At 63.9% G+C, this 114,635-nt stretch carries 101 protein-coding genes, 1 tRNA gene and 2 pseudogenes (2 of these 104 cut by a window edge); 43 read left to right on the top strand and 61 right to left on the bottom strand.

All coding sequences use genetic code 11. The features are described from left to right. Together rsmA and trpS are read left to right on the top strand one after the other, a co-directional pair. Positions 1-479: the 3' portion of a 16S rRNA (adenine(1518)-N(6)/adenine(1519)-N(6))-dimethyltransferase RsmA gene (rsmA, locus tag RN01_RS09420; protein ID WP_017511085.1), read on the top strand. 358 nt of this gene lie to the left of the window's left edge; only the last 479 of its 837 coding nucleotides appear in the window; the start codon falls outside the window, past its left edge; the stop codon is at positions 477-479. A 42-nt stretch (positions 480-521) separates the two neighbouring features. Further along, positions 522-1,550, top strand: a complete 1,029-nt coding sequence (gene trpS, locus RN01_RS09415; protein ID WP_017511086.1) for a tryptophan--tRNA ligase — start codon at positions 522-524, stop codon at positions 1,548-1,550. 65 nt (positions 1,551-1,615) lie between these two features. On the opposite strand, the gene RN01_RS09410 is transcribed toward trpS, so the two are convergent. The 15 genes from RN01_RS09410 to RN01_RS09340 form a co-directional block, all read right to left on the bottom strand. After that, positions 1,616-2,521 (bottom strand): DMT family transporter, encoded by a 906-nt coding sequence (locus RN01_RS09410; RefSeq protein ID WP_017511087.1) that lies wholly within the window; start codon positions 2,519-2,521, stop codon positions 1,616-1,618. 6 nt (positions 2,522-2,527) lie between these two features. After that, the gene (gene gloA / locus RN01_RS09405; protein ID WP_008644047.1) at positions 2,528-2,935 is read right to left on the bottom strand and encodes a lactoylglutathione lyase; all 408 of its coding nucleotides are present in this window, start codon (positions 2,933-2,935) and stop codon (positions 2,528-2,530) included. A 260-nt stretch (positions 2,936-3,195) separates the two neighbouring features. Next, positions 3,196-4,074: a M48 family metallopeptidase gene (locus RN01_RS09400; protein ID WP_017511089.1), complete on the bottom strand. Its 879-nt coding sequence runs from the start codon at positions 4,072-4,074 to the stop codon at positions 3,196-3,198. Further along, on the bottom strand, positions 4,071-4,832 hold the full coding sequence (locus tag RN01_RS09395; RefSeq protein WP_008644043.1) for a 1-acyl-sn-glycerol-3-phosphate acyltransferase: 762 nt from the start codon (positions 4,830-4,832) through the stop codon (positions 4,071-4,073). Before RN01_RS09395 ends, RN01_RS09400 begins: the two co-directional genes overlap by 4 nt. Before the next feature lie 29 nt (positions 4,833-4,861). Then, positions 4,862-5,443 (bottom strand): D-glycero-beta-D-manno-heptose 1,7-bisphosphate 7-phosphatase, encoded by a 582-nt coding sequence (gmhB, locus tag RN01_RS09390; protein ID WP_008644041.1) that lies wholly within the window; start codon positions 5,441-5,443, stop codon positions 4,862-4,864. A gap of 35 nt (positions 5,444-5,478) precedes the next feature. Continuing rightward, positions 5,479-7,602 (bottom strand): glycine--tRNA ligase subunit beta, encoded by a 2,124-nt coding sequence (gene glyS, locus RN01_RS09385; protein WP_017511090.1) that lies wholly within the window; start codon positions 7,600-7,602, stop codon positions 5,479-5,481. A gap of 30 nt (positions 7,603-7,632) precedes the next feature. Beyond that, on the bottom strand, positions 7,633-8,253 hold the full coding sequence (locus RN01_RS09380) for a hypothetical protein (protein ID WP_011515321.1): 621 nt from the start codon (positions 8,251-8,253) through the stop codon (positions 7,633-7,635). Beyond that, a complete protein-coding gene (gene glyQ, locus RN01_RS09375; protein ID WP_011515322.1) occupies positions 8,250-9,203 on the bottom strand; it encodes a glycine--tRNA ligase subunit alpha in 954 nt (317 codons plus the stop codon). The genes RN01_RS09380 and glyQ overlap by 4 nt, the downstream gene beginning before the upstream one ends. 484 nt (positions 9,204-9,687) lie before the next feature. Further along, the gene (lnt, locus tag RN01_RS09370; RefSeq protein WP_017511092.1) at positions 9,688-11,220 is read right to left on the bottom strand and encodes an apolipoprotein N-acyltransferase; all 1,533 of its coding nucleotides are present in this window, start codon (positions 11,218-11,220) and stop codon (positions 9,688-9,690) included. A gap of 92 nt (positions 11,221-11,312) precedes the next feature. After that, positions 11,313-12,200 carry an HlyC/CorC family transporter gene (locus tag RN01_RS09365; protein WP_011515324.1) on the bottom strand — a complete coding sequence of 296 codons (888 nt, stop codon included), beginning with the start codon at positions 12,198-12,200 and terminating at the stop codon, positions 11,313-11,315. 144 nt (positions 12,201-12,344) lie between these two features. Then, on the bottom strand, positions 12,345-13,082 hold the full coding sequence (gene ybeY / locus RN01_RS09360; protein WP_017511093.1) for an rRNA maturation RNase YbeY: 738 nt from the start codon (positions 13,080-13,082) through the stop codon (positions 12,345-12,347). A gap of 2 nt (positions 13,083-13,084) precedes the next feature. Then, positions 13,085-14,080: a PhoH family protein gene (locus RN01_RS09355; protein ID WP_017511094.1), complete on the bottom strand. Its 996-nt coding sequence runs from the start codon at positions 14,078-14,080 to the stop codon at positions 13,085-13,087. A 20-nt stretch (positions 14,081-14,100) separates the two neighbouring features. After that, on the bottom strand, positions 14,101-15,453 hold the full coding sequence (gene miaB / locus RN01_RS09350; RefSeq protein WP_017511095.1) for a tRNA (N6-isopentenyl adenosine(37)-C2)-methylthiotransferase MiaB: 1,353 nt from the start codon (positions 15,451-15,453) through the stop codon (positions 14,101-14,103). Positions 15,454-15,516: 63 nt separating this feature from the next. Next, the gene (locus RN01_RS09345) at positions 15,517-15,894 is read right to left on the bottom strand and encodes a hypothetical protein (protein WP_017511096.1); all 378 of its coding nucleotides are present in this window, start codon (positions 15,892-15,894) and stop codon (positions 15,517-15,519) included. A 165-nt stretch (positions 15,895-16,059) separates the two neighbouring features. Beyond that, positions 16,060-17,742 (bottom strand): ClcB-like voltage-gated chloride channel protein, encoded by a 1,683-nt coding sequence (locus RN01_RS09340; protein ID WP_011515329.1) that lies wholly within the window; start codon positions 17,740-17,742, stop codon positions 16,060-16,062. A gap of 239 nt (positions 17,743-17,981) precedes the next feature. Between RN01_RS09340 and RN01_RS09335 the strand changes: the two genes are divergently transcribed. Next, the gene (locus tag RN01_RS09335) at positions 17,982-19,595 is read left to right on the top strand and encodes a DEAD/DEAH box helicase (protein WP_024569472.1); all 1,614 of its coding nucleotides are present in this window, start codon (positions 17,982-17,984) and stop codon (positions 19,593-19,595) included. A gap of 11 nt (positions 19,596-19,606) precedes the next feature. After that, positions 19,607-20,653: a serine/threonine protein kinase gene (locus tag RN01_RS09330; RefSeq protein ID WP_024569471.1), complete on the top strand. Its 1,047-nt coding sequence runs from the start codon at positions 19,607-19,609 to the stop codon at positions 20,651-20,653. Between the two features lie 54 nt (positions 20,654-20,707). On the opposite strand, the gene RN01_RS09325 is transcribed toward RN01_RS09330, so the two are convergent. Continuing rightward, positions 20,708-21,142, bottom strand: a complete 435-nt coding sequence (locus RN01_RS09325; protein WP_017514920.1) for a universal stress protein — start codon at positions 21,140-21,142, stop codon at positions 20,708-20,710. A 329-nt stretch (positions 21,143-21,471) separates the two neighbouring features. Between RN01_RS09325 and RN01_RS09320 the strand changes: the two genes are divergently transcribed. The 3 genes and pseudogenes from RN01_RS09320 to RN01_RS34585 all read left to right on the top strand — a co-directional run. After that, positions 21,472-22,095, top strand: a complete 624-nt coding sequence (locus RN01_RS09320; protein ID WP_017514921.1) for a response regulator transcription factor — start codon at positions 21,472-21,474, stop codon at positions 22,093-22,095. A gap of 127 nt (positions 22,096-22,222) precedes the next feature. Continuing rightward, complete coding sequence (panP, locus tag RN01_RS09315; protein WP_017514922.1) at positions 22,223-23,884, top strand: pyridoxal-dependent aspartate 1-decarboxylase PanP; 1,662 nt, start codon at positions 22,223-22,225, stop codon at positions 23,882-23,884. Positions 23,885-23,926: 42 nt separating this feature from the next. Then, positions 23,927-24,125, top strand: a pseudogene (locus RN01_RS34585) (hypothetical protein); the annotation flags it as partial. A 108-nt stretch (positions 24,126-24,233) separates the two neighbouring features. Here RN01_RS34585 and RN01_RS09310 read toward each other — a convergent pair. The 5 genes from RN01_RS09310 to RN01_RS09290 all read right to left on the bottom strand — a co-directional run bounded on the left by RN01_RS09310 (position 24,234) and on the right by RN01_RS09290 (position 29,117). Next, a tRNA-Met gene (locus tag RN01_RS09310) sits at positions 24,234-24,310 on the bottom strand. Between the two features lie 168 nt (positions 24,311-24,478). Next, entirely contained in the window at positions 24,479-26,176 is a 1,698-nt protein-coding gene (locus RN01_RS09305; protein WP_017514350.1) for an MFS transporter, read from the bottom strand. Positions 26,177-26,514: 338 nt separating this feature from the next. Next, positions 26,515-26,835: a DUF4212 domain-containing protein gene (locus tag RN01_RS09300; protein WP_024569470.1), complete on the bottom strand. Its 321-nt coding sequence runs from the start codon at positions 26,833-26,835 to the stop codon at positions 26,515-26,517. Beyond that, positions 26,832-28,406 carry a sensor histidine kinase gene (locus RN01_RS09295; protein ID WP_017514348.1) on the bottom strand — a complete coding sequence of 525 codons (1,575 nt, stop codon included), beginning with the start codon at positions 28,404-28,406 and terminating at the stop codon, positions 26,832-26,834. Before RN01_RS09295 ends, RN01_RS09300 begins: the two co-directional genes overlap by 4 nt. Positions 28,407-28,427: 21 nt before the next feature. Then, a complete protein-coding gene (locus RN01_RS09290; protein ID WP_011515340.1) occupies positions 28,428-29,117 on the bottom strand; it encodes a response regulator transcription factor in 690 nt (229 codons plus the stop codon). Positions 29,118-29,356: 239 nt separating this feature from the next. On the opposite strand from RN01_RS09290, the gene recA reads away from it, so the two are divergent. The 9 genes from recA (at position 29,357) to RN01_RS09245 (ending at position 38,907) form a co-directional block, all read left to right on the top strand. After that, positions 29,357-30,418, top strand: a complete 1,062-nt coding sequence (gene recA / locus RN01_RS09285) for a recombinase RecA (RefSeq protein WP_008646499.1) — start codon at positions 29,357-29,359, stop codon at positions 30,416-30,418. Between the two features lie 128 nt (positions 30,419-30,546). After that, complete coding sequence (recX, locus tag RN01_RS09280; protein ID WP_008646500.1) at positions 30,547-31,017, top strand: recombination regulator RecX; 471 nt, start codon at positions 30,547-30,549, stop codon at positions 31,015-31,017. A 339-nt stretch (positions 31,018-31,356) separates the two neighbouring features. Beyond that, positions 31,357-32,028: a DUF2889 domain-containing protein gene (locus RN01_RS09275; RefSeq protein ID WP_008646501.1), complete on the top strand. Its 672-nt coding sequence runs from the start codon at positions 31,357-31,359 to the stop codon at positions 32,026-32,028. A gap of 89 nt (positions 32,029-32,117) precedes the next feature. Beyond that, positions 32,118-33,284 carry an ADP-forming succinate--CoA ligase subunit beta gene (gene sucC / locus RN01_RS09270; RefSeq protein WP_008646502.1) on the top strand — a complete coding sequence of 389 codons (1,167 nt, stop codon included), beginning with the start codon at positions 32,118-32,120 and terminating at the stop codon, positions 33,282-33,284. 58 nt (positions 33,285-33,342) lie between these two features. After that, positions 33,343-34,224: a succinate--CoA ligase subunit alpha gene (gene sucD / locus RN01_RS09265; protein WP_008646503.1), complete on the top strand. Its 882-nt coding sequence runs from the start codon at positions 33,343-33,345 to the stop codon at positions 34,222-34,224. Positions 34,225-34,537: 313 nt separating this feature from the next. Beyond that, positions 34,538-35,233, top strand: a complete 696-nt coding sequence (locus RN01_RS09260; RefSeq protein ID WP_008646504.1) for a TerC family protein — start codon at positions 34,538-34,540, stop codon at positions 35,231-35,233. Between the two features lie 368 nt (positions 35,234-35,601). Next, positions 35,602-36,147, top strand: coding sequence for a pilin (locus RN01_RS09255; protein WP_024569468.1), 546 nt, complete (start codon positions 35,602-35,604; stop codon positions 36,145-36,147). Positions 36,148-36,258: 111 nt separating this feature from the next. Continuing rightward, complete coding sequence (locus RN01_RS35010; RefSeq protein WP_017513504.1) at positions 36,259-36,906, top strand: pilin; 648 nt, start codon at positions 36,259-36,261, stop codon at positions 36,904-36,906. A 210-nt stretch (positions 36,907-37,116) separates the two neighbouring features. Next, positions 37,117-38,907, top strand: a complete 1,791-nt coding sequence (locus tag RN01_RS09245; RefSeq protein WP_017513505.1) for a PglL family O-oligosaccharyltransferase — start codon at positions 37,117-37,119, stop codon at positions 38,905-38,907. A gap of 22 nt (positions 38,908-38,929) precedes the next feature. On the opposite strand, the gene RN01_RS09240 is transcribed toward RN01_RS09245, so the two are convergent. The 5 genes and pseudogenes from RN01_RS09240 to RN01_RS33865 all read right to left on the bottom strand — a co-directional run bounded on the left by RN01_RS09240 (position 38,930) and on the right by RN01_RS33865 (position 42,543). Next, entirely contained in the window at positions 38,930-39,469 is a 540-nt protein-coding gene (locus RN01_RS09240; RefSeq protein WP_017513506.1) for a glycine zipper family protein, read from the bottom strand. Continuing rightward, positions 39,466-39,930 carry a hypothetical protein gene (locus RN01_RS32950; RefSeq protein ID WP_011515349.1) on the bottom strand — a complete coding sequence of 155 codons (465 nt, stop codon included), beginning with the start codon at positions 39,928-39,930 and terminating at the stop codon, positions 39,466-39,468. Before RN01_RS32950 ends, RN01_RS09240 begins: the two co-directional genes overlap by 4 nt. 359 nt (positions 39,931-40,289) lie before the next feature. Beyond that, positions 40,290-40,535, bottom strand: coding sequence for a hypothetical protein (locus RN01_RS09235; RefSeq protein ID WP_024569466.1), 246 nt, complete (start codon positions 40,533-40,535; stop codon positions 40,290-40,292). A gap of 178 nt (positions 40,536-40,713) precedes the next feature. After that, positions 40,714-40,896, bottom strand: a pseudogene (locus tag RN01_RS09230) (cyclic pyranopterin monophosphate synthase MoaC); the annotation flags it as partial. Between the two features lie 756 nt (positions 40,897-41,652). Beyond that, positions 41,653-42,543: a hypothetical protein gene (locus tag RN01_RS33865; protein ID WP_128646605.1), complete on the bottom strand. Its 891-nt coding sequence runs from the start codon at positions 42,541-42,543 to the stop codon at positions 41,653-41,655. Between the two features lie 17 nt (positions 42,544-42,560). Here RN01_RS33865 and RN01_RS09225 point away from each other — a divergent pair, with 17 nt between their 5' ends. Next, the gene (locus RN01_RS09225; RefSeq protein WP_128646607.1) at positions 42,561-42,944 is read left to right on the top strand and encodes a hypothetical protein; all 384 of its coding nucleotides are present in this window, start codon (positions 42,561-42,563) and stop codon (positions 42,942-42,944) included. 620 nt (positions 42,945-43,564) lie between these two features. On the opposite strand, the gene RN01_RS09220 is transcribed toward RN01_RS09225, so the two are convergent. Continuing rightward, on the bottom strand, positions 43,565-46,060 hold the full coding sequence (locus tag RN01_RS09220; protein WP_024569463.1) for an SIR2 family protein: 2,496 nt from the start codon (positions 46,058-46,060) through the stop codon (positions 43,565-43,567). 293 nt (positions 46,061-46,353) lie between these two features. On the opposite strand from RN01_RS09220, the gene RN01_RS09215 reads away from it, so the two are divergent. From RN01_RS09215 to RN01_RS09205, 3 genes are all read left to right on the top strand, one after another. Beyond that, on the top strand, positions 46,354-46,941 hold the full coding sequence (locus RN01_RS09215) for a recombinase family protein (RefSeq protein WP_017515140.1): 588 nt from the start codon (positions 46,354-46,356) through the stop codon (positions 46,939-46,941). 581 nt (positions 46,942-47,522) lie between these two features. Beyond that, positions 47,523-49,508, top strand: a complete 1,986-nt coding sequence (locus RN01_RS09210) for an AAA family ATPase (protein WP_024569462.1) — start codon at positions 47,523-47,525, stop codon at positions 49,506-49,508. A gap of 412 nt (positions 49,509-49,920) precedes the next feature. Beyond that, positions 49,921-50,556, top strand: coding sequence for a recombinase family protein (locus RN01_RS09205; protein ID WP_017512237.1), 636 nt, complete (start codon positions 49,921-49,923; stop codon positions 50,554-50,556). 1 nt (position 50,557) lies between these two features. Here the strand turns inward: RN01_RS09205 and RN01_RS09200 are convergent, their stop codons facing one another. Further along, positions 50,558-51,526 carry a hypothetical protein gene (locus RN01_RS09200; protein WP_128646553.1) on the bottom strand — a complete coding sequence of 323 codons (969 nt, stop codon included), beginning with the start codon at positions 51,524-51,526 and terminating at the stop codon, positions 50,558-50,560. A gap of 331 nt (positions 51,527-51,857) precedes the next feature. Here RN01_RS09200 and RN01_RS09195 point away from each other — a divergent pair, with 331 nt between their 5' ends. Then, on the top strand, positions 51,858-52,808 hold the full coding sequence (locus tag RN01_RS09195) for a restriction endonuclease (RefSeq protein WP_024569460.1): 951 nt from the start codon (positions 51,858-51,860) through the stop codon (positions 52,806-52,808). Here the strand turns inward: RN01_RS09195 and RN01_RS09190 are convergent. From RN01_RS09190 to moaC, 3 genes are all read right to left on the bottom strand, one after another. Continuing rightward, positions 52,786-53,439, bottom strand: coding sequence for a hypothetical protein (locus RN01_RS09190; protein WP_017512234.1), 654 nt, complete (start codon positions 53,437-53,439; stop codon positions 52,786-52,788). The two genes, RN01_RS09195 and RN01_RS09190, sit on opposite strands and share 23 nt — an antisense overlap. A 79-nt stretch (positions 53,440-53,518) precedes the next feature. Continuing rightward, positions 53,519-54,502, bottom strand: coding sequence for a site-specific integrase (locus tag RN01_RS09185; RefSeq protein WP_024569459.1), 984 nt, complete (start codon positions 54,500-54,502; stop codon positions 53,519-53,521). Between the two features lie 144 nt (positions 54,503-54,646). Then, positions 54,647-55,126, bottom strand: a complete 480-nt coding sequence (gene moaC / locus RN01_RS09180) for a cyclic pyranopterin monophosphate synthase MoaC (protein WP_017512232.1) — start codon at positions 55,124-55,126, stop codon at positions 54,647-54,649. Between the two features lie 163 nt (positions 55,127-55,289). On the opposite strand from moaC, the gene RN01_RS09175 reads away from it, so the two are divergent. Then, complete coding sequence (locus RN01_RS09175) at positions 55,290-56,981, top strand: M48 family metalloprotease (RefSeq protein WP_029699984.1); 1,692 nt, start codon at positions 55,290-55,292, stop codon at positions 56,979-56,981. Between the two features lie 54 nt (positions 56,982-57,035). Here the strand turns inward: RN01_RS09175 and RN01_RS09170 are convergent, their stop codons facing one another. The 6 genes from RN01_RS09170 to RN01_RS09145 all read right to left on the bottom strand — a co-directional run bounded on the left by RN01_RS09170 (position 57,036) and on the right by RN01_RS09145 (position 61,490). Then, positions 57,036-57,608, bottom strand: coding sequence for a DUF2946 family protein (locus RN01_RS09170; RefSeq protein ID WP_011515359.1), 573 nt, complete (start codon positions 57,606-57,608; stop codon positions 57,036-57,038). Between the two features lie 63 nt (positions 57,609-57,671). After that, on the bottom strand, positions 57,672-58,709 hold the full coding sequence (locus RN01_RS09165) for a YheT family hydrolase (RefSeq protein ID WP_024569457.1): 1,038 nt from the start codon (positions 58,707-58,709) through the stop codon (positions 57,672-57,674). Positions 58,710-58,726: 17 nt separating this feature from the next. Then, the gene (locus tag RN01_RS09160; protein ID WP_011515361.1) at positions 58,727-59,167 is read right to left on the bottom strand and encodes a nuclear transport factor 2 family protein; all 441 of its coding nucleotides are present in this window, start codon (positions 59,165-59,167) and stop codon (positions 58,727-58,729) included. A gap of 10 nt (positions 59,168-59,177) precedes the next feature. Continuing rightward, positions 59,178-60,200 (bottom strand): lipopolysaccharide heptosyltransferase II, encoded by a 1,023-nt coding sequence (waaF, locus tag RN01_RS09155; RefSeq protein WP_017514456.1) that lies wholly within the window; start codon positions 60,198-60,200, stop codon positions 59,178-59,180. 115 nt (positions 60,201-60,315) lie between these two features. Next, on the bottom strand, positions 60,316-60,510 hold the full coding sequence (locus tag RN01_RS09150; protein WP_008652632.1) for a zinc-finger domain-containing protein: 195 nt from the start codon (positions 60,508-60,510) through the stop codon (positions 60,316-60,318). A gap of 59 nt (positions 60,511-60,569) precedes the next feature. Beyond that, positions 60,570-61,490, bottom strand: a complete 921-nt coding sequence (locus tag RN01_RS09145; protein WP_008652626.1) for a branched-chain amino acid transaminase — start codon at positions 61,488-61,490, stop codon at positions 60,570-60,572. Between the two features lie 136 nt (positions 61,491-61,626). On the opposite strand from RN01_RS09145, the gene RN01_RS09140 reads away from it, so the two are divergent. The 5 genes from RN01_RS09140 (at position 61,627) to RN01_RS09120 (ending at position 68,978) form a co-directional block, all read left to right on the top strand. Then, on the top strand, positions 61,627-64,566 hold the full coding sequence (locus tag RN01_RS09140; RefSeq protein ID WP_024569456.1) for a DEAD/DEAH box helicase: 2,940 nt from the start codon (positions 61,627-61,629) through the stop codon (positions 64,564-64,566). 224 nt (positions 64,567-64,790) lie between these two features. Next, a complete protein-coding gene (locus RN01_RS09135) occupies positions 64,791-66,308 on the top strand; it encodes an amidase (RefSeq protein ID WP_024569455.1) in 1,518 nt (505 codons plus the stop codon). Positions 66,309-66,344: 36 nt separating this feature from the next. Continuing rightward, positions 66,345-67,670, top strand: a complete 1,326-nt coding sequence (locus tag RN01_RS09130) for an MFS transporter (RefSeq protein ID WP_017515450.1) — start codon at positions 66,345-66,347, stop codon at positions 67,668-67,670. A gap of 187 nt (positions 67,671-67,857) precedes the next feature. Then, on the top strand, positions 67,858-68,658 hold the full coding sequence (locus tag RN01_RS09125) for an AzlC family ABC transporter permease (protein WP_039016666.1): 801 nt from the start codon (positions 67,858-67,860) through the stop codon (positions 68,656-68,658). After that, positions 68,655-68,978 (top strand): AzlD domain-containing protein, encoded by a 324-nt coding sequence (locus RN01_RS09120; protein ID WP_008652154.1) that lies wholly within the window; start codon positions 68,655-68,657, stop codon positions 68,976-68,978. Before RN01_RS09125 ends, RN01_RS09120 begins: the two co-directional genes overlap by 4 nt. Before the next feature lie 51 nt (positions 68,979-69,029). Here RN01_RS09120 and RN01_RS09115 read toward each other — a convergent pair whose 3' ends face one another. Both RN01_RS09115 and RN01_RS09110 read right to left on the bottom strand, forming a co-directional pair. Beyond that, positions 69,030-70,148, bottom strand: a complete 1,119-nt coding sequence (locus RN01_RS09115; RefSeq protein WP_223277306.1) for a helix-turn-helix transcriptional regulator — start codon at positions 70,146-70,148, stop codon at positions 69,030-69,032. Between the two features lie 22 nt (positions 70,149-70,170). Further along, positions 70,171-71,208 (bottom strand): helix-turn-helix transcriptional regulator, encoded by a 1,038-nt coding sequence (locus RN01_RS09110; RefSeq protein ID WP_029699978.1) that lies wholly within the window; start codon positions 71,206-71,208, stop codon positions 70,171-70,173. 378 nt (positions 71,209-71,586) lie between these two features. Here RN01_RS09110 and RN01_RS09105 point away from each other — a divergent pair, with 378 nt between their 5' ends. From RN01_RS09105 to RN01_RS09075, 7 genes are all read left to right on the top strand, one after another. Then, positions 71,587-72,783, top strand: a complete 1,197-nt coding sequence (locus RN01_RS09105; protein ID WP_017512860.1) for a phosphoglycerate kinase — start codon at positions 71,587-71,589, stop codon at positions 72,781-72,783. Between the two features lie 83 nt (positions 72,784-72,866). Further along, on the top strand, positions 72,867-74,306 hold the full coding sequence (pyk, locus tag RN01_RS09100) for a pyruvate kinase (protein WP_008652150.1): 1,440 nt from the start codon (positions 72,867-72,869) through the stop codon (positions 74,304-74,306). A 120-nt stretch (positions 74,307-74,426) separates the two neighbouring features. After that, a complete protein-coding gene (gene fba / locus RN01_RS09095; protein WP_008652148.1) occupies positions 74,427-75,491 on the top strand; it encodes a class II fructose-bisphosphate aldolase in 1,065 nt (354 codons plus the stop codon). Positions 75,492-75,593: 102 nt separating this feature from the next. Continuing rightward, complete coding sequence (locus RN01_RS09090; protein WP_008652147.1) at positions 75,594-76,502, top strand: phosphoribosylaminoimidazolesuccinocarboxamide synthase; 909 nt, start codon at positions 75,594-75,596, stop codon at positions 76,500-76,502. 21 nt (positions 76,503-76,523) lie between these two features. Continuing rightward, positions 76,524-77,021: a 5-(carboxyamino)imidazole ribonucleotide mutase gene (gene purE / locus RN01_RS09085; RefSeq protein WP_008652146.1), complete on the top strand. Its 498-nt coding sequence runs from the start codon at positions 76,524-76,526 to the stop codon at positions 77,019-77,021. 29 nt (positions 77,022-77,050) lie between these two features. Continuing rightward, positions 77,051-78,295 (top strand): 5-(carboxyamino)imidazole ribonucleotide synthase, encoded by a 1,245-nt coding sequence (locus tag RN01_RS09080; protein WP_024569454.1) that lies wholly within the window; start codon positions 77,051-77,053, stop codon positions 78,293-78,295. Positions 78,296-78,310: 15 nt separating this feature from the next. Beyond that, positions 78,311-79,303: an L-threonylcarbamoyladenylate synthase gene (locus tag RN01_RS09075; RefSeq protein WP_024569453.1), complete on the top strand. Its 993-nt coding sequence runs from the start codon at positions 78,311-78,313 to the stop codon at positions 79,301-79,303. A gap of 70 nt (positions 79,304-79,373) precedes the next feature. Here the strand turns inward: RN01_RS09075 and dacB are convergent, their stop codons facing one another. Next, positions 79,374-80,930 carry a D-alanyl-D-alanine carboxypeptidase/D-alanyl-D-alanine-endopeptidase gene (dacB, locus tag RN01_RS09070; RefSeq protein ID WP_024569452.1) on the bottom strand — a complete coding sequence of 519 codons (1,557 nt, stop codon included), beginning with the start codon at positions 80,928-80,930 and terminating at the stop codon, positions 79,374-79,376. Between the two features lie 116 nt (positions 80,931-81,046). Then, positions 81,047-81,508: a PACE efflux transporter gene (locus tag RN01_RS09065; RefSeq protein ID WP_017513147.1), complete on the bottom strand. Its 462-nt coding sequence runs from the start codon at positions 81,506-81,508 to the stop codon at positions 81,047-81,049. A 181-nt stretch (positions 81,509-81,689) separates the two neighbouring features. On the opposite strand from RN01_RS09065, the gene RN01_RS09060 reads away from it, so the two are divergent. Beyond that, positions 81,690-82,589, top strand: coding sequence for a LysR family transcriptional regulator (locus RN01_RS09060; RefSeq protein ID WP_017513146.1), 900 nt, complete (start codon positions 81,690-81,692; stop codon positions 82,587-82,589). 39 nt (positions 82,590-82,628) lie between these two features. On the opposite strand, the gene RN01_RS09055 is transcribed toward RN01_RS09060, so the two are convergent. From RN01_RS09055 to RN01_RS09040, 4 genes are read right to left on the bottom strand one after another with little or no spacing between them, the layout of a single operon-like run. Further along, positions 82,629-84,122, bottom strand: a complete 1,494-nt coding sequence (locus tag RN01_RS09055) for an efflux transporter outer membrane subunit (protein ID WP_017513145.1) — start codon at positions 84,120-84,122, stop codon at positions 82,629-82,631. After that, positions 84,122-87,424, bottom strand: coding sequence for an efflux RND transporter permease subunit (locus RN01_RS09050; protein ID WP_017513144.1), 3,303 nt, complete (start codon positions 87,422-87,424; stop codon positions 84,122-84,124). Before RN01_RS09050 ends, RN01_RS09055 begins: the two co-directional genes overlap by 1 nt. Beyond that, positions 87,424-90,579, bottom strand: a complete 3,156-nt coding sequence (locus tag RN01_RS09045) for an MdtB/MuxB family multidrug efflux RND transporter permease subunit (protein ID WP_024569451.1) — start codon at positions 90,577-90,579, stop codon at positions 87,424-87,426. Before RN01_RS09045 ends, RN01_RS09050 begins: the two co-directional genes overlap by 1 nt. A gap of 21 nt (positions 90,580-90,600) precedes the next feature. Next, positions 90,601-92,031, bottom strand: a complete 1,431-nt coding sequence (locus RN01_RS09040; protein WP_038315844.1) for an MdtA/MuxA family multidrug efflux RND transporter periplasmic adaptor subunit — start codon at positions 92,029-92,031, stop codon at positions 90,601-90,603. Between the two features lie 283 nt (positions 92,032-92,314). Here RN01_RS09040 and RN01_RS09035 point away from each other — a divergent pair, with 283 nt between their 5' ends. Both RN01_RS09035 and RN01_RS09030 read left to right on the top strand, forming a co-directional pair. Then, positions 92,315-93,049, top strand: a complete 735-nt coding sequence (locus tag RN01_RS09035) for a response regulator (protein WP_008645039.1) — start codon at positions 92,315-92,317, stop codon at positions 93,047-93,049. Beyond that, complete coding sequence (locus RN01_RS09030; protein ID WP_017512875.1) at positions 93,046-94,329, top strand: ATP-binding protein; 1,284 nt, start codon at positions 93,046-93,048, stop codon at positions 94,327-94,329. Before RN01_RS09035 ends, RN01_RS09030 begins: the two co-directional genes overlap by 4 nt. 77 nt (positions 94,330-94,406) lie before the next feature. On the opposite strand, the gene plsY is transcribed toward RN01_RS09030, so the two are convergent. The 6 genes from plsY to RN01_RS09000 form a co-directional block, all read right to left on the bottom strand. Further along, on the bottom strand, positions 94,407-95,015 hold the full coding sequence (gene plsY, locus RN01_RS09025) for a glycerol-3-phosphate 1-O-acyltransferase PlsY (RefSeq protein WP_008645034.1): 609 nt from the start codon (positions 95,013-95,015) through the stop codon (positions 94,407-94,409). Between the two features lie 98 nt (positions 95,016-95,113). Next, entirely contained in the window at positions 95,114-95,605 is a 492-nt protein-coding gene (gene ybaK / locus RN01_RS09020; protein ID WP_017512874.1) for a Cys-tRNA(Pro) deacylase, read from the bottom strand. A 22-nt stretch (positions 95,606-95,627) separates the two neighbouring features. After that, the gene (xerD, locus tag RN01_RS09015; RefSeq protein ID WP_011515383.1) at positions 95,628-96,536 is read right to left on the bottom strand and encodes a site-specific tyrosine recombinase XerD; all 909 of its coding nucleotides are present in this window, start codon (positions 96,534-96,536) and stop codon (positions 95,628-95,630) included. Next, positions 96,533-97,012, bottom strand: a complete 480-nt coding sequence (locus RN01_RS09010) for a methylated-DNA--[protein]-cysteine S-methyltransferase (protein WP_017512873.1) — start codon at positions 97,010-97,012, stop codon at positions 96,533-96,535. The genes xerD and RN01_RS09010 overlap by 4 nt, the downstream gene beginning before the upstream one ends. Before the next feature lie 186 nt (positions 97,013-97,198). Next, positions 97,199-98,179, bottom strand: a complete 981-nt coding sequence (locus tag RN01_RS09005) for a tripartite tricarboxylate transporter substrate binding protein BugE (RefSeq protein WP_008645024.1) — start codon at positions 98,177-98,179, stop codon at positions 97,199-97,201. 103 nt (positions 98,180-98,282) lie between these two features. Then, positions 98,283-98,900 (bottom strand): chalcone isomerase family protein, encoded by a 618-nt coding sequence (locus RN01_RS09000; protein WP_024569037.1) that lies wholly within the window; start codon positions 98,898-98,900, stop codon positions 98,283-98,285. Positions 98,901-99,060: 160 nt separating this feature from the next. Here RN01_RS09000 and RN01_RS08995 point away from each other — a divergent pair, with 160 nt between their 5' ends. After that, the gene (locus RN01_RS08995; RefSeq protein ID WP_017513175.1) at positions 99,061-99,954 is read left to right on the top strand and encodes an AEC family transporter; all 894 of its coding nucleotides are present in this window, start codon (positions 99,061-99,063) and stop codon (positions 99,952-99,954) included. A 20-nt stretch (positions 99,955-99,974) separates the two neighbouring features. Here RN01_RS08995 and queG read toward each other — a convergent pair whose 3' ends face one another. Further along, positions 99,975-101,159, bottom strand: coding sequence for a tRNA epoxyqueuosine(34) reductase QueG (gene queG / locus RN01_RS08990; RefSeq protein ID WP_024569036.1), 1,185 nt, complete (start codon positions 101,157-101,159; stop codon positions 99,975-99,977). A 16-nt stretch (positions 101,160-101,175) separates the two neighbouring features. On the opposite strand from queG, the gene tsaE reads away from it, so the two are divergent. After that, positions 101,176-101,709, top strand: coding sequence for a tRNA (adenosine(37)-N6)-threonylcarbamoyltransferase complex ATPase subunit type 1 TsaE (gene tsaE / locus RN01_RS08985; RefSeq protein WP_017513177.1), 534 nt, complete (start codon positions 101,176-101,178; stop codon positions 101,707-101,709). Further along, positions 101,703-103,196, top strand: coding sequence for an N-acetylmuramoyl-L-alanine amidase (locus RN01_RS08980; protein WP_011515388.1), 1,494 nt, complete (start codon positions 101,703-101,705; stop codon positions 103,194-103,196). The genes tsaE and RN01_RS08980 overlap by 7 nt, the downstream gene beginning before the upstream one ends. A gap of 107 nt (positions 103,197-103,303) precedes the next feature. On the opposite strand, the gene RN01_RS08975 is transcribed toward RN01_RS08980, so the two are convergent. Then, positions 103,304-104,326 (bottom strand): bile acid:sodium symporter family protein, encoded by a 1,023-nt coding sequence (locus tag RN01_RS08975; RefSeq protein WP_008645010.1) that lies wholly within the window; start codon positions 104,324-104,326, stop codon positions 103,304-103,306. 97 nt (positions 104,327-104,423) lie between these two features. On the opposite strand from RN01_RS08975, the gene RN01_RS08970 reads away from it, so the two are divergent. Next, positions 104,424-105,329, top strand: coding sequence for a LysR family transcriptional regulator (locus RN01_RS08970; protein ID WP_017513178.1), 906 nt, complete (start codon positions 104,424-104,426; stop codon positions 105,327-105,329). 36 nt (positions 105,330-105,365) lie between these two features. On the opposite strand, the gene RN01_RS08965 is transcribed toward RN01_RS08970, so the two are convergent. Continuing rightward, positions 105,366-106,136, bottom strand: a complete 771-nt coding sequence (locus RN01_RS08965; RefSeq protein ID WP_017513179.1) for a class I SAM-dependent methyltransferase — start codon at positions 106,134-106,136, stop codon at positions 105,366-105,368. A gap of 124 nt (positions 106,137-106,260) precedes the next feature. On the opposite strand from RN01_RS08965, the gene RN01_RS08960 reads away from it, so the two are divergent. Further along, positions 106,261-107,055, top strand: coding sequence for a helix-turn-helix transcriptional regulator (locus tag RN01_RS08960; protein ID WP_024569035.1), 795 nt, complete (start codon positions 106,261-106,263; stop codon positions 107,053-107,055). 48 nt (positions 107,056-107,103) lie between these two features. On the opposite strand, the gene RN01_RS08955 is transcribed toward RN01_RS08960, so the two are convergent. From RN01_RS08955 to RN01_RS08925, 7 genes are all read right to left on the bottom strand, one after another. Further along, a complete protein-coding gene (locus tag RN01_RS08955) occupies positions 107,104-107,862 on the bottom strand; it encodes a 3-hydroxyacyl-CoA dehydrogenase (protein WP_011515393.1) in 759 nt (252 codons plus the stop codon). 143 nt (positions 107,863-108,005) lie between these two features. Next, positions 108,006-108,671, bottom strand: coding sequence for an adenylate kinase (gene adk, locus RN01_RS08950; protein WP_017512872.1), 666 nt, complete (start codon positions 108,669-108,671; stop codon positions 108,006-108,008). A gap of 334 nt (positions 108,672-109,005) precedes the next feature. Further along, positions 109,006-109,815, bottom strand: a complete 810-nt coding sequence (kdsB, locus tag RN01_RS08945; RefSeq protein ID WP_038315837.1) for a 3-deoxy-manno-octulosonate cytidylyltransferase — start codon at positions 109,813-109,815, stop codon at positions 109,006-109,008. A 17-nt stretch (positions 109,816-109,832) separates the two neighbouring features. Next, a complete protein-coding gene (locus tag RN01_RS08940) occupies positions 109,833-110,042 on the bottom strand; it encodes a Trm112 family protein (protein ID WP_008644998.1) in 210 nt (69 codons plus the stop codon). After that, the gene (gene lpxK / locus RN01_RS08935; RefSeq protein ID WP_017512870.1) at positions 110,023-111,141 is read right to left on the bottom strand and encodes a tetraacyldisaccharide 4'-kinase; all 1,119 of its coding nucleotides are present in this window, start codon (positions 111,139-111,141) and stop codon (positions 110,023-110,025) included. The genes RN01_RS08940 and lpxK overlap by 20 nt, the downstream gene beginning before the upstream one ends. 131 nt (positions 111,142-111,272) lie before the next feature. Further along, a complete protein-coding gene (locus RN01_RS08930) occupies positions 111,273-111,704 on the bottom strand; it encodes a biopolymer transporter ExbD (protein WP_017512869.1) in 432 nt (143 codons plus the stop codon). 17 nt (positions 111,705-111,721) lie between these two features. Then, the gene (locus tag RN01_RS08925; RefSeq protein ID WP_008644986.1) at positions 111,722-112,342 is read right to left on the bottom strand and encodes a MotA/TolQ/ExbB proton channel family protein; all 621 of its coding nucleotides are present in this window, start codon (positions 112,340-112,342) and stop codon (positions 111,722-111,724) included. 1,018 nt (positions 112,343-113,360) lie between these two features. Here RN01_RS08925 and xseA point away from each other — a divergent pair. Then, positions 113,361-114,635, top strand: the 5' portion of a protein-coding gene (xseA, locus tag RN01_RS08920) for an exodeoxyribonuclease VII large subunit (protein WP_017512868.1). It continues 111 nt past the right edge of the window; 1,275 of the gene's 1,386 nt are visible here — the first part of the coding sequence; it begins with the start codon at positions 113,361-113,363; the stop codon falls past the right edge of the window.

The following is a 114,635-nucleotide window of genomic DNA, read 5'->3' as shown; positions in this document are numbered from 1 at the left end:
TGTTCCATCTGGTGGATTTCGCCGATGACGTGCGTGACCAGCATTTCATGCTGCAGAAGGAAGTGGTCGAGCGCATGGTGGCCGACCCCGGCGGCAAATCGTATGGCCGCCTGTCGATCATGCTGCAGGTCCGCTACCACATGGAGCACGTGCTCGATGTGCCGCCCGCGTCGTTCAATCCGCCGCCGAAGGTCGATTCCGCCGTGGTGCGCATGATTCCGTGGCCACGCGCCGAGGATGGCACGCTGCGGTCGCCGTACGCCGCGTGCGATGCGGGCGTGCTGGGCGACGTGGTGACCGCCGCGTTCTCGCAGCGCCGCAAGGTGCTGCGCAATACGCTGTCGTTCCTCCGCGACCAGGTTGATTTCGACGCGCTGGGCTTCGATCTGACCCGCCGCGCCGAGGACGTGCCAGTTGCCGAGTATGTCGAGCTCGCGCGAATCGTCGGTGGGGCGGAGCCGCCCGCCCGCGTGGCCTGAGCCCCTTTTTATCCTGAATACCCTGAAGTCCTTGCGACGCCCATGACTGACCAGACCAACCCTGATAAGCGTCCCGTCATCCTGACTGGCGACCGTCCTACCGGCCCGCTTCACCTTGGCCATTTCGTCGGCTCCCTGAAGAGCCGCGTCACCCTGCAGGAGACGCACAAGCAGTACGTGCTGCTGGCCGATACCCAGGCGATGACCGATAACGCCCACGATCCCGACAAGGTGCGCCGCAACGTGCTCGAAGTCGCGCTCGACTACCTCGCCGTGGGCATCGATCCGGCCAAGACCACGATCTCGGTGCAGTCGCACCTGCCGGCGCTGGCGGAACTGACGCTGATGTATCTGAACTTCGTCACGGTATCGCGCCTGGAGCGCAACCCGACGATCAAGGAGGAAATCCAGGCGCGTGGCTTCGGCCGCGACATCCCGGCTGGTTTCCTGTGCTATCCGGCTTCGCAGGCCGCCGACATCACCGGCTTCAAGGCCGTGCTGGTGCCCGTGGGCGAAGACCAGGCACCGCTGATCGAGCAGACCAACGAGATCGTGCGTCGGGTCAACAACCAGGTGGGCCGCGAGGTGCTGCCCGAAGCCGCAGCGCTGATTCCGAAGCATGGCCGTCTGCCGGGCGTGGATGGCAAGGCGAAGATGAGCAAGTCGCAGGGCAACGCGATTCCGCTCGGCGCGTCGCCGGACCAGATCCGCGAAGCCGTGCACAAGATGTACACCGATCCGAACCACCTCAAGGTGTCCGATCCGGGTCAGGTGGAAGGCAATGTCGTGTTCACGTACCTCGACGCATTCGATCCGAATCCGGCCGAAGTGGAAGCGCTCAAGGAGCACTACCGCCGTGGCGGCCTGGGCGACATGGTGCTGAAGCGTCGCGTGGAAAGCGTGCTGCAGGAAATGCTGCGCCCGATCCGCGAACGCCGCGAGCAGCTTGCCCAGGACCCGGGCTATGTGTTCGATATCCTGAAGAAGGGCACCGCCGAGGCCCGCGAAATCACCCAGCAGACGCTGGACGAAGTGCGCGGCGCGCTGGGGATGTTCTCGTTCCCGCAGTGATTCGGCACTGATCGTTGTCGCCCTTGCCCGCTACGCGGGAGAGGGCGACAAATCGACGGCGTTCACTACGCCCGTCGATTCACCAGCACAATCCCCCCCAGCACCATTACCGCCGCCAGGGCGAACCGCACGCCGACGTGGTCGTGCATGAGCAGCACGCCGAATGCCACGCCGAACAGCGGCGTCAGGAACGAGAAGACCGATAGCCGTGACGCCAGGTACTGGCGCAGAAGCCAGAACCAGATCAGGTAGCTCGCGAACGCGATCAGCACCGACTGGTAGAACAGGCTGGCCACGACGAAGCCCGTGATTTCCACCGTATGCGCCTGGCCTGCCGCCAGCGCCATCAACAGCAGCATCACCGCCGAGACGCCCAACTGGTAGAGCAGCGTCTTGCTGGCAGGAGCACCAGACAGCTTGCTGCCGCGCACGACGACGGTTGTCGCCGCCCACAAGGCGCCGGCCACCATGCCCAGGACATCGCCAATCACCGTGCTGCCTTGCGTGGAAGGCGAGGCAATGCCGTCGGCGAAGGCCAGCGCGATACCGCAGAACGCGAGAACCACGCCGAGCCACTGGCCCCGGTGCAGATGCTCGCCCGGCACGAACAGGTGCAGGCCGAGTGCGGTGAAGATCGGGGCCGTATAGAGGAACACCGCCATGCGGGATGCGGTGGTGTGGCCGAGTCCGACGAAGATGCAGAAGAACTCGGCTCCGAATAGCAGTCCGGCTACCAGTCCCGCGCGCAATGTGCCATCGCGTTCCCAGAGCGGCGTGCCGCGCCAGGCTGCGAAGCCGAACACCAGCAGCGCAGCGATGGCGGATCGCACGCCCGCCTGCAGCACGGCGCCCATCAGCGGTGCGGTGACCTTGATGATCACCTGCTGGAGTCCCCAGGCGGCGCACAGCAGCACCATCAACCCGATGGCCGTGCTGTCCAGCGGGCGCCGCGTCATTGCTTGCGCGCTCATTGCGCGTTACGGGCGGGCAGCGTCGCGCGTCGAGTGACGCTCGATCAGTTCGATCTTGTAGCCGTCCGGGTCCTCTACGAACGCGATCACCGTGGTGCCGCCCTTGACCGGACCGGCTTCGCGGGTGACCTTGCCGCCGGCCGACCGGATGCGCTCACAGGCTTCGGCCGCGCTGGGTACTTCCAGGGCGATATGGCCATAGGCGGTGCCAAGATCGTACTTGTCGACGCCGTAGTTGTAGGTCAGTTCGATGACGGCGGTCTCGGTTTCGGGGCCGTATCCGACGAAGGCCAGGCGGTACTTGTATTCGGGATTGTCGCTCTCGCGCAGCAGCGTCATGCCCAGCACGCGCGTGTAGAAGTCGATCGAACGCTGGTAGTCGCCAACGCGCAGCATGGTGTGGAGGAGTCGCATGGGGGTCTCTTTTGCAAAACTGTAAAGACAGAGTTCGCCATTCTATTCCCATGCCGCGGAACGCGCCGGCGGCCGTCGATGTCGGTCCCTATGCCGATACCGGGTTTCAGTATGGGTGGTTCGACAACAGCGTGCGGGGCGACCAGTCGCCGAAGGTCGGCTTATTACAGCCAGGTGTGAAGCGTATCCGTCGATGGCGCCTGGGCGCACGGCATGCACGATGAGCGACGAGGGCGTCGGAAACTCGGAGCGTCGGAACGTCAGAACGTCGGCAACAGTTCCGGTGGGTGCGCGCGAAGCTGGGCGCGGGCGTCGCGGAACTCGGGGAAGATCGATTCCACTGTTTCCCAGAAACGCGGTCCGTGGTTCATCTCCTTGAGATGCGCCAGCTCGTGGGCGGCCACGTAGTCGATCATCGACAGCGGGAAATGCATGAGGCGCCAGTTCAGCCGGATCTTGCCGTCGGCCGTGCAGCTTCCCCAGCGGGTGGCTGCAGAGGTCAGGGCGAAGCCCGTATGACGCACGCCCAGTTTCGCGGCATAGATGTCCAGCCGCTCCGCCAGCAGGCGGCGCGCCTGGTTCTGCATCCAGCCCTGCACACGGTCCTTGATCTGCTGCTCGTCGGCGTGCGCGGGCAGGGCCAGATGCAGCATGCGCAATTCCGCGTTGAACATCAGCACGCCAGCCGGCGAATCAAGCTGCAGGGTGATCGGTTGGCCCAGGAACGGTAGCGATGCGCCGTCGCGCCATTGCACCGTCGGCAGAATGCGGCGTGCTTCGCGATGGCGCCATTCGCCCAGCTTGTTGAAGATCCAGCGCTGCTTCTCGAGGATGGCTGCTTCGACGTCGGCCAGGGTGACCCAGCGGGGTGCGGTGATCGACAGGCCGCGATCGTCCACGGTGAAGCCGATGGTGCGCCGCGACGAGCGCTTGAGGGCGTAGTGCACCGTGCGTTCGCCCACTTGCAGCCGCCGGCCGTTGGGCAGGGCCGGGGGCCAGGGCGACGCGGTCTCGGGTGTGTGCGGCGCGGATGTCGGCGACAGGTCCTGTTGCTCCGGCGTGACGGGCGGCAATGCCTCCGCCAGCGGCAGCTCGAGCTGCGCGCCGGGTGTCTCGGGAGCAGGGCGCAGCAGCTTCATGCGGTGGCCTGGTTTCCTGCGCGGCGATAGCTGTCCGGATCGATACGGCGCATCTCTGCCTCAATCCACGTTTCGACTTCCTGATTCAGCATGTCTGCGGTCTTGTTGGCCGACGCAATCGGGGCGCCGATCGAAATCGTAATCATGCCCGGATATTTCAGGAAGGAGTTGCGGGGCCAGAGTCGTCCCGAATTGACAGCCATCGGGATAACCCATGCACCGGTTTCCACCGCCAGACGGGCGCCGCCGCTCTTGTAGCGCGGCTTCTCCAGGCCCGAGGCCGTGCGCGTGCCCTCCGGGAACATGATGATCCAGGCGCCTTCTGCCAGGCGGTCGCGGCCCTGGCGGGCGGCCGACGCGAACGCGCGCGGGCCGTCCTTGCGATTGATATGGACCATCTTCAGCATCCCCAGGGCCCAGCCGAAGAACGGCACCAGCAGTAGCTCGCGCTTGAAGACGAAACACAGCGGCTTGGGCATCAGGGCCACATAGGCCACGGTTTCCCATGCGGACTGGTGCTTGGACAGCAGCACCACGTGCTTGTCGAGCATCGACTGCGCCTGCTCCATGCCCTCGATGCGATAGTGGATGCCGCAGATCAGGCGGCCCGCCCAGATCACGAGCCTTGTCCAGCCGCGCACGAAGCGGAAGCGGTTCTCCGCGTTCATGAACGGAAACACGATGAAGCAAAGGCACGCATAGGGGGGCGTGAGTGCCAGGAGGTACAGCGAGAACAGCAGGGAACGGAGGAAAGTCATCGATCGGGGGCGGTAATCGGGGACGGATATCAGGGCGCGGTTGGTTGCGGCTTGGGCGCCGCATCGTCGATCAGCCAGCGCGCAAACGCTGCCAGGTCGTCATGCACGCGCGTGCCATCGGGCAGGCCGCCTTTTTCCAGCGTTTTCATGCCCTTGCCCGTGCGAACCAGATGCGGGATGCAGCCAACCGCCACGCCCGCCTGAAGGTCGCGCAGCGAATCTCCCACCGTGGGCGCGGTGCGCAATTCGATGCCGAACCGCTCGCCAATCTGCTCGTACAGGCCGGATTTGGGTTTGCGGCAGTCGCAGTTGTCGGCTGCCGTGTGCGGGCAGAAGAAGATGGCTTCGACGCGGCCACCGAGGTTGGCCAGCGCCTTGTACATCTTCTCGTGCATCGCGTTGAGCGCGCTCATCTCGAACAGGCCGCGGCCGATGCCCGACTGGTTGCTGGCCACCACCACGCGGTAGCCGGCCTGGTTCAGCATGGCGATGGCTTCAAGGCTACCCTCGATCGGTATCCATTCGTCGGGTGTCTTGATGAACTGGTCGCTGTCGCGGTTGATGACTCCGTCGCGATCCAGGATGACGAACTTCAACTGGGACTGTGGCATGGCGCGCGTTCCGGTGATGCAGCGTATGAGACAGCTTAGGCCGCCAGCTTCGAAATGTCCGCGACGCGATTCGCCAGGCTGTGCAGCGTGGCCAACAGCGCCAGGCGGTTGGCGCGCAGCTTCGCGTCCTCGGCCATGACCATCACGTCGTTGAAGAAGCGGTCCACGGCATCGCGAAGCTGGGCCAGGTCGCGCAGCGCGGCGGTGAAATCACCACCCGCGAACGCGGCTTCCACGCCCGGGCGCACGCGCTCGATCGCCTCGTGCAACGCGCCTTCGGCGGCCTCCTGGAACAGCGATACATCGACGCTGCCGATTGCCTCGTCCGTCTTCTTCAGGATGTTCGTGATGCGTTTGTTCGCTGCGGCCAGGGCTTCGGCTTCAGGCAACGCCGCGAACGTGCGGACGGCTTCCATGCGCGCCAGGATGTCGTGCAGTTGCTGCGGGCGCAGGCTGACCACGGCTTCCACTTCGTTGGTCGTGTAGCCCTTGTCCTTCAGGTAGCCACGCACGCGGTCGAAGAGGAAATCGGTGATCGCTTCGCGCGAAGGCTTGACCGCCGCGATGCCGGCGAAGGCTTGTTCGGTCAGACCCAGCACGTCGTTCAGGGACAGCGCCAGCGGTTTCTCGATCAGCATCCGCAGGATGCCCAGCGCGTGGCGGCGCAGCGCGAACGGGTCCTTTTCGCCGGTCGGCTGCAGGCCGATGCCCCAGATGCCGATCAGCGTCTCAAGCTTGTCGGCCAGCGCCACGGCGGTGCTCACGTTGCCTGCTGGCAGCGCGTCGCCGGCAAAACGCGGGCGATAGTGTTCGGAGCAGGCCAGGGCGACGTCCTCGGCTTCGTCGTCGTGGCGGGCGTAGTACGTGCCCATCGTGCCTTGCAGTTCGGGGAACTCGCCGACCATGTCGGTCAGCAGGTCGGCCTTGGCCAGTTCGGCGCCGCGCATCGCGGCGGCCTTGTCGACCGGGGCGCCGGCGGCGTTCATCGCGTCGGCAAGATGGCCGGCGATCTGCTGCAGGCGCTGCACGCGGTCGAGCTGGTTGCCGATCTTGTTGTGGTAGACCACGTTGGCGAGTTGCGGCACGCGCGAGGCCAGCGTCTTCTTGCGGTCCTGGTCGAAGAAGAACTTCGCATCGGCCAGGCGTGGGCGCACCACACGCTCGTTGCCCGTGATGATCGATTGCGGCGTGTCGGTGGCCAGGTTCGAGGCGATCAGGAAGCGGTTGCGCAGGTGCCCTTCGGCATCGGTCAGCGCAAAGTACTTCTGGTTGGTCTGCATCGTCAGGATCAGGCACTCCTGCGGCACGGCCAGGAAGGCTTCCTCGAAGTGGCACGGGTAGATCACTGGCCATTCGACCAGCGAGTTCACCTCGTCGAGCAGCGAGTCCGGCATGATGACCTTGTCGGCGCCGGCTTCCTTGAGGAGCGCCGTGCGGATGCGCTCGCGCCGGTCGGCATAGCTGGCGACGACGCGGCCGCGCGATTCCAGCAGGCCGGCGTATTCGGCCGCGTGAGGAATCTCGATCGTGCCCTGCGACAGGAAGCGGTGACCTTGCGTGAGGTTGCTGGCTTGCAGGCCGAGCGCCGAAACCGGCACGATCTCCGCACCGTACAGCGCGATCAGGCTGTGTGCCGGACGCACGAAATGCACGGTGGTGCCGTCCGGACGCTGGTAGCTCATCACCTTCGGGATCGGCAGCTTGGTCAGCGTCTCGTCGAGCGCTGCCTGCAGGCCATCGGCCAGCGTCGCGCCGCGCGCGGTGTAGCGGTAGAAGAACGCATCGGCCTTGCCGTCGGAGGCGCGCTCGAGCGTCTGCCAGTCAATCTCGGCTACGCCGACCGATTTGGCCAGTGCCGCCAGCTTCTTGCCCAGCGGAGCCGTCGGGGCGCCGTTGGCATCGAGCGCCACGGTCAGCGGCAGTACCTTCTCGCGTTGCTCGCGGTCTGGCGCGGTGCGGCGCACGCCGGAGACCAGCGCGCCCAGGCGGCGCGGCGTGGCGAAAGGCGTAACGGTGGCGCCTGCTTCGAGCAGATCGCGCGCGCCGAGGCCGTCGAACAGGCCTTGGGCAAAGGCCTCGCCCAGGCGTGCCAGCGCCTTCGGCGGCAGTTCTTCAGTGAACAGTTCGATCAGCAGCGAATCGGTCATGGGTTGCGACATGAATCGTATCCAACAGGTATGGGCGCGCGCTTAGCAGCGCGGCGAGAGATTGGGTTCCACGCCAGACAGCAGCCACAGGCCATTCTGCTGGCGGAATTGCAGCGTGGTGTAGGCGCATTGCACCGCCACGCCGGAAGCGCCGCGGGTACCCGCGGCTGGAAAGCGTGCGTCGATCCGCTGCGTACGACGGTCATAACGGATCTCGTCGATGCGTCCGCCGATCCAGAACTCGATCTTGGCGGGAAGCTGCGCGGCCGAATAGTAAGTGCGCACGGTGCGGCGCGGCCGGCCGTTGTGGTCTTCCCACTCGGCCCACTGCAGCGGGTAGCGGATCGCGCTTTCATAGGCGCGCAGCGGCACCCGGTGCCAGCCGAGATCGCGCGAGCCCGACAGGTCGCACGAGAACGACCGCACGAGCTGCGTCCACTGGTCGATCGACTTGAGCGCAGGGCGCCAGTGCCGCGTGATGGCCAGTTGCAGGGCCTGCTGGTCGGCTTCGCAAATATTGCTCAGGTCCTCCGGCAGGTAGAGCGCCTGCGGACTTGGCGGGGATGCGGTGCGTGCCAGGGCGTCGGCGCTGCCGCCGAACACCGCCACGGCGGACACGGCCAACGCGACGATCGCACAGACGCCGCGCAGATGGGGTGTCATGCGCGGGCCTCGGTCTTGCACATCGGGAAGCCAAGTGCTTCCCGCGAGTCGTAGTAGGCCTGCGCCACCTGGCGCGACAGATTGCGGATTCGCCCGATATAGGCGGCACGCTCGGTCACGGAGATCGCGCCGCGCGCGTCCAGCAGGTTGAAGGTGTGGGCGGCCTTGAGCACTTGCTCATAGGCCGGCAGCGCCAGGCGTGTGCCAGCGGCCTTCTCCTGCGCGCCTTCGGCCTTTTCGCCGGTGTCACCCATCAGGCGTTTGGCTTCGCTCTCGTGCTCGGCAAAATGGCGGAACAGGATTTCCGTGTTGCTGTGCTCGAAGTTGTAGGTGGACTGTTCCACTTCGTTCTGGTGGTACACGTCACCGTAGGTCAGGCGGCGCGTCTCGCCGTTTTCCTGCCATTCGGTCCAGACCAGGTCGTAGATGTTCTCGACCTTCTGCAGGTACATCGCCAGACGCTCGATGCCGTAGGTGATTTCGCCGGTGATCGGCTTGCAGTCGATGCCGCCAACCTGCTGGAAGTAGGTGAACTGCGTCACTTCCATGCCGTTGAGCCAGACTTCCCAGCCCAGGCCCCAAGCGCCGAGCGTCGGATTTTCCCAGTCGTCCTCGACGAAGCGGATGTCGTTCTGCTTGAGGTCAAGGCCCAGCGCCTCGAGCGAGCCGAGGTACAGCTCGAGAATGTTCTCGGGCGCCGGCTTGAGCACCACCTGGTACTGGTAGTAGTGCTGCAGGCGGTTGGGGTTCTCGCCATAGCGGCCGTCCTTGGGGCGGCGCGACGGTTGCACGTATGCGGCACGCCACGGTTCCGGGCCGATGGCGCGCAGGAAGGTGTGCACGTGCGACGTCCCGGCGCCGACCTCCAGATCGATCGGTTGCAACAGCGCGCAACCCTGCCGGTCCCAGTAGGCCTGCAGGGTCAGAATCATTTGTTGGAAGGTCAGCATAGGAAGACGAAAAGGAAATCTGGCGGGCAAGTGCACGAGCCGTCTCGCGCGAGGTTTGCCAAACCTTGAATTCTATCGGGTTTTTGGGTCGCCCCCCGCGCAAGCGACGTGGAAACAAGGGGGGCCGGGGCATGAATCATGCTTGGCGACACTGTCGGGCTTTTGCAACGGGTCGGGTAAATCCCGACCGGGGTTTCAGAACCGACTTATAGGTGCCGATAACGTTTTTGTATACAGTTGAAGCACGCGGCTGAACACAAAACGAACAGGCTGCGGCTGGAACCGCCTCCCTTATCCGCGTGGGTCGATGCAGGGGCCGGAAGGCGCTCCGGGAATCATCATCTTTACTTCTTGGGATTGGTCATGTCGCTGCTGTCTCGCAAACCGTACCTCGTCGCCATCGCTGTGATGGCCGCTGCTGCGGCCGTCTCGATCGCCACTTCGGTGATCGGCTGAGCCCCGAGGCTTCGCACCGTCGTTTCGCCTACCCGCGCGCGCGTCGCGCGCGGGCGGCCACCAACAGCACCAGCAGGCTGCCGATCAGCACCGGCACGTTACCCCAGCGGATGTAAGGCGTCAGGCCCTGCATGCCCTGCACGGTCGCGGTCAGCGTCCCCACCTGGAAAGTCGGTAGCTTTGCCTGCACTGTGCCATCCGGTGCCACCACGGCGGTCATGCCCGTATTCGTGGCACGCAGCATGGGCCTGCGCATTTCCAGCGCGCGCATCCGCGAGATCTGAAGGTGCTGGTCCAGTGCGATCGTGTCGCCAAACCAGGCCAGGTTCGTGACATTGGCCAGCATGTTGGCCGGTGTTGCCTGCTGGCGCAGCGTGGCCGCGATCTCTTCCCCGAACAAATCCTCGTAGCAGATATTCGGTGCCACATGAATGCCGCGCACCGGAACTGCCGGCTGGTCCAGCGTGCCGCGCCGGAAATCGCCCAGCGGCATTTTCATCATGTCCACGAACCATCGAAAGCCGAACGGGATGAACTCGCCGAATGGCACCAGATGGTGCTTATTGTAGCGGTAGAGCTGATCCTGTTCCGGGCCGATCGCAAACACGCTGTTGGTGAAATCCACCGGCGAATCGGCGCCGGCGGCGCCGAAGATGATCGTGGTGCCGGTCTTTTCCATGAAGGTACGCACCGCGCGGGCGATCTCGACCGGCAGTTCCTGCAGGATTACCGGGAATGCGGTCTCCGGCGTGACCACCAGATCGGCCGGCGCCTCGGTGATCAGGTCGCGGTAAAGCTCCAGCGATCGCTCGATGCCCACGGGTTCGAACTTGATGTCCTGGGCCACATTGCCTTGCAGCAGCCGGACATGGATCGGCTGTCCGATGGGCGACGTGTACTGGATTGGCGCAAGCGCCGCGCCGCAGGCCAGCACGCCCACCGCGAGTCCGCCGGCGAGCACCGCCGATCGGGCTTTTCGCTGGCGGCCGATGGCGCCGACGACTGCCACCAGCAAGGCCGCGATGAACCCGGCCAGCGCGGAAATGCCATAGACGCCGATCAGCGGCGCGAAACCCGCCAGCGGGCCGTCCGTGTGGGGATAGCCACTGCCGAGCCACGGAAATCCTGTGAACACCACGCCGCGCAGCCACTCGGAGAGCGCCCACGTGGCGCCGAACGCCAGCGCGGGAAGCACGCCGTTGCGGCCGCGTTGTGTCAGCCAGTGCCAGGCCGCGCCGGCCAGGGCGGGCCAGATCGACAGATAGCCAGCAAACAGCACCACGGCCAGACCGGCCATCCACGACGGCATCTCGCCGTAGACGTGCATGCTGATGAACAGCCACCAGATGCCGGACAGGAACCAGCCCAGCCCGAAGGCATAGGCCGTGGCCGCTGCGGCGCGCGGGCGTGGGGCGCCGGCGATCAGCGCGACAAGTCCGGCCATCGACAGGATCTGCAGCCACCACCAGTTGTGTGGTGCGAAGGCTTGTGTATGGGCCACGCCCAGGACGGCCGCGATCAGCAGCCGGAACACGGTGCCGGAGCGGGACGTGACTTGCATAGTCTGAAAAGGGGAGGACGGCGTGCCGCCCATTGGTGAGTCGGCCGAACCGGCCCGAGGAGTGCCCACGGCGCCGGGCGTGCCGACGCGCGTCATGCTTCGGCGACGAGAGCCGGTTCGGCGGGCGCCTCGCGGCGCACCAGCAGCAGGTGCACCTGGCGGGCATCCGCGCGCAGGACTTCAAACTGCATCGGCGGCAGCGTGATGATCTCGCCACGATGCGGCACATGCCCCACGTGGTTTGTGAGCAGGCCGCCGACCGTATCGACGTCGTCATCGGGAAATGCCGTGCCGAAGGTCTCGTTGAACTGCTCGATCTCGGTCAGGCCATGCACGCGCCAGGCGCCGTCGGCGGTAGGCAGGATGTTGTCATGGTCCTCGTCGAGGTCGAACTCGTCCTCGATGTCACCCACGATCTGTTCGAGCACGTCCTCGATCGTGACCAGACCGGCCACGCCGCCGTATTCGTCGACGACGATCGCGATGTGATTGCGATTGATACGGAACTCGCGCAGCAGAATGTTCAGCCGCTTCGATTCGGGGATGAACACGGCCGGGCGCAGCGTTTCGCGCAGGTCGAAGTTCGGGTCCGTGTAATAGCGCAGCAGGTCCTTGGCCAGCAGGATACCGATGATGTTGTCACGGTTGCCTTCGTAGACCGGAAAGCGCGAGTGCGCGGTCTGCTGCATGTACGGGATGAAGGTCTCCGGCGCGTCCGCGATGTTGACCGTGTCCATCTGCGCCCGGGGCACCATGATGTCGCGCGCGGTGAGTTCAGACACCTGGAACACGCCTTCGATCATCGACAAAGAGTCGGCGTCGATCAGGTTACGCTCGTGCGCGTCCTGCAGCACTTCCAGTAATTCGGCGCGGGTATCGGGCTCGGGAGAGATGAAGTCCGAAAGGCGTTCGAGTAGGGATCGTGGGCGATCCGTCTGCTTGTGATTGGCAGGTTTCGAACTGGGATAGGGGTCGTTCATGTCGCGGCTAGCGCGTGGTGGAGATCGTTTGAAGCATACACTAAAAGCCTTGCGGGCCCGTGACAGGGCCGGGTGGGGTGGCTGTCCGGGTGGCTTTTCGTGCTCCCCGCTCACGCTTGCGGGAGTGGGGAGCCAGACTGTCTGTTACTCGCGGATCGGCTTGTACGGATCCTCGAAACCCAGGGCCTGCAGCGTTTCGGTCTCGATGGCTTCCATTTCCTCGGCCTCGGTGTCGTCATCGTGCTCGTACCCCTGGGCATGGAGCACCCCGTGCACGATCAGATGGGCGTAGTGGGCTTCGAGGGACTTCTTCTGCGCCTTGGCTTCGGACTCCACTACCGGGCAGCACAGCACGATGTCGCCGGCCACCGGATCGTCGGCGTTCTCGGCATAGGCGAAAGTGAGCACGTTGGTGGCGTAGTCCTTGCCGCGATAGCTGCGGTTCAGCGTGCGGCCTTCCGTATCGTCGACGAAGCGCACTGTCAGCGTGGCGTCGGCATAGAGCGCGGACTTCACCCATTTTTCGATTTGCTTGCGGCTCGGCAGGCCGTTGCGCTTTGACACGCCGTCGCCATGCTGCACGTCAAGCTCGAGCGCTGGCGGGGTCGCCGGCGTGCCCGTGGTGGTGACGATCGGCGTGGCGGTCACGGCCACGGACAGCGCGTCGCTGTTGTCCGGGCGCACCAGCAGGCCAGCCTGCTGGCGGGTATCGGTGTGCTCGGCGAGCAGCGCCACCACGCCGTCGCCGGCCTGGGACAGGTCCAGCGTCAGGCTGCGGCCGTCGGCCAGCTGGATACGCAGCGCGTGCGCGTTTGCCTTGCGGGCGCGGCCATCGGCATCGAACAGCACGAGGCTGGTGGCATTGGGAGACTTCTTGGTCAAGATCAGGCGTCCTTGTGCTGGGCGTGATATTCGTCATAAGCCTCGACGATGCGCGCCACGAGCGGGTGGCGAACAACGTCGACGCTGGTAAAGCGCGTGAGCGACACCCCGCGCACGTCGCGCAGCACGTGCTGCGCCTCCACGAGGCCGCTCTTCTGGCCGCGCGGCAGGTCGATCTGGGTGGGGTCGCCGGTGATCACGGCCTTGGAGCCGAAGCCGATCCGCGTCAGGAACATCTTCATCTGTTCCGGCGTGGTGTTCTGTGCTTCGTCCAGGATGATGAACGCGTGATTGAGCGTGCGGCCGCGCATGTACGCGAGCGGCGCGATCTCGATCATCTGGCGTTCGAACATCTTCTGAGTGCGGTCAAAGCCGAGCAGGTCGTAGAGGGCGTCGTAGAGCGGGCGCAGGTACGGGTCGACCTTCTGCGCCAGGTCACCGGGCAGGAAACCGAGCCGTTCGCCTGCTTCCACGGCCGGGCGCGTCAGCACGATGCGCTTGACCACGTCGCGCTCGAGCGCGTCGACGGCGCAGGCCACGGCGAGGTAGGTCTTGCCGGTACCCGCCGGGCCGACGCCGAGCGTCAGATCGTGCGACAGGATGTTGCGCAGATAGTCGCGCTGCATGGCCGTACGGCCCTGAAGCCCGGTGCGGCGCGTATGCAGCACCGGCGATTCATCGTCGATGCTGGAACCGTCGTTGCCTTCCGTGCTCGGCAGGTAGGCGCCATGCGCGGCCACCTGACGCGATTCCACGAGCCCAAGCTGCACGTCGTCAATCGATAGCGCCACGCGGGCATTGTTGTAGAAGCGCTCCAGCGCCAGCGTCGCGTCCTGGGCGCGTTCGCCGCGCACCGTCATGCGGTGGCCGCGGCGCTGGATCGTCACGTCGAGCGCCTGCTCGATCTGGCGCAGGTTCTCGTCGAGCGGCCCGCACAGGTTCTGCAGGCGCGTGTTGTCGTCCCTGGGAGCGACGAATTCGGCGGTTGGAATCTTCATGGAGCCTTGTTGAACGGCGCTTACTGGCGCACGACGAACTCGCCGCGCAGCGAATGCGGGAATGCCTGCGTGACGTTCACGTCGACCATCTGGCCGATCATGCGGTCGCGCTGGGCCTGCGGCACGCCCGGCAGCGCGAAGTTGACCACGCGGTTGTTTTCGGTGCGGCCGTGCAGTTCGGTCGGGTCCTTGCGCGCCGGGCCTTCCACCAGGATGCGTTGAACCGTGCCGACCATACTCTGGCTGATGCGCTGCACGTTCTCCTCGATCGTGGCCTGCAGCAGTTGCAGGCGTCGCAGCTTGACCTCGTGCGGCGTGTCATCGTGCAGGTTCGCCGCCGGCGTGCCGGGGCGTGGGCTGAAGATGAACGAGAACGAGGTGTCGTAGCCGATCTCGTGAACCATGGCCATCAGCTTGTCGAAGTCGGCATCGGTCTCGCCGGGGAAGCCGACGATGAAGTCCGACGACATCGACATGTCCGGACGCAACGCGCGCAGCCGGCGGATGATGCTCTTGTACTCCAGCACGCTGTAACCGCGCTTCATGCCTGCCAGCACGCGATCGGACGCGTGCTGCACGGGCAGGTGCAGATGGTTCACCAGCTTGTCGCAACGGCCGTAGAGCTCGATCAGGCGCGACGTGAATTCCTTCGGGTGGCTGGTGGTGTAGCGGATGCGCTCGATGCCGGGGATTTCAGCCACGTACTCGATCAGCAGCGCGAAGTCGGCGATCTCGCTCGTGCCGCCCATCGCGCCGCGATAGGCGTTGACGTTCTGGCCCAGCAGCGTCACTTCGCGCACGCCCTGTTCGGCCAGCCCGGCCACTTCGGCCAGCACATCCTCGAACGGGCGGGACACTTCCTCGCCGCGGGTGTACGGCACCACGCAATAGCTGCAGTACTTCGAGCAGCCTTCCATGATCGACACGAACGCGCTCGGGCCGTCCACACGCGCCGGCGGCAGGTGGTCGAACTTCTCGATCTCCGGGAACGAGATGTCGACCTGCGACAGGCCGGTCTGCTGGCGGCGGTTGATCAGGTCGGGCAGGCGGTGCAGTGTCTGCGGGCCGAACACGACGTCGACATACGGCGCGCGCGACACGATCGAGGCGCCTTCCTGGCTGGCCACGCAGCCACCCACGCCGATCACCAGATCGGGTTTGGCGGCTTTCAGCGCCTTCATGCGACCCAGTTCGGAGAAGACTTTCTCCTGGGCCTTTTCGCGGATCGAACAGGTGTTGAACAGGATCACGTCGGCGTCTTCGACGTTGTCCGTGGGCTCCATGCCCTGCGTGGCGTTCAGCACGTCTACCATCTTGTCCGAGTCGTACTCGTTCATCTGGCAGCCGTACGTTTTGACAAATACCTTCTTCATGGTGCCGGTCTCAGTGGTTTACCTGGGGGCATCAAGGGCACAACAGGTTGAATCGAAAATGCGTCAGTGCGCGGCTTTCCAGGCCTTCACTTCGGCGTCGGTCATGACCCAGGCGGTCAGCAGCTGACCGTACAGGTCGAGCTTGTAGCGCACCGGGAATTTCTTGCCAGCCGCGGTGACCGGATTCATCAGCAGCGTTTCCGTGCTGAAGATGCGCAGGCCTGGCGCCATGCCAAAGGCCTTGCCGTCGAGCTTGGCGCGCATCGGATCCGTATCGGTCGATCGCACGATTTCCATGCGGGCCATCATGGCATCCGCAGGGATCACGCGCACCGGCGCGCCGGAAATCGGCTGGGTTTCCTGCGCCATGGCGGGGGCCACGGACATCAGCAGCGTCGCGGCGCACGCGACCAGCGACAGACGCGAAAACAGCATGGGCATGAAGGCTCCGGCAAAAGTGGCGAGTGAGTGGAACTACAACGCCACCGGCGCCGGACGCGGTCACCGCGGTCCCGAAAACGGCCGGCATCGCGCTGGCAGGATAGGCCGCGATTCTACCCTTTTGTCCCCGGATCGGGGACGGCGGCCCAGCCCGGTGTGGCGTATTCAGAACAAGGAGGAGGCTTCCTGCAGCACCCGTTGCTTGGACACAGTGCCCATCAGTTCGCGGCTGGTGGTGTCGCGGACCAACGGAATCCGGTTGATGCCATGGACCGAGAAAATCTCCAGCGCGTCACGCAGGCGCGAATCCGGCGTCAGCGACGGAAAGCCGAGGTCGCCGAGGTCCAGCAGATTTGCCGAGGGTGCATCGCGTTGGGCGCGCTGGACGGCATGGATCGAGATTGCCCCGATCAGCGCGCCGTCGGCATTGACCAGATACAGGTAGCGCGTGCCGGTCTCGGCAAACTTGTCGGCGGCCTGAGCCACGCTGGCGCCGGGGTCGATGACGGTGTCGGTCGGGTCGCACAGGCCCGCCAGCTGGAGCCTGCGGGCGCGCTCGGCGGCCGCGGAAGCCTGCTCGCGCTCCACCACCACGCTGTAGAGCGACAGGGTTTGGCAGCGCGACGCGGTGTAGTAGGCCGCCACGGCGCCAATCATCGACGGCAGCAGCAATGCCGGGGCCAGCGTCATCTCGAACACCATCAGCACCGACATTAGCGGCGCCTGGCTGGTAGCCGCCAGGAACGCGGTCATGCCGACCAGCGGCAGCACCGGGGCCATGCCGCCACCGGGCACGAGCATGGCCAGCAACTGGCCAAGGGCCGCGCCGACGAACAGCGATGGCGTGAAGACGCCACCCACCGCGCCCGAACCGATGCTGGCCACGGTGGCCACGAGCTTCGCCACCAGCACACCCCAGACCGGCACCGACAGCGGATGGCCCTGGAGGATCGTCTGGATCGTGAAGTAGCCGTTGCCGACCACCTCCGGCACCACGATCGCCAGCAGCCCGACCAGTGCGCCGCCGAGCGCCAGACGGGCGACCGGGCCACCGGGCACGTGACGGAAGCCGTTGCGCGCAATTGTGGTGGCGCGCATGAACAGGGCACCGGCCGCGCCGGCCAGCACGCCGAGCAAGACCGCTGCCATCAGCATCTGCGGGCGCAGGTCGGGTTCGATATGGAGGCCGGGATAGAGCGGTTGCAGGCCGCCATGCCACTGGCTGACCATCGCGCCCGCCACAGAGGCCAGGAACAGCGGCATCAGTCGCTGCACGGCCAGTGCGCCGAACACGACTTCGGCGACGAAGACGGCGGCCGAAAGCGGCGTGTGATAGACCGAAGCCAGGCCGGCTGCCGCGCCGCAGGCGGTCAGCATCCGGCGCATATTGGTGTCGCCCGAGGTGTGGTCGGCACGCGCCGACGGGAACAGCGAGCCGCATAGCGCCGCAAGCTGGATCATTGCGCCCTCCTTGCCGACCGAACTGCCCGAGATGATCGAGCAGAACGACGACAGCGAGCGCAGCAGCGTAATCTTCAGCGGCAGCTGCCCCGTGCCGCGAGACACCGCGTCCATGTAATCGGCCGGGCCGGGCTCGGCGGCAGCCAGGCGGTTGGCCAGCACGAGCAACCCACCGGCCAGCGCGCCGCCAAGTGCGGGGATCACCACGCGCCAGGCGACGGCGAGCCCGGCGAACACCATGACGATGTCCGCCTCGGTGCCGAACATGACCAGCCCGCTCGATTCGAGCGCGGCCTTGAACAGCGTCGTGACGATGCCGGCCAGGATCCCCACGGGGATGGCCGCGAAAAGCGTGACTTCTTGATCTTCGAGAAAACGGAGCCGCATGGCGATGAGCGGTGACGTGGGGCGCCGGGCCGGGTGGCCGCAATGATAGCGCAGCGCCACCTCGTTATCGTATCGCTCCGGGCCTCGCGCCAGACTGGTACACTACGGCCCTTTCCTGATCGGAGACGGGGGCAATCGACCTGTCCCACCGAACCTGACCCTCAGGTTACGGTTTTCTACCCGAGCTGCCCCACGATTGGCGCACTTTCTTGCGCGACGGGCGGCCGAAGCGTCATTTCATGTCTTTTTCCGAACTCGGCTTGTCCGACAAGCTGGTGCGTGCCGTGGCCGAACAGGGCTACACCACGCCGACCCCGATTCAGGCGCAAGCCATTCCCGCAATTCTCAAAGGTGGCGATCTTCTTGCCGGTGCGCAAACCGGCACCGGCAAGACGGCAGGTTTCACGCTGCCGATGCTGCAATTGCTCTCCGAAACCGCCGCGCGCGCCAATGGCGGCAATGCGCCCCGCGGCGCGCGCCCGAACGTGCGTGCGCTGGTGCTGACGCCCACGCGTGAACTGGCCGCGCAGGTCGAAGAGAGCGTGCGCAACTATGGCAAGTATCTGAAGCTGCGTTCGATGGTGATGTTCGGCGGTGTCGGCATCAATCCGCAGATCGAGGCGCTCAGGCGCGGTGTCGATATCGTGGTGGCCACGCCTGGCCGTCTGCTGGACCACGTGTCGCAGCGCACGATCGACCTCTCGCACGTCGAACTGCTGGTGCTCGATGAAGCCGACCGCATGCTCGACATGGGCTTCATCCACGATATCCGCAAGGTCCTGAACGTTCTGCCGCCCAAGCGCCAGAACCTGCTGTTCTCGGCCACGTTCTCGGACGATATCCGCGCGCTGGCCGATCGCCTGCTGGACAACCCTGCGTCGATCGAGGTGGCACGCCGCAATACCACGGCGGAAACCGTGGCGCAGCGCGTGTTCCCGGTCGACCGGGAACGCAAGCGCGAACTGCTGGCCCATCTGGTGCGCCAGCACGACTGGCATCAGGTGCTGGTGTTCACGCGTACCAAGCATGGCGCCAACCGGCTGGCTGAACAACTGGCCAAAGATGGCCTCTCCGCGCTGGCGATCCACGGCAACAAGAGCCAGTCGGCCCGCACGCGCGCGCTGACCGAGTTCAAGGCCGGCACGCTGCGCCTGCTGGTGGCCACCGACATCGCCGCACGTGGCATCGACATCGACCAGCTCCCGCACGTGGTCAACTTCGATCTGCCCAACGTGCCCGAGGACTACGTGCACCGTATCGGCCGTACCGGTCGTGCCGGCGCCGAAGGCGAGGCGATCTCGCTGGTCTGCGTGGACGAGCATGGCCTGCTGCGCGATATCGAGCGCCTGATCAAGCGCCAGATCGAGCAGGTGCTGCTGCCCGGTTTCGAAGTCGATCCGAGCATCAAGGCCGAGCCGATCCAGAAGGGCCGGCAGCAGCAGCAGCGTGGCGGTCAGCCGCGCGGCAACGGCCAGGGGAATGCCGGCAACGGTGGCGAGCGCCGCCAGCCGCGCGCCGCGCAAGGTGAGCGTCAGGAAGCGCCGCGCCAACCGCGTCCGGCACAACCGGCGCGTGGCGAGGCCCGTAACGGCAACGCCGGAGGCAGTGGTAATGCGCCGCGTACCGGGCAGGGAGGCGGGCGCGGCAACGGCCACGCCAATAGCACCGCCAATAGCACCGCCAAGGGCACGGCCAAGGGCAATGCGCAGGGCAATGCGAACGCCAGGGGTGCGAACCCGCGTCCGCAGCAAGCGCGTCCGGCTCAGGACAACACTGCTGCGTCGCCCGCTCGCAATCGTCGGCCGGCCCCGCAGGCGGCCCTGCTCGGCGGTGGCCGCAAGCCCGCCCACTGATCGCATCCATCATGAGCGAGCCGGATCGTCCCTCGTCGACCGATGACGTCCCCTACGCGGGACTGACCCCCGAGTGCATCCTCGATGCGCTCGAGGCGGTGGGGTTCTATCCGGACGGGCGCCTGCTGGCGCTCAACAGCTACGAGAACCGCGTCTGGCAGGTGGGCATCGAGGATGCCGCGCCGGTCGTCGCCAAGTTTTATCGGCCGGGCCGCTGGACCGATGCGGCGATCCTTGAGGAACATGCATTCGTGCAGCAGCTGGCCGGTGCGGAAGTGCCTGCTGTGCCGGCCCTGACAGCCAACAGCGGCGACCAGTCCGGCACCACGCTGTTCACACACGAGGGCTTCCGCTTCGCAGTGTTTCCACGCTGCGGGGGCCGCGAACCCGCGCTCGACAAGGCCGAAACCCGTACCTGGCTCGGGCGCTTCATCGGCCGTATTCACGCCATCGGCGCCACCGCGCCATACCAGGCGCGGCCAGCGCTGGATATCGACACCTTCGGCATTGCATCGCGCGACTATCTGCTCGCGCACGACTGCATTCCCGCCGACCTGCTGGCGCCCTGGCGTGCGGCGGCGGACCTCGCGCTGGACGGTGTGCGCCGCTGCTACGAGCGTGCCGGAGAGGTTCGCCTGTTGCGTCTGCATGGGGATTGCCATCGGGGCAATGTGTTGTGGATCGACGAAGAGGATGCACGCGGCCGGGGCACACCCGGGCCGCATTTCGTTGATTTCGATGACAGCCGCATGGGACCGGCCGTGCAGGATCTGTGGATGCTGCTGGAGGGAGACCGCGCGGCGATGCAGGACCAGTTGGCCGACATCGTGGCGGGTTACGAGGACTTCGCGGAATTCGATGCGAGGGAGCTCTGGCTAGTCGAGGCACTTCGCACGCTGCGCCTGTTGCACTACAGCGCGTGGCTGGCCAGCCGATGGCGCGATCCCGCCTTTCCGGCCGCGTTTCCGTGGTTCGGTACGGCGCGTTACTGGCAGGATCGCATTCTGGAGTTGCGCGAACAGATCGCGCTCATGGACGAGGCGCCGCTCTGGGCCTGAAATCAGCCCGAAGTCGCGCCGTCATGGAACAGCTTGGCCCGAACGGGCCGGCCTTCAGCTTTTTTCCGGCTTGACCATGATTACCGGGCAGCCGGCGTGCGCCAGCACGCGGCCCGCGACCGAACCAATCACCGCATCAAGGAACGAGCCACGTCCGTGGGTACCCATGACAATGGCGCCCGCGTCGACCGACTTCGCGTAGGCCACGATCTTCTCCGGCGGGAATCCGTGCAGCGCGTGCTGCTCGAACCGTACCTTGGCCGCTGACAGGATTTCGCAGACCGATGCCATCGCCTTGCCGCTTTCTTCCTGGTGCCAGGCGTCGATGGTTTCCTTGCTGACGAATGCGCGTACCTGCCCGGTTACGTCGGGCGTGATATGGATGACGTGGACGGTGAAGCCGGTCTGCAGCAGTTTGCCGTCGGCAAGGAAGCGCGCTGCCGCGTCGCTGAAAGCGGAACCGTCGGTGGCAAGTACGATTTGGGGCATGTTTGGATCTCCTGATTTGAAGGGGGTCTGCAACTGCTAGCTTCCATCATGGCACGTGCCTGATGCTACACCTCTAACTTAGGTCAATTCCCGTTAAATTTTTTAAAGATTTCATGATTGTCATCTGCACTGGGAGCCTCTGCGGCCACAGATCTCCGGTGTCTGGTGTCGCGCGGAATTGGTGAAATCCGACGGAAACAAGTCCGCAACATCCGAAATGTCCGCATGATGGTCTGGAAATTTCGAAGTGCATCGCTGGCGCCTTCCACATCCGGCGCATGACCGGACGACCTATGCTCTCCGCACGTTCGTTTCATCGGAGAAATCGTATGTCCAATGCGCTCGTAATCGACAATCATCCTGGTGTACGCGCGGCGGCCTCCGCCGCGTTGATGGAAAGCATGGGCTTCGAGGAAGTCCGCCTGGCCACAACTGCCACTGAAGCCTTGGAGGAACTGCGCACAAGACAGCGCCCCGACCTGGTAATGGTGGACCTGGATCTCGGCGATCTGCCGGGCGATGCCGTGGTGGAGGAGGTGGTGTCCCATCACCCGTCAACGCGCGTGCTGGTGCTGTCAGCCGCATCCGGCGCTGCCGAACGCGCGTTGCTCAGCGGCGCGCACGGGTATGTCGACAAGGGCAACGGCATCGGCGGTATCGAGCATGCCGTGCGCGCGGTCATGAGTGGCTATGCCGCATTTCCGCTGGCCCTGCTTACGACGATTCGCCGCGCGGCCAATGCGCCGGTCGATCCGATCTATGTCTTGAGCCGACGCGAGCTGACCGTCATGCGTTTCCTCGCGGCCGGGCATTCCAATAAGGCGATCTCCGTGGTGCTTGGTATCAGCAACAAGACCGTGAGCTCGCACAAGGCCAGCATCATGACCAAGCTGGGGTTCCGTTCCCTGATCGATCTGGCCGAGTTTGCGCGGCGGCATCATCTGGCCTGCTGACGGGCGCCTGGGCGGTCGCGCGATCGGGCGGGCGAGCAGCGCCGGCCTCGGCTTATCCGGCATAATCCCAGCGATTCGCCGCCGCTGCAGCGGCGGCACCACACTGGACTGGGACTGGAATAGGCACATGAAGGCGCGCAAGGCGGGGAGGTCAGACAACGCTCGCGAGGCAACCGGCAACGACGCGGAAATGGGTGAGGGCTGTCCGCTGCACTGGTTCGATGCGGACCTTGGCGCGTTCGACGACCTGGAGCGGCGCGTTGCCGAGCACCCCGCGGACTTCTTTGCCGGCCAGGACTTCGATCCGGTTGGTGCCTGCGCGACGCGCGAGGCGTCCTTCGCCTCGGTCCAGATACCGGAAGATCCGACCGCGCCGCAGCAACACGCGGATCATCTGCTCAACGATGTGTTCCGGCATGTGATGCCCGTGGCGTCGCCAACGTTCGTCGGTCACATGACGTCGTCGCTGCCATCGTTCATGCCGTCGCTGGCCAAGATCGTGGCGGCGCTGAACCAGAACGTGGTCAAGCTTGAAACGTCGGGTGCATTGACGGGACTGGAGCGTCAGGTGATCGGGATGCTGCATCACCTGGTCTTTGCGCGGGACGACGCGTTCTACGCGCAATGGCTGCACAATGCCGAGCATTCTCTCGGAGCGTTCTGCTCGGGCGGCACCACGGCCAATCTCACCGCGCTCTGGGCCAGCCGCAACAACACGCTGCGCGCGCGCGACGGCTTCGCGGGCATCAACCAGGCAGGGCTGGTAGCGGCGCTGCGGCACTACGGTTACGCCGGGCTGGCGATCATCGTGTCGGAGCGCGGCCATTATTCGCTGCGCAAGGCGGCGGATATCCTCGGCATTGGCCGCGAGAATCTGGTGCCGGTAGGCGTCGATGAAGACGGGCGGATGCGCGTCGACCTGTTGCGCGAGACATTGCGCGATCTTCAACAACGCAACATCCGGACAGTGGCGATTGTCGGTATCGCCGGCACCACTGAGACCGGCGCGGTGGACCCGCTCGATGCCATTGCCGATGTGGCGCAGGAGGTCGGCTGCCACTTTCACGTGGACGCCGCGTGGGGAGGGGCCACGCTGCTCTCCGAGCGCGAGCGCGCGCGCTTTGCCGGGATCGAGCGCGCGGATTCGGTCGTCATCGACGCGCACAAGCAGTTCTATGTGCCGATGGGCGCAGGCATGGTGCTGTTCCGCGATCCGGCGTGGACGCAGGACATCATCCAGCACGCAAACTACATCGTGCGGAAGGGCTCGGTGGACCTGGGGCGCCATACGCTCGAAGGGTCCCGCGGCTCGGCGGCCGTCATGCTCTATGCGAACCTGCACCTGCTTGGCCGCAAGGGGCTGGCGAAGCTGATCGATACGGGCATCGACAACGCGAAGTACTTCGCGTCGCTGATCGAGCAGCAGCCCGACTTCGAACTGGACAGCCGGCCGCAGCTTTGCATCCTCACCTACCGCTATGTGCCGGCGCCGGTGCGGGCGGCGTTGTTTTCGGCCTCGCCGGAAAAGCGCGAACAACTGCTCGATGCGCTCGACGCGCTGACCATCAACATCCAGGAAATGCAGCGCGACGCAGGCCGCTCGTTCGTGTCGCGGACGCAGTTGACGTCGTCCCAGTGGGGTGGGCGTCCGATCGCGGTGTTCCGTGTGGTGCTGGCGAATCCCGATACGACGCACGAGATCCTGCAGGGCCTTCTGGAAGAGCAGCGTGAGCTGGCGATGCAGAGTCCGATGCTGCCTGGGCTAATGGCGGTGGTTGGTGGCCAATGAGGCTCCGCCGCAGTCTATGGCGGATGGATAGCCTCCTTGCTGGCCACGATCTGGAGCATAAAGCGGAACCCCGCCTTCGGCTTCGTCCAAAACGCCCTGGACGTTCCTTTGGCCGCGGGCGTCCTGTATGCATCGACCGGACTGCTGCCTGCCGTTCCCGATGATCGCCGCGCCAGCGATGAGCCTCAGTTCTGCGTCGGTAGTAACCAATGCGTTGCGGCTGGGTAGGGCGAGGATGTAGGAGAGGGTGGGTTCTCGGGCGCTGGTGGCAGCAGAGGCCGCCGGCGCGTTCCAACGACCCAAAACAAAAAGCCGCAATCCCGTGAAGGACTGCGGCTTCTCAAATAGATGGTGGCGAATCAGGGACTCGAACCCCGGACCTGCGGATTATGATTCCGTCGCTCTAACCAACTGAGCTAATTCGCCAACGAAGACCGCAATTATACCTGTGCCTTTTAGGCTGTCAACACCTTTGTGACAACTTTCTGCAAGCCTCGGTGGCTGCCAAAAAAAACGGCAGGCGCAAGGCCTGCCTGGGAAGCGGAGACCAGCCTGCCGGCTGGCCATCCTGAGCGAAGGTTCGCCGACTGACGATCAGTCGTTCGCGTAGATATCCACGTCCTTGGTCTCGCGGACGAACAGCGCGCCCAGCACGAAGGTCATGGCCGCGATGATGATCGGGTACCAGAGGCCGTAGTAGATGTTGCCGTTCTGCGCCACCAGGGCGAAGGAGATCGTCGGCAGCAGGCCACCGAACCAGCCGTTGCCGATGTGGTACGGCAGGGACATCGACGAATACCGGATGCGGGTCGGGAACATTTCCACCAGCATCGCGGCGATCGGGCCATAGACCATGGTCACGTAGATCACCAGGATCACCAGGACCACCAGCACCATGATCGTATTCATCTGCGCCGGGTCTGCCTTGGTCGGATAGCCGGCCGCGCTCATGGAGTCGCTCACTTCCTTCTTGAACGCCGCGATCTGCTTCTTGCTGGCGTCGTCGAAGCTGTGGCCGCCGGTCACGGTGGCGTCGAAGGCCTTGATTTCCTTTTCGCCGATCTTCACCGAAGCCATCGTGCCGGCCGGGGCCTGCACCACTTCATAGCTGGCCGATGCCTGGGCCAGCGTGCGCTTGACGATATCGCACGAGCTGCGGAAGTCGATTTCGCGAGCGATCGGGCTGCCCTGGAACGAGCAGGTCTTCGGGTCGGCCGTGACCACGATCTGCGCGGTCTGCTGCGCGCGTTCCAGCGCAGGGTTGGCGTAGTGGGTCATCGCCTTGAACAGCGGGAAGTAGGTCAGCACGGCCAGCGCGCAGCCCAGCATGATGATCCATTTGCGGCCGATCTTGTCCGACAGCGAGCCGAAGAAGATGAAGAACGGCGTGCCAATCACCAGTGCGCCGGCGATCAGCAGGTTGGCCGTCTTGGCGTCCACCTTCAGCACCTGCGTCAGGAAGAACAGCGAGTAGAACTGGCCGGTGTACCAGACCACGGCCTGGCCGGCGGTCAGGCCTACCAGCGCCAGGATCACGATCTTCAGGTTGCGCCATTGACCGAATGCCTCGGTCAGCGGTGCCTTCGAGGTCTTGCCCTCGGCCTTCATCTTCTGGAAGGCCGGCGACTCGCTCATCGACAGGCGGATATACACGGACATGGCCAGCAGCAGGATCGAGACCAGGAACGGGATGCGCCAGCCCCACGTGTCGAACTGCGGGCCCGTGAGTTCACGGCACAGCAGAATGACGATCAGGGACAGGAACAGGCCCAGTGTGGCGGTGGTCTGGATCCAGGCGGTGTAGGCGCCGCGCTTGCCGTGCGGAGCGTGTTCAGCCACGTAGGTGGCCGCGCCGCCGTACTCGCCGCCGAGCGCCAGGCCCTGCAACATACGCAGTGCAATCAGGATGATCGGTGCTGCCCAGCCGATCGTGGCGTAGCCGGGCAACAGGCCGACGATGAATGTCGACAAGCCCATGATCAGGATTGTCACCAGGAAGGTGTACTTGCGGCCGATCATGTCGCCGAGACGACCGAACACCAGCGCGCCGAACGGACGCACGATGAAGCCTGCCGCGAACGCCAGCAGCGCGAAGATAAATGCGGAAGTGGGGTCGAGGCCCGCGAAGAACTGCTTGGCGATCACCGCCGCCAGCGAACCGTACAGATAAAAGTCGTACCACTCGAACACCGTGCCGAGCGACGAGGCCAGAATGACCTTCTTTTCCTCGCGCGTCATCGGCGCATTGTGGGCTTTGCCGCCAGGCATTGCCACGTTTTGCGCGTTTGCCATTGTTGTCTCCTCCGTCTGTCGAAAGGGTCCCCGGTCTGGCCGTGTCTTGCGCTTGAGGTATCCGCGCGTGCCGGCCTCTGCACCGAAGCTGCAAAGGATTGTGGGAGGCGAAACTTACTGAGTTCTGACAGAGTTCCCGTAAAACGTGCCGGATTCGTCGGGGTATACGCTAGACGTTTCGAGGCTGCTTTCAGCGGGGTACTTGCTGCGTTGCGTCGGTCGGAAACCTGCAAACCGCCTGGCTTATGGGGGTACGGGATTCTTGCTTTGCAGCATTGGCGCACGTCACGCGGCATAGTCGTCGAATTGCCCCTTACGAGGGGTGCCGCGTGTTTGCGTCAGGATCGGCCGGCGGGATCGGTGGGTAGTGCGGGATGGGTTTCGGCGTCTGATGTCTCGCTGTCGATTTCGCGATCCACCCGATTCATGTGCCAGGCGTAGAGCGCGGCCATCGCTACATATACGATCAGCGCGCCCTGCGCGGCCGCCCAGAACGAGAAGGGCCAGCCGAAGAAGTCGAAACGCAGTTCGCGTGCGAACCAGCTGACGACGAACGTCACAACGAACCAGATCACCAGCAGCACGGCGATCCAGCGCAAATTGTGGCGCCAGGCAAGCCGCTCGCGCGGCGTCATGCGGTCGGGCGGGGCTTTCCTCATGTGTTGGTCTCTTCCGGCGGCGCGCGGCGCAGCGTCACGTGGAACCGGGCGCCGGCCAGGCGAGGCTCGGTCTGGTACACGTTGTCGTCGATGGATATTTCGCCGCCGTGCTGCTGCACGATCTCGCGCACGATGGCCAGCCCCAGTCCGCTGCCTTCGGTGTTGGTGCCGAGCACACGATAGAAACGCTCCATCACGCGTCCGCGCTCGCTCGGGGGGATGCCCGGCCCCGTGTCTTCCACATCGAGATACGCGAACGGTTCGAATGCATCGGCGATGACGCGCACCGTGGCATGCCCGCCGGGCGGCGTGTAGCGAATGGCGTTGTCGACGAGGTTGTTGAGCATCTCCGTCAGCATCACGCGATTGCCCGTGACCATCACGGGATGCTCGTCGCCTTCCAGGCCAAGGTCGATCTGCCGCGCCCATGCCTGGGGCAGCAGGTCCTTGACCACGTCGCGCGCCAGCGCGGTCAGGTTCACCGGTGTCATGCCGCCTACCCCTGCCAGATTCTCCATGCGTGCCAGCGACAGCAACTGGGTGACCAGATGCGCGGTGCGTTTGGAGCTGCCGGCGATCTGCGCCAGCGACCGGTGCAGTTCCTCCGGTGATTGCTCGCGCTGGGCCAGTTCCGCCTGCATGCGCAGACCCGCGAGCGGTGTCTTCATCTGGTGTGCGGCATCGGCAATGAAGCGTTTCTGTGTCTGCACCGACTGCTCGAGTTGCGACAGCAAGTCGTTGAAAGATGCCACCAGCGGCGTGATCTCCTGCGGCGCCGCGCGCTCGTCGATCGGGCTCGTGTCGCCGGGATTGCGCGCGCGGATGCGCTGCTGGATCGCGGTCAGCGGTGCCAGCCCGCGCGTGAGGCCAAACCACACCAGCACCACCGCGAGCGGCAGGATCACGAACTGCGGCAGGATGACGCCCTTGATGATTTCATTGGCCAGCCGCGCGCGCTTGTCCAGCGTCTCGGCCACCTGCACCAGCACGGGCTGGGCGCCGTTGACGTTCTTCAGGTCGACGTAGGTATAGGCGACGCGCACATCGTTGCCGGCCACGCGATCGTCGCGCAGCGATACCAGCCCGGCATGTCCCTCTTCGTCCTCGGACGGAAGCGGCAGGTCGTGATCACCCGCCACGTATTCGCCGTGCTTGCCTACCACCAGGTAGTAGATGTTGTCGGTCTCGTCGGCGCGCAGGATCTCCCGCGCGGACAGTGGAAGCTGTAGCGTGACGCGGCCGTTGACCTCGCGCACCTGCTGCGACAGCACGATGGCGCTTGCTTCGAGCGCGCGGTCGAACGGCCCGTTGGCAATTGATTTGGCAACGAGGTATGTGACGGCGATGCTCATCGGCCAGAGCAGCAAAAGCGGCGCGAGCATCCAGTCGAGAATCTCGCCAAACAGCGAGCGGGGCGCAGGGTGCGCCGAGGTTTCCTCGAGGTGTGGCAGGGCGTCGGCCAGCGCCTGGTCTTCGGCCGCGGCATCGGCCAGCGTGGGCCGGGTGGGGTCCGTCGCGCGTGCGGGGCCCGCGGCGGAACGGCGTCGCCACGGCAGTCGCAGCAGGCTCATGCGCGATCAGCCCCCGTGGTGTCAGCCATGCGCGGCCACGGCCGGCTGGTATTTCTCGAGGCAGTAGCCCAGCCCGCGCACCGTGGCGATGCGGATGCCGCCAACCTCGATCTTCTTGCGCAGGCGGTGCACATACACCTCGATCGCGTTATTGCTGACTTCCTCGCCCCATTCGCACAGGTGATCGACGAGCTGCTCCTTCGATACGAGCCGCCCGCTGCGCGTGAGCAGGATTTCGAGCAGACCGACCTCTCGCGCGGAGAGATCCAGCATCTGTTCATTGAGATAGGCGATGCGGCCGACCTGATCGAACGCGAGCGGCCCGTGGCGCATCAGCGTGGCGCCACCGCCCGCGCCACGGCGCACCAGCGCGCGTACCCGGGCCTCGAGTTCGGACAGCGCGAACGGCTTGGCCATGTAGTCGTCGGCGCCGAGGTCCAGCCCCTTCACGCGTTCGTCGACGCTGTCGGCCGCAGTCAGAATCAGCACGGGGACCATGGCGCTGCGCGCGCGCAGCCGCTTGAGCACCTCGAGCCCGGACATGCGGGGCAGGCCGAGATCGAGGATCAGCAGGTCGAACGACTGCGTGGAAAGGGCCGAATCGGCTTCCACGCCATTCGCAACGTGATCGACGGCATAGCCGGACTGGCGCAGCGAGCGCGTCAGCCCGTCTGCCAGCACATCGTCATCTTCGGCGATAAGAATCCGCATGATTGTCTCCACCTCGTGGCCGGCCACAGCCGGCCGCCGGCCGCGGTGCCGGTGGGGCTTGCCAAGCATACTGTTTTTTTATACAGTACCCGACATTCCGGGCGAGCTACCATGAAAGGTGATCGCACCATGCCGGGTTGGGCGTCGTGGCCTGGAAAATCCATCCCGGAAAAGGGCTTTGGGTTCCGGGCGCCGCGCCGTATGCGGCCTATTTATACACCATTGATTGAAGGACGACCATGGACGACAAGAAGGCCGGCGCCGGCGTGAGCGCTGAGAAGCAGAAGGCGCTTGCCGCCGCGCTCTCCCAGATTGAGAAGCAGTTTGGCAAGGGCTCGATCATGCGCCTGGGCGATGGCGAAATCGAACAGGACATCCAGGTAGTGTCCACCGGCTCGCTGGGGCTGGACATCGCGCTGGGCGTGGGTGGCCTGCCGCGCGGCCGCGTGGTCGAGATCTACGGTCCGGAATCGTCCGGCAAGACCACGCTGACGCTGCAGGTGGTGGCCGAGATGCAGAAGCTGGGCGGCACCTGCGCGTTCATCGACGCCGAGCACGCCCTGGATGTCCAATATGCCGGCAAGCTCGGCGTGGACGTCGGCAATCTGCTGATCTCCCAGCCCGATACCGGCGAGCAGGCCCTGGAAATCACCGACGCTCTGGTGCGCTCGGGTTCGATCGACCTGATCGTGATCGACTCGGTGGCCGCTCTGGTGCCGAAGGCGGAAATCGAGGGCGAGATGGGTGATTCGCTGCCCGGCCTGCAGGCCCGCCTGATGAGCCAGGCGCTGCGCAAGCTGACCGGCACGATCAAGCGTACGAATTGCCTGGTGATCTTCATCAACCAGATCCGCATGAAGATCGGTGTGATGTTTGGTTCGCCTGAAACCACCACCGGCGGTAACGCGCTGAAGTTCTACGCCTCGGTGCGCCTGGACATCCGCCGTATCGGCTCGATCAAGAAGGGCGACGAAGTCGTCGGCAACGAGACCAAGGTCAAGGTGGTCAAGAACAAGGTGTCACCTCCGTTCCGCGAGGCGTTCTTCGACATCCTCTATGGCCAGGGTATCTCGCGCCAGGGTGAAATCATTGACCTGGGCGTGGACGCCAAGATCGTTGAGAAGGCCGGTGCCTGGTACAGCTACAACGGCGAAAAGATCGGCCAGGGCAAGGACAACGCACGCGAGTACCTGCGCGAGAACCCGGACATCGCCGACGAGATCGAGAACAAGGTGCGTCTGGCGCTGGGCGTGGCGCCGCTGAATACCGTGGCGGGCGCGCCGGCAGAGGTCGAAGGCTGACCCTGACGTCGCTGTCTGACGAAAGCCGTCGCATACTTGTGCGGCGGCTTTTTTGTTTTCACCCCGATTTTCCCGTATCCCGCAGCGCCGACTGCCGGCTTCCTCGTTATCAGCCGAATATCAGCCGAATGCCCCGTCCCCCCCTCTCCCTGAAAGCCCGTGCCGTCGGCTACCTTTCCCGTCGGGAGCACAGCCGGGCCGAACTCGCGCGCAAGCTGGCGCCTCATGCCGAATCGGCAGAGGAGGTGGAGGCTCTGCTCGATGTGCTCGAACGCGACAACTGGCTGTCCAATGAGCGGTTCGTCGATAGCCTCGTTCACCGCCGGGCCAGTCGCTACGGCGCGGCGCGTGTATTGCAGGAAGCCAAGACGCACCAACTCGGCAATGAGCAGCTACGAGATCTGCAGGACCGCCTGCGCGATTCCGAGCTGGATCGCGCACGCGAGGTTTGGCGCAAGCGTTTCGGTGCTCCGCCGGACTCGCCGGAGGCCCACGCCAAGCAAGTCCGGTTCATGATGGCGCGCGGATTTTCCCGATCGGTGGTGGGCAAGATCATCCGCGGGGCCGAGGACGAAGGCCTGGACGACTTGGGGAAATGACGGGCTATGCGGGCAGCCGCATACCTGTGTACGCATGAGGGGTATTCGTGTGAAGTCGGCGTAGTCGTCGTACCACTGATGCATCGCAGCGAGGCGTCACGTGGACGCCGGCCAGCCGTTGCGCAGGCTGGGTTTGCCGGGATCGTCGCTGCAACAATTGCGTGCGGACAGTTCGTTGCGCAGGATGTATCCGGTCAAACCAGCGCGGCATGTTAAACTCCACGAGTTCAGCGGCCCAAATGGCCGTCCATGGTGGTCTTACCCATGGACCAAGCCATTTGCCGTGATGAATTGCCCCCGATCCGCCACTTTCAGCCTGCCGCGTCAGCCCCTGGTGTCATGCCGCTTTCCCCGCCAGCCAATCGAGTCCTGCGTCACCGTCGTGCCATCACGGCCGAGGCCTATTTGCGGGACGATGGCCTATGGGACATCGAAGCGCGCCTGACTGACACCAAGCCCCGCGACATCGAACTGGCGGGCGGCCGGATTCGCCCTGAAGGCCAGCCGCTGCACGATCTGTGGCTGCGCGTCACGATTGATCTGCGCATGAACGTCGTCGATGCGGAGGCATGCTCTGATTGGGTGCCTTATCCGACGCATTGCGACCTCATCGGCCCTGCCTACCGCAAGCTGATCGGTCTGAACCTGTCGAAGGGGTTCCGCAAGGCAGTTCGTGAGCGCCTGGGCAGCGTTGCCGGTTGCACCCATCTGACCGAACTGGCCGGCGTGCTGCCGACTGCGGCCATTCAAGCCTTCGCGGGCGATGTGTTCAATATCCGCGATGGCGCGCAAGACATCGATCCCGAACCCCCCATGCAGCTCCATGGATGCCACGCGCTCCATTTCGAGGGCGAGGTGGTTCGTCAGTTTTACCCGCGCTGGTATGGTCACCAGCCGAAACCGAAAGCCGGCGCTGCGGCGTCGTCCCCCCAGACCGCGTCACGCGCCGATGCCCCCGCATCAGGTGGCGAAGACACCCTGGCCCACCGGCCCAACGGTACGTCAGGCTGACTGTCACGGTCGGCCCCAGGAAAAGGCGAGAGCCCTTCGTCTCCTATCATTTTTCCCATCCCTTTACGCCTACCCGAAAGGAAACACGCATGAATATCCATGAGTATCAAGGCAAGGAAATCCTGCGCAAATACAATGTGCCGGTTCCGCGCGGCATCCCTGCTTTCTCGGTTGAAGAAGCCCTGAAGGCGGCTGAACAGCTCGGCGGCCCGGTGTGGGTCGTCAAGGCGCAGATCCACGCAGGCGGCCGCGGCAAGGGCGGCGGCGTGAAGGTGGCCAAGAGCATCGACGAGGTGAAGACCTACGCCACCAACATCCTCGGCATGACGCTGGTGACGCACCAGACCGGCCCGGAAGGCAAGAAGGTCAATCGCCTGCTGATCGAAGAAGGCGCCGACATCAAGAAGGAACTGTACGTTTCGCTGGTGGTGGACCGCGTGTCGCAGAAGGTGGCCCTGATGGCCTCGAGCGAAGGCGGCATGGACATCGAGGAAGTCGCTGCCCACACCCCGGAAAAGATCCACACGCTGATCATCGAACCGTCGGAAGGCCTGAAGGATTCGGACGCTGACGACATCGCCCGCAAGATCGGCGTGCCCGACGCCAGCGTTCCCCAGGCTCGCCAGGCCCTGCAAGGCCTGTACAAGGCATTCTGGGACACCGACGCCTCGCTGGCCGAAATCAACCCGCTGATCCTGACCGGCGACGGCAAGGTCGTTGCCCTGGACGCCAAGTTCAACTTCGACTCGAACGCGCTGTTCCGTCACCCGGAAATCGTCGCTTACCGTGACCTGGACGAAGAAGACGCCAACGAAATCGAGGCCTCGAAGTTCGATCTGGCCTACATCTCGCTGGACGGCAACATCGGCTGCCTGGTGAACGGCGCTGGCCTGGCCATGGCCACGATGGACACCATCAAGCTGTTCGGTGGCGAGCCGGCCAACTTCCTCGACGTGGGTGGCGGCGCCACCACCGAGAAGGTGACCGAAGCCTTCAAGCTGATGCTGAAGAACCCGAACGTGCAGGCCATCCTGGTCAACATCTTCGGCGGCATCATGCGTTGCGACGTGATCGCCGAAGGCGTGATCACCGCTTCGAAGGCCGTGCAGCTTGGCGTGCCGCTGGTCGTCCGCATGAAGGGCACGAACGAAGAGCTGGGCCGCAAGATGCTGGCTGATTCCGGTCTGCCGATCATCTCGGCCGACACGATGGAAGAAGCCGCCCAGAAGGTCGTGGCCGCCGTCGCTGGCAAGTAAGGACAACTTTCGTTGCCGCCTGGCCGCAGCCGGGCGGGGCGACTAAAAGGACTAGCAAATGAGCATTCTGATCAACAAGGACACCAAGGTCATCACCCAGGGCATCACCGGCAAGACGGGCCAGTTCCACACCCGCGGCTGCCGTGACTATGCCAATGGCAAGAACTGCTTCGTGGCAGGCGTGAACCCGAAGAAGGCCGGTGAAGATTTCGAAGGCATTCCCATCTACGCAAGCGTCAAGGATGCCAAGGAACAAACCGGCGCGACCGTGTCGGTGATCTACGTGCCGCCCGCAGGCGCCGCTGCCGCCATCTGGGAAGCCGTTGACGCCGATCTGGACCTGGTGGTCTGCATCACCGAAGGCATCCCCGTCCGCGACATGATGGAAGTCAAGGACAAGATGCGTCGCCAGAACAAGAAGACGCTGCTGCTCGGACCGAACTGCCCGGGCCTGATCACGCCGGACGAGATCAAGATCGGCATCATGCCGGGTCACATCCACCGCAAGGGCCGCATCGGCGTGGTGTCGCGCTCGGGCACGCTGACGTATGAAGCCGTGGGCCAGCTGACCGCGCTGGGCCTGGGCCAGTCGTCGGCCGTCGGTATCGGTGGCGACCCGATCAACGGTCTGAAGCACATCGACGTGATGAAGATGTTCAACGACGATCCGGAAACGGACGCCGTGGTCATGATCGGTGAGATCGGTGGTCCGGACGAAGCCAACGCGGCTTACTGGATCAAGGAAAACATGAAGAAGCCGGTGGTTGGCTTCATCGCTGGCGTGACCGCGCCTCCGGGCAAGCGCATGGGCCACGCCGGCGCGCTGATCTCGGGCGGTGCCGACACCGCCCAGGCCAAGCTGGAAATCATGGAAGCCTGCGGTATCAAGGTCACCAAGAACCCGTCGGAAATGGGCCGCCTGCTGAAGGCAATGCTGTAAGGCATTCCCACCGATGTCGCTTGTGTGTGCGCTTAATGGCACGTGCAACGCGATTGCCGTACCTGCGGCGCATGCCGGCTCCTGCCGGAGCGCATCGCCGCATTCGTTGCCCCCGCCTCAGAAGCGGGGGCAATGTCATTCTGGCGACGCAAAATCCTAGGGTATATCCCGAGGCTGTTGCAGCGCGGATTGAAACCGAATCGAAAGGTTCGTACGATAAATCTCCATGTCTGGTAACTCAGACATCCAAAAGTTCGCAGTGGGAGCCCCTGCGGACCTGGAATAACTTAGAAATCGAGGAAGGAGTCTTGCCGTGGAATTGTTGTCCAGCAGCGCATTCTGGATTGCGCTGGGATCGATCATCCTGACCAACATCGTCCTGTCGGGCGACAACGCAGTCGTGATCGCGCTCGCATCCCGCAATCTGCCCCCTGCCCAGCAGAAGAAGGCCATTTTCTGGGGTAGTGCCGCCGCCATCATCATGCGGGTGGTTCTGACCGTGGCCGCAGTCAAGCTGCTGAGCCTGCCGTATCTGAAGATCGTGGGTGCCTTGCTGCTGGTCTATATCGGCGTGCAACTGCTGACCGGCGACGACGATGAAGATGGCCATGACGCCAAAGACAATATCTGGGCTGCCATCCGCACCATCCTGATCGCCGACCTGGTGATGTCGCTGGACAACGTGGTGGCCGTGGCCGCAGCCGCGCAGAAGGGTCCTGAAGGCAGCCAGTTGATGCTGCTGGTGCTGGGTCTGGGCCTGTCGATTCCGCTGATCGTCTTCGGCAGCACGATCCTGCTCAAGGTGATGGAGCGCTTCCCGATCATCATCGTGTTGGGCGCTGCACTGCTGGGCTATCTGGCTGGCGAAATGCTCGTCAGCGACCCGGTAGATGCCGAGTGGTTCCAGGTACACGTGCCGCATGCGCACCTGGTGTTCGGCGTCGTGGGCGCCGTGCTGGTGGTCATGCTCGGCAAGCTGCTGCGTCGCCGTTCCGCACAGACGGCCTGATCGCAAGCCATATCGCGAGCCTGAAACGGGCGACCCTCACGGGGTCGCCCGTTTTGTTTTGTAGGGAGCGAACTGGCTCCAGCAGGCTTGTCTCGCGCTTTCGCCAGTGAAAGCGCGGTTGGACCGGTTGAAGCGTTTGGACAAGGGGCGACGCAAGTGTCCCCAGTTGCTACGACGCAACACCCGTCTTGCAGCATCCACACCACGCACTCCTGTGGTTTTCCAAACAATTCCCACAGCGCTGTCAGATTTGTCCGAGGTCATTGGGACCTTGCGATTTCGCTCGCGATCATGGCCCCGTGCGCATCGCGGATTGCGGGCGCACCCGCACTTTTCCAATCGCACAACACAAATGAAAAGGGGTCAACATGACGCGTCAAATCAAGGTTGTTTTCCTGCGCGAACCACGCCGCGCATTGGAGCGAAAGAATCGTCGAGGCTTCACGCTGATCGAGCTGATGATCGTTGTCGCGATCATCGGCATTCTTGCCGGCGTCGCCATTCCGCAGTACCAGGACTACATCGCGCGGTCCCAGTTTGCCGAAGGCATGAGCCTGGCCTCCGGGCAGAAAGCCGGCGTGATCGATTCGTTCGCGGCGGCTGGTACCTGCCCAAACAATGCGAGCGCGGCCGTCGGTGGCGTGCCCGTGGCCTCGGCGATCAAGGGGAGCTATGTGCAGAGCGTCACCACGGGTGGCACGGCCTCCGATGCTGGCGGTTGCACGATCATCGCCAAGTTCAAGGACGAAGGTATTACCAGGGGCCTGCTCGGCAAGCAGGTGACGTTGACCATGGGTAATGCAGACGGCGGGTCGGTGACCTGGCAGTGCGAATCTTCGGCGGACAAGCGGTACGTGCCGCAGGCCTGCGCGAAAGCGAGCGAGTCGGGCAAGACGACCACGACGACGGGCTGAGCTAGCTCGCATTGCGCCCCGCGCCGGGCCGCCGATGGCACGGATCGGAGGCGTCTGATCCGCGTATCGGCAACGGCCGGGGCATCGCGCAATTGTGCATTTTCGTCGCACATGCCTGCGATTGCGACGTTCCTCCGCGACTTGTGCAACGTCAATTTCTACGCGACCGACTCCTTGGAAGATGCCTCGGGCCGGGCGGCACTCAAGCCGTCCTGGCCAGATGCCAACAACAATTTCCTAGGGGGTCATATGCAATACCGGGTCTCATGCCAACGTTCGCAAGCACGTTCACGGCGCCAGGCAGGCTTCACACTGATCGAGCTGATGATCGTCGTCGCGATCGTCGGCATTCTCGCGGTGATCGCGGTTCCGCAGTATCAAGACTACGTGGCCAGGGCGCAGTTTGCCGAGGGCCTCACGCTAGCTTCGGCGCAGAAGACGGCGGTCGTCGAATCGTTTTCGCAGCGCGGTTCCTGCCCGAGCAATTCTTATGGGGAATACGACGGGATTCCCGTGTCTGGGAACATATCCGGTTCATATGTTCAGTCTGTAACTGTAGGCGGATCTGCGGCGAGCGGAGGTGGTTGCACGATTACGGCAACCTTCCGGACTAAGGACGTCTCGCAGGGGCTCAACGGAAAAACGCTGACACTGACGATGCTTGGCGCCAATACCGGCTCCATCGCGTGGACCTGTACGTCCGATGCCGAGGCTCGATACATTCCTCGATCCTGTACTAATAGTCCGGCGGCGGTCTAGGGCGACTGCCTGGGGCGAACGTAGTGTTGGCCCGTACTACGCGAGCGCGTGGCCCATCCTTTGGACCGAAGAGCATCTCTGCGCAGGCGCCTGGTCCCACCGCTCGGCGGGAGCTCACACCTCCATGTCATCGCCAATCTACGTCACCGATCTATCAACACCCTCACGGCGCCGCGCTATCATGTCGCCTTTGCCCCTGATTGCGCGCGAATGCCGGCACCTCGAGCCACGCTTCCCGCGACGGCGATCGTCGTCGCATTTACCTTGCCCCTGCTGGTTTCGAAGCACACGCTGCCGCTTGCCACGTTCTATGGCGAGTGGACGGCCGGTTTGCTTGGCGTATTCCTGGTCATCGCCCTGGCGCTGAAGCCAAACCACCATTCGGGCTCGCGAGCATCCAGGGCGTTCCCATGGATCGTGCTGCTGCCGATCTGGTTGATCGCCACGACCGTCGCGCAAGCCGTCATGGGTATGGTCGATGTCACCGGCAGCCGTCAGCTCACGCAAATCGTGCTGGCGCTGGGCGCGGCGCTGATGTTGGCCGCATGGCGTGCCAGCCAGTCGATGTCGACCGACGAGCGCGCGAGTATTGTCGATTCGCTCGCGATCGCCTTCATGATTGCGGGGCTCCTCGGCACGCTGGCGCAATGGGTGCAGGTCTTCCATCTGGAAGACCAGGCGTTCAATCTCGTATCTGAATACTTCTACGATAACAACCGCCGCCTCTGGGGCAATCTGAACCAGCCGAATCATCAGGCCACGATTCAGGGCCTGGCGCTGGTGGCTTCGGTGTGGCTCGCCACGCGTGGGTGGCTGCGGTTTCCGGGCTGGCTCGTCGCGGTGCTGCTGCTGGAAAGCGGCATCGTGTTGAGCGGATCGCGCACGGGCCTGCTGCATATCGGATTGGCCGCGCTGTACGCGCTGATCGCCGCGCATCTGGCACGGGGCACGCCTCGCGGCACGGATCCGATGCATCGCGCGCCGGGTCTGATTGTCGCGGCAGTGCTCATGGTCGTCGGCATCGTGGTGCTCCAGCCAGCCATCAAGCACGCTGGTCAGTTGTTCGACTGGCGGCTGTTCGACACCGTCGCGCAACTCCAGTCCGGCGATCAGGTTTCCGGCCGCGGCGCCTTGTGGGCACATGCCTGGGCGATGTTCCGCGCGCATCCACTGCTCGGGGTTGGCTATGGCGAGTTCGGCTGGGCCCAGTTCCAGCAGATGGCCGATGTTGGCAAAACGGCCGAAATGTCGCTCCATGCGCATAACGCAATACTCGATCTGCTGGCAAAGACAGGTCTGGTCGGCACGGTCGGCGTGGCGCTGGTACTGGTAGGGTGGCTCTGGCGCGTCGTGCGCGATCGGATCTGGACAGCGTCGTCGGGCGAGCGCGCCATGGCCGTGCCGATGCTGTTCTGGCTGGCGATGTATGGGGCGCACTCGATGCTCGAGTATCCGCTGCACTACCTGTACTTCTTCCTGCCGTTCTGTTTCCTGCTGGCGTGGCTGGAACCGTCCGGCTTTGGCAAGCGCTTGCCGCGTGCCGTTCCGGCGATGGCGTGCGTGATGTTCATCGTCGTGTCCGCCTTCCTGCTTGTGACGCTCTGGCAGGACTACAAGCGTGTCGAGGCACGCGAGTATGCGCATGAAGAGAAGCGGGATAGCCTGCCGATGCCCAAGCTCTGGTTCCGCCAGCATGCGGCATCGGACAGCGTCGAGCACGCCAGGATCACGCCGGACAATGCTGCCAGCCTGCTGCCGGCGCACATGGCCGCATTGCATCTGCTGCCAACGCCGAACCTCATCGGGCGCACCGCCTGGTTGCTCGCGTTGACCGGCGATCAGGCGAAAGCACGCCAGTGGGTGGAGCGCTTGCCGTACTACTTTCAGGGCGACGAGGCGACGGTTTTCGAGATGCTCTCACGCGACTGCGACGCGTTAGGCGCCGACCGCAGGCCACGCGAGTTCTGCGCCTGGGCGCGTCTACGCGCCCGGCGCGGTTGAGGCACGTTCGCGCCGGCAGTATTCAGCGAACGTAGCCAGGCGGCGGAGGCGGCGGATAGTAAGGCTGGTAGTTGGCCGGAGGCATCGACTCGTGCACGGGCCCGGGCGGCGGTGCGGACACCATCTGCCCGTACACCGGTACGCGATTGCCGGTTGCGTACATGCACTGGACGTATGCGGCGTCGTACTGGCGCTGTGTGCCGTAGGCGGAGTTATAGGCGGCACCAGTGCCAACGGCCGCGCCCGTCAACATGCCGGCGCCCGCACCCACGGCCGCGCCGCTGCCGCCACCGAATGCCGCGCCGGCCGCGGCGCCGAGCGCCGTCCCGACCACCGTGCTCCCCACCGCTGCTGCATTGGCGTTCTGCTGGGCCGTGGTTCCGCCGATCTGTTGGAAGGCGAATTGGCGGCAGTTGTAGTCGTCACCGCGGAACTGGTCGAACGTCTTGTTGGAGCCTGGCAACGCCATCACCGTAGGCCCGGATGGCATCACCGCGCAGGCTCCCAGGCCCAGCGAGGCTGTCGCGGCCAGGGTCAGCAAGCTCAGGGTACGCAAATTCATGAAGACACTCCGGGGTTAGAGGGATTCGAAGATGACGGCTGCTGGGGCGGCACGCGTTGCCATCCTCCGGGGCAATCCTTGACGTAGGGGTAATAGCCCTCCGGCCGGCTGCAGTGGTACCACCACGCATTGGCGTCGCCGGGCGCGCCGTGGTTGCTCACGTTGCCCTGTTCGACGTATTGCGGAGGCTCGGAAGGGGCGACCGCTGCGGCGGGCGGATAGTAAGGCGGGTAGTAGCCGGGATAGTAGTAAGGACCATAGGGCGCGTACCAGCCGGGGCCCCAGCCCCATCCGGGACCCCAGCCCCAGCCCCAACCCGGTCCGACGACGACGCCGACACCAACATGCGCGTGTCCGCCTCCCCCGCCGTGTCCACCGCCGTGCGCCTGCGCGGACGTGCTGACGAATGCCAATGCCGCTGCTGCCACCAGCGCTATCTGGCAAAGCTTGCGCCCGTTCATGATGTACCCCCTGCCTGGCCTGTCTTGCCGTTAACGCGCCTTGTCCTGATCTCGCGTACCGAGGCCAGCGGCGCGCGTCAATCCAATTACATTGAATAGCAATTTGCCTCAGGCAGGGGTAGCCCGGGTCATTCCGAAATGTGGCGTTACCTTTATTACGGGCGGGATATGCGGTGACAGGTACGTGGCGGTCCGGTGTCGTGAATCACGATACGTCCACGATACGTCATGGGTGACATTGACGGCCTTGGCCCATCCCAAGCTGTCATGGGTGCCGGCTTATGAGGACAAGAAAAAGCCAGGGACGTTGCCCTGGCCTGGTATTCCGGCGCCCATCTCGCCACCCGTGAAGACGCCTTTCAGGCGCCGTCGGTGAATGTGTCTCGCTTGTCAATGGTGCTCGCGCCATCGCTGAACACGTCACGTTTGCCAAGCACACTTGCCCCATCGGTATAGACGTCGAAGCGGGTGGCCTTGGCGCCATCGGTGTACGGATCTGGCGTCCTCGCGCCATCCAGGTACATATCTCTCGGACCATTACCGGCATGGGCCATGCCGGCACCTAGCGCGGCACAAGCGGCCGCTAGCATAAAGAATGTCTTCACTTTTCCACCTCCCCTCAGGTGGCTGTTTTCCCCGGCGTAAAAACGTTCGTTCCAATATAGGCGCGACGGTAGCGGTGGTCGAATGCAGTTACGACATTAATGTCATATGCGATATTTCGATGGGGCATAAGCGGTGTCGGTGATCGGGAATGCAAAGCCCGGCTACGCAGCCGAGTCGTTACGCGCCTCCCGCCACCCAGTCGCCCGACTTGCCGCCATGCTTTTCCAGCAGCTTCACATTCCCCATCACCATCCCCCGGTCCACCGCCTTGCACATGTCGTAGATGGTCAGCAGGGCCACCTGCACGCCGGTCAGTGCTTCCATTTCCACGCCGGTCTGGCCGTGCGTTTCGGTGCGGACGATAGCAAGAGTAATTACTAACTTTTTGCGACAAACGAATCATCGATCTTGACCAATCCGGTTGATCAAGTGGTCGGCATTGGAGTAGAAGTGGAGCAGAAATGGAGCAAGTTTCCACGGCACCAACGCCAGCCATAAGTTTACGCGGTGGCGATGTGGTTCGCGATAGCTGTCTGCTTGATGAATGCTGTCAGGATCATCGCCGGGGCGCTGTCACAGTCAATCACTGCTGGTACACCAGTTTCCCGGACCAATACCCCGGACCAGTCTCGGGACCACCACCTCGGGACCAATACCCCGTGACCAGTACCTACCTCGGACCAATACCCGCATCACTGCCCGAACCAGTGTCGGGACCAGTGTCGTTGTCAGGTGTCGTTGTCAGGTGTCAGGTGTCAGGTGTCAGGTGTCAGGTGTCAGGTGTCGGGGTCGGGGTCGGGTGTCTGGACCAATACCCCCGTACCAGTCACCAATGGCCGCCACCAATGCTGACCGGTCCAACTATTGCATAGCGACCGGTACACCGATTGCACGCGTCGTCCGTTTCCATATGCCCCCAATGGTTGCCGCAGTTGCACGACCGGTGTACCGGTGGGCAATGGTTCCATTGGCACCGTTGACATCATTGGGTGCACCGTTGTTACTCGATGCAGCCCCGTTGCGGTAGCCGGGACGTACCCTTGATAAGGAGGTCAACGGATTCACGGCACTGGCGTCGAGCCACACAACGAATGGCGAACTAATTCCGTAGACGAGTCATCGAGAAAGCAGTGTGGTGACAGCGGCGGTAAGGCCGGTCGCTATGAGGTTTCCGGCTGCTCCTTCACAAATCTGCCGGATCGACGTCAGTGTGGTTCTGAGTCTGCCTTCATCAGGGGCCGACTTGCTTGATTCACGGTCGAGATCGTCTAAGAGTGGAGACACTTGACTTGCGGTGTCCGCAGGCAGCGACTTGATGGAAGCATGTGCTTGCTTTACAAGGTCACGTACACTTTCGACGGATAGCGATCCCGTGACCTGCTGGTTGTTGGTTACCGTTGCGTTGTCGGAGACATTTCCTACAACGCCTGCGTTTTGGATGAAAAACTGTTGTGTCACGGGTTTCGCCTCTACTTTCTCAGTCAGGGTGAATGACATATTTTCACCTAGAACACCGGCTTGTTCGAGCTGTAGACTCCAATCAAGGGTAAGGTTTCGGACTGCATCGAAAATTCCAGTCAGGTGTCCCTTTGACAGGCGAATGCCGAACTTCATGTCTTCGCGAAACAATGTTTGGAGAACATGCTGCTGCTCAAAAGAATACTGTAGGAATGCATGGTCGCTTTCATCGGCGAGTAGCGGTTCCATTGACCCAAGGGATTGGCCCACCCGTGCTTCGGAGCATAGGGTGTGAAGTTCCACATTTGGAAACTGCACAGATATCCACCCGCGATACGGGTTGAATGCTTTGCATTCACCGGTAAGTTTTCTGTACGTCGGTAGGGTACTTAGGTCCCGGTATCCGTTTAGTTCGGAATCGATCCAGTCCAGTGCTTCAGTCAGTGCCAGCTTTGTTGCCACTAGCTTTGCGGTGCGGACCAATTGCACAACAGATGTACCTTGATCTACGGCTAAACGCTGTAGTTCTATTACCAGCGGAAGGCTCATTGGATTACTGGCGTCAAGTGAAAGCGACAGTGTACCTTCACGGCGAGGTTCACATAATCGGGTATATGTGGGACATTCTTGGTCGCCGTTGCAAAGGACTGGACCCGGAGCAACGGCTGTTCGATGGGCTTTCAGCAGACCACGTGACAGAGATGGCGCAGCGGGCCGGGACACCGGATTTCACGCTGCACGACCTGAGAAAGCTGATTGCCAGCGTGGGTGCAAGGATGGGTATCGGAGATGCGCAACTACGTAGGATTCTTGGTCACGCGCCGAAGAGGGGTGATGTCCTCCACAGGCACTACGTTGAACTGAGCGCAAAGGACGTGGCTGATCCGCTAACCAGCATCCAGCGGGAGATCACGGACCTTGTTGGCGCGGGCTTGGTACACGACCATTGATTGGGACCAATGGTGGCGATGGTCTTTGACTGCCACAGTCGATCACTACTGGTCCACCATTGCCCGAGCCAGTGTCGGGACCAATGTCGTGACCAGTACCCCGGACCAGTACCCCCGGACAGGCCACCAATGGTCGCCATCAATGCAGACCAGTCCAGCAATTGCAGTGCGGGCCGTAACCATTGGCAGTCTTGTCCGTTTCCCTATGTCCCCAATGGTCGGGACACAGTGTCGTTGTCAGGTGTCGGTATCGGTATCGCTGTCGCTGTCGGGACCAGTTTTAGGACCACTACCCCGGACCACTACCCCGGACCACTACCCCGGACCACTACCCCGGACCACTACCCCGGACCACTACCCCGGACCGGTCACCAATGGCCGCCATCAATGCTGACCGTTACAAGAATTGCGTAGCGACGCGGCAATCTCGATTGCCGCGTTACCCTGCTTGGCAGCACGGTAACGCTCTAAACACTCTGGTCAAGTGCAATCATCCGAGGCACCGCTGATTCCAGCGGTTGCGTTAGTCAGCACCAAGTGGCAGTCGGAGCGAAAGCCAGATGATCGATACTGGCACGACCTTTTCCCTCTCGATGAGAACGGCCGTGCCGGGGTGAGAGCTAACTAAGTTTCAGCTTTAGGTAAAGCCGAAGTTGCGACGAAAAATAGTCATCGTCGGGGAAATTCTTCAGCCCATAGTTAATGCATTCCTTTAGTTTTTGTATTGCTTCTGTATCCTTCGGGCGTGCGCGACAAATTCGGATGAGGCTTGCGCAAAGTGTCGAGGTGGGATACGGGTCGGATGATCCTCGTCGAAGCCGTTCATATTCGAGATAATCAATGCCCTCAGCGTAAAGGGTGCGATCAGCGAAATTCTCGTGGATATACTTTGCAATAAGCGTCGCCCCGAGGGAGTGACGGGTTTGGAATGAATCGTAAAAATCTAAGCCGGTGCGGAAACAATCAATCGCGTCATCATAGCGCCCAATTTTTCGATAGAATCTCCCAAATTGCAGCCAGAAAACTCCATCGTGCCCATACATTTTCTGCGCGTGGTGGTATGTACGCTCCGTGTCCGTTTGCCGCGATTTTGCAGGGAAATATTTCTCATATAGGAAATCGAAGGAGATTATGCGCTTGTATATCTGATATGGTAAGGGGTGATGCTTGATGTCCTCGATGGTAAACTTATTGGACAAATAGTCCAATATTCCCAATATTTCATCTTGCATGCCCTGCATCTCAATGCAATTTCCGAAGTAACAATCAGCAATTACTCTGTGTCGGCAGGCGAGTTGGCCGCGAGAGCCAAAATCAAGCACGATACCCGACAGATTGCCATTTAATTGTTCTTGAATTGAATCTACAGTCTTTTCAAGCATCCCCGCGACGTAATTAATCGGCGCGGCAAAACCAAGGTGATGAAGTGTCGTAACAATTCGCAGAATATTTTTGGCTTCATTATCTTTTACTGAATTATATTCATTGAAAATCTTGGTTTCAAAATTTTCGTGTGTTGTGAGTGAGTAAAGGGCAGATAGAAGGTCGCCATTGAAGCCGCGTTCACGGTCCAGCAAGCGTCCTGCTTGCTTTTCGATGGGCAGGTCAGAAAAATCGCCTAGTTTGATCGGATGCTTTGATATGCGAGCACATATTGCCAGTGCATCTTCATATGTTAATGAACCAAATTCGAAGATCGGCGCATCAGCGGAGCAATCGGTCAGGTGACGTACATTTGTCTTATAATCGTAGACACGATCTTCTAAAATAAAAAGGCAAAAAGATTTTATTCGATCTCGAAGTTCGAGCGCAATAGTGTTGACTGCGTAATAAAATTCGGATGCGCTATAAAACACAAATATTGCGCGAGAATTATCAGAAAACCCGGATATGATTGACATAAACTTGTCAATGTCAATCCCATTCGAAGAGTTGAACTCGTAAATGTAGGGATACTTGTCTGACAAATCCATCAAGGCGGCGCGAATGCCGGTGGTTTTCCCGGAGCCGCTTGGACCGACGACGTGCATTGTGCCGATGCCTTCTCGCGCTTTTGACATTTCGGATGCAATCATCTCGGCCAACCGCGAGATTCTAGGCGTCCTGGCGTGTGCGTGATTGGTAATATATAACCATTCTGGATGTGCGCCGGTGACAAAATGCCGAAGAATGCCCGATTCATTTCGTGATCGCTCGATGGCCTGAAGCACTGGGTTGAATGCTTCCTTAAACCATGTCATTGCACCGATTCGATTGTAGCGACTTTTTCCTGCGGGCAGTGCATCGAGGACGATATCAACAACTTTTCGTGGCCGCGCGTACTTGAAAACCGCTGAAAAAAACTCCTCGGCCGTGGCGTCAATTACGTAATAGCCAGCTTCAGTATAATTTTCCCGTTTGATCGGGTCCGGATTTGGCATGACAATCCAGTTTTGGACCTTCTTTTGAGAGTCACCGTAAGTCTCGGTGCGACGCGAGAGATACGAATCGATATCCGATTCATCCAATTGGTTGCCGATTACGATTAGCCCACCCATGAGCATGCGTTTGGCTAGTTCATTGTGCCAATCGAACGTCTTCGTCGAAGCAATCGCGTATTCAAGATTCGAAAAGATAAAGCCGGATTCAATGTCAGCAATGGTGCCATGAATAGAAACTACCGGGATGCTGCCAATGACATTCTCTGCTGATGCTTGATCACGGTAGTTAAAAAACTCAAAATCGCCGGACGACAAGCCTTTCGCATGACAAGTGGTGTACGCGACATTCAGAACGTTGTCGATATTGGTTGTGTATATACGGTTCCATGCATATTGGAACATTCGCTCCTGCCATGGCTCCACTCTCTGCACAGTGAAGAAGTTTTTGAGGTAGCCGTTAAAATTGGCAATTCGCTTCGCAGCATAAGTGTAAGCATCTTTCAGGGTGGTCTTTGGGCCTGCTTTGGTATCGCATCTTTCGAGAAGTGCGTCCCGTAATCCATCACCAGTCGGAATTGTCCCGTTGATGGACTTGTTCCCATAACTGAATCCCGCCCCCAGAAGGAGAGCAATGTCTCCCTTCTCTATGAGAGGACAGATTTCTTTCTGCACTACCAGCAAATCTTCTTCTGTCATGCTTCCACACTCATTTGTGATTTATACGACGCAATTTGTCGTTTGGCGACACCGAAGTGAATACAACCTTGGTGCGTCGGGCCTACGCAAAGGACTTTGGCAGCATACCGGCACATTTTCAACTCTGATCGCCGGGAAGTCGGCTACCCACAGGAATCCAAGAACACAAGTGCTTCGGTGTCCAAAACCGAGTGTTGGCGGACATCCTGAATCCGCATGTCCAAAACTTAGCTTGTAAACCTATCGGACAGGGTGTAATATTCGGACTCCTATTTCGGACATGTGAGGTGTGGATGTCACGACTGTTTGCTTACTGCCGGGTCTCGACTGCGGACCAGACCACCGAGAACCAAGTGAAGGAAATCGAAGCGGCGGGATTCACCGTCGCCAAGCAGCGCATCGTCGCGGAGACGGTGTCGGGTTCGGTGGCCGCTTCCGAACGGAAGGGCTTCTCAAAGTTGCTGGACAAGCTGGAAGGCGGCGATGTGCTCATCGTGACCAAGCTGGACCGCCTCGGGCGCAATGCTATCGACGTGCGGTCCACGGTCGAGCGTCTGGATGCCGCTGGTGTCCGTGTTCACTGCTTGGCCCTTGGCGGGGTGGACCTGACCAGTCCGGCAGGGAAGATGACGATGGGCGTTATTAACGCCGTGGCCGAATTCGAGCGTGACCTACTCATTGAACGCACGACGGCTGGCCTTCGCAGGGCCAAGGCGGAAGGGAAGACGTTTGGCAGGCCGTCAGCCTTGTCTGAAGAACAGCGTGCCGTGGTGGTGGACCGGCTGAATGCTGGTGCGTCTGTCGCCCAGATTGCCCGAGACATGAGGACTAGCAGGCAGACCATCATGCGGGTGCGGGAAGCGGCGGCGTCAACCTCATAGACTGTTGGCGCGGTGAGACACCAGCAAGAACCCACTCATAAAAAACGAGCGCCGTCAAGAAAATATTGACGAAACTGGCACCGACCTGTATAATGTGCGTCTTGTTCGGTGGGCTTCCGTATGCCGAACATGCAAAGTCCGAAGAGGACTTTTCTCTGAGCGAATTTCGGTCCTTTTGGCCGAATACTCGCACCGCGACAACCGTACTGAAGTTGTCGCGTCTATATGAATTAATGGCGGTTTCCGACCTTGGCTGATGTCGTGTTTTCACGACTGTCGGCGGCGTTTTGCCGTCGCTTGAAGCCTTGTGCGGAAGCTTAATCAGTTCCGCCAGTACCCCGAAAAATTCTCGGTGTTCGCACGCAATCCGCGCAGCCTATGCGCCTTGCGGGTGAGCGTTCGTCTATTCGGGCGTGCTGACGTATTTGCGCGGTAGTTCCGCGAACTTTTTAAATGTCTTATCAAACTCAAAAGCAATCGAATGTAATCCTCTCTCAGCCCCTTCAAGACACCTTCAGCCACGGTGGCATGCCGCTTCCGTTGCGTGCGCTTGTATCGGGCAAACTGGTCGGCGAGGTGCAATGATGTCGGCTGTCCTCGCACCCCAAAAGCCTGAAGTCCTGCCGGTCAATTTCGACGGCATTCCCGCTAGTCTCAGGAATCATCCGCATTGGGTTCTGTGGCGCTACGAGCTAACAGAGAAAGACAAGTGGACGAAGCCGCCGTACCAATGCAACGGTCACTACGCCAGCCCCAATAATTCGGCAACGTGGGCGACATTCGATCAGGTACGTGCCGCCTATGAAGCGGGCGATTTCGATGGCATCGGTATCCATCTTCGCGATGATCTGGTAGGTGTTGACCTTGACCACGTTATCGACGCATCCGGCAAACTCACACCGCTGGCAGCTGAAATCGTTGCGCGGTTCGATGGGGCATACATGGAAAAGTCGCCGAGTGGTGACGGCCTCCACATTCTTACCTGTGGCACGTTTGGCCGCTTCGGCAAGGGCACGCTGCACAAGAACATTGAATGCTACGGCGAGGGCAGCCCCCGCTATTTGACGGTCACGGGTCATGAGCTGGGCCACACGGCTGAGATTACCGATCAGGCAGAAGCCCTTGATTGGCTATACCAAACGCATTTCCGCAAATCGACGGCGGCGGATGCGAACTTGCCGACCGTTACCGATGATCGCGTTACCGGCATCTTGGACGAGGCGGCCATTCTGACAAATGCAATGCAAGTTGGCGGCGAACGGTTCCGCAAGCTGTTTGATGGTGATTTTTCCGACTACCCGAGTCAGTCTGAAGCCGACCTTGCGTTGGCAAACATGCTGGCCCGTGCGACGCAGGACGCGGCAACTTTGGACCGGCTGTTCCGGGTATCGGAGCTATACCGGCCCGAGAAGTGGGACAAGCCGCATTCTGCTGAGGGCCAGACCTACGGCCAAATGACCATCGCCAAGGCGCTGACCGGCGACAACGCGACGAAGCGGATTGAAGCACCTGCCTCCCGCTCACGTGAGTTCGTCCGCGCCGCCGATGCGATGGCCGTAACGCACACTGTTGATTGGCTGATCGACGGCGTCATGGAAAAAGGCACGTCCTGCATGCTGTTCGGAGCATCGGGCAGCGGCAAAAGTTTCGTTGCAATCGACTGGTCGTGTTGTATTGCGACCGGCACGGACTGGCACGGTCACGATGTCGAACCCGGTGCGGTCTTCTATATCGTCGGTGAAGGTCAGAAGGGCTTTGGACGGCGGCTGGCCGCATGGCAGCAAAAGAACGACGTGTCGTTGCAGGCGGCACCGCTGTACCTGTGGCAGTCTCCGGTCCCGCTGTCTAATCCTGACAACGTGAAGGAACTAGCAAAGCAAATCGCGAAGGTTGCATCCGACAACGAACCGCCGCGCATGATCGTCATCGACACGCTGGCGCGGAACATCGGTAACGCAGACGAGAACAGCAACCGGGACATGGGGCTTCTCATGAACCTGTTGGATGATCACCTGCGTCTTCCTTTCAATGCGTCGGTCGTCATTGTTCATCACTCGGGGAACGGCGATAGAGATCGTCTGCGTGGTGCATCCGGTCTGACCGGTGCAGTCGATTATGAATATCGCGTGGACAAGAAGGGTGACGCACGGTCCTTGGTTTGCAAGAAGAACAAGGAAGACGAAGAGGGTGAGGATCGCCACTTCCTGATCGAACGCGTGCCTCTTGAAGGGAATATGTCTTCTGCCGCCCTTGTCATGCTCGATATGCCGAAGACCGGTACGCGTGTGAATCTGCGACCTGCATCAAAGACGTGCCTTTCGGTACTGAAAAAGATGACCGATCCCTGTGGCGTCGTTCCCAATGACGAATTGAAGCAAGCCCTTGGTTTGGGTGCACCGGAACTCGTCGTTCCCAAAGAGAAGTGGAAGGACGAATCCATCATCGCTGGTATCACGACGGGTACGACCGACGATGCCAAGCGCAAAGCGTTTGAACGTGCCCTTGACCAATTGGTGAACGAAGCCAACCTCGTCGGGACCTACGGTGGTTACGTCTGGCCGAAGTGACATCTGCGGACAGCCGGACAGGTCGATAAAACAAGTTGTCCACAGACATCATCTGCGACCTAATTTGGACGGACAAGGACACACCCCTATAAGGGGTGCCCTGTCGTCCATAGGTGACGAAATGAAGGAAAAATGAAGAATTCTTTTTCTTTTTTCCTGTGGCTAACAAAAGAAGGGCCGCCCGTCCTGTCCGTCGCCTCGGTTCCCTCCGATCTTCCCTTTCGCCGGATGACTTCATACACATGTTGTTCGCGAAGCGCACGACCGCAGGTCGTTGAGACATGTGACCAACTGGTCTCAAATGGGTATGCCTTTGGCGAACCAGTCTGGAATTGGTTCGATATGTGGATTGACATAACCCTAATCGAACCGGTAATATTCGAACTATCCTAAACGAACCGTTGGGGTGGTTATGTACGTCAGAGCGTACCTTCGTGCATCAACCAAGGAACAGGATGCTGGTCGTGCCAAGTCGGACCTGATCGCGTTCGCAAAGGAACGGGGGCTACAGATCGTGTCCTTTTATATCGAGAACGAATCGGGGGCTTCGCTTCAACGACCTGAGTTGTTCCGTCTGCTGTCCGACTGCCACGAAGGGGACATCCTGCTGTGCGAACAGGTGGACCGGCTGTCACGGCTGAACAACGAGGACTGGCAACGGCTGAAGGCAGAACTGCAATCGCGTCGTGTTCGGGTCGTCGCACTGGACCTGCCGACATCTTGGATGATGACGACCAACGCCGATGACATCACAGGTCGGATGATGGATGCGATGAACGCGATGATGCTGGATGTTCTCGCCGCAATCGCTCGCAAGGACTATGACGACCGCAGGCGGCGACAGGCGCAAGGCATCGCCAAGCTGAAGTCGGAAGGTGGGTACAAGGGCCGCAAGCCGGATGACCAGCGGAACGCAGCGATCATGAACATGCTGCGCCGTGGCGACAGTTGGAACACGATCATCGCGGCCACCGGCTGTTCCCGGTCCACGCTGTCGAGGCTTGCCCGGCAGGCCAAGGAAGAGACCGCCGTCGAGATGGCCTCATAGGTTAGGGGTTGTCGAGTCTGGTGCGGTCCAGCACGTCAATCTTCATTTGGTCTTCCGACCACCGTTTATCGAGCGAGATAGCTATTCCGTCGGGGAACACACGGACCGAATGTTCTATATTTCCATCGGCCAACGATTCCCGGCGAGTAGTGATTTGGCCCGATGAGATTTGGGATGCCGTTTTGCGCGATAGGCCAATCGAGAGGCCGGTTTCGTCGAATGTTCGAAAAGCAAACTGTTCGCCTGCGATAGTCCGTACATCGTTGCTGGCGCGCGTTACTGTGTCAACAAAGGAATAGTAACGGCGAAAGGCAAGTTCCACATCCCCATCAAAATCAACAGCGTTATCGTCGTACTCATCGGGATCGTCAATAGCAAATTCTAACGCCGGAGAGAAGTAGGATTGCACCGCAACGCGAACAAACGGGAAGTTGCCGTTAATCATGCGAAGCTGCCGAGTCTGTTGTTTCGCTTTGCTGGCTGCCTCCGAATCGAATTTGTTTGTCCGCCCCTTTGCTTCGACTACCGCCCACTGATGGTTTCCATTCAGGCCGATTAGGTCCGGTGACGACTTGCCGATGAGTGATGGTGTACCCCCGAGCGGTTGAAGCATTGACAAGTGAAAAAGCCACGGAACGCCGAGGACCTTATCTGCCATGATTTTGGCGGCCATCATTCCGAGGAAGTACGAAGTTGCCGCTTTTTCCGTCGGATCAAGCGCATGATAATAGCTCGACTTGTGATAGCTATTTGCCCCTTGCCATAAGTTCGCGTAGACCATGTGCATTCGCACCATGATGTCACTGACGGAATGCCACGAGTGATTGAATAGGTAAGGCAGTCCTGGCTTGCCGACGGTGACGGCGGCCCATACCAGTTCTTCCCACGATACGTTGAGAGAGTGAAAGCCGTTGAAGCCGGTTCCCCATGAAGGGCCGAAATTTGACCGTATGCAAGAAATGATAGCCATCGTTGAAGCGCAAGACTCGTAGTTGTGTTTACACAGTGTGTGGAAACGAAGTGGCCGTCTAGAGGGCGGCGCTTTGCAAGTTTCGTTATTTAGACGGTCAATTTATAAATTGGCATCAGCGGTCTTGGGCCATTTTGTGGGAACGCGACACAATCACGGTCGTAGGGCGATAACTAAGCGATCTTCTCTACCAGTTGTGGCAACGGCTGAGGAATCGCCAAGAGGTGGGGTGTTGGTGTGGCGCAACGTGTTGGATTTCAGTACTTCTGCTAGATTCGTCCCGGCAGCCCTGCTGCGCAAATGAATTGAACAAGAAGAACGGGGTGAGCAGATGGGTCGCAGAAGAAGAAAGCCGTCCCTCAGCGACGTACTGATGGATGCGCCGTGGTGGGCTTCGGTTGTGTTGGCGTTGGGCAGCTACATCGTTTTTCACGCCGTTGTTCCGGCAGCCTTTGCCCGCAGTCCATTCCTGATCGGCCTTGCCATGACAAGTCGGTCCCTCGCTTGGGTTCCGGCAACGATGTTCGGTTCCCTCGGGTTGCTGGCCTACCTTCGCGCCCGGAAGCGGCAAGCGGAGGGCAATTCGGGTTCTGGCGGGGCACGGCCCATGCGCAAAGAGCGCAGTCTCCGTGTTGTCCGCACCAGTGCGCCGGTCACGAAGGTCAATCCAGGGGCAACAGACCGAATTGACGAAGCCATCTCAGCGTCCGGTCAACAAACAGCGCACGCAAAGCCCACGGAATGGACCATCGACGCACTTGGGCAACTCGAATGGAAGCGGTTTGAGATGCTGTGCGTGTGGTACTACGAGGCGATGGGATTCACCGTCAAGACGGTGCCGCATGGGGCAGATGGCGGTATCGATGCCACGCTGTACAAGGATGGAATGGCTACACCCATCGCAGTCGTCCAGTGCAAGGCGTGGCGTTCGCCTGTCAAGGTGGAACCAGTCCGGGCGCTTGGTGGGAGCATGCATTCAACGAAAGTGAAGCGGGGCGTCTTCTGGTCGTTGGCAGGCTTTATCGGGCAGCCGGTGCAGACCTACGCCGCCGAAGCTGGTATCCAGTTGTTGGACGGCGCTGGCATTGTTGAACGCATCAGTGCCTTGGACGCCGACAAACAAGCAAGGCTGCTGGCGCGGGCGTTTGAAGGTGATTACCAGACCCCGACTTGTGCGGCCTGCGGTGTGAAATTGGTGGCGCGAGATGGAAAGGGCGGACCGTTCTGGGGCTGTCGAAATTACCCGAAGGGGTGCCGGGTCAGGCTTCCACGTGGGGCTTGATGATCGGTGTGCAGTCGGCAAAGTCCACGTGCAACTTGCGGACTGCGGGCATGTTCCTTTGCGGATCGCCAGTGAGAATGGCGGTCAATTGTGCCGCGATGCAGACAAGCGCATTGGAGTTCCGCATCGCGTCAATTGCAAGCTGGACAGGGAAGCCGGAGAGCGTCCTTGCCAGCGGGTGAAGCCCGCCGTGAGTGTAGCTGCTCAGTGCTTTCCACGACACATCCTTGAATTGCTTCAGTTGATCAATCAGATGCGCTGGGGCGTCACTGGCATCCAATTGCTTCAGCATTTCCGCCAACATCGGCCCTTCGTTCGCTCTGCGGGCACTCTCGACGGTCAGGGGTTCGCCAAGTTTGTCCACCCAATTGTCCGTGGCGGCATGAAGCAGCCAGATGCCACGAACAAGGGATTCGTACTGAGGGCGCAGCAGGGATAAGGCGGAAGTACCCAGACGGTTGCCAATCAGTATCAGGGCACCCCTTGCGTGGTCCAGTGACAGCAGTCCGGCTTGGAATGAGACGACGAAACGTTTCTCAGGGAAGGGAATGAGACCGTCCACATGCGCCGCTACTGCTTCATGTAGCTGCGCAGTCCGGTCGATTGCAATGAGTAGTTTTTCTTCGGTCATATCGGGCAGGCACTGCGGAACTGGTGGCGGGGCGAGACATCAGTGTACCGATGTCTCGCCGACATGGATGGCCGGACGGTTAGCCAATCTTCTTTGCCAAGTCCGCAGCAGATGGATGGTAGTACCGCTTCAGCATGGTCAGGCTGCGATGCCCGGATACTGCCGCCAGTTCGATTAGGTTTGGCAGCTTCGTTGCCAGCCGGGTGATGGCCGTGTGACGAAGGTCGTGCCAGTGCAGGTCAACCAGTCCGGCCCGTTTGCATGCCCGTTCGAACGCCTTATGGTGCGCTGGTGCATTGATCGGGAATACGCTTCCATCGATGCAACGCGGCAGGTCCCGTAACAGGTCCACCGCTTTCCGGGATAGGGGCACAGTTCTCGGGGTCCCATTCTTGGTCATCGGCAGGAACGCCGTCTGGCTTGCGAGGTCGATGTTCTGCCAGCGCAGTTGCAGAAGTTCACCCCGCCGCATTGCCGTTTCCAGACTCAGGATTGCCATTGGCCGTAGCCACGGATTCCGACGTCCAGTAGGTGCCAGCGCAGCAAGCAATCGGCATTCTTCCTCTGCCGACAGTACCCTGTCTCGCCCCTGTGGCGACGGTGGTTTGCGAACAGATGCGACCGGGTTTGTGATGTTGATACCCCATTCGCGCCGTGCGTGGTTGACGATGGCGGAAAGGTAAGCCAGTTCGCGAATCACGGTGCCGGGGGCCACCTGTTTCAGTCGTTCGTCCCGATACGCTGCGATTGCCATTGGGGTCAATGCAGCCATGCTCAATTTGGCAAGTCTGGTTCGGCACATCGCACGTAGCCTGATGGTGTCTTCAGTGCCACCGCGCATCGACGGGCAAACATCGACGATATACCGTTGGAGAACATCCCCAAGGGTGGTCGATTCGGCTTCGCTTCGGCTGATGTAATTTCCCCTGTCCATCTCCAATTCGATGGACCGCGCCCACCGTTCGGCATCTTGGCGAGTGGTGAAAGTCTTTACTTCAAGCGGGAAACCTTTGCGACGAACACGTACCTGCCATCGGTCGTCTCTGCGGGATATAGAAGCCATTTCCTGTCCTCAGTGGAGCAGGATTGGAGCAAGATCGAATTTTTGTGCCTCTCTGTCATCAACATCGACGCATCACAAGGGTCGCACGCGACACACTGTTCAGTACGGCCAAGCCATGCGTAAACGTCTGGGCGACCTTACGAGTCAGGGGTTTGCCACCCAATCCCCCGACTTGCCGCCATGCTTTTCCAGCAGCTTCACGTTGCCCATCACCATGCCCCGGTCCACCGCCTTGCACATGTCGTAGATGGTCAGCAGGGCCACCTGCACGCCGGTCAGTGCTTCCATTTCCACGCCGGTCTGGCCGTGGGTCTCGGTGCGGACGATGCAGGCGATTGTCGAGCTCGGTTCGTCGAGTGCGAAGTCGACCGCCACCTTGGTCAGGCCAATCGGATGGCAGAGCGGGATCAGGTCGGCGGTTCTCTTGGTGGCCATGATCGCCGCCACGCGGGCGATGCCGAGCACGTCGCCTTTTTTGGCGTTGCCGTCGCGCACCAGCGCGAAGGTCGCGGGCAGCATCGTGATCGTGCCGGTTGCCACGGCAACGCGATGGGTGTTGGCCTTGTTGCCGACGTCGACCATATGGGCTTGTCCGGCGTTGTCGAAATGTGTGAGCTGGCTCATGGCGAAACAGGAGGAAATGTGTGCTGGGGCTTGCCCGATGGGAACGTCATCCGCAGGCCGCTATCATAGCAACATGCCCAAGACCCTCCGGCCTTTCCGCCTGCCAGCCCGGCTGAGTGCTCACCCACTCGCAGCCGCAGCGCCAGCCTCGCGCGCATCACATATGACGCGTGCGCTGGCCACCGTGCTGGTGCTGACAATGGCGGCTCCGGCGTGGCCTCAGGGCGTGCAGGGAACGAGCGCAAAGCCGGCGGGCACGACGAGTATTGCCCCAGCCGCGCCACCCCCTCCAAGCGACGCCAGCGATCAGGTCTACGACAACCTTAACCGGAGCGTGCGGGCCGGCCAGAAGTCCGAATTCGGGCTGCGCAGCGCCAACACGGTGGTGGAGAGTTCAGGCAATCAGTTGCCCGATCTTGGTGATCCGTCGACGGCCTCGCTGTCGCCGGACATGGAGAAGCGCCTCGGCGACCGGATCATGCGCGACATCCGCCGGGATCCCGACTATGTCTCCGACCCGCTTATGAACGACTACCTGAATGCGCTTGGTTACAGGCTCGTCCAGGCGGCCCGCCGGCAGAACATCTCGGGCTCTAACGGTTCGGGCACCTTTGCCACCGGTTTCGAGCTGTTTGGTGTGCGGGATCGCTCGATCAACGCCTTTGCCATGCCGGGCGGCTACATCGGCGTGCATACCGGGCTGCTGGTGCAGTCGGAGACCGAATCCGAACTGGCGTCGGTGCTGGGGCACGAAATCGGCCACGTGATGCAGCGGCACATTGCGCGCGGCATCACCAATCAGAACCAGTCGATGTGGATCGCGCTGGCCTCGATGGTGCTGGCCGGCCTGGCCGCCACCAAGAGCGGCGATGCCGCGGCGGCGCTGGCGATGGGCGGTCAGGGCGCGGCCGTCGCGAACCAGCTTTCGTTTTCGCGCGGCGCCGAGCGCGAGGCTGACCGCGTTGGCTTCCAGATCATGACGGCGGCGGGATTCGATCCCCAGGGGATGCCCGACTTCTTCCAGCGTCTGCAACGCGTGATGGGCATCTCGGACAATTCCGTGCCGGCCTATGTGCGTACCCACCCGCTGACGTCCGAGCGTATCGCCGACATGCAGGACCGCGTGAGTCACGTGCCACCACACAAGGTACCGAACACGCCCGAGTACGAGTTCGCGCGCGCGCGGGCACGCGTGATTCAGGAGCCCACACCGAACGATGTGCGCAACGTGCTGGCCGTCTTCCAGGCCCAGGTGAACAGCAACACGTCGGCGGTGCGACTGCCGGCGGTCTACTACGGCATCGCCTTCGCCAATCAGCGGCTGGGCCGTTTTGCCGATGCCGAGAAGGCGCTTGCGGAGGCGCGTCGCCTCTACGGCAATATCCCGGGTGCGACGTCGGGCAGTCCGATGCTGGATGTGATGGCGGTGGAACTGGCGCGTGCCGAGGGGAGGACGCAGGATGCGCTGACGCAGGCGATGGCCACGATGCGCGCGTTTCCGCTGTCTCACGCGGCGGCGCTGGCCTATGCCGACACGCTTGTCGCAGCGAACAAGCTAGACGACGCCGTAGCGTTCCTGCGGTCCCGCACGCGCGAGGAAACCAGCCGATCCGAATGGTGGGAACTGCTCGCGCGCGCCTACGCGGCGCAAGGCAAGCGCCTGCAGCAGCATCAGGCGATGGCCGAGAAGTATGCGATGGATGGCTCGTACCAGGCCGCCATCGAACAACTCCAGATCGCGCGCAAGGCCGGTGATGGCGACTTCTACACGCTGTCCGAAGTCGATGCGCGTCTGCATCAACTCCAGCTTCAGTTCAAGGAAGAGAAGCAGGACAACAAGGGGATGCCGAACTGATCGGCTTGAGTGATTGCCACAGGCCGGCCCAGGCGTGGGGAGAGGAGAAAAGCCTTACTCGGCTACCGGCGTTCGCACAAAGCCATAGCGCTTGGGTAACTCCGCTTCCGTCACCGGTTCGATGTCGATGTCGACGCCGTCGTGATGGAACACCCCCAACGTGGCGCCGCACGCTTCACCATGCCAGTCGCACGCCTCGCTGAATGCTTCGAGATCATGGTCGTGCAGCAGCGCGACTTGCACGGCATTGTCGACACCCTGCACCGTGCCGGCGAAGACCACGTTGCCTTGCTCATCCGTATAGCAGGCGGTCGGCGTGAACGGACGGTCCGACGTCGTGGTCAGCCGGCCGTTGTGCAGCCTCGCCACCCACGGCGTGTACATCAGTGAGACGAACACGCGCTGCGGACCATTCTGGAAGTACCACGCGCCGCGTTCGTCGTGCGTGTAGTTGCGCTCGATGAAACCGATCAGCGCCTCGTGCCGGATCGGATCGCCCGAGAGCCCATGCTGCTGCGCGAACTCGTTGCGCATCCGCCATTGTCCGCGCCGGTCCAGTGCCAGCCAGCCGTAGCAGTACGGCACATTGGGCCAGCGCGCCATGGCCTGCTTGACCACCTCATCCATGTTTGTCTCCTTCTTGTCTCTGCCAGCGTGGCGGTTCCGGCGTTGGGCCGGAGATACGCCGCCTCAGGTGGCTGGTGTTGCTTGGGTCGCGCGCACGCTGTCGAAATAATCAAGGATGCGTGTGGGCAGCCATTCGATATGGCCCGCGAAGGGTAGCAGCGGCAACTGGCCCAGCAGGCCCTCGCGTGGCGTCATGAAGCCGACGTGGCCGCCGTGCTCGGGCTGTTCCAGCAGCACGTCGGCGCTGACCTCGCGTGGGCCCGGCAGATGCCGGGCGGGCAGGAACGGATCGTTGCGGGCGTTGAGGACCAGCGTCGGGATGCGGATCTCGCCGAGGATCGGTTTGCTCGATGCGCGCGCCCAGTAATCGTCCGTGTCGCGAAAGCCGTGCAGAGGCGCGGTCACGACGTTGTCGAACGCATAGAGATCGCGGCTGCCGAGCATCGTTTCCCGATCGTACAGACCTGGAAACTGTTCCAGCTTCGCCAGCGACTTGCGCTTGAGCGTTTGCAGGAACATGCGCGTGTAGATCATGTTGAAGCCACTGGACAGCGCCGCGCCGCCGGCGGCCAGATCCAGCGGCGCCGAGACGGACGCGGCGGCGGAAAGGAAGTTCGCTCCGCGGCCTTCCTCGCCCAGATAGCGCAGCAGCGCATTGCCGCCCAGCGAGATGCCCACGGCGAGCATCTGTCGTCCCGGTTGCACCGTGTGGACCTGATTCCGCACGCGTTCCAGCACCCAGCGGATCTCGGCCGAGTCGCCCGAATGGTAGAAGCGCGGCGCGATGTTCAGTTCACCCGAGCAGCCCCGGAAGTGCGGGATCACGCCTTGCCAGCCGCGCTCGCGCAGCGCGGCCATCAGCGTTTGCGCATAGTGGCTGCGCGAATCGCCTTCGAGACCGTGGAACATCACCACCAGCGGTGCCCCCGGGGTGGTCGGGTGGGTGGTCCAGTCCAGGTCGATGAAGTCGCCGTCGGGGGTATCCCAGCGTTCGCGCCGGAACACGATGCGCCGGTGGCGCGTGAAGCGTGCCGGCAGGATCGTCTGCGCGTGGCCACCGCGCAGCCACCATGGCGTTTGAAAGGCTTCGCCGAACAGCATGGCGTCTTGCGCGGGGATCAGTGCAGTGCCTGCCCCGGAGCCGCCGCCACGGCCGCTACCTGCACGGCATTTGCCGGGCTGCAGTGGATGTGGGCAAGGCGCCAGCCCTCGTGGTTCTGCATCAGCACGTAGGTGGTGTGCACGTAGAGGTCGGCCTCCACGCGGTCAGTGCCGAATCGCAGCGCTTCCGTCACGTCGAAGATCGACACGGCCAGCGACGCATGGCTGCTGGTCTCGATCGCATCGATCAGCACGGGCTGCTCCTCGAGCAACAGCGCGAATGCCTGGCGCAGTTGGTCGTGGCCGATCAGGCGCTGGCCATCGGGCATCACGCACGTGACAGAGTCTTCATCCAGCCACAGCCGCAACGCACCATCGGCGTCGCGCAACTTCATGGCTTCACGGAAGGCATCGACGATGTCTTCGGCGGAATCGAACAGGCGGGCGAAACGAGGCATGTTGGATGAGTCAGGGGCGGTGCAGGAGCTTGCGCAGCTCGACGAATACCATTTCGGGCTCGATCTCCTTCAGGCAGCGCAGGTGGCCGAGCGGGCACTCGCGCTTGAAGCAGGGACTGCACTCGAGTTGAAGCCACATGATACTCGCTGCCTGTGACAGCGGGGGGGTGTGGCGCGGATCGCTGGAGCCGAAAACGGCTACCTGCGGCCGGTTCAGGGCGGCGGTGACGTGCATCAGGCCCGAGTCGTTGCAGACCGCGGCCTCTGAGAGCGCCAACAGGTCCACGGCATCGTCGAGCGATGTCTGACCGCACAGATTCCTGACGAACGGCGCGCCTTTGACGATCTCGTCGGCGATCTCGGCATCCTTGGCCGAGCCGAGCGCGATGATCTGCGCGTAAGGGAACGAGCGGCGCAGCATCTGCGCCAGCGCGGCGAAGTGCGCGGCCGGCCAGCGCTTGGCCGGGCCGAACTCCGCGCCCGGGCAGAACGAGATCAGACGCGTGCCCGGCGCGATGCCGAAGCGCTCGGCCGTGGCGGTCATGCGCCTGGGATCGCTCTTGAGCTTCGGGTCGGGAATCGACTCGGGCAGGCGGGCGCCGGGCTTCAGCGCCAGACGCGCGTAGTGCTCCACCATCGGCGGCCGCTTGTCACGCGGCGGATTGGCGTGGCGCACGTTGAGCATGCCGAAGCGTGCTTCGCCCCGATAGCCGATGCGCAGTGGAATGCCGGCCAGAAACGGAATCAGCGCGGACTTTAGCGAATTCGGCAGCACGTAGGCCATGTCGTAGCCTTCGTGCTTGAGCTGTTGCGCGAACAGCAGGCGCGCGCTCAATTGCAGCTTGCCGTGTGCCAGATCGGTCGGGAAGACCTTGCCGATCTCCGGCATGCGCGCCAGCACGGGCGCCACCCATTTGGGGGCGAGCGCGTCGATCACCAGTTGCGGGTGACGGGCCTTGAGCAACGCGAACAGCGGCTGCGCCATCAGCGCGTCGCCGATCCAGTTCGGGGCAATGACGAGGGCTTTTCTCATATTGTGGGTATTGCGTGGCCCTGTGATGCGGTGCCCGGGCATGTCAACGCCCCGGGGCGCTGGGCGGCCCGGGGCGTCAGTTCGAAACGACAGGAATTGGCGAGGGCCGGGCGGGTCAGTGATGACCCTTCAGCACGGTGCCCGGCTTGAGCTTGTACACGGTGCCGCAGTACGGGCACCTGACCTCGCCAGTGTCCGCCACGTCCAGGAAGACGCGGGGATGGTAGTTCCATGCCGGGGTGTTGGCCGTGGGGCAATGCAGCGGCATGTCTTCTGCGCCGATTTCTACGACGGATGCGGTTTGAGTCATAGTGTTGCTTTTCTGTCTTGCAGGGATGTCAATTGGAAATGCAGGGTTGGCGCGGTCGATCAGACCAGCGTCAGCCACTTCTTGTACTTTTCGTCGGTGCCACCCACGGCCGCGAAGAACGCGTCCTGGATGCGCTTGGTAACGGGGCCGCGGCGGCCTTCGCCGATGACGCGGTCGTCCAGCTCGCGGATCGGCGTCACTTCGGCGGCGGTGCCGGTGAAGAACGCTTCGTCAGCGCAGTACATCTCGTCACGCGTGATGCGCTTCTCGCGCACCTCGATGCCGAGGTCACGGGCGATTGTCAGCGTGGCGTCGCGCGTGATGCCGTCCAGGCACGAGGCCAGGTCCGGCGTGTAGATCACGCCGTTGCGCACGATGAACACATTCTCGCCAGAGCCTTCGCTCACGTAGCCTTCGGTATCCAGCAGCAGGGCTTCGTCGTAGCCCAGGCCGGTGGCTTCCTGGTTGGCCAGGATCGAGTTGATGTAGTAGCCCGATGCCTTGGCGCGTACCAGCGACACATTCACGTGATGGCGCGTGAACGACGAGGTCTTCACGCGGATGCCGCGCTCCATGCCTTCCTCGCCCAGATACGCGCCCCAGGGCCAGGCGGCGATGGCTACGTGGATCGTGTTGCCCTTGGCCGACACGCCGAGCTTTTCGGAGCCGATCCACACCAGCGGACGGATATAGCACGACTCAAGGTTGTTGGCGCGCACAACTTCGCGCTGGGCGGCTTCGAGCGTGGCCTCGTCGAACGGCATGGCCATCTGGAAGATCTTGGCAGAGTTGAACAGGCGGCGCGTGTGCTCCTTGAGGCGGAAAATCGCGGTGCCTTCCGGCGTTTTGTAGGCGCGTACGCCTTCAAATACGCCCATGCCGTAATGCAGCGTGTGCGTGAGTACGTGAATCTTTGCGTCACGCCACTCAATCAGCTTGCCATCCATCCAGATCTTGCCGTCGCGATCTGCCATCGACATGGTCGTCTCCCTCTGCAGCCCAGGTAAATGTCGCAAAGGCACCATTGTAAGCCGCGCGTCCTTGCGTGCCAACGAAGGGCGGCGGATAGAGCGTTCTACAATCGCACCTTCCGACATTCCACCGTTCCGCAGCCGCGTGTCCCAACCCGAACTCCCCGTCGAGCGTGCCGATCATGATGCCGATTCCGTCGCGGATGGCGGCTGGCAGGCCACGCTTGGCGCACTTGAAGCGTTGGCGGGGGGCGTGGATGAAGCCGCCGGCCCCCGTGACGGACGCCGCCTGCTCTGGGCGCTGACCCTCGATGCCGACGGTGTGGTCGGGACGATCGAGCCGCTGGAGCAGACTCACGGGGCGCGTGGCTGGAGCAAGCCCAGGCCGGTGCCGCTGGCCCGTGTGGCCGAGGACGACACCCTGCCACAGTGGGATGTCCGCGTCGCCCGTGCCATTCGACGGGACGCATCGCGCAACCGGCGTCACGTGCTGGACCGCGCCGCCGCCGTGGTGGCGCTGGTGGGGCATCCGGCCGTGGTGCTGTCCCATGCGCCGACGGTGCCAATGGAAGTGGTCGAGTCCGCGCCTTCGCTCGAGGCGGTGCGCGAGGGCGACCGCTACGTGCTGCGGATCGTGCCGCCGCTGCGCGAGGCGCTGGCCATGGAGGACTTCCTGCCCGCCGCCGCGCGTCAGGAGGCCGAATCGCTGCGCCAGATCACTGTGCTGCAGGATGGTCCGCGCCGGCTGCGCGTGGTCCGCTTCACGCCGGCGCAGCAGGGCGCGGCCAAGCTCATCGCAGGCGGGCTCTCCGTGCCGGCCGATGCCCAGGCGCGGCTCGACAGCACGTTGCGCGCGCTGGCGGGCCACTTCCAGATTCACGCCGACAGCTCGGGCGAGGCACGCGAGCGCGATCCGGAGTCGCGGCTGCGTGCCGAGGTGGCGCCGGTTGGGCGCGGCATCAGCCTGCGGCTGGTGGTGACGCCGCTTGGCGTGCTCGGGCCCAGGCTCGCGCCGGGCCACGGCCGCGCGCAACTGATGGCGACGATTGGCGGCGAGACGCACGTGACGTACCGCGATCTCGATGCCGAGCACGCGCACGTGGCCGAGGTATTCGAGGCGTTGCCGTTCCTCGTGCAGCAGGCCCCCGCAGGCGGCGAGCACACCTGGACGCTGGACGATCCCGAGGACGCGCTGACCGCCATCGAGGTGTTGCCAGGGCTGACCGGCGTGATCGATCTCGAATGGCCGCGTGGCCGTGAGTTGCGCGTCTTGCCGGCTGATATCGCGCAGCTTGCCGTCAGCGTGGAGACCGGCAGCGAATGGTTCAAGCTCGTGGGCGAACTGCGCGTGGCCGAGGGGCTGGTGATCTCGCTCGAAAAGCTGGTCGCGTGGGCGCACGGCCATGCGGGCCGCTTCATGCCGATGGCGCACGGCGTCTACGTGGCGCTGACCCGCCAGTTGCGCGACCGGCTGCGCGATCTGGCCGGCGTGGGCGATGGTGTCCGCGACGGCATCCGTGTGCCGCTGGTGGCCGCGCCCTGGCTCGACGACGTGCTGGCTGGCGCCGGTATCGACCCCGACGCGCACTTCCGCACCCGCGTGAAGCAACTGCGTGCCGCGCGCGGTCGCGATGCGCCGCTGCCGCCGACGCTGGTGGCGGAGTTGCGGCCGTATCAGCTCGAAGGCTTCCGCTGGATGATGTCGCTGGCAGAGGCCGGCTTTGGCGCATGCCTGGCCGATGACATGGGCCTGGGCAAGACGCTGCAGTCGCTGGCCGTGCTGCTGGCGCGGGCGGCGGGCGGCCCGGCCCTGGTTGTCGCGCCAACCTCGGTCTGCGGCAACTGGGCCGCAGAGGCGCGTCGCTTCGCCCCGGCGTTGCGGGTTCACGTCTATGCCGAGGGCGACCGCGAGGCGATCGTCGGGCAGGCCGCCGCGCACGATCTGGTGATCGTCTCGTACAACCTGCTGCAACAGGCCCGCAAGGCTTTCTGCGACCGTCACTGGCATACGGTCGTGGCTGACGAGGCGCAGTCGTTCAAGAATCCGTCCTCGCGCCGCGCACAGGCGATGTTCGCGCTGCCGGCCCAATGTCGCATCGCGCTTTCCGGTACACCGGTGGAAAACCGTCTTGCCGAACTCTGGGCCGTGATGCGCTTCTGCGTGCCGGGGTTGCTTGGCTCGCTGGCACGCTTCAACGAGCATTTCGCGAATCCGATCGAGCGCAGCGGCGCACGCGATCCGCGTCAGCGGCTACGGCGCATGATTGCCCCGTTCGTGTTGCGCCGGACCAAGGCGCAGGTCCTCGATGAATTGCCGCCGCGCACGGAGCTGGTGATTCGCGTCACGCCCGAGCCCACGGAAGCCGCCCACTACGAGGCGCTGCGCCGGCAGGCGCTTTCCGAGGCGGAACGGGCGCTGCTGCGTCCGCGCAAGGACAAGAAGGCGCCTGCGGCCATGACCGAGCCCGAGGCGCGCATCCATGTGCTTGCCCAGTTGATGCGGATGCGCCGTGCCGCGTGCGATCCACGACTGGTCACGCCCGATGTAGGGCAGCCCGGCGCCAAGGTGCGGGCATTCGCCGAACTGGCGGCCACGCTGGCCGCCAACGGGCATAAGACGCTGGTCTTCAGCCAGTTCGTCGATTTCCTGCAGATGCTGCGGCAGGCGCTCGTTGACGCGGGTCTGGCGTGGCAGTACCTCGACGGCGCGACACCGGCCGGCGAGCGCACGCGACGCGTGGCGGCATTCCAGGCGGGCGAGGGCGATGTGTTCCTGATCAGCCTGAAGGCAGGCGGGTTCGGCCTGAACCTGACCGCCGCCGACTACATCGTGATTGCCGATCCCTGGTGGAACCCGGCTGCCGAGGATCAGGCGATGGGCCGCGCGCACCGCATCGGCCAGCAGCGGCCGGTCACGGTCTACCGGCTGATCGCGGCCGGCACGATCGAGGAGCGCATCGTCGATCTCCACCAGGGCAAGCGGGCGCTGGCGGACGGCGTGCTCGACGCGATGGATGGCGAGGCGATCGGCCGCGATGTGCCGTTGCCCGATGTCGATGAACTGGTAGGGCTGCTGCGGCGATGAGCGATACGCCGCTCAGGCACCAAACGGTATACAAAACGGCTCCCATGCATGGTGCATCGCACCATCAATCCGTCACCTGATTTCCCCTCATTTCCCTTTTCCTGCCTTGTTGCGGTGCATCCACCCTGGCACAAATACTGCCTTGTGGTCTGTGGTGTTGTGAATATAGTATACCGATTGCTTCTCCAATCGCCCCCACAGACCGACCCACCGCCCCAAGCCTGATGGGCTCGGTCCAAGATGACAACGGAGCTACCGTGACCCTGCCAGACCTGTCTCCGGCTGACGCCGTTCAGCCCGAGGCGAGCTTTCATCCGGTTCACCAGGCGGCCGCGCAACTCGCGCGCGGCGAGACCACCGCGCAGGCGCTGGTCGATGCCTGCCACGCGGCCTGGGCCGCCCGCAATGGCGACATCAATGCAATGGTGCTGGCGGATTTCGAGGCCGCCCGTCACGCCGCCAGGCAGAGCGATGCGCGCCGTCGGGCCGGGCAGGCGCTCGGGCCGCTTGATGGCATTCCGTTCTCGATCAAGGAGTCCTTCGACGTGGCTGGCTGGCCGACTACCTGCGGCAGCCCCGCGCGGCGCGCGCATCAGGCCGGCAGCGATGCGGTGGTGGTCGAGCGGCTGCGTGCCCAGGGCGCCGTGTTGCTCGGCAAGACCAATGTGCCGCTCGGGCTGCGCGACTGGCAGAGCTACAACGCGATCTATGGCACCACGCGCAATCCGCACGACCTGTCGCGCACGCCGGGCGGGTCTTCCGGCGGCAGCGCGGCGGCGGTCTGCGCCGGCATGAGCTATTTCGACATTGGCTCGGATATCGGTTCGTCGCTGCGCAACCCGGCGCACTACTGCGGGGTGTTCTCGCACAAGAGCAGCCACGGCATCGTGCCGCTGCGTGGCCACGGCAACGCGGCGGCAGGGTTTGCCGGGCAGGACATCAACGTGGCCGGCCCCGTGGCCCGGAGCGCGTATGACCTCGAACTGATCCTGCGTGCCATCGCCGGCCCCGACGCGGCCGAATTTCCCGCCTGGAAACTCGATCTGCCGGCGTGCGATCACGCCCGGCTGGGCGATTTTCGCGTGGCCATGCTGCCCACGCATCCGTTGGCGGAGGTCGATGCCACGGTGAGCGGCGCGATCGAGGGCCTTGGTCACTGGCTGGCCGGGCAGGGCGTGCGCGTGGACTGGAACGTACGACCGGACTTCGATGCGGCAGCGCTTTGGCGCACCTATGTGCTGCTACTGCGTGCCACCACTTCGCTCTACATGGACGATGCGGCATTCGCCGACGCGCTCGCCAAGGCAGGCGATGCCGGCAACGACGAAGACTACGCCACGCTGCAGTTCTCTGGCGCCACGCTGAGTCATCGCGACTGGCTATTGCTGCAACACGCGCGCGCCCGGTTCGCGGACGCGTGGGAGCGATTCTTCGCCGACTACGACGTGCTGCTGTGCCCGGCGGCCTCGACCACGGCGTTCCCGCTCGACGAGGCCGGCGAACCGTGGCAGCGGACGATCGACGTGAACGGCACGGCATGGCCGCTGACGTCGCAGTTGTTCTGGGCCGGCCATTCGGGGCTATGTGGATTGCCGTCCACGGTGGCGCCGATCGGTCCGGCCAGCGATGGGTTGCCGGTAGGCGTGCAGATCGTGGCGCGCCGGTTTGGCGACCTGACATCGCTGCGGTTCGCGCAGCAGCTTGAGGCAGCCGGCCACGTGTTCCGCCAGCCGCGCGCCTGACACGCAAGTTCACAACGGTAAAAGGGGAGAAAGACCATGCTGGACTGGTTCAGAGAGTTGTCGCGCGCCGAGCGCAAGGGGTTCTACGGCGCCTTCCTGGGTCATGCGGTCGACGTGTTCGACTTCATGATCTATTCGTTCCTGATTTCCACGCTGCTGGCCCAGTGGGGCATGAGCAAGTCGATGGCGGGCGCTATCGTCACGTGGACGCTGGTGTCATCACTGATCGGCGCGATCGGCGCGGGACTGCTGGCGGACCGCTTCGGCCGCGTGCGCGTGCTTCGCTGGACGATTCTGGTGTTCGCGGTGTCGTGCTTCCTGTGCGGTATCTCCACCTCGCCCGAACAGCTCATGATGTTCCGCATGCTGCAGGGGCTGGGTTTCGGCGGCGAGTCGTCGCTGTGCATGGTGCTGGTGACCGAGCTGATCCGGAATCCCGCGCACCGCGGCAAGTACTCGGGCTTCACAGCCAGCAGCTATTCGTTCGGCTGGGGTGGCGCGGCCATTGCCTACGCGATCACGTTCAACCTGTTCGAGCCGGAAGTGGCGTGGCGCGTCTGTTTCTTCCTGGGCATCCTGCCGGCGCTGGTGGTGGTCTATCTGCGCCGTAACCTGCAGGAACCCGAGGTCTTTCTCAAGAGCCGCGCGGAACGCGGCAACGTATCTGCGGCGGCCGATCTCGCGCGCGTGTTCCGGGGCCCGCTGCTGCGCAAGACGGTGCTGTGCAGCCTGCTTTCGGGCGGGATGCTGGGCGCGTACTACGCCATCGCCACATGGCTGCCGACGTTCCTGAAGACCGAGCGCGGCCTGTCGGTGTTCGGCACGAGTTCCTACCTGGCGGTGACGATCCTTGGCTCGCTGGTGGGCTACGTGGCCGGCGCGTACGCAACGGACCGCTGGGGCCGACGCCTGACCTACATGGCTTTCGCGGCGGGCGCGTTCGTGATGGCGATGATCTACATGGTCATCCCGGTGTCGAACACGTCGATGCTGTTCCTCGGCTTCCCGCTCGGCGTGCTGATGCAGGGCGTGTTCTCGGGCATCGGCGCGACGATCTCCGAGTCGTATCCGAGCAGCATCCGCGCCACGGGCTATGGTGTGTCGTACAACCTCGGCCGCGTGATCGGCTCGTTCTTCCCGCTGGCGGTAGGCTGGCTCAACAGCGGCCGCACGACGCTGGCGCTGGCGATCGCGATGGTGGCGGGCGTTGGCTATGCGCTGGTGATGGTGTCCGCCGCGATGTTGCCGGAAACGTCCGGTATCGATCTGGGCCAGGCTGGTGGCGGCGATGACGGCGAGGCGAAACAGCAGGCCGCAGCCGAGCCCGTGACGGTGGCGCCGACCGCCGGACGCCCCGCCTGAAACCGGGATGTCGACGCCCGCGGATTGACCCCGAAACAACACTTTTAAGCCGCCACTTACCAGCGGCTGTCACACGCCTATAATGGCTCTTTCGCTGTCGGCCACGCACTGCGTGGCCGATGGTCCTTCAAGACGGCCAAGCCACGACAGACGGGCTGCCGTTGCGTCTCCTCTTCACATCCAAGTCATGACACCCCGACCATTGTCCCCGGTGTGGCAGCGCCTTTGGCATCGCTTCGCCGAGGTGGAGCGCGATGCCTTTCTCGAGGGCGCGCGCTTCTTCGCCCGTTTCCAGCCCGCGATTTTTTCCTGGGGGCTGGTCACAGGGGTGGCGATGAGCAAGTCGGCGCTGACCGTGCCGGAGGCGATCGGCATGTCGCTGCTGGTCTATGCGGGGTCCGCGCAACTGGCCGTACTGCCGCTGTTCGCCGCCGGCATGCCGATCTGGACCGTGCTGCTGACCAGCGCCGTGGTCAACCTGCGCTTCGTGATCTTCAGCGCGGCGCTACAGCCGCATTTCAGCTACCTGCCGCTATGGCGCCGGACCGTGCTTGGCTTCTTCAATGGCGATCTGCATTTTGTCTACTTCATGCAGCGCTACACCGAGCCGGGCTACGCGCCGGGCAAGGAAGGGTATTTCTGGGGCATGGCGCTCTTCAACTGCGTCACGTGGCAGGTATCGTCGATCATCGGCATCCTGCTGGCGAGCCTGTTCCCCGATAGCTGGGGGCTGGCGCTGGCCGGCATGATGGCGCTGATCCCGGTGATGGTTTCCACGATCAATTCGCGCTCGACGTTGCTGGCCGTGGCGGTGTCCTCGGTCCTGGCGCTGCTGTGTTTCGCCCTGCCGTACCGGCTGGGGCTGGTGGTGGCGGTCATCGGGGCAATCGCGGCGGGCATGGCCAGCGATGAGATGGCCGCTCGCGCCACGCTGCGTGGCATTCGCGCGCGCAAGTCCGCGCAACCCCAGGCCGGAGACCAGACATGAGCCACCTCGAAATCTGGATCTCGATCATCGGCATGACGCTGGTCACGATAGTGACGCGCGCGCTGTTCCTGATGGCAGGCGAGCACGTGACCGTTCCCGATCGTATCCAGCGCGCGCTGCGCTACGCGCCAGCCGCCGCGCTGGCAGCGATCATCCTGCCCGAGTTCCTGAGCTTCGAAGGGCATTTCTCGTTCTCGCCGACCAACGACAAGCTGATGGCCGGCATTGCGGCCACCGCCTGCTATCTGCTCACGAAGCGCATGGTCGGCATGATCGTCGTCGGCATGGGGGTCTACACCGCGCTGCGCCTGCTCGGCTGAGCAGGCCGGCAGCGCCGGCCCCCAACCTGCCACCGGGCTGCCACCGGGCTGCTACCTGACTGGTTCGGCCAGCACGCTGCCCAGTCGCGTGAGCAGGTGAGCAAGCTGCGCCTGCGTGCTCGTGTTGGTCTTGGTGAAGATCGACTTGAGCTGGGACCGGCCCGTCTCGCGCTTGATGCTGAGCTGGATGCTCGCCTCCGGCAGGCCGATGCCTGTGGTCAGCAGCGCGGCGAGCCGCGTTTCCGCTGGCGTCAGGCCGTAGAGATCGCGCAGCACGGTGGGCACCGCCCGCGGCGTGCCGTGGCTTTCGTGAATCGCCACCAGCAGGGGCTGCCCGAGACATGCCGAGGACAACGGCGTGCCCGGCGTCAGTCGCATCGCAACGATCTGGGCCTCGTGGCCGTCCGTGCTCACGGCGTGAATGGCGCCAGCCTCCAGCGGCGCGCCCGCATCGGTGAGCCCGCGCATGACTTCGTGGAACGGCTTCGAGAGCCGCCAGCCTTGTCCAGCCGGTGCCAGCGTGCCGTCGGCGGCGCCGTCCGCGCGTATCGGCATCAGCCGGCCTATCCACGGCTCGCCTGCCGCATTGGCCAGCAGTGGCTCGCCAGCAGCCGTGAAGACGATCACGCCGAATGGCAACTGGTTCAGCAGATTGGCTGACACGCGGCCATGCGTGCTGGCGGCCTGGGCGCGGTCGCGCATGGCCACTGCTTCGCGCAGGTGCGGAATGATCCAGTCCAGGGCGCGGGCATCGGCTTCCAGAAAACCATCGGCGCCGGCCGGACGCTGCAGCGACAGGTAGATCTCGTGGCCGGGCTGCCGGTCGATCAGGCAGGTCATCATGGAAGCGGGTGCGACGCCGGCGATGTCCTCCTGCGGAAAGGCGCCGAGGGTTGCAGCGAATCCCGTGTCGCGTCGATGAATGAACCAACCGCCCACGTTCAGCCGTTCGTTGAAGGAAAGCGTTTGCGGCGAATCGTGGGGCGTTGCCTGCGAGGCAAGGGCAGCAAGCGCGGCCGTCTGCCGCACGCGCACACTGCCGCTCGCGGGGTCGAAAACCAGGAGCGAGGCGCGCTCGCTCTGGCTGAGGTCGCATAGCGCGGACAGACTGCGCTGCCAGGCCTGCGGTTCCAGAACGCCTTGATAGAGACCCCGAATGGTCTCGTGCATGTCCTCTGTCACCATCACTCGATCAACCTCCGTCGAGCGTGGCGGCGAGTCGCGTCAGCAAGTGCGTCAGCTGTGCCTGGCTGGTGCAGCCGGTCTTGAGGAAGATCGCCTTGAGCTGGGTGCGCGCGGTCTCGTGCCGGATGCGCATCTGCCGGCTGGCTTCGGGCAACCCTTCGCCCGTGGCCAGCCGCGCGACCAACCGGGTCTCGGCGGGTGTCAGGCCGTACAGGTTGCGCATGACCGAGTCGAGCAGCACCGATGGGGCGCCCGCCTCATGCACGACGACCAGCGCTGCGGGGGTCTGCCATGTCGAGGCAAAGGCGTGGCTGGCTGGCAGGGGCAGCACCAGCACTTCGGCCTGGCTGCCATTCGGACCGGTGGCACGGGCCGCCATGGCGGCCTGCGGTTTTGCGGGATCGCAGGCGCCGTGCAGCATCTCCATGAAGCTGCGCGAAAGCTGCCACTCGGTGGTCTTGCCCAACGGGTCGAGCCGGCGTGCCCAGCGTTCACCAGCCGTATTGGCCAGCAGCAGCCGCCGGTCGGGCGAATAGATGGCCACGGCGAATGCCAGTCGTTCGATCAGCCGCGTCGCCAGCGTGGTCATCGTCGACAGCGCCAGCGTGCGGTCGCGGATCGCGATCGCGCTGCGCATGTGCGGTACCACCCAGTCAAGCCGCTGCGCGTCATCGCCGCTGAAGTTGCCCTGCGCCAGCGAGCGCTGCATCGAGAAGTAAACCTCGTAGTGCGGCTGGCGCTCTACCAGGCAGGCCATGTACGAACCCAATTCGAACTTGTGGAAGAACTCGCCATAGAACGGATGACGCGCCTTGGCCGGGTCCATGGCCTGGAAATCGTTTTCATAGGCGAGAAACAATTCCTCGACCGGGTTGACCACCTCGTTGACGGTCACCTGGTCGCGGACCGTGTCCCATACCATCATGGAGGCGTGCGTCGTGCCGGCGATTGCCGTTAACGCACGCAGACTTTGCTGCCAGGCTGCCGGGTCCAGGATGCCCTCGTAAAGCCCCCGGATCGCGCCATGCATGGTCGCTTGATCCATTTCAGACTACCCCCTTGCATTCGCCACGCTTATTCTTGGCCTCTTGGTAACCGGGGGTGTCCCGGGTCCGCGGGTCATATTTCTTATGGTCCGGTTGCGCCGGACCTGCAGTGATGTACTAAAACCACCAGAATTGCCGTGAGTGTCTGGCCATGCATACGTTTAGTACATTAACGCGTACATTACTCCAACCCGGTTGTTGAGCGTGCAATCGGGTGCCCCCCCTTCGGTAGGGGATGTTCCCGACTGGGCATGGCATGTGACGGATATGCCGCGAAACGGGCAGATCGCGTCGTACGGTAGTAACGATCAGGTAAAATGGCGGTTTTCCCGATTTCCACGGGCGGCGCATGCCGCCCACGTCCCGCTCTTATCGCCATGACCTCTGTCCTGCGTCTTACCGATCTCATTTCCCAAGGCAAAATCTCCGGCAAACGTGTGTTCATCCGTGCCGACCTGAACGTGCCGCAAGACGACGCAGGCAATATCACCGAAGACACCCGCATCCGCGCGTCGGTGCCGGCCATTCAGGCCTGCCTGGACGCCGGCGCGGCCGTCATGGTGACGTCGCACCTGGGCCGTCCGACCGAGGGCGAGTTCAAGCCCGAAGATTCGCTGGCACCGATTGCCACGCGCCTGTCCGAACTGCTCGGCAAGCCGGTAAAACTGGTCCAGAACTGGGTCGACGGCGTCGAGGTGGCGCCTGGCCAGATCGTGCTGCTGGAAAACTGCCGCGTGAACAAGGGCGAGAAGAAGAACAGCGACGAGCTGGCCCAGAAGATGGCCAAGCTCTGTGACGTCTACGTGAACGACGCGTTCGGCACCGCCCACCGCGCCGAGGCCACCACCCACGGTATCGCCAAGTTCGCCCCGATCGCCTGCGCCGGCCCGCTGCTGGCCGCCGAGATCGACGCGCTGGGCCGCGCGCTGGGCCAGCCGGCACGTCCGCTGGTGGCCATCGTGGCCGGCTCGAAGGTTTCGACCAAGCTCACCATCCTGAAGGCCCTGGCTGACAAGGTGGACAACCTGATCGTCGGCGGCGGCATCGCCAACACGTTCATGCTGGCCGCTGGCCTGAAGATCGGCAAGTCGCTGGCCGAGGCCGACCTCGTGGGTGACGCCAAGACGATTATCGACATCATGGCCGCGCGCGGCGCATCGGTGCCAATTCCCGTCGACGTGGTCTGCGCCAAGGAATTCAGCGCCACGGCTGCCGCGACGGTCAAGGACGTCAAGGACGTTACCGACGACGACATGATCCTCGACATCGGCCCGAAGACCGCCGCGATGCTGGCCGACCAGCTCAAGGCTGCCGGCACGATCGTCTGGAACGGTCCGGTCGGTGTGTTCGAATTCGATCAGTTCGGCAACGGCACCAAGGTGCTGGCCGAAGCCATCGCCACGTCGAAGGCATTCTCGATCGCAGGTGGCGGCGACACGCTGGCCGCCATCGCCAAGTACGGCATCGCCGATCGCGTCGGGTATATCTCGACCGGCGGCGGCGCCTTCCTGGAGTTCCTGGAAGGCAGGAAGCTGCCCGCATTCGAAGTGCTGGAACAGCGCGCCGCAGGCTGATGACCCGACAGGCCGGCGCGGGACACCCCCGTCCGGCCAGTTTCCAGAAAAACCAAGCGCCCCCCACCAAGGAAGCCGCCCGCATGACACGTTCCACCAAGATCGTCGCCACGATTGGCCCCGCATCCAGCACGCTGGAAGTGTTGACCCGCATGATCGGAGCAGGGGTCGATGTGGTGCGCCTCAACTTCTCACACGGCACCGCGCAGGACCATATCGATCGCGCCGCCCTGGTGCGTGAGGCGGCGGCGGCCTGTGGGCGCGAGGTGGCCATCATGGCCGACCTGCAGGGCCCCAAGATCCGCGTGGGCAAGTTCGAGAACGGCAAGATCACGCTCAAGCCGGGCGATGCGTTCATCCTCGATTCGGCCTGCCAGATGGGCAATCAGGAGCGCGTGGGCCTGGACTACAAGGATCTGCCGCGCGATGTGGGCCCGGGCGACCTGCTCCTGCTCAACGACGGTCTGATCGTGCTGGTGGTGGACCGCGTGCTCGGCAACGAGATCTTCACCACGGTGCGTATCGGTGGCGAGCTGTCCAACAACAAGGGCATCAATCGTCAGGGTGGCGGCCTGTCGGCGCCGGCGCTGACCGCCAAGGACATGGAGGACATCAAGACCGCCATGGCGCTGGGCGCGGACTACGTGGCCGTGAGCTTCCCGAAGAACGCCACCGACATGGAAATGGCCCGCCAGCTCACCAACGTGGCAGGCCAGCCGCACAACCACAAGGCGCGCATGATCGCGAAGATCGAGCGGGCCGAGGCGATTCGTCCGGGCGTGCTCGAGGAAATCCTGCTGGCGTCGGACGGCATCATGGTGGCGCGTGGCGACCTGGCCGTCGAAGTTGGCAACGCCGCCGTGCCCGCGCTGCAGAAGCGCATGATCAAGCTGGCCCGAGAGGCCAACAAGCTGACGATCACCGCCACCCAGATGATGGAGAGCATGATCGTCAACCCGGTGCCGACGCGGGCCGAAGTGTCCGACGTGGCCAACGCCGTGCTCGATGGCACCGACGCCGTGATGACGTCGGCCGAGACCGCTGCCGGCCGCTATCCGGTGGAAACAGTCGAAGCCATGGCCGCGATCTGTCTGGAAGCCGAGAAATCGGAGGTGGTGCAGCTCGACACCGACTTCCTGAACCAGACCTTCGCGCGGATCGACCAGTCGATCGCAATGGGTGCGCTGTTCACCGCCTATCATCTAGGTGTCAAGGCGATCGCGGCGTTGACCGATTCCGGCGCCACGGCGCTGTGGATGAGCCGTCACCGCATCCATGTGCCGATCTACGCGATGACGCCGAACCTGGCGTCGCAACGCAAGATGCAGCTCTATCGCAATGTGGTGCCGCTGCCGCTGCAGTCGAGCGCGGACCGCGACGTGGCGCTTGAGCAGGCCGAGGAACTGCTGCTGTCCCAGGGCGTGGTGCAGCGCGGCGATTTCATCGTGCTGACGATCGGCGAGCCGATGGGCCAGCCCGGCGGCACGAATACGCTCAAGATCGTGAGGGTGGGCACCCGGTAGGACGCGCGCCCCATGTGGCGCGCCAGACAGACATGACCGCGCCCGATGCGCGAGCCTGTCTGGCGCAGCAACGACAAGAATTCAGAAATACCCCAAGCTATTTACATTCAGGAGTTAGACATGCCACTCGTATCCATGCGCCAGTTGCTGGACCATGCCGCCGAGAACAACTACGGTCTGCCGGCTTTCAACGTGAACAACCTCGAACAGGTTCAGGCCATCATGCAGGCCGCCGACGAGGTCAACGCCCCGGTGATCATGCAGGCCTCGGCAGGCGCGCGCAAATACGCTGGCGAGCACTTCCTGCGTCACCTGATCGAAGCTGCCGTGGAAGCCTATCCGCACATCCCGGTGGTGATGCACCAGGATCACGGCCAGTCGCCGGCGATCTGCAAGGCCGCCATCGACCTGAACTTCTCGTCGGTGATGATGGATGGCTCGCTGAAGGAAGACGGCAAGACCCCGTCGGACTACGAGTACAACGTCGACGTGACCCGGAAGGTTGTGCAGATGGCCCACGCGCTGGGCGTGACCGTGGAAGGCGAACTGGGTTGCCTGGGCTCGCTGGAAACCGGTGAAGCCGGCGAGGAAGACGGCATTGGCGCCGAAGGCAAGCTCGATCACTCGATGCTGCTGACCGATCCGGAGCAGGCCGCCGACTTCGTCAAGGCCACCCAGCTCGACGCGCTGGCCATCGCCATCGGCACCTCGCACGGCGCGTACAAGTTCACGCGCAAGCCCACGGGCGACATCCTGGCCATCGGGCGCATCAAGGAAATCCACGCCCGCATTCCGAACACTCACCTGGTGATGCACGGTTCGTCGTCGGTGCCGCAGGAACTGCTGGCCGAAATCCGCCAGTTCGGTGGCGACATGAAGGAAACGTACGGCGTGCCCGTGGAAGAAATCCAGGAAGCGATCAAGTACGGCGTGCGCAAGATCAACATCGACACCGACATCCGTCTGGCGATGACCGGCGCGATCCGCCGCTTCTTCGTGGAGAACCCGAGCAAGTTCGACCCGCGCGAGTACCTGAAGCCGGCCCGCGAAGCCGCCAAGCTCGTGTGCAAGGCCCGCTACATCGCCTTCGGTTGCGAAGGCCAGGCCAGCAAGATCAAGGCCGTGTCGCTGACCGACGTTGCCCAGCAGTACAAGGCCGGCAAGCTCGCCCAGGTCGTGCAGTAAATTGTGTCGTTGCCCCGCCTGGTGCGGGGCTTTGCTTCTTCATGGGGCTTCGCATCGCGCTCGAAGCCCCGCTTGTTTTTCAGCCGCAGCCGTTTTCACACCATGTCCGACGCCCTCTACGAATCCTCCATCCAGTCCCTGCCGCTGCTCGGCAAAGGCAAGGTCCGCGATAACTACGCTGTCGGCGACGACAAGCTGCTGATCGTGACCACCGACCGTCTGTCGGCCTTCGACGTGATCCTGGGCGAGCCGATTCCGGCCAAGGGCCGCGTGCTGAACCAGATGGCCAACTTCTGGTTCAAGAAGCTCGCGCACATCGTGCCGAACCATGAGACCGACGTGACCGCTGAGTCCGTGGTGGCGCCGAACGAGGTGGAGCAGGTGAAGGGCCGTGCTGTGGTGGTCAAGCGCCTGAAGCCGATCCTGGTGGAAGCGGTGGTGCGCGGCTACCTGGCTGGCAGTGGCTGGAAGGACTACCAGGCCACGGGCAAGGTGTGCGGTATCGCGCTGCCGGCCGGCCTGCAGAACGCGCAGAAGCTGCCCGAGCCGATCTTCACGCCGGCGGCCAAGGCCGAGATGGGCGAGCACGACGAGAACATCTCGTTCGATGAAGTCGAGGCCCGCATCGGCAAGGAACTGGCCGCGAAGATGCGTGACATCTCGATCCGCCTGTACAAGGAAGCCGCCGACTACGCCGCCACGCGCGGCATCATCATCGCCGACACAAAGTTTGAGTTCGGTCTGGACGAGAACGGCACGCTGACGCTGATGGACGAAGTGCTGACGGCCGATTCGTCGCGCTTCTGGCCGGCCGATTCGTATCAGGTGGGCACCAACCCGCCGTCGTTCGACAAGCAGTTCGTGCGTGACTGGCTCGAAGCCGTGCGCATCGACGGCAAGCCTTGGCCGAAGACCGCGCCGGCGCCGAAGCTGCCGGAAGACGTGGTGCAGAAGACCGCCGACAAGTACAAGGAAGCGCTGACCCGCCTGACCGGCGAAGCGCTGCAGTAAGAGCAGGAAAGGTAATTGACGATGAGCAACGAATCGAAGCCTGTGGTTGGCGTGGTGATGGGCAGCAGTTCCGATTGGGACGTGATGCAGCACGCCGTGGCCATGCTCAAGGATTTCAACGTGCCGTTCGAAGCGCAGGTGGTATCGGCGCACCGGATGGCCGATGACATGTTCCGCTATGCCGAAGCGGCGCGCGGCCGTGGCATCCGCGCGATCATCGCCGGCGCCGGCGGTGCCGCGCACCTGCCGGGCATGATCGCCGCCAAGACTATCGTGCCGGTGTTCGGCGTGCCGGTGCCGTCGAAGTACCTGCGCGGCGAGGACTCGCTGTTGTCGATCGTGCAGATGCCGAAGGGTGTGCCCGTGGCCACCTTCGCCATCGGTGAGGCTGGCGCCGCCAACGCAGCGCTGCACGCGATCGCCACGCTGGCCACCACCGACGACGCGCTGGCCAGCGCGCTGGAAGCGTTCCGCGCAAAGCAGACCGAAGCCGCGCGCGCGATGACGCTGCCCGTATAACTTTCTGAAGTCTCACCGTAGCCTGAGCCATGCCGACCGATATCCATCCCCACCTGTCCGAAGCGCATACCCCCGAGTCGCGCGCCGAGTTCGGCGTGGACAGTCCGAACTCGCCGATCCTGCCGGGCGCCTGGCTCGGCATGCTCGGCGGCGGCCAGCTTGGCCGCATGTTCACGCACGCGGCGCAGTCGATGGGGTACCGTGTGTGCGTGCTCGATCCGGACCAGGACAGCCCGGCCGGCTCCGTGGCCGACCGGCACATCTGCGCGGCATACACCGACGATGCGGCGCTGGCCGAACTGTCCAGCCTGTGCGAGGCGGTGAGCACCGAGTTCGAGAACGTGCCGTCGATCTCGCTCGAGCGTCTGGAGGAAGCCGGCGTGTTCGTCGCGCCGCGCGGCTACTGCGTGTCGATCGCGCAGAACCGCATCGGCGAAAAGAAGTTCTTCGCCTCCTGCGCGGACCGTACCGGCGTGCCGCCGGCCCCGCACTGGGTGATCCAGCACGATGCCGATGTGGACCGGCTGCCTGACGAAGTGCTGCCGGGCATCCTGAAGACCGCGCGGATGGGCTACGACGGCAAGGGCCAGGCGCGCGTGAAGTCGCGCGAGGACGTGCGCGTCGCATGGAAGGCCATGCAGCATGTGCCGTGCGTGCTCGAGCGGATGCTGCCGCTGGCGTACGAGGTGTCGGTGCTGGCCGCGCGTGCCGCCGATGGCTCCACCGCCACGTGGCCGCTGGCCGAGAACGTGCACCGCGATGGCATCCTGTTTTCGACGACGATGCCTTCGACGAGCGTGTCGGACGATATTTCCCAACGCGCCCGCAACGCCGCGGCGACGATTGCTTCGGAAATGGGCTACGTCGGCGTGCTTTGCATCGAATTCTTCGTGCTGACCGATGGCACGCTGGTGGCCAATGAAATGGCGCCGCGCCCGCACAACTCGGGGCACATCACGATGGATGCCTGCGAGACCAGCCAGTTCGAGCAACAGGTCCGCGCGATGGCTCGCCTGCCGCTGGGCAGCACCCGCCAGCATTCGGCCGGCAAGATGCTGAACCTGCTTGGCGACTGCTGGTTCGAGTTCGGCCTGGAGCGTACGCCAGCGTGGGATGAGGTGCTGGCGCAGCCCGGCGCCAAGCTGCACCTCTACGGCAAGAACGATGCGCGCCCGTCGCGCAAGATGGGACACGTGAACTGCGTTGGCGACCATGCCGAAGCGGCTGACCGCACGTTCGATGCCGCCGCCAAGGCGCTGCAGATCCCCAGCTGAAACCGGTAGTTCGCGATGTCCTCACGTATGCCCACCGCCGCGGAGCTGGACGAAGCCGTCCGCCTGCTCGAAGCCGGCGAGCTGGTGGCCTTCCCGACCGAGACCGTCTACGGTCTCGGTGCCGATGCCGAGAACCCTGAAGCCGTGGCGCGTATCTTCGCCGCCAAGGGCCGACCGTCGAACCATCCGGTGATCGTTCACGTGGTCGATGGCGCCGATGTCGGCTACTGGAGCGACGACGTACCCGACGCCGCGCGGAAGCTGATCGATGCGTTCTGGCCCGGTCCGCTGACGATCATCCTGAAGCGGGCCGCCCACATCCCGGCAGCGGTTGCCGGTGGGCAGGACAGCATCGGCTTGCGCTGCCCGTCGCATCCGGTGGCGCAGGCGCTGCTGTCGCGCTTCCGCCGTGGCCGGGGCGGCATTGCTGCGCCATCGGCCAACAAGTTCGGCCAGGTCAGCCCGACCACGGCCGAGCATGTGCGCGACGAGTTCGGTGGATCGGTCTATGTGCTCGAAGGCGATGGCGTGGACGTTGGCATCGAATCGTCGATCGTTGATCTGTCCCGCCTGGATACGGCTGGCCCGGTGCTGCTGCGCCCGGGCGCGATCACGGCGGCGATGATGGCCGACGTGCTCGGCACCATGCCGCTACCGCCGGACGCCGCCGCGCCGCGCGCATCGGGCACGCTCAAGGCCCATTACGCGCCCCGCACCACGCTGACGCTGGCCCAGGCGGACGCCTTGCCGCAGTACCTGCATGGGCTGTCCGCCGATGGCAGGCTGGCTTGGGTGGGTCGCGCGCCGGCAACCAGCGATCCGCGCTGCACGTTCGTTGAAGCACCGGCCACGCCGGATGCTTACGCGCAGGAGTTGTACCGGCTGTTGCGCCGGCTCGACAAGGAAGGATTCCAGCGGCTGGTGTTCGAACCCTTGCCGGAAAGTCTCGAGTGGGACGGGGTGCGGGACCGTTTGGGTCGCGCCGCGGCTGCGTTCGAGGATTGCTGAGGTTGGGGGGAAGGCGAGGGGAAGGCCAGGCGCTCCAGCCCCCCACCACGCCTGTCACAAAACCCTCACCTCAAGGCGTGCCCTTATACACCCACTGCATCAACGCATCGTGCGCCTCCTGCGCTCCCGATGCGTTCGGGTGATTGATATACGCCACCACCACATAACGCTGCCCGTCGAGCGCGTCGACGTAGCCCGCCAGCGCGCGTACGTCCTGCAGTGTGCCCGTCTTCAGGTAGGCATTGCCGGCCGCATTGGCCCGGGTCAGGCGATTGCGCAGGGTGCCATCCACGCCGAGGATCGGCAGGGAGTCCATCAGCACCGGCCCAACATTGCTGGCCAGTGCCTGTTGCAGCAGACGCGCCATGTCATAAGCGCTGATCCGTTCCTCGCGTGACAATCCCGAGCCGTTCTCCAGTACCAGATCCGGCATGTCCAGCCCCTGGCGCGATAGCCAGCGCTTGATCACGCGTGTCGACTTCTCGGTGCTGGCCGGGCCGCTCCGGTCGATCTCCGCGCCAATCGTCAGGAAGAGCTGACGTGCCATCACGTTGTTCGAGAACTTGTTGATGTCGCGCACGATCTCGCCGAGCGGCTGGCCGTAGTGCCGCGCCAGCAGGAACGCGCTGCGCGGCACCGTGCCGCCGCGCAGCCCGGGCGGACGCACGAAGCGGCCACCCGCCGCCTGCCATTCGGCCACGAAGCCGCCCCAGATGAAATCGCTGTGCGAGAGCGTGGCCAGGTTGACCACGTGTTCGCCACAATCGGCGGAGTAGTTGCCGTCGAACGCGGCGACGATGGTGCCGTCTGACTGCGGCGTGATGCTTGGGTTGGCACGTGCGCGCCAGTCACCGCAACGGCCGTTGACCAGCGTCAGGCGGTTATCCACACGCAATTGCGCCAGCGCCGGCGTGACGGCCACGTCGACGGCGCGGCCGGCGGCGTCGGGCGTGATCGTGAAGGTGAGCGTCTTGAAGGCATAAAGCAGCGCATCAGGATTGACGTTGTAGGCGCGTTGCGTCTCGCCATCGATCGTGTAGCTGTTGTCCTGGGTATCCGCGAAGAAGCTGCGGTCGAGCACGAGATCGCCGTTGATGGCCGTCGCGCCAGTCGATCGCGCCGTGGTGACCAGCTTGGCCATCTCCTCGGGCACCAGCTTCGGGTCTCCCCGGCCGCGCAGATAGACGTTGCCGTTGATCACCCCGTCCGGACCCGGCTGGCCATCGGCGTAGAGCGAAGTGAGCCAGCGATAGTCGGGCCCGAGCAATTGCAGGCCGGCGAACGTGGTGACCAGCTTCATCGTCGACGCCGGGTTCATCGGCGCCTCGGCGTTCCAGCTCACACGCGGGCGCGGCGCGCCGACCTTGATCACGTAGAAGCTTGCCGCCGACAGCGGCACATGCGCGCGGCGCAGCGCCGTGGTGACAGTGGCGGGCAGGCCGGTGCGCGCGGCGGCCGGGTCCGCGGCTTCTGCACTGACGCGCTGGACCGACGGTTTGGTGGCTTTGACGGATTTGACGGGTTTGGCCTGGGCTCCAGTCAGGCCGAAGGCGAGCAGCGCGGCCGTTGCGATAACGGGAGACAGGCTGCGGCGGAGCAGGGAGGGGCGGATTGGCATGGCGCTCATGTTAACGCATGGCCCATGCCCGATGGATGACGTGAATGCGGCCGTTTTCGACCGTTTCCGGCCGCATTTTGTTGCTGAGGTCGACCGCGCGTCGCACGGTCGGATTTCCACGGTTCCTAATTGGCCGACGGGCAATCGGCAGGCTGGCTATCCTCCTTCGCCTTGAGGCCAGGGATCGGGAAGACCGCGTCATAGACCCAGTTGTAGATCAGCGCGTAGACCATGTAGAAGCCGGCCACGGCGATGTCCATGATGAACGCGTCGAGCAGGGTCATGTCGAGGTACCACGCCACCGACGGCAGGAACACGAGCAGCAGGCCACCCTCGAACAGGATCGCGTGCAGCACGCGAATCGCCGGCGTCTTCCGGAGCTGGCCGGTGAAGCGCAGCATCCCGCGGTCGAAGAGGATGTTGTAGACGTAGTTCCAGACGGCAGCGATCAGTGACGCGACCGCGCCCACCAGACCCATCTGGTGCAGCGCGTAGCCAAATACCAGGCTGGCAAGCGGGGCGAAGATCAGCAACCCGATCAGCTCGAAACCGACGGTGTGACGGATCCGGTCTGCGGTGGTGCGCATGAAGCTCTCCTTTGTGAAACGATGGAGCGCATTCTATCGGTGCGACAGCTAATCGCAAGTTGGGTAGTATCGGTTATTCCGATAGAAGGGGATTCCCCTGCGACCGGCTTTCCCCCCGTCTGTCCCCGCCTGCCCCCTCCTGCTTGTGCGAGAGGGGAGAAAGCCAACGAGAACGCACACCATGAGCCTGTCCCTCGAACAGTTGCAAGCCTTTGCCGCCGCGGCCGAAACCGGATCGTTCTCCGCGGCGGCCCGCCAACTTGGCAAGGCACAGTCCGTCGTCAGCGCCGCCGTCGCCAATCTGGAGATCGACCTCGGCAACGCGCTGTTCGACCGCACCGCCCGTTACCCGGTCCTGACGCCGGCCGGCGAGCGGTTGCTGGTTGAGGCGCGTGTGATTCTGGAGCGTTGCGAGCACTTTCGGGGCGTCGCCAAGAGCCTGGGCGAAGGTGTCGAGTCCCGCCTCACGCTGGCCGTCGACGAGCTATATCCGGAAGAGACCCTTGGCGTGCTGCTCGACGAGTTCTCGCAGCGCTTCCCGTCGGTCGAACTCGAACTGCTGTTTCCGCTGATGGAGGACGTGAGCCGGCTGGTGCTGAGCCAGTGCGCGGACCTCGGCATCATGTGGCGCCAGGAGATCCTGCCGCCCGAACTCGGCTTCCATGCGCTGGGCTGGGTGCCGATGCCGATCATCTGCGCGCCCGACCATCCCCTTGCCGCCCAGCCGCGCGTGGACTTCGAAGAGTTGAAACGCTACCGGCAGTTGATGGTGGCCACGCGCAGCGACAGCGAGGAAAAGAAACGGCTGCGTGTGGCGGCCGAAGTCTGGTGGGTGGAAAGCCAGTGGGTGATCGTCGAACTGGTCAAGCGCAAGCTCGGCTGGGCGTTCGTGCCTTGGCACGTGGCGGCCAACTCGCCCGCCGCTGCCGGGCTGGTATCGCCGCAGCTGACCTTCCAGGACCAGGACTGGCCCGTGGCGATGGAAATCGTCTGGCACAAGCAGCGGCCGCTGGGCAAGGCGGCCACATGGTTGCGGGAGCGGGTGAGTCAGCAGCCGTTGCCGATGCCGGAGGGGCGGTAGCGCGCTGCCGCGCCGCTACCGAGTCCGCCACCGAGTCTGTTATTGCGCCGTCGATGCAGGCGCGGTAGCCGGCGGGGCGCTATCGGCCTTCCCCACCTCCATATCCTGCCCATGCCATCCGCCGCCAAGCGCCTTGATCAGCGTGACGGCCGCCGTGTACTGCCGCCCCATGATCGTCAATGTGGTGTTCTCCGCCGTATAGGCCGCGGTCTGTGCCGTCAGCACATCCAGCAACGCTGCGGTGCCGGCCTTGTAGCGGTTGTTGACCAGCGAAAGCGCTTCACGTGCCGAGCGCAGCGCGTCGTTCTGGACGATCGACTCCTGTTCGAGCACGCGGGCCGAGGCGAGGTTGTCCTCGACCTCCTGGAACGCGCCCAGCACGGTCTGCCGATAGTTCGCCACGGTCTGGTCGTATTGGGCCACGGCAATCGCTGTATTGGCACGGCGCAGGCCGCCGTCGAACACGGTGCCGGCCAGACCAGCACCGATTGACCAGACGCGGTCGGGCAGGGAGAGCCAGCGCGCCAGAGTGCTGGCCGTCAGCCCGCCTGTGGCCGATAGCGAGAGCGTCGGGTAGTAGGCCGCCTCGGCCACGCCAATATTGGCGTTCGCAGATGCCATGCGCCGTTCCGCAGCCGAGATATCGGGGCGGCGTTCCAGCAACTGCGACGGCACGGCCACCGGTACGCGCGGAATCGCGTCGCGGTTGTCGACGGTCGCCACGGTCAGGTCCGCCGGGGGCTTGCCGACCAGTACCGCGATGGCATGTTCGAGCTGCTGCCGCGTGATCTGGATGTCGAGTTGCTGTGCTTGCGCGGACTTGAGCTGGGTTTCCGACTGCAGCACGTCCGAGCGTTGCGCGGTGCCCGCCTTGTACTGGTTCTGCACGAGCTGCAGCGACTTCGCGTAGTCGGCCACGGTGCGGTCCAGCAGCGCGTGCTGGGCGTCTGCCACGCGCAGCAGGAAGTAGCTCTGCGCCAGCGTTGCCTGCGTGGAGAGCAGGATCGAAGCCAGGTCGGCCTCGCTGGCCTGCGCGCCGGCCTGGGCGCTTTCCACCTGCCTGCGCACGCGGCCCCACACGTCGATTTCCCAGTTGGCGGACAGCGTCAGGTTCTGGCCGTTGATGATCTGGCCATTGCTGCTCGTCGCGCCGCGCGATACGCCGGCATTGGCGCCGACCGTCGGGAAGTAGCCCGCGCGTGCCGCGGACAGTGATGCCGTGGCTTGGCGATACTGTGCTTCCGCCGCCTTGATGTTCTGGTTCGAGATCTTGACCTGAGACATCAGCGCGTCGAGCACGGGATCGTCGAACACGCGCCACCAGTCGGGGCGCGCCATGATGTCCTGCGGCTCGGCGGTTTTCCAGTCGCCGGTCCATGCGGGCATGTCCTCGCTGGCTTCCTTGAAAGCCTTGGGCACGGGCGCATCGGGTCGCTGGTAATCAGGGCCGACCGCACAACCGGTCAGCAGCGCACAAGCCAGCGCGACGACGGTGAACGAGAATTGGCTTCGAGACATGGCAATTGCCTTCATCAGTGTTCGAGGTGCGGCGTGGTGCCGCTTGCCTGGGTGCGACGACGCTCGCGCCAGGCCTTGACCTTGAGGCGCCAGCGATCCAGCGTGAGGTAGACCACAGGCGTGGTGTACAGCGTCAGCAACTGGCTGACGAACAACCCGCCAACGATCGAGATACCGAGCGGCGCGCGCAGTTCGGCGCCATCGCCGTGGCCCAGTGCCAGCGGAATCGCGCCCAGCATCGCCGCCATCGTGGTCATCATGATCGGGCGGAAACGGAGCAGGCAGGCGCGGTAGATCGCGTCGCGCGGGCTCAGGCCGTCACGCCGCTCGGCGTCGATCGCGAAGTCGATCATCATGATCGCGTTCTTCTTCACGATACCGATCAGCAGGATCACGCCGATCAGCGCGATGATGCTGAACTCGGTCTTGAACAGCAGCAGGGCCAGCAGCGCGCCCACGCCCGCTGACGGGAGCGTCGACAGGATCGTCAGCGGATGCACGTAGCTTTCGTACAGGATGCCCAGCACGATGTAGATCGTGATGATTGCCGCCAGAATCAGGATCGGCTGGCTCTTGAGCGAATCCTGGAACGCCTTGGCGCCACCCGCGAAGTTGGCCTGCAACGTCTCCGGCGCGCCGATCCGCGCGAGCGCATCCTTGATCGCGTCGGTGGCCTGCGACAGCGAATAGCCTTCGGCCAGGTTGAACGAGATCGTCGACGCCGCGAACTGGCCCTGGTGGTTCACGCCGAGTGGCGTGCTGGTCGGCATCACACGCGTGAAGGCCGCGAGCGGCACGCGCTTGCCACCGCCGGTGACGACATAGACATCCTGCAGCGCGTGCGGCCCCTGCAGATACTCGGAACTGAGCTCCATCACCACGCGGTACTGGTTGAGCGGGTGGTAGATCGTCGAGACCAGACGCTGCCCGAAGGCATCGTTGAGGATCGCGTCGATCTGCTGCGCGCTGACGCCGAGCTTCGACGCGGTGTCGCGGTCGATGATCACCGACGTCTGCAGGCCCTTGTCATTGGTATCGGTGTCGACGTCCTCGATGCCCTTGATGTTCGATATCGCGGCGCGAACCTTTGGCTCCCAGTCGCGCAGCACGTTCAGGTCATCGGACTGCAGCGTGAACTGGTATTGCGAACTGCTCTGTCGCCCACCGACGCGGATATCCTGCACCGACTGCAGGAACAGGCTGGCGCCAGGCTCCTTGGCCAGCTTGCCACGCAGCCGCGCGATGATCGCATCGGCGGATTCCTTGCGCTCGGACAGCGGCTTCAGCGTGACGAACATCTGTCCCGTATTGCGCTGCGAGCCGCCCGTGAAGCCCACCACGTTGACCACGGCCGGATCGGTCTGGACGATCTGGATAAAGTTGTCGAGCTTGGTGCGCATCGCCTGGAACGACGTGGCCTGGTCCGCGCGGATGAAGCCGATCAGGCGGCCCGTGTCCTGCTGCGGGAAGAAGCCCTTCGGCACGATCACGTAGAGCCAGACGTTCAGTGCCACCGTGGCCAGCAGAACGATCCAGACCAGCGTGCTATGGCGCAACGCCGCGCCCAGCGTGCGCGCGTAGGCCTGCTGCATCCATGTGAAGACGTGCTCGGTCGCGCGATGAAAACGGCCCTGGGATTCTTCGTGCACCGGGCGCAGCAGCCGCGCGCACATCATCGGCGTGGTGGTCAGCGACACGACCAGCGACACCAGGATGGCGACCGACAGCGTGATCGCGAACTCCTGGAACAGCCGGCCGACGATGCCACCCATCAGCAGCAGCGGGATGAACACGGCGATCAGCGAGAGACTCATCGACAGCACCGTGAAGCCGACCTCGCGCGCGCCGCGCAAGGCGGCGGCCAGCGGTTTCATGCCTTCCTCGATATGGCGCGAGATGTTCTCCAGCACCACGATCGCATCGTCGACCACAAAGCCCGTGGCGATGGTCAGCGCCATCAGCGAAAGGTTGTTCAGCGAGAACCCGGCCAGGTACATCACCGAGAACGTGCCGACCAGCGATACCGGCACCGCCACACTCGGAATCAGCGTGGCCCGCACGTTGCGCAGGAACAGGAACACGACCATGACCACCAGAGCTACCGAGATGATCAGCGTCTGTTCCACCTCGCGCAGCGAGGCGCGGATGGTGGGTGTGCGGTCCATCATCACGTCCATCGAGATCGCGGCCGGGATCATCTTGCCCAACTGCGGCAGGATGTCGTTGACGCGGTCCACGGTCTCGATGATGTTGGCGCCGGGCGAGCGGTTCAGCACCAGCAGCACCGATGGCTTGCCGTTGGCAGAGCCTGCATTGCGGATGTCCTGTACCGAGTCGACCACATTGGCCACGTCCTGCAGGCGGATCGGCACCGCGAAGCCGTTTGGCCCCTTCGCGCCGTTGCTGCCGCCGGTGGCTCCAGTGGTGATCGTCGTGGTGCCGCTGCTGGTGGTGATGGTGGTCGTGGTGACACCGTTGACGGTCTTCGTGCTGACGTTGCCGCCGGCGGCGGCATTGGCGGTGCTGGCGATCAGCGCGCCGGCCGACGCGGACGAGTACGTGCCCGGCGTGGCGTAGCGGATGATCAGCGGCATGTAGTCCTTGGCCGCCATCGCCTGGTCGTTGGCATAGACCTGCCACGCGTTGTTGCTGTTCTCCAGCACGCCGAGCGGCCGGTTGGCGTTGGTGGCGCTGATGGTGTTGCGGACGTCTTCCAGCGAGATGCCGTACTTGTTCAGCGACGTGGGATTCAGCTCCACGCGCACAGCCGGCAGCGAGGAGCCGCCGATGGTCACCTGCCCGACACCTTCCACCTGCGAGAGCTTCTGCGCGAGGATCGTCGACGCCGCATCGTAGAGCTGGCCACGTGACATCGTCTGCGATGTCAGGCCGATGATCATGATCGGCGCGTCGGCCGGGTTGACCTTGCGATAGGTCGGGTTGTTCGGCAGGCTCGTGGGCAGCGTGGCGCGCGATGCATTGATCGCGGCCTGCACGTCGCGGGCCGCGCCGTCGATGTTGCGCGACAGGTCGAACTGCAGCGTCACGCGTGTGGAGCCGAGCGAGCTGTTCGACGTGATTTCCGTGACACCGGCAATCGTCCCCAGCGCGCGTTCGAGCGGCGTGGCCACCGTGGCGGCCATCGTCTCGGGGCTGGCGCCGGGCAGCGACGCAGACACCGAGATGGTGGGGAAGTCCACCTGCGGCAGCGGCGAGACCGGCAGCAGCCGGAACGCCGCGATGCCCGCCAGCAGAATGCCGATGGTCAGCAGCGCGGTGGCAACCGGGCGATGGATGAAGGTGGCCGACAGGTTCATCAGACGTTCGGCTCCTGCGGATGGTGCGGCTGCTGGCCGCCATCCTCTCCGGTGCCGCCCTCATCGGGGTCGCCGAAGCGGTTGCGGCGCCAGGCCTTCAGGCGGATCGCGACGCGGTCGAACGCCAGGTAGATCACCGGCGTGGTGAACAGCGTCAGCACCTGGCTGACCAGCAGGCCACCCACCATCGTGATACCCAGCGGACGGCGCAGTTCCGAGCCGATGCCCGTGCCGAGCATCATCGGCAACGCAGCCAGCAGTGCGGCCATCGTCGTCATCAGGATCGGGCGGAAGCGCAGCAGACAGGCCTGGAAAATCGCATCGCGCGGCTTCATGCCGCCTTCGCGCTCGGCCTCAAGCGCGAAGTCGATCATCATGATCGCGTTCTTCTTCACGATACCGATCAGCAGGATGATGCCGATGATCGCGATGATGCCGATATCCTGCCCCGACACCAGCAGCGCCAGCAGGGCGCCGACGGCGGCCGACGGCAGCGTCGAGAGAATGGTCACCGGATGGATCGTGCTTTCATACAGCACACCGAGCACGATGTACATCGTGACCACAGCGGCCAGAATCAGCCACAGCGTGTTGGAGAGCGACGCGCGGAAGGCCAGGGCGGCGCCCTGGAACTCGGTGGCCATCGAGATCGGCAGGCCAATCTCGCTCTCGACCTTGGTGATCTTGTCCACCGCCGCGCCAAGCGATTCGCCCGGCGCGAGGTTGAATGAGATCGTCGCGGACGGGAACTGGCCCTGGTGATTGATCACGAGCGGGCCGGTGCGCTCCGAGATGTGCGCGATCGACCCGAGCGGCACCTGGCCGCCCGACGACGACGGCAGGCGCAGCGCGGACAGCGACTCCGGGCTCACCCGGAACTGCGGCATCGTTTCCAGCACCACGCGATACTGGCTCGACTGCGTGAAGATCGTCGAGACCAGCCGCTGGCCGAACGCGCTGTAGAGCGCGCTGTCGATGACCGCGGTGGTGATGCCGAAGCGCGCGGCGGCGTCGCGGTCGATCTCCACGTAGGCGCGCAGGCCGTTGTTCTGCTGGTCGCTGGCCACGTCGCGCAGTTCCGGCTCCTGCTTCAGCCGCTCGATCAGCTTCGGTACCCATTCGGCCAGCACGGCTGGGTCCGGGTCCTCGACGGTGAACTGGTACTGCGTGCGGGCCACGCGGTCCTCGATTGTCAGGTCCTGCACCGGCTGCATGTACAGCGCCACGCCGCCAAGCTTCTGCACCGAGGCCTGCAGCCGGTCGGTCACGACTGCCATCGAGTCGCGTTCGTCCTTCGGCTTCAGGTTGATGATCATGCGGCCCGCGTTGATCGTCGTGTTGGTGCCGTCGACACCAATGAACGACGACACGCTATCCACGGCGGGGTCCTCGAGAATCACCTTCTGCACCGCCTCCTGCTTGCGGCCCATCGACTGGAACGAACTGGTCTGCGCGGCTTCGGTGATCGCCTGGATCATGCCCGTGTCCTGCACCGGGAAGAAACCCTTCGGCACCACCACGTAGAGAAGGCCGGTCAGCACCAGTGTGCCCACGGCGACGAGCAGCGTGGCCGTCTGGCGCTCGAGCACCCAGTTCAGCGCGCGGCCATATTGTTCGATCACGCTGTCGAAGAAGCGGCCCGTGACCACGTGGAAGCGGGACATTTCGCTCTCGGGCACGTGACGCAGCAGGCGCGCGCACATCATCGGCGTCAGCGTCAGGGAGACCACTGCGGAGATCAGGATCGACACGGCGAGCGTGATGGCGAACTCGCGGAACAGCCGGCCGACCACGTCGCCCATGAACAGCAGTGGAATCAGCACGGCCACCAGCGAGAACGTCAGCGAGATGATGGTGAAGCCGATCTGTTTCGAGCCCTTCAGCGCCGCTTCCATCGGCGGATCGCCTTCCTCGATGTAGCGCATGATGTTCTCGATCATCACGATGGCGTCGTCCACCACGAAGCCGGTGGCGATGGTCAGCGCCATCAGCGTGAGGTTGTTGATCGAGAAGCCGGCCATGTACATCACGCCGAACGTGCCCACCAGCGACAGCGGCACCGCCACGCCCGGAATGATCGTGGCGGACAGGTTGCGCAGGAAGATGAAGATCACCATCACCACCAGCGCGACGGCCAGCAGCAGTTCGAACTCGACGTCCTTGACCGAGGCGCGGATCGTGGTGGTGCGGTCGGTCAGCTGCTGCACCTGCACGGAGGCCGGCAGCGACGCCCGCAACTGGGGCATCAGCGTCTTGATGCGGTCGACCACCTCGATCACGTTGGCGCCGGGCTGGCGCTGGATGTTCAGCACGATGGCCGGCTTGGCATTGGCCCATGCGGCCAGGCGGCTGTTCTCGGCCGCATCGACGATGTCGGCCACGTCGGTGATGCGGATCGGCGCGCCGTTCTGGTAGCCGATGATGATCTGCTTGTATTCGTCGGCGGATTTGAGCTGGTCGTTGGCGTCGATTGTCGACGCGCGCGCGGGGCCGTCGAAACTTCCCTTGGCGCCGTTCACGTTCGCATTGCCGATGGCCGTGCGCAGGTCGTCGATCGACATGCCGAGGTTGGCCAGCGCCGTCGGATTGGCCTGGATGCGCACGGCGGGGCGCTGGCCCCCGCTGATCGTGACCAGGCCCACGCCCTGGATCTGCGAGATCTTGGCGGCCACGCGTGTGTCGACCATGTCCTGCAGCTTGGGCAGCGGCAGCGTGTCGGACGTCATCGCCAGCGTCATGATCGGCGCGTCGGCCGGGTTGACCTTGCTGTAGATCGGCGGCATTGGCAGGTCAGCCGGGAGCAGGTTGCTGCCCGCGTTGATGGCGGCCTGCACCTCCTGTTCGGCCACGTCGAGCGACAGTGTCAGCTCGAACTGCAGCGTGATCACCGATGCGCCGCCGGAGGACGACGACGACATCTGCTTGAGGCCAGGCATCTGGCCGAACTGGCGTTCCAGCGGCGCGGTGACCGACGAGGTCATCACGTCGGGGCTGGCGCCGGGGTAGAGCGTGGTGACCTGGATGGTCGGGTAGTCCACCTCGGGCAGGGCCGAGAGCGGCAGCAGCCGGAATGCGACCAGCCCCGACAGCAGGATGGCCACCATCAGCAGCGCTGTGGCGACTGGCCGCTCGATAAAGATGCGTGAGGGATTCATGCCGCTCCTCGACTCCTCGCCTTACGGCTGTGCCTGCTGCGGGCTCGCGCCCGAGCCATGGGCGCCGCTGGCTGCCCGCGCGCCGCTGGCACCATGGGCGCCGCTCGCGCCGCCGCCGCGACGGCCGCGGGCGCGTGGCGAACTCGCCGGCGTGAGCGCCGCGGCACGTGCCGCCGGGTCTACCGCTTCGACGGTCATGCCTTCCTTCAGGCGGTCCGCGCCATCCACAACCACGCGCTGCCCGGGCTCCAGGCCCTTGAGCACGGCGCTGTGGCTGCCGTCGCCCGGCCCGAGCGTGACGACCTGCACCTTGACCGTGCTCTGGTCATCCACGACATACACGAACGTGCCCTGCTGGCCGCGCTGGATCGCCGCGATCGGGATCACGGTGGCGTCTTCCAGCGTGTCGATGCGTGTGCGCACGTTGACGAACTGGTTCGGGAACAACATGCCGTCCGTGTTCGCGAAGATTGCCTTGAGCTTGACGGTGCCCGTGGTGGTGTCGATCTGGTTGTCCGTGGTCAGCAGCGTGCCTTCACCGAGCTGGTTGCGCATCTGGCGGTCCCAGGCTTGCACCGCCAGCTTCTCGCCGGCGTTGAGCTTCTTCAGCACCGAGGGCAGGTTGTCTTCGGGGATCGTGTACAGCACCGCGATCGGCTGGATCTGGGTGATCAGGGCGATGCCGTTGGTGTCGCTCGGATTGACGATATTGCCCGGGTCGACCTGACGCAGGCCAATGCGGCCCGACGTCGGCGCGACGATGCGCGTGTAGCCAAGCTGGATGCGCGCGTTGTCGACGTTACCCTGATCGGTCTTGACCGTCCCCTCGTACTGGCGCACCAGCGCGTCCTGCGTATCTACCTGCTGGCTCGAGATCGAGTCCTGCGCCAGCAGCGTCTTGTAGCGTTTCTGGTCCAGGCGGGCGTTCTGGAGCAATGCCTGGTCGCGCGCGAGTTGGCCGACAGCCTGGTCGAGCGTGGCCTGGAACGGGCGCGGGTCGATTTCGGCCAGCACGTCGCCGGCCTTGACCATCTGGCCTTCCTTGAACAGCACTTTGAGCAGCGGGCCGGAGACCTGCGCGCGCACTGTGACGTTGGCCACCGGCGTCACGTTGCCCAGGCCGTTCAGCACCACGTCCATGTTGCGGCGCGTCACGCGGTTGACCACCACTGGCGAGCGCTGCTGCGCGCCCGGGCCGCCAGGGCCACCGGCGCCGCTAGCGCCTCCGGGGCCCCGCTTGCCCGCGCCCATCCCGGCGGCGCCACTGGCCGCGCCGGCACTCGTGGCGCCGGCTTGCTGCGCGGCCTTGCGATGGCCGTGCCAGTACCAGCCGGCACCGGCCAGCACGACGATGACTGCGCCGGCAATCCATGTGCGGCGACGCGACCGGGTATTACCGCCCGGTGTGGGCGGATTGGGAGGAGTGGGTTGACCTTGTTCTGGGTTGGACATGACCGGAATCCTGGGAGCGGCACGACGAAAAAGTGGGGCGTGCCAACGGTATTCGCACAAGCATTGTGACGGCGAAGTTGCAGCAGTATGCCGCATCGCACGGGCAGGGTGCCTCGCCGTCAGGGGGATGGCCTGAAGCATAATGTGCGGCTCCCATCCCACCTGTTTCGCCGCGCCCTGCTTTTATTACAGCGGATTACCAGCGACGTGGGTGTAACCTCCGGAAACAAAACGGTCCGGGACATTTGCAAAGCCGCATGTCCGGCCTGACTATCATGTGCCTATGCGTACAAACCAGCCCACCCAGATTCTCGTCGTCGATGACGATCCCGAACTGCGCGACCTGCTGCGCGAGTACCTGACATCCCAGGGATTCGCGGTTTCCGTGCTCCATGATGGCGACGGCCTGCAGGCGCGACTCGAGCGCGAGCGCCCGGCGCTGATCGTGCTCGACCTGATGATGCCGAAGGTCGATGGCCTGACCGCCCTGCGCAATCTGCGCGCCAAGAACGACGATATCCCCGTGATCCTGCTGACCGCGCGCAGCGACGAGATCGACCGCATCGTCGGGCTGGAGATCGGCGCGGACGACTACCTCGGCAAGCCGTTCTCGCCACGCGAGTTGCTGGCGCGGATCAATGCCGTGCTGCGCCGCAAGCTGGCCCGCCCGGCCGCCGCACCCGAGGATCGGGAATCCGTGGTGTTCGGCCCGTTCCGGGTGAACTTCCGCCAGCGCTCGCTCGAACGCAGCGGCCAGTCCGTTTCCATCAGCGACACCGAATTCGCGCTGCTCAAGCTGCTGCTGTCGCATCCGCTTGAAGTGCTCTCTCGCGAGCGCATCGTCGAACTGATGTACGGCACCGCCAACGGCATCAGCGACCGGGGCATCGACGTGCAGATCTGGCGCCTGCGCCGCCTGCTCGACGAGGACGCCCAGCGCCCGCGCTATATCCAGACCGTACGTGGCCGCGGCTACACCTTTGTGCCCGACGAGGCCGAGGACAGCATTCCGCAATGAAGCTTCGCATCGATACCCTGTTTGGCCGCATCGCGCTGCTGATCGCGGCCGTGTTGGTGATCAGCCACTTTTCGTGGCTGGCCATCCTACGCATGGACCGGCGCCAGCAGCAGATCGACTATTCGGTCGAGCAGATGATCTTCCAGCTCGACAGTATCCAGCGGGCGCTCGATGCGACGCCGCCGTTGCCCCTGCCGAGCCTGGTGGAAGTGGCGGATGCCTCTACCGCCGACGAGCACGCCTCCGTTCCGCAGGCCGGCCGGGCGCGCCGGCTGGTGGAGCAGTTCACGCGGCGCCTGCCGCCGGGTACCGAGGTGCGGCTCGAGGACGAACTGTCCACGCCGCGACTGTGGATCAAGCTTCCCAAGCGCAATAGATGGATCGCCATGCCGATCCTGTTCGTGCACAACCCGCCGCCGGACAATCGATTGTTGCCGGGCGTGGTGCTGGTGGTAGGGATAGCGATCATCTTCGCATTGCTGATCGCGTGGCAGATCCAGCGCCCTGTGCGGGACATGGCCGAGGCAGCGGAGAAGCTGTCGCGCCAGCAACTGGTGTCGCCGCTGCGCGAGCGCGGACCGCATGAACTGCGGCAACTGATCGAGCGTTTCAATCGCATGGTCGCAGACCTCGTGCGCATCGATCAGGAACGCAACACAATGCTGGCCGGCATCGCGCACGACCTGAAGACCCCGCTCGCGCGCCTGCGGTTGCGTGCGGAGATGCTGTCGGATCCGAAGGCCGCTGCCGGCGTGACGCGCGATGTGGAGTCGATGTCGGCGATCGTCGAGCAGTTCCTGACCTTCGCGCAAAGCAGCGAGCCTACCGCGCGGCCCGTGCCGGTGGAAAAGCGTATCGGCGAACTGGCGGCGTCCTTGCAGGAACAGGACAGGAAGGTGGTGCTGGAACTGAACGCGGGCGATGGCTTCCGCATGATCGCCACTCAGCTCGACCGGATCATCGGCAATCTTGTCGACAACGCCTACGCCTACGGTGAGCCGCCGGTGTGCGTGGCCACGAGCCGCACGCAGGAAGGCTGGAAGCTGATCGTCGAGGATGAGGGGCCGGGGATTCCGGATGACGCGATCGAACGCGTGACGATGCCGTTCGTGCGGCTCGATCCGGCACGTGGCGGCAATGCGCATTCGGGATTGGGCCTGGCGATCGTCGATCGCCTGGTGCGGCAGGCAGGCGGACGCCTGTCCATTGCCAACCGCGAGGAAGGCGGCCTGCGCGTGGAAATGGTGTTTCCGTTCGCAGCCATGGCGCAGGCGGCTTGATGCGGTAACTTTGCCGAAGGTTTTTCCCCCTCTTCCGTGAATGGGAGAGGGGCGCACACAGCTTGTGCTTCAGACGTTCAAACCTTCTTCTTCTCCCCGATCCGGCTTTCCTTGCCCGCCAGCAGCTTTGCGATATTGGCACGGTGGCGCGCGATCAGCAGCACGCTGATCACCAGGATCGCGCCGGCCATGATGTCCACCCCATTCATCAGTACATAGAAGAACGGCGCGAAGATCGCCGAGATCAGCGCGGCCAGCGACGAATAGCGGAAGAAGAACGCGATGATCAGCCACGTGGCCAGCGTGCCGGCGCCGAGGATCGGATCGATCGCGAACAGGATGCCGGCGGCCGTGGCCACGCCCTTGCCGCCCGCGAAGCGATGGTAGAGCGGGAACAGGTGGCCGAGGAACACGGCCAGCGCCACCAGCGCGATGCCGGTCTCGTCCACGCCGTATGCCGGGCCGAAGTGCTTGGCCAGCAGCACCGCCGCCAGGCCTTTCAGCGCGTCGCCAATCAGCGTGAAAATGGCCGCCTTCTTGTTGCCGGTGCGCAGCACGTTCGTGGCGCCGGGGTTGCCGGAGCCATAGCTGTGCGGATCGGGTAGGCCCATGACTTTGCTGACCACGACGGCGAATGACACCGATCCGATCAGGTAAGCGATGACGGCAAATAGCAGGTTGATCATTTCTGTGGGAATAAGGCTAGGAATTTCAGGCTGGCGCGATTGTAGCGCGGCGCCGGGTCATCCAACTCCGTGACTTTCCCCTATACGCGGACGCGGCGTTAGTCCGGCAGCGCGCATTCCACCGGCTTGGCGTCAACCAGCGCCTCCAGTACCGCCGGCGCGACGCTGACCAGGTATCCACGGCGGCCGCCATTGATGTAGATCTTGTCCAGCGTCAATATCGACGCCTCGACATAGACCGGCATTTTCTTCTTCGTGCCGAAGGGCGACGTGCCGCCAACCATATAGCCGCTGTGGCGCTGCGCCACTTCTGGCTTGCATGGCTGCACGCTCTTGGCGCCGATCTGCCGTGCGAGATTCTTGGTCGAGACTGAGCAATCGCCATGCATCAGCACGATCAGCGGCTTGGCCGCTTCGTCTTCCATTACCAGTGTCTTGACCACGTCGTGCTCGGGCACGCCGAGCTGACGTGACGATTCGCCCGTGCCGCCATGGTCGACGTAGTCATAGGTGTGCTCGCCGAACGTGACGCCGTGCTTGCGCAGCATTTGCGTGGCGGGGGTTTCGGAGACGTGCTTGCTCTTGCTCATATCGCGTGGTCGGTCGCGCGGGTCAGCCGCGCGGATGGTGATGCAGGTGCAGTTCGCGCAGGCGCTCGCGCGCGACGTGCGTGTAGATCTGCGTGGTGGAGATATCGGCGTGCCCCAGCAGCAGCTGCACCACGCGCAGATCAGCGCCGTGATTGAGCAGGTGCGTGGCAAAGGCGTGCCGGAGCGTATGCGGGGAGAGCGGGGCGTGAATGCCCGCGTCACGCGCGTGTTTCTTGATCAGGTGCCAGAACGTCTGGCGCGTCATGCCCTCGCCGCGCTGCGTGACGAAGAGTTCGTCGCACGCGCGGCCCGCCAGCAACGTGGGGCGTGCATCGGACAGGTAGCGATGCAGCCAGTCGCCGGCCTGCGCGCCGAATGGCACCAGCCGCTCCTTGTTGCCCTTGCCACCAACCACGCGCGCCACGCCTTCATTCAGGCCGACTTCGATGGTCTTCATGTTCGTGAGCTCGGACACGCGCAGCCCGCTCGCATACATCAGTTCGAGCATGGTGCGGTCCCGCAGGCCCAGCGGCGTTTCGATATCGGGGGCTTCCAGCAGCGCCACCACCTGTGCCTCGGACAGCGTCTTCGGGAACCGGGGCGGCTGCTTGGCGGGGCGCAGCAGCAGGCAGGGGTCCGCCTCGATCATGTGCTCGCGCAGGGCCCACTGATAGAAGCGGCGGAACACAGTCAGGCGGCGATTGGCCGAGGAAGCGCGCGTCTCCAGGTGACGCGCAGCGAAGTATCCGGATAGCGCGGTGTCGTCGACGCCCAGCAGCGCCGTGGTGCCGGACTCGTGCAGCCAGCGCGCCAGCATGGCCAGGTCGCGCCGGTAGGCGTCGATCGTGTTGCGTGCCAGGCCATCTTCGAGCCACAACGCATCGCAGAACCGGTCGACCAGCGACAGGTCGCCATCGAGTGCCGCCGTCATAGCAGCATCGCGCCTTCATGGCGCAGCAGCCAGCGCTTCACGCCCAGATGGAATCCTTCCTCGCCATGATGCGCGAAGCCGCCGAGTCCGTTGGCCGCCACCACGCGATGGCACGGCACCACGATCGGAAACCAGTTCTGTCCGCAGGCCTGGCCCACCGCGCGCGGCATGCTCTGCAGCGATTTCGCGATGGTGCCGTAGGTCGTCAGGCCGCCACGCGGCACCGCGCTGATGGCCGCCCAGACTTTGCGCTGGAAGTCCGTGCCACGCCGTGCCAGCGGCAGGTCGAACACGGTGTCTGCATTGGCGTAGTAGGCGTCGAGCTGTTCCGCCACGCGCTTTGTCAACGCGCTGGTTGGCGGGACTTCGGCATAGCTGTCGGGCAGATAGACGATTTCGTGAACCTGCGTGCCATCGACACGTACGCCGACCTTGCCAAATGGCGCGGGCAGGACGGCATCGAAGTGATGTTGCATGGTGGATGGCGGGATAACGTGGCGATGAGCGATTTTATGCTGATTCCAGATGCATATCGAATGCAATGGGACTACCCGCCCGCTCGGCGGGGGGCGGACAGGGGAAGAACGCTGGCGCCGCGTCTGTCAGGCGCAACAAAAAAGGACCTCCGTGGAGGTCCTTTCTCGCTACCTGCGGATACCCGCTTATTGCTCGAGCTTGATGTTCTGAACCTTCACCAGGTTCTTCATCTTGTCGAATTCCTTCTTGATTTCGGCGGCGTGCTGCGCCGGCGTATTGCCCGACGGTTCGGCGCCAGCCGCCTGCAGGCGCTGGACGAAGGCCTTGTCCTGCAGCGCCTTCACCACCGCGGCGTTGAGCTTGTTGATGACGTCGTCAGGCGTGCCGGCCGGGGCAACCAGACCGTACCAGGCCGGGTCGTTCGGCTCCTTCAGGCCCATTTCGCCGAAGGTGGGCACGTCCGGCAGCCCCTCGACGCGCTTGTTCCAGGCCACCACGATCGGGCGCAGCTTGCCGGCCTTGATGTACGGCATCGACGACGGCAGGTTGTCCACCATGATCGGCACCTGGCCAGCCAGTACGTCGTTCAGAGCGGGGCCCGCGCCACGGTACGGAATGTGCACCATGAACGTCTTGGTCGAGACCTTGAACTGCTCGCCGAGCATGTGGCCGAAGCCGCAGGTGCCCGACGACGCGTACGAGTACTTGCCCGGGTTGGCCTTCAGCACCGCCAGGAACTCCTTGTAATCCTTGGCCGGGAAGTTCGGGTTCACGGCGATCACATTGGCCACGTTGGCCACGTTGGCGATGGGCTTGAAGTCCTTGATCGGGTCGTAGGAGAGCTTCGGGTTGCACGCCGGGTTCACCGCCATCGTCGACACGGTGGAGATGCCGATCGTGTAGCCGTCCGGTGCTGCCTTGGCGATCGAGTCGGCACCAATCGAGCCACCCCCGCCCGCGCGGTTTTCCACCACGACCGTCTGGCCCAGGATGCGGCTCATCTGATCCGCCACGCCACGGCCGACGATGTCGGTGGTGCCGCCCGGCGCGAACGGAATGATCAGGCGGATCGGCTTGGTCGGATAGTTGCTCTGCGCGTGAGCCACCGACGCCACGGAGGCAGCCGCCGCGACGGCAGCGATCAATGCGGTTTTGCGAGCTTGCATGAGGAAAGGATCTCCCGTACGTGAAAGCCGGGCGGATCACACCCGGGGTTGGAATCGCCGGCGTGCCTTGCGCGGATTTGCGCGGCACGGCGGCGTGCGTGGGTCAGCCGCCCAGCAGGCCGCGCTTGAGGTTGCGGTCTACCGGGTGGTCGCCCAAGAAAATGCGCAGTACGGCCTGGTAGAAGTCTTCGCCGGCAATGGCCTGGCCGCGAGGGATGCCGTTCAGCGCCACCACGGTGCCGCCTTCGGGCGTGAAGTCGAAATTGATGATGTCGCCACGATGCGCGGCGCCCATCTCGGTCATGGTCTGCTGGAGCTGCGCCAGGCGATCGGCCAGCATCTTCATCTGCAGCTCGGAATGGTTCTCGCGCAAGCCTTCGTTGAGCGCCTTGATGAACGATTCCGCTTCCACTTCCCGCAGCACGCGCAGTTGCAGCCGCTTGGGCCCGCGCGTGGCCAGCGCCACCGTTGCATTGCGCGCGCGTTCGGGCAGGTACAGGCCCGCTACATAGCCCTTGATCACGAATACCGAGCGCAAGCCGGCGCCGTTGAGCGCCAGTTCCTTGCCGCCGAGCCGCGTCGCGTCGTCGAAGCGAACCCCCTCGATGACCATCGCCGATGCAGGTGGCGTCAGCGTCCAAAGCGCCAGCGTCGCGCACAGCGTGGCGACGAAACGGCGGGGAAGGGCGGTCGTACGGGAGGGAGACTTCAGGGACTTCATGGTGCGACGGGCGGCGGGTAAACCGCGGGCGAGACGAAATACAGCGTGCCATGCTGCCGGAATTCTGAAAAAATACCCATCCGTATCTGCCCTAGGCTGCACATTTCATGATGCAAGGCAAACGAGCAGATGTGATGAAAACGACAAAACAAACGAGACAATGTCTTCCGCACTCCTGCTGGTCCCGGATTTCAGCCTGATTTTGATTGGCTGGCTGCTGGTTCGATACACCCCATTCGACCGCGGTTTCTGGGCCGGAGTGGAGCGTCTGGTCTACTTCGTCCTGTTCCCGGCGCTGCTGCTGCAATCGACGAACAGCGCCAAATTCGACTTCTCGTCGACGTCCGCCATGCTCGGCCTGGCCCTGCTCACGATGGTCTTCGGCATGGCCACCGGGTATCTGGTCAAGTGGGTGTTGCGGCCGGCCCCGGCGGATTTCGCCTCGGGCTTGCAGACAGCCTTCCGTTTCAATTCCTACATTGGCCTGGCCTTGGCCGCGCGGCTTGGCAATGGCGAGGGCCTGGCGCTGATGGCGCTGGTCGTCGGGGTGACGGTGCCGCTGTGCAACGTCGTGGCGGTGTGGGCGCTGGCGAAGCATGGCGAGGCGCGCGTGCTGCGCGAACTGGTCCGGAATCCGCTGATCCTGGCCACGGCCACCGGGCTGGCCACGAACCTGCTGGGGCTGCATCCGCCCGAAGTGGTGGCGATGACGCTGAACCGGCTCGGTTCGGCCTCCACCGCGCTCGGGCTGATGACCGTCGGCGCCGGGCTGCAGATGAGCGGGGCCACCGGCACGGCTGGCCCAATGGCGTGGTGGAGCGGCGTGAAGCTGCTGGCCATGCCCTGTTTCGCGTGGCTGGTGGGCAAGTATCTGCCGCTGACCCCGTTGCAGTACCAGATCGTGGTGGTCTACGCGTCGCTGCCCACGGCATCGAGTTCGTACATCCTGGCCGTGCGCATGGGCGGCAATGGCCCGATGGTGGCGGCGACGATTTCCGCGATGACTGTCGTGGCGATCGTGACCACGCCGGTGTGGCTGTCGCTGGTGAGCTAGCGGCCTAGCCGCCGAGCCGCCTAGCCGCGCTCAGGGGCCCGGTCCTGCGCGAGCGCCCATTCGATATGCTCGCGCACCAGTGGCGTGGCCGCATCGAGCCGTGCGCGGAGTGATGCGCGGATGCGGTCGGCCAGCGCCGGATCGTTCACTGCCGCGGCGCGCAGGCTGTTGCCGAGGCCTACGGCCAGGTTGCGCAGCCAGCGTTCATGACCGATCCGCCGGATCGGGCTGCCTTCGAGCCGCTGGTTGAATTCTGCTTCGCTCCAACCGAATAGTGTTGCCATGTCGGGCGCGTCGAAGCCATTGCGCACGTCGAAGTCCGGCAACGTGGCGCGATGTGCGAACTTGTTCCACGGGCATGTCAGTTGGCAATCGTCGCAACCGTAGACGCGATTGCCCATCGGCGCGCGCAGGTCTTCGGGGATCGCGCCCTTGTGTTCGATCGTCAGATAGGAAATGCAACGCCGCGCATCCACCAGATAGGGCTCCACGATGGCCTGGGTCGGGCAGATGTCGATGCAGCGGCGGCAGTTGCCACAGTGCGGGGCCTCGGCCGAATCGGCGGGCAACGGGATATCGACGAGGATCTCGCCGAGAAAGAACATCGAACCACCATCGCGGTCGAGCAGCAGCGTGTGCTTGCCGCGCCAGCCCAGGCCACCCTGGCTGGCTAGCGCCACTTCCATGACCGGGGCCGAATCGGTGAAGACGCGGTAGCCAAACGCGCCGATCGCGGTCTCGATACGGGCCGCCAGCTGCTGCAGCCGGTTGCGGAGTACCTTGTGATAGTCGCGGCCACGCGCGTAAAGCGAGATCACGGCGGTCGAGGGGTCGTCGAGGCGGGCGAGTTCGTGCCGGCGCCAGCCGTCGTCACGCTGCATGGGCAGATAGGGCATGCGCGCGACGATGGCGCGCACGGTGCCGGGCACCAGTTCGGCCGGGCGGGCGCGCTTTGTGCCGTGGTTGGCCATATAATCCATGTCGCCGTGGTAGCCCGCCTGCAACCACGCCAACAGGCCCGCTTCGGCGTGCCGAAGATCGACATCGGCGATGCGGATCGCATCGAATCCGAGCTCACCCCCCCAGGCACGAATTTGTGCCACCAGCGACGCCAGAGAGTCCCTGGCAGCTTGCGGGGACAACGTGGACGGCACCGGAACGGGGTCTTTCGCGGGGGAGGAGGCGGGAACTGCTCGGTCGATCATTCCTGAATTGTACGCAATGCCCCTGCTCGAAGAACGCATTCTGCCGCTACCGGACGAAGCCGCCACCGAACGGTTTGGCGCGGCGCTGGCCACCGCCGCGCGCGCGATGCCGCCGCGCACGATCCATCTGCAGTTGTCCGGAGACCTTGGCGCGGGCAAGACCACGCTGACGCGTGCCGTGCTGCGCGCGCTCGGACACGCCGGCAAGGTGCGTAGTCCCACCTACACGCTGTGCGAACCTTATGAAGTGCTGCGTGCCGATGGATCGCCGCTGACGGTCTACCACTTCGATCTCTATCGCTTCGCCGACCCCGAGGAGTGGATCGACGCAGGATTTCGCGACTGTTTTGCCGAACCGGCGCTCAATCTCGTGGAGTGGCCGGAAAAGGCGGGACGCCTGCTGGGGGAACCTGACCTCCATGTGTTGCTCCAATCGGACAATCGTGTCTCACATTGGGCCGATAACGGGGCCGATGCGGGCGCGGATCGCCGCATGGCAACGCTGCGCGCCTATACTCCCACTGGACTTACCCTGCTGAACGCATGCTGATCAAGCGACTCGCAACCGACCGACCCGATGGACCCGACGGACTGCTGAAGGCCCGCCGCAAATGGATGGCGCAGGCGCTGAAAGTCAGTGCCGGTACGGTCGTATTGACCATCGCCGGGCCGCAGATCGCCTTTGGCGCCGGCATTGTCGCGGTGCGCGTGTGGCCGGCCGAGGATTACACGCGGGTGACCATTGAGTCCGACGAGCGCCTGGTGGCCGTGCACCAGATGATCCGCAACCCGGACCGCCTCGTGGTCGACATCGACGGGCTCGACCTGTCGCCGACGCTGCGCGAACTCGTGGCGAAGATCACGCCGAACGATCCCTATATTCAGTCCGTGCGCGTGGGACAGAACCGCCCGCGCGTGGTGCGGATGGTGTTCGACCTCAAGGAAGACGTCTCGCCGCAGGTGTTCACGCTTGCGCCGATCAGCGACTACCGCAATCGTCTCGTATTCGACCTGTATCCGGTCAATCCGCCCGACCCGCTCTGGAAGCTCGTGCGTGATACCGAGGACAAGCAGCGGCGATTCGCCGCCGCGCCGCCGCCTGCCGGTACCGATGGTGTGTCCGGCGCGCCCGCTGGCGCGGAAGAGGACGCAATCGGCGCGATCGTGCGCAAGTTCGAGGATCGGGACCAGCTTCCGTCGCCGACTACCGCTCCGCCTCCTGCGTTGGCCGGCGTGAAGCCCAGGCCCCCCCTGCCGTCCCCCGCACCCGTGGCGCCGCCGCCGACAGCGCGGACCAATCTGCCGCCACCGAGCGAATTCAAGATGCGCCGCCTGCTGACCGTGGCCATCGATCCCGGACATGGGGGTGAAGACCCGGGAGCGATCGGTGCCGCGGGATCGCGCGAGAAGGATGTGGTGCTGCAGATCGCCACGCGCCTGCGCGCGAAGATCGACGCGCAGCCCAATATGCGCGCGATGATGACGCGCGATTCGGACTTCTTCGTGCCGCTCAACGTGCGCGTGCAAAAGGCCCGCCGCGTGCAGGCGGATCTCTTCGTGTCGATTCACGCCGACGCTTTCCTGTCGCCCGAGGCGCGTGGGGCATCGGTGTTTGCGTTGTCCGAACGCGGCGCGTCAAGCTCGGCCGCGCGCTGGCTGGCCAACAAGGAAAACAATGCCGATCTGATCGGCGGTGCCAATATGGGCAACAAGGATGCCCAGGTGGCGCGCGTGCTGCTGGACTTGTCCACAACGGCGCAGATCAACGACAGCATGCAGGTAGGCAGGTCCGTGCTGCAGGAGATCGGTGGGATCAACAAGCTGCACAAGGGCAGCGTGGAGCAGGCGGGATTCGCGGTGCTCAAGGCGCCGGATATTCCGTCGATCCTGATCGAGACCGCGTTCATCAGCAATCCCGAGGAAGAGCGCAAGCTCAACGACGACAGCCATCAGGAGCAACTGGCCAACGCCATCCTGCGAGGCATCAAGGCGTACTTCGCGCGCAATCCGCCGCTGTCGAAGAATCCATCGGTGTGATGGTCGACGGTGGCCAATGCGACAGCGGGCCACCCTTCACCATGCAAAAGAAAACGGCGCCTGGGGCGCCGTTTTCTTTTGATCGACAAGCCTGCCTCAGGCATGTCTCAGGCACGCACCGCCTCACGCGTTTCCACGTCATCGCGGTTTGCGTACCGCGCGGCGATGACCGAGCAGACAATCAGTTGGAGCTGGTGATAGACCATCAGCGGCAGCACCAGCAGGCCCAGGGCCGGATGACCGGCGAACAGGATCTTGGCCATCGGGATACCGTTGGCAAGGCTCTTCTTCGAGCCGCAGAACACGGCCGTGATTTCATCTTCCACCGAAAAGCCCAGGCGACGTGCCGTGAACGTGGTGGTGCCCAGAATCACGAATAGCAGGACGGCTGCGATACCCATCACTGCGCCGATGGTCTGCCAGTGGTACTGATGCCAGAGGCCGGCGGCGGTAGCGTCGCAGAACGACGAGTAGACGATCAGCACGATCACGCCACGGTCGATCTTGTTGGTGATCTGCTTCTTCTTGGCCAGCCAGTTGCCGATCAACGGACGCGCGGCCTGACCCAGCGCGAACGGCAGCAGCAGTTGCAGCGCCACGCCCATCAGCGCGCGACCCAGCGGCATCGACGCGCCGCTGGCGCTGATCACCAGACCCATCAGCAGCGGGGTCAGCGCCATGCCGATCAGGCCCGAGATCGTGGCGTTGAAGATGGCGCCGGGCACGTTGCCACGTGCCATCGATGTCATCGCCACCGACGACGACACCGTGGACGGCAGTGCGCACAGATAGAACACGCCCAGCAGCAACTCGGGCGGCAGCGTGTTGCGCAGCGACAGCATCAGCAGCACGCCGACGATCGGGAACACGATATACGTGAAAGACTGCACGAACACATGCAGACGCCAATGCTTGGCACCCGCCACGAGCTTGTCACGCGACAATGCGGCGCCGTGCAGGAAAAACACCAGGGCGACACCGAGATTGGTGACCACGCCAAGGCGCAGCGGGCCGTCACCGGTTCCGATTTCAGGGGCAATCAGCGCGATGCCGATGGCGGTCAGCATGATCAGCACGAACCCGTCGATCAGGTCGTAGATCTTTTTGAAGGGGGCGAGAATGGCGGACATTGATAGGGATAGTGCGTAAGGGTTTCTGCTTGGTATTGGACCCTCGTCCTGTCTAGAATGCAAATTCATTTATTTCATCCATTCATTTCAACGTTGCATGAATTACACACTGCGGCAGTTGCGGGTCTTTCTGGCGGTGGCGGGACATGGCAGTTTCAGCCGGGCAGCGGATGCCGTCGGGCTGACGCAGCCGGCGGTCAGTCGGGGTGTTGCCGAGCTTGAAGAGGCACTTGGCGTACGCCTGCTGGATCGCACGACGCGGGAAGTCGTGCTGACCGAGGCTGGAACGGCACTGGTACCGGCGCTGGAGCGGCTGCTGGGCCAACTTGACGACACCCTGGAAGAGACACGGCAGTCTGGGGAACGCTATCGTGGCCGGGTTGTGATAGCCAGTGCCCCGACGATCTCGGCGCGACTGATGCCAATGTATGTGGCGGCCTGCGCGAGCCAGTATCCCGATATCCGGTTGTTCGTGCGCGACAACGTCCAGGCGGACGGCCTCGAGCAGATCCGTGCCGGCGCGGTCGATTTCGGGGTGTTGATCGATCCGATGGCGCGTGAGGGGCTGACCATCGCGCCGCTCGCCACCGATCCGTTCTGTTTCGTATGCCGGCGCGACCATCCACTGGCCGCGGCGGATTCGGTGCCCTGGACCGCGTTGCACGGCGAGCGCCTGGTGCTGCTCGATTTTGCTTCCGGCAGCCGGCCGTTGATCGATCGGATCTTTGCCCGTCATGGCGCGGTGCCGCAGGTGGTGCAGGAACTCGGGCACTCCGCCAGCGTATTCGGCATGGTGGAGGCGGGGATCGGGGCGTCGGTCCTGCCGTCCTTCTCGTTGCCATTGCCCGAGGCGTCCCCGCTGGTCTCGAAGCCGCTGACGCCGCGCGAGGAACGCAGCATCGTCATGGTCCGTCGCGAGGACCGGTCGCTGTCACCGGCGGCGGCTGCGGTCTGGAACATGGTCCAGACTATGCCGATCCCGGCCGAAACCGCGATCGGCTGACTGCGATAGTCGAGGGGAGGACTGAGGGGAGGGCTGTTACGCGCGGGGAGAGGCGGTCACCATTGCCGCTTCCAGCGCAAAGCTGCCGTCGGGCTGCACGCGATAGCGATCACGAACTTCGGCTGGCGCCTTTTCCCACAGGTGGCGGATCGCGGCTGCCGCAACTTCTGGCGTGCGCATCCGCGCCACCCAGCTGCTGAATTCGATGTCGATGCGCCAGACCGGCGGCACCTCTACCTGGAATCCGGCTGCCTCGAACATTTGCGTCCACACGGTCGGCGTGTAGTCGCGGATGTGCGATGGGTCGCGCAGCAATTCCACGGATTGCAGCCATGTATCGCAAAGCGGGTCCTCGGCGCCGACGATGTCGATCAGCACTACCTTGCCGTTCGGCTTCAGCACGCGCCGGATTTCACGCAGCGCGGCGGGGACATCGCGCCAGTGGTGGGCGCTCATGCGCGAGACCACGGCGCAGAAGCTGGCGTCGTCGAACGGCAGTTGCTCGGCGGCACCCTGCTGCGTCTTGACGTTGCCCAGGCCGCGATCGCGTGCCGCGCCTGCCACGACGTCGAGCATTTCCGCCGACAGGTCGTAAGCCACCACTTCGTTGGCAACCGTTGCAGCAGCAAAGCTTGCGTGGCCTGCGCCGCAGCCCAGGTCGAGCACGCGGCTATGCGCCACGGGCTTCAGGTGAGCCAGCGCTTGCTTGAGTTGTTCGAGATCGGCGCCTTGAGCATGGACGGCACTGGTCAGGTAGGCATTGGCGGTGGCGCCGAACTGGGCGGCGACGAGTTCCTGTTGTTGCATGGGGTGCCTCGATTCTTGTCGGATTGGCGATGGGGATTGCCCGGGCCCGGGGGTTCACGTACTGTAGATGTGCTGTTTTCCCGGTACAAGTCACAGATTTATCCTGGTATAAGCACCACCAGCCATGTCCAACGAACTCACTCAAGTCAGTCGCGAAGCCGAACTCGGCGCATTTCTGCGCACCCACCGAGAGCGGCTGACGCCGGGCGACGTCGGCCTGCCGCCGGGCCGCAGGCGGCGCACACCGGGATTGCGGCGCGAGGAAGTCGCGCAGCTTTCGGGTTTGAGTGCCACATGGATCACGTGGCTGGAGCAGGGGAGACCGGTAGCGATGTCCGTGCGCGCGCTGGGCAGTCTGGCCGAGGCCCTGCGACTGTCTCGCGCCGAACGCGCCTATCTGTTCGCGCTGGCCGGCAAGCCCGAACCGCGCCAGGATGCCGAGCCCGCCGTGCCCGCCGCACTGCTTGCGAGCGTTCAGGCAATCTCGGGGCCTGCCTATCTGCTGGATCGCCAATGGACCGCCCGGGCATGGAATGGCGCGGCCGCCGACCTGTTCGTCGGCTGGCTCGATGCGGCATCCGGGGAGCGGAACCTGCTGCGAGCGATGTTCCTGCCGACGGCGTTGCAGGCGTTGGTGGAAGACTGGCCGCACCGCGCCGCACGGCTCGTGGCCGAGTTTCGCGTTCACAGCTTGCGTCATGCCGAAGATCCGCCGACACGCGCACTGATCGAGCGGCTCATGGAAGACAGCCCCGCGTTCGCGGCGGCCTGGCGTTCGCAGGACGTCGACGAGCGGCAAGGCGGCCGGCGCGGGTTTCATCACCCGACGCGCGGCCTGGTCTATTTCGAACAGCTCACGCTGGTACCCCCGGCTGCACCGGGGATGATGCTGGTGATGCTGTTGCCGGAATCACCCTGATTCGGCGCGATTTGCCGCGATTCGCCCTGCATCGCGCGACGCGCGGGCTTACTTCGGCTGCATGCGGATCGCGCCATCCAGGCGGATCACTTCGCCATTCAACATCGTATTGCCAATGATCGACTGGACCAGCTTGGCGTACTCTGCGGGGCGGCCCAGGCGCGGCGGGAACGGCACCATCTTGCCTAGCGCCTCCTGCACCTCCGGCGGCATCCCGAGCAGCATCGGTGTTTCGAACAACCCCGGGGCGATGGTCAGGCAGCGCACGCCGTCGCGGGAAAGATCGCGCGCGATGGCAAGCGTCATGCCTACCACGCCGCCCTTCGATGCCGCATACGCAGCCTGGCCGATCTGGCCATCGAACGCGGCCACCGAGGCCGTATTGATGATCACGCCGCGTTCGCCTTCGGCATCGGGAGTGTTCTGCACCATCTCCGCGGCGGCGAGGCGAATCATGTTGAAAGTGCCGATCAGGTTGACGCGGATGGTCTTCTCGAACGCATCGAGCGGATGCGGTCCGTTCTTGCCGACCGTCTTGGCGGCCACCGCGATACCCGCGCAGTTGACCAGCCCCGAGAGCCGGCCAAGCTTCCGCGCGGCATCCACGGCCGCCTGACCGTCGGCTTCCGACGCCACGTCGCATTTGACGAACTGCCCGCCGAGCTCCGTGGCCAGCGCCGTGCCCGCGGCTTCGTTGAGGTCGGCAATCACGACCTTGCCGCCCGCAGCCGCCAGCATGCGCGCCGTGCCCGCGCCGAGCCCCGATGCGCCGCCTGTGACGATGAATACGTTGCCCTGAATGTCCATGCGTCTGTCTCCTCGTTGTAGATGCCGTTTACGTTAACGTCAATTGGAGGCTATTGTACGAACCGCGCGAACCGATCGGCAAATAAAGAAGCGGCCCGGTTGCCCAGGGCCGCTTCTTTTTGATGCTGGAAGCGCTTCGCGACTTACTTCAACGCGTCGAACACGCTTGCCGTGATCTTGTCGACTTCGCCAAGACCCGCGATCTTGCGGTACTTCGGCGGCGATACCTTCGCCGAGGCATCGCCGTTGGCGGCCCAGCTCGAGTAGTAGTCGACCAGCGGACGGGTTTGCTGCGAGTACACGTCCAGGCGCTTGCGCACCGTCTCTTCCTTGTCGTCGTCGCGCTGGATCAGTGCTTCGCCCGTTTCGTCGTCGACCATGTCGGCCTTCGGCGGGTTGAACTTGACGTGGTAGGTCCGGCCCGACGCCACGTGGACGCGGCGGCCGCTCATGCGCTCGATGATGGCGTCGAACGGCACGTCGATTTCCAGCACGTAGTCGATCGCCACGCCGGCTTCCTTCATTGCCTCGGCCTGCGGAATCGTGCGCGGGAAACCGTCGAACAGGTAGCCCTTTTCGCAATCAGGCTGCTTAAGACGGTCTTTCACCAGGCCGATAATGATGTCATCCGACACCAGTCCGCCCGCGTCCATCACCTTCTTGGCTTCGATGCCCAGCGGCGTGCCCGCCTTCACCGCGGCGCGCAGCATGTCGCCCGTGGAGATTTGCGGAATGCCGAACTTCTCGCAGATGAACTTGGCTTGCGTGCCTTTGCCGGCGCCAGGTGCGCCCAACAGGATCAAACGCATTTACGGGTCCTCAAGGTATTTGAATTCGGTCTGGCGGGAGGGATGGAAGGAGGGTACCGCCGCAACTTGACGCAGGACTTACGCGGTCAGGCCAGACTGTGCGAGTCGAGCCATGTGCCGGAGTCAGGTCATGCTCGACGCGCCGGGCGCGCAGCAGGTGCCAGCGGGCACGCGCGCATCCGGTCGGGCTCGATCTCTATCTCCCCACCGAGTCTTTGCGAGGTGCGGCGAACGCGCCTCACGGACTCTGTTTCGGCAAGCATTATGCCATGGGCCGTACGGATTCGGCCCCCGCCGACGTTGCAGCAGTGTGAACTTCAGCGGGCGAATGTTGTCACGGCCCTTCCTGAGCCATGCCTTGCGCCCATAGCGCGCGCACGCGTTCCAGGTCCGCCGGCGTGTCCACGCCCGGCGCCGGTGCAGCCGCCGTCACCATCACACCGATCCGCTCGCCATGCCACATGGCGCGCAGTTGCTCGAGCGCTTCGGTCTGTTCGAGCGGCGCGACCGCCAGCGTCGGGAAGCGGCGCAGGAAGCCCGCGCGATAGGCATAGATGCCGATGTGACGCAGCACCGGCATGGCCGGCAGCGGGACTTGCGCGGTGGCAGCGGGCTGGGCCGGCACGGCAGACCAGGCATCGCGTGCCCACGGAATCGGCGCGCGCGAGAAATAGAGCGCGCGGCCCGCATTGTCGCAGACCACTTTCACCACGTTCGGGTTGAATACTTCGGCCACGTCGTTTAGCGGGTGCGCTGCCGTGGCGATCGCGCAGTCAGGGTGAGCCGCCAGATGCAGCGCGACTTCGTCGATCAGCGTCGGCTCGATCAGCGGCTCGTCGCCCTGTACGTTGACGACGATTGCGTCATCGGCCAGCCCGAGCTGTGCCGCCACTTCCGACAGCCGGTCGGTGCCGGACTGATGGTCGGCACGCGTGAGCACGGCTTCGACACCATGCGCGGCGCAGGCCTGCGCGACCTCCTGGGAGTCTGTCGCCACCACGGTGCGCTGGGCCGACGACGCGTGGGCGCGTTCAGCCACGCGCACGATCATCGGATGGCCGCCAATATCGGCCAGCGGCTTGTTCGGCAGCCGCGTGGAGGCGAGGCGGGCGGGGATGACAACGGTAAAGGTCGGGATGCTCATCGTGCGACCTTTACCCATCAATTGCCGGCCGGCGCCGAGGGCTCCACCGGTACCACACGGCCCGGCACGGTCTGGCGCGCTTCGTCCGCCAGCATGACCGGAATGCCGTCACGGATCGGGTAGGCCAGCTTGTCGGCGTGGCAGATCAGTTCCTGGGCGGCGCGATCGTATTCCAGTTTGCCCTTGCACAGCGGGCAAACGAGGATTTCAAGCAGCCGGTTGTCCATCTTGGTGTTCCTTGTCGAGACCGTCGGCCATCCCGGTGGCGGTGGATTGCCCCACGGTGACGGGTGTGGCGATGGCCGGGTTGCGCGCCTGCACGACGCGGCGGATTTTGTCGATCAGGCCCGCGTCAATCACGGGCGTGGTGGGGACGACCCAGATTCGCGGGTCGTCGAAGCGCTCGCATTTTACGGCATCCTTCTCGGTGATCAGGATCACGTCGGCTTCGAGCGCGGCAGGATTGTCCGCGAACGGGTCCTGCACGAAATCGTAATGGTCCGGCAGCGGCATCGTGGCGGGGGAGAGCCCCGCCTGACGCAGGCTGGCGAAGAAGCGTTCCGGGTGGCCGATGCCGGCTGCCGCCAGCACCCGCTTGTCCGCGAACTTGGACACGTCGCGCGACATCGTCGGATCGTTGAGCTGCCAGGCCTCGTCGAGCTCCAGTCGCATGCCGTAGACGTCGGGTTTGTCGGGTGTGGCGCGGAAATTCGGATCGTTGATCAGCGTGGCGTCGCGTGGCCGGGTCAGCGGTTCGCGTAGCGGGCCGGCCGGCAGCATCATGCCGTTGCCGCCCATGCGCGTGTCGAACATCACGATCTCGAAGTCCCGCTGGAGCTTGTAGTGCTGCAGGCCATCATCGAGCAGTAGTACGTTGACGCCGGGATGCGAGACGAGCATGGCCTGCGCGCACAGGGCGCGGTCCGGGAAGACCCACACCGGGACGTCCGCGGCGCGTGCGATCAGCAGCGGCTCGTCGCCGACGTCGGCGGCCTTCGAGGTCGGCTTGACGCGGCGCGGGTGGTTCAGCTTCACGCCGTAGCCACGCGAAACCACGCCCGGGCGCAGGCCGGCTTCCGCCAGCGCATGCGCCAGCGCGATCACGGCCGGGGTCTTGCCGGTGCCGCCCACGGTCACGTTGCCAACCACGATGACCGGCATCGGCAGACGGGTCGACTTGAACCATCCCTGTTGATAGCCGTACCGGCGAATGCGCGCGATCAGGCCGAACAGCAGCGACAGCGGCCACATGAGCCAGGCAAACCAGCTACGGCGCTGCCACTGGTCGGTGACGAAGTCGGCGAGGGTGTGTTGGGGAGCGGCCATGAAGATCGGGGACGGGAGCGGGCGGCGCCACCGCTAGGGTGGCGCCGGGCGAATGCAGACATTATGGGCATTGCCCGACGCTTGTCGCAAGCCTGCCGTTCGCCGCGCCGGGACTGCGGGCGTCCAGCGTCTTATCGCTGCTGACTGCTCTGGGTGGCGAACGTCAGCCGCGACAGACCCGCAAGGCGCGCGGCCTCCATCACATTGATCACGGCCTGGTGCGTGGCCTGGGCATCGGCGTTGACGATGACCACCGGCGGTTGCCCGTTGCTGGCCGGACCGGCTGCGCTACGCAACTGGTCGGCGAGGCTGGTGACATCCTTCTGCTCCAGCACCTGCTTGTTGACGGAATAGACCCCGCGCGCCGAAACGGACACGACGATCTCGGTCGGGCGCTGCTGCGCCCGCTCGGCATCGGCCGTCGGCAACTGGATCTGAAGTTCGGTGAAGCGCGAATACGTGGTCGTGATCATCAGGAAGATGAGGATCACGAGCAACACGTCGATGAGCGGGATCAGGTTGATCTCCGGCTCCTCGCGTCGCTGACGGGAACGGAAATGCATGGCGCGCTCCCGCGGCGTTACACCCGCCGCTGGGGCAGGATGGCGTCGAGGAACGAGGTCGCGCGGAATTCCAGCTCGGCCACGTAGTCGTCCACGCGGCGGCGGAAATAGCGCCAGAAAATCAGCGCCGGGATGGCGACGATCAGGCCGAACGCGGTGTTGTAGAGCGCCACCGAGATCCCGTGCGCGAGCTGCTCCGGATTGGCACCGGTGCCGCCCTGGTTGCCGAAGATCTCGATCATGCCGATGACTGTGCCGAGCAGGCCCATCAGCGGGGCCACCGAGGCGATCGTGCCCAATGCGTTCAGGTAGCGCTCGAGTTCGTGCGCGACCACGCGGCCGGCTTCCTCGACCACGTCCTTGGCGGCGTCGCGCGACGTCTGCGGTTGCAGCACCACGTGGCGCAGGCCGGCGGCCAGCACGCGGCCAAGCGGCGAGTTCTGCTCAAGGGTGTTCACAACCTCGGGCGTCGCCCTGCGCTGCTGGGCGGCGGAGAGCGCCTCCTCGTACAGCTTGGGCGGCAGGATCTTGCTGCGCTTCAGGGAAATGAACCGCTCGACGATCAGCGCCAGTGCGATGACCGACGCGAGCAGCAACGGCCAGATCGGCCAGCCGGCCGCTTGAATGATGGAAAACACGTGGACCCCCGAATTCTACAAACGAACGACAGACCCGAAATCAGAACGATTGATGCGTGGCAGCCTTTGATGCGCCGGGACGCGCCCCGCGCAGCGGCAATGCTCGAAAAATTGCAGGCGCCACTCTACCCCGCGACTTGGCGCGGGGCAAGCCGCGCAAGTACGTGGTGTCTGCCGTGCGCATCGCCGCACGTCGGCGACTTTCCACATTTGTGCGGGACAGGACTGTGGACCGATTGTGGAAAGCAAGCGGAAAAGCACGCTAACCCATTGATCGCAAAGGAAGGCGTGTGGTCTGCCTGTTTTTTGGGCAGGCTTCGGTGAAACGGTTGCCAGCACCTGTTCCGACCGCTTCCGACCGCTTTGGATGGGCGTGGCGACGACTTTCCACACAGACGCGGGACAGGATTGTGGATCGGTTGTGGAAAGTTATCGGAAAAGCGTGCTAAGTCCTTGATCGACAAGGGGGAAGCGAGGTCTGCCTAAAAATTGTGCAGTTCGGGGGTGGCTCCGGTCCGGCAGTCAATCCGGTAACCCCGTCACTTTCCACATCTGTTCAGGACAGTACTGTGGACGCATTGTGGATAAGCACGGGAGAAGCAACGTAAACCGTTGATTCGATTGGTCCTGCTACTGACTGCCTAAAAAATGAGCATTTGCGGTGCCACGGCCCCTCGTGACGTGGTGAGGACATTTCGCGGGGCCGACATTGCTGCAGCTTGAGTCGTGACGCTATCGCCGCGATTATCCACAGGATTGACGCTTGACAAATCATTTATCCAAAGCTTCTGTGGATAACTTTGTGAACAAGCCAAGGGGCCTTTCGGTAAGTCGTTGACGCGTAAGGTTTTCTCTTACATTGCCTGTTTTTTGCGCCGTCCAAAAAATCATAAGAATCAAAGGCTTGCACCAGAACATGCGGATTGCGGCCAGGCGCGCGTGAAGAGGGAGGTGCCCCTTGACATTGCCGGTATGCTGTGGACATGTCCATTCCAGGCCGCGTGCGCGGTTGCGAACCATGCCAGACAACGAGAACTTTCCGCGCGCGATGCCGTCTCAGCCGCCCACGCGCACCCGTGATGTGATCCAGGTCAGTGAACTGAATCACGCCATCGCCGGAGTGCTCGAACGCAGCTTTCCACTCGCCTGGGTCCGGGGAGAGATCTCAAATTTCACGCGGGCGGCCAGTGGGCATTGGTATTTCTCGCTCAAGGACGCACGCGCGCAGATTCGTTGCGTGATGTTTCGCGGGCGCAATCAGCATGTCGACTTCTCGCCACGCGAAGGGGAGGCTGTCGAGGTGCGCGCGCTGGTGTCGATGTACGAGGCGCGTGGCGAGCTGCAGCTCGGCGTCGAAGCCATGCGTCGTGCCGGGCTCGGGAATCTCTACGAGGCGTTCCTGCGCCTCAAGGAAAAGCTGGCGCAGGCAGGTCTGTTCGACACTGAGCGGAAACGCCCCATTCCGGATCATCCGCGTGTGATCGGCGTGGTGACCTCGCTGCAGGCCGCCGCGATGCGCGACGTGTTGACCACGTTGCAACGCCGGGCTCCGCATGTGTCGGTGATCGTCTATCCGGTGCCAGTCCAGGGGGCAGGCGCCGCGGAAAAAATCGCCGCGATGCTCGACGCGGCCAGCGCCAGGCGCGAGTGCGACGTGCTGATCCTCTGCCGGGGCGGCGGCAGCATCGAAGACCTCTGGTCGTTCAATGAGGAAGTGGTGGCGCATGCCATCGCGCGGTGTGCCGTACCCGTAGTCTCCGGTGTCGGTCACGAAACCGATTTCACGATCGCCGATTTCGTGGCCGACGTGCGCGCGCCGACGCCAACCGGCGCGGCGGAACTGGTGAGCCCCGACCGCGCGCATCTGCTCCAGGCCACGCGCCGCGCACGCGATGCGCTTGCGCAGGCAATGGACCGGCAACTCGAGCGTCGCGCGCAGCATCTGGAATGGCTCGGACGCAGGTTGCGCAGCCCGCAGGCGCAGTTGCAGGAGCGTCGCGCCCAAGTCGACAATCTGGCCCGGCATATGCGCTCGGCACTGCGCGATACGGTGGCCGTACAGCGCCACCGCGTGGACGTGCTGGCGATGCGCTGGCGTGCCTGCAAGCCCGACATTGGTGCGGCGCAGGCGGAGCTGGGCCGCCTGGCGGCACGTATGGAGGCTGCGGCCGCACGGCGGCATGAGCGCGAGACGGCACGCCTGGCGCGCGCGTCGGGCGCGCTGGAACTGCTGGCGCCCCAACGAACGCTTGAGCGTGGCTATGCGGTGTTGCTTGACAATCGTGGCCGCGCC

The sequence above is a fragment of the Cupriavidus sp. SHE genome, from assembly GCF_000812445.1.
Classification (GTDB): Bacteria; Pseudomonadota; Gammaproteobacteria; order Burkholderiales; family Burkholderiaceae; genus Cupriavidus; species Cupriavidus metallidurans.
The sequence above is the reverse complement of the archived record's forward strand: the minus strand, read 5'-3'. Positions and strand labels throughout refer to the sequence as shown.

Bases quoted from the DNA above. Each gene is read 5' to 3' on its own strand.
- plsY (WP_008645034.1), bottom strand. From the start codon at position 95,015: ATGATCAACCTGCTATTTGCCGTCATCGCTTACCTGATCGGATCGGTG.
- tsaE (WP_017513177.1), top strand. From the start codon at position 101,176: ATGCCCCTGCTCGAAGAACGCATTCTGCCGCTACCGGACGAAGCCGCC.
- RN01_RS09395 (WP_008644043.1), bottom strand. From the start codon at position 4,832: ATGACTTTCCTCCGTTCCCTGCTGTTCTCGCTGTACCTCCTGGCACTC.
- lnt (WP_017511092.1), bottom strand. From the start codon at position 11,220: ATGCAAGTCACGTCCCGCTCCGGCACCGTGTTCCGGCTGCTGATCGCG.
- recA (WP_008646499.1), top strand. From the start codon at position 29,357: ATGGACGACAAGAAGGCCGGCGCCGGCGTGAGCGCTGAGAAGCAGAAG.
- RN01_RS08965 (WP_017513179.1), bottom strand. From the start codon at position 106,136: ATGCAACAACAGGAACTCGTCGCCGCCCAGTTCGGCGCCACCGCCAAT.
- RN01_RS08955 (WP_011515393.1), bottom strand. From the start codon at position 107,862: ATGGACATTCAGGGCAACGTATTCATCGTCACAGGCGGCGCATCGGGG.
- sucD (WP_008646503.1), top strand. From the start codon at position 33,343: ATGAGCATTCTGATCAACAAGGACACCAAGGTCATCACCCAGGGCATC.
- RN01_RS09185 (WP_024569459.1), bottom strand. From the start codon at position 54,502: ATGGCTTCTATATCCCGCAGAGACGACCGATGGCAGGTACGTGTTCGT.
- gloA (WP_008644047.1), bottom strand. From the start codon at position 2,935: ATGCGACTCCTCCACACCATGCTGCGCGTTGGCGACTACCAGCGTTCG.
- RN01_RS09130 (WP_017515450.1), top strand. From the start codon at position 66,345: ATGCTGGACTGGTTCAGAGAGTTGTCGCGCGCCGAGCGCAAGGGGTTC.
- RN01_RS09035 (WP_008645039.1), top strand. From the start codon at position 92,315: ATGCGTACAAACCAGCCCACCCAGATTCTCGTCGTCGATGACGATCCC.
- RN01_RS09000 (WP_024569037.1), bottom strand. From the start codon at position 98,900: ATGAAGTCCCTGAAGTCTCCCTCCCGTACGACCGCCCTTCCCCGCCGT.
- RN01_RS08970 (WP_017513178.1), top strand. From the start codon at position 104,424: ATGAATTACACACTGCGGCAGTTGCGGGTCTTTCTGGCGGTGGCGGGA.
- RN01_RS09290 (WP_011515340.1), bottom strand. From the start codon at position 29,117: ATGCGGATTCTTATCGCCGAAGATGACGATGTGCTGGCAGACGGGCTG.
- RN01_RS33865 (WP_128646605.1), bottom strand. From the start codon at position 42,543: ATGAGCCTTCCGCTGGTAATAGAACTACAGCGTTTAGCCGTAGATCAA.
- RN01_RS09340 (WP_011515329.1), bottom strand. From the start codon at position 17,742: ATGCGGCTCCGTTTTCTCGAAGATCAAGAAGTCACGCTTTTCGCGGCC.
- RN01_RS09125 (WP_039016666.1), top strand. From the start codon at position 67,858: ATGACACCCCGACCATTGTCCCCGGTGTGGCAGCGCCTTTGGCATCGC.
- RN01_RS08940 (WP_008644998.1), bottom strand. From the start codon at position 110,042: ATGGACAACCGGCTGCTTGAAATCCTCGTTTGCCCGCTGTGCAAGGGC.
- RN01_RS09245 (WP_017513505.1), top strand. From the start codon at position 37,117: ATGCCGGCACCTCGAGCCACGCTTCCCGCGACGGCGATCGTCGTCGCA.
- waaF (WP_017514456.1), bottom strand. From the start codon at position 60,200: ATGAGAAAAGCCCTCGTCATTGCCCCGAACTGGATCGGCGACGCGCTG.
- RN01_RS09355 (WP_017511094.1), bottom strand. From the start codon at position 14,080: ATGAAGATTCCAACCGCCGAATTCGTCGCTCCCAGGGACGACAACACG.
- RN01_RS08975 (WP_008645010.1), bottom strand. From the start codon at position 104,326: ATGTCCGCCATTCTCGCCCCCTTCAAAAAGATCTACGACCTGATCGAC.
- RN01_RS09005 (WP_008645024.1), bottom strand. From the start codon at position 98,179: ATGCAAGCTCGCAAAACCGCATTGATCGCTGCCGTCGCGGCGGCTGCC.
- RN01_RS09400 (WP_017511089.1), bottom strand. From the start codon at position 4,074: ATGAAGCTGCTGCGCCCTGCTCCCGAGACACCCGGCGCGCAGCTCGAG.
- RN01_RS09215 (WP_017515140.1), top strand. From the start codon at position 46,354: ATGTCACGACTGTTTGCTTACTGCCGGGTCTCGACTGCGGACCAGACC.
- RN01_RS09090 (WP_008652147.1), top strand. From the start codon at position 75,594: ATGTCCGACGCCCTCTACGAATCCTCCATCCAGTCCCTGCCGCTGCTC.
- RN01_RS09305 (WP_017514350.1), bottom strand. From the start codon at position 26,176: ATGGCAAACGCGCAAAACGTGGCAATGCCTGGCGGCAAAGCCCACAAT.
- adk (WP_017512872.1), bottom strand. From the start codon at position 108,671: ATGCGTTTGATCCTGTTGGGCGCACCTGGCGCCGGCAAAGGCACGCAA.
- glyQ (WP_011515322.1), bottom strand. From the start codon at position 9,203: ATGCTGACCTTCCAACAAATGATTCTGACCCTGCAGGCCTACTGGGAC.
- RN01_RS09190 (WP_017512234.1), bottom strand. From the start codon at position 53,439: ATGACCGAAGAAAAACTACTCATTGCAATCGACCGGACTGCGCAGCTA.
- kdsB (WP_038315837.1), bottom strand. From the start codon at position 109,815: ATGAGCATCCCGACCTTTACCGTTGTCATCCCCGCCCGCCTCGCCTCC.
- dacB (WP_024569452.1), bottom strand. From the start codon at position 80,930: ATGAGCGCCATGCCAATCCGCCCCTCCCTGCTCCGCCGCAGCCTGTCT.
- RN01_RS09160 (WP_011515361.1), bottom strand. From the start codon at position 59,167: ATGCCTCGTTTCGCCCGCCTGTTCGATTCCGCCGAAGACATCGTCGAT.
- RN01_RS09080 (WP_024569454.1), top strand. From the start codon at position 77,051: ATGCCGACCGATATCCATCCCCACCTGTCCGAAGCGCATACCCCCGAG.
- RN01_RS09200 (WP_128646553.1), bottom strand. From the start codon at position 51,526: ATGGCTATCATTTCTTGCATACGGTCAAATTTCGGCCCTTCATGGGGA.
- RN01_RS09040 (WP_038315844.1), bottom strand. From the start codon at position 92,031: ATGTCCAACCCAGAACAAGGTCAACCCACTCCTCCCAATCCGCCCACA.
- RN01_RS08930 (WP_017512869.1), bottom strand. From the start codon at position 111,704: ATGCATTTCCGTTCCCGTCAGCGACGCGAGGAGCCGGAGATCAACCTG.
- RN01_RS09255 (WP_024569468.1), top strand. From the start codon at position 35,602: ATGACGCGTCAAATCAAGGTTGTTTTCCTGCGCGAACCACGCCGCGCA.
- RN01_RS09170 (WP_011515359.1), bottom strand. From the start codon at position 57,608: ATGGATGAGGTGGTCAAGCAGGCCATGGCGCGCTGGCCCAATGTGCCG.
- RN01_RS08995 (WP_017513175.1), top strand. From the start codon at position 99,061: ATGTCTTCCGCACTCCTGCTGGTCCCGGATTTCAGCCTGATTTTGATT.
- RN01_RS09325 (WP_017514920.1), bottom strand. From the start codon at position 21,142: ATGCCCCAAATCGTACTTGCCACCGACGGTTCCGCTTTCAGCGACGCG.
- RN01_RS09045 (WP_024569451.1), bottom strand. From the start codon at position 90,579: ATGAATCCCTCACGCATCTTTATCGAGCGGCCAGTCGCCACAGCGCTG.
- moaC (WP_017512232.1), bottom strand. From the start codon at position 55,126: ATGAGCCAGCTCACACATTTCGACAACGCCGGACAAGCCCATATGGTC.
- RN01_RS09345 (WP_017511096.1), bottom strand. From the start codon at position 15,894: ATGCCCATGCTGTTTTCGCGTCTGTCGCTGGTCGCGTGCGCCGCGACG.
- RN01_RS09195 (WP_024569460.1), top strand. From the start codon at position 51,858: ATGGGTCGCAGAAGAAGAAAGCCGTCCCTCAGCGACGTACTGATGGAT.
- pyk (WP_008652150.1), top strand. From the start codon at position 72,867: ATGACACGTTCCACCAAGATCGTCGCCACGATTGGCCCCGCATCCAGC.
- xerD (WP_011515383.1), bottom strand. From the start codon at position 96,536: ATGACGGCGGCACTCGATGGCGACCTGTCGCTGGTCGACCGGTTCTGC.
- RN01_RS09295 (WP_017514348.1), bottom strand. From the start codon at position 28,406: ATGAGCCTGCTGCGACTGCCGTGGCGACGCCGTTCCGCCGCGGGCCCC.
- RN01_RS09075 (WP_024569453.1), top strand. From the start codon at position 78,311: ATGTCCTCACGTATGCCCACCGCCGCGGAGCTGGACGAAGCCGTCCGC.
- RN01_RS09060 (WP_017513146.1), top strand. From the start codon at position 81,690: ATGAGCCTGTCCCTCGAACAGTTGCAAGCCTTTGCCGCCGCGGCCGAA.
- RN01_RS09220 (WP_024569463.1), bottom strand. From the start codon at position 46,060: ATGACAGAAGAAGATTTGCTGGTAGTGCAGAAAGAAATCTGTCCTCTC.
- RN01_RS09330 (WP_024569471.1), top strand. From the start codon at position 19,607: ATGAGCGAGCCGGATCGTCCCTCGTCGACCGATGACGTCCCCTACGCG.
- lpxK (WP_017512870.1), bottom strand. From the start codon at position 111,141: ATGGCCGCTCCCCAACACACCCTCGCCGACTTCGTCACCGACCAGTGG.
- RN01_RS09320 (WP_017514921.1), top strand. From the start codon at position 21,472: ATGTCCAATGCGCTCGTAATCGACAATCATCCTGGTGTACGCGCGGCG.
- recX (WP_008646500.1), top strand. From the start codon at position 30,547: ATGCCCCGTCCCCCCCTCTCCCTGAAAGCCCGTGCCGTCGGCTACCTT.
- RN01_RS09275 (WP_008646501.1), top strand. From the start codon at position 31,357: ATGCCGCTTTCCCCGCCAGCCAATCGAGTCCTGCGTCACCGTCGTGCC.
- RN01_RS09145 (WP_008652626.1), bottom strand. From the start codon at position 61,490: ATGTCGATGGCAGATCGCGACGGCAAGATCTGGATGGATGGCAAGCTG.
- RN01_RS08960 (WP_024569035.1), top strand. From the start codon at position 106,261: ATGTCCAACGAACTCACTCAAGTCAGTCGCGAAGCCGAACTCGGCGCA.
- trpS (WP_017511086.1), top strand. From the start codon at position 522: ATGACTGACCAGACCAACCCTGATAAGCGTCCCGTCATCCTGACTGGC.
- RN01_RS08980 (WP_011515388.1), top strand. From the start codon at position 101,703: ATGCTGATCAAGCGACTCGCAACCGACCGACCCGATGGACCCGACGGA.
- RN01_RS09175 (WP_029699984.1), top strand. From the start codon at position 55,290: ATGACGCGTGCGCTGGCCACCGTGCTGGTGCTGACAATGGCGGCTCCG.
- RN01_RS09335 (WP_024569472.1), top strand. From the start codon at position 17,982: ATGTCTTTTTCCGAACTCGGCTTGTCCGACAAGCTGGTGCGTGCCGTG.
- RN01_RS35010 (WP_017513504.1), top strand. From the start codon at position 36,259: ATGCCTGCGATTGCGACGTTCCTCCGCGACTTGTGCAACGTCAATTTC.
- gmhB (WP_008644041.1), bottom strand. From the start codon at position 5,443: ATGCCACAGTCCCAGTTGAAGTTCGTCATCCTGGATCGCGACGGAGTC.
- RN01_RS09210 (WP_024569462.1), top strand. From the start codon at position 47,523: ATGATGTCGGCTGTCCTCGCACCCCAAAAGCCTGAAGTCCTGCCGGTC.
- RN01_RS09050 (WP_017513144.1), bottom strand. From the start codon at position 87,424: ATGAACCTGTCGGCCACCTTCATCCATCGCCCGGTTGCCACCGCGCTG.
- purE (WP_008652146.1), top strand. From the start codon at position 76,524: ATGAGCAACGAATCGAAGCCTGTGGTTGGCGTGGTGATGGGCAGCAGT.
- RN01_RS09135 (WP_024569455.1), top strand. From the start codon at position 64,791: ATGGGCTCGGTCCAAGATGACAACGGAGCTACCGTGACCCTGCCAGAC.
- RN01_RS32950 (WP_011515349.1), bottom strand. From the start codon at position 39,930: ATGAACGGGCGCAAGCTTTGCCAGATAGCGCTGGTGGCAGCAGCGGCA.
- RN01_RS09365 (WP_011515324.1), bottom strand. From the start codon at position 12,200: ATGAACGACCCCTATCCCAGTTCGAAACCTGCCAATCACAAGCAGACG.
- RN01_RS09410 (WP_017511087.1), bottom strand. From the start codon at position 2,521: ATGAGCGCGCAAGCAATGACGCGGCGCCCGCTGGACAGCACGGCCATC.
- RN01_RS09240 (WP_017513506.1), bottom strand. From the start codon at position 39,469: ATGAATTTGCGTACCCTGAGCTTGCTGACCCTGGCCGCGACAGCCTCG.
- RN01_RS09300 (WP_024569470.1), bottom strand. From the start codon at position 26,835: ATGAGGAAAGCCCCGCCCGACCGCATGACGCCGCGCGAGCGGCTTGCC.
- RN01_RS09110 (WP_029699978.1), bottom strand. From the start codon at position 71,208: ATGGATCAAGCGACCATGCATGGCGCGATCCGGGGGCTTTACGAGGGC.
- glyS (WP_017511090.1), bottom strand. From the start codon at position 7,602: ATGTCGCAACCCATGACCGATTCGCTGCTGATCGAACTGTTCACTGAA.
- RN01_RS09030 (WP_017512875.1), top strand. From the start codon at position 93,046: ATGAAGCTTCGCATCGATACCCTGTTTGGCCGCATCGCGCTGCTGATC.
- RN01_RS09115 (WP_223277306.1), bottom strand. From the start codon at position 70,148: ATGCACGAGACCATTCGGGGTCTCTATCAAGGCGTTCTGGAACCGCAG.
- RN01_RS09120 (WP_008652154.1), top strand. From the start codon at position 68,655: ATGAGCCACCTCGAAATCTGGATCTCGATCATCGGCATGACGCTGGTC.
- RN01_RS09165 (WP_024569457.1), bottom strand. From the start codon at position 58,709: ATGCTGTTCGGCGAAGCCTTTCAAACGCCATGGTGGCTGCGCGGTGGC.
- RN01_RS09055 (WP_017513145.1), bottom strand. From the start codon at position 84,122: ATGAAGGCAATTGCCATGTCTCGAAGCCAATTCTCGTTCACCGTCGTC.
- RN01_RS09105 (WP_017512860.1), top strand. From the start codon at position 71,587: ATGACCTCTGTCCTGCGTCTTACCGATCTCATTTCCCAAGGCAAAATC.
- RN01_RS09380 (WP_011515321.1), bottom strand. From the start codon at position 8,253: ATGACACCCCATCTGCGCGGCGTCTGTGCGATCGTCGCGTTGGCCGTG.
- RN01_RS09150 (WP_008652632.1), bottom strand. From the start codon at position 60,510: ATGACTCAAACCGCATCCGTCGTAGAAATCGGCGCAGAAGACATGCCG.
- RN01_RS09205 (WP_017512237.1), top strand. From the start codon at position 49,921: ATGTACGTCAGAGCGTACCTTCGTGCATCAACCAAGGAACAGGATGCT.
- sucC (WP_008646502.1), top strand. From the start codon at position 32,118: ATGAATATCCATGAGTATCAAGGCAAGGAAATCCTGCGCAAATACAAT.
- panP (WP_017514922.1), top strand. From the start codon at position 22,223: ATGAAGGCGCGCAAGGCGGGGAGGTCAGACAACGCTCGCGAGGCAACC.
- queG (WP_024569036.1), bottom strand. From the start codon at position 101,159: ATGATCGACCGAGCAGTTCCCGCCTCCTCCCCCGCGAAAGACCCCGTT.
- ybaK (WP_017512874.1), bottom strand. From the start codon at position 95,605: ATGAGCAAGAGCAAGCACGTCTCCGAAACCCCCGCCACGCAAATGCTG.
- miaB (WP_017511095.1), bottom strand. From the start codon at position 15,453: ATGAAGAAGGTATTTGTCAAAACGTACGGCTGCCAGATGAACGAGTAC.
- RN01_RS09065 (WP_017513147.1), bottom strand. From the start codon at position 81,508: ATGCGCACCACCGCAGACCGGATCCGTCACACCGTCGGTTTCGAGCTG.
- fba (WP_008652148.1), top strand. From the start codon at position 74,427: ATGCCACTCGTATCCATGCGCCAGTTGCTGGACCATGCCGCCGAGAAC.
- RN01_RS09010 (WP_017512873.1), bottom strand. From the start codon at position 97,012: ATGCAACATCACTTCGATGCCGTCCTGCCCGCGCCATTTGGCAAGGTC.